Origin of the sequence: Pseudomonas sp. MRSN 12121, assembly GCF_000931465.1 — a bacterium.
GTDB lineage: Bacteria > Pseudomonadota > Gammaproteobacteria > Pseudomonadales > Pseudomonadaceae > Aquipseudomonas.
Map to the genome: position 1 here is coordinate 1301326 of NZ_CP010892.1, position 112850 is coordinate 1414175.

Here is a 112850-nt window from a genome sequence, read left to right on the forward strand (position 1 = left end):
CTGCCGATCGCCACGGCGCAGTCTGGCACCGGCGAGTACACCCGTTCGATCTTCCAGGTGGTGACCATCGCCCTGCTGGCGTCCTGGGTCGCCGCGGTGGTGTTCGTGCCTTATCTGGGCGAGAAGCTGCTGCCGGACCTAGCCAAGCTGCATGCGGCCAAGCACGGCACCGCCGACGGCCAGCCGGACCCGTACGGCACGCCGTTCTATCAGCGGGTGCGGCGGATGGTGGAATGGTGCGTGCGCCGGCGCAAAACCGTGATCGCCCTGACCGTGCTGCTGTTCATCGCTTCGGTGATGCTGTTCCGGTTCGTGCCGCAGCAGTTCTTCCCGGCTTCCGGGCGCCTGGAACTGATGGTCGACCTGAAATTGGCGGAAGGCGCGTCCCTGAGCAACACCGCCGAGCAGGTCAAGCGCCTGGAAGCGCTGCTCAAGGATCACCCGGGCATCGACAATTACGTGGCGTACGTCGGCACCGGTTCGCCGCGCTTCTACCTGCCCCTGGACCAGCAACTGCCGGCGGCGAGCTTTGCCCAGTTCGTGGTGCTGGCCAAGACCATCGAGGAACGGGAAAGCCTGCGCAGCTGGCTGATCGAAACCCTGGACGAACAGTTCCCGGCCTTGCGTTCGCGGGTCACCCGGCTGGAGAACGGCCCGCCCGTGGGCTACCCGGTGCAGTTCCGCGTCACCGGCGAACATATCGAGGAAGTCCGCGCCCTGGCGCGCAAGGTGGCGGCCAAGGTGCGCGAGAACCCGCATGTGACCAACGTGCACCTGGATTGGGAAGAACCGAGCAAGGTGGTCTACCTCAATATCGACCAGGACCGGGCCCGCGCGCTGGGCGTGAGCACGGCCAACCTGGCGAAGTTCCTGCAAAGCTCGCTGACCGGGTCCAGCGTCAGCCAGTACCGCGAAGACAACGAGTTGATCGAGATCCTGCTGCGCGGCACCCGGCATGAGCGTACCGAGCTGTCGTTGCTGCCGAGCCTGGCGGTGCCCACCGACAACGGCAAGAGCGTGGCGTTGTCCCAGGTCGCGACCCTGGAGTACGGCTTCGAGGAAGGCATCATCTGGCACCGCAACCGCCTGCCGAACGTGACCATCCGCGCCGACATCTACGGCAAGGAACAACCGGCGACCCTGGTACAGCAGATCCTGCCGACCCTGGAGCCGGTGCGCGCCGAACTGCCGGACGGTTATCTGCTGGAGGTGGGGGGCACCGTGGAAGACTCCGCCCGCGGGCAGAACTCGGTGAAGGCCGGCGTGCCGCTGTTCATCGTGGTGGTGTTGACCCTGCTGATGCTGCAACTGCGCAGCTTCTCGCGCACGGCGATGGTGTTCCTCACCGCGCCGCTGGGGCTGATCGGGGTGACCCTGTTCCTGATGGTGTTCCGCCAGCCGTTCGGGTTCGTGGCGATGCTCGGCACCATCGCGCTGTCGGGGATGATCATGCGCAACTCGGTGATCCTGGTGGATCAGATCGAGCAGGACATCCGCGCCGGGTTGCAGCCGTGGCAGGCGATCATCGAGGCGACGGTGAGGCGTTTCCGGCCGATCGTGCTGACCGCGCTGGCGGCGGTACTGGCGATGATCCCGCTGTCGCGCAGCGTGTTCTTCGGGCCGATGGCGGTGGCGATCATGGGCGGGCTGATCGTGGCGACGGCGCTGACGTTGCTGTTCCTGCCGGCGCTATATGCGGCGTGGTTCCGCGTCAGGAAAACCTGATGCGTCCCTTGTAGGAGCGGCCGGTCGACGCTCGATTGCCCGCGATAGCGTTCAGTCAGGTAGAACGCAATCGCGGGCAAGCCTCGCTCCTACGGGGGGATGGGGTTACAGGCTGCCGAAGACCTTCTTCGCCAGGCTGGTGGCTGCCGCCGCCGGGTTCTGGCGGATGGTCGCTTCCTGCTTGCCGATCATCTCGAACAGGCCGTTGAGCGCTTGTTCGGTCACGTAGCCTTCGATATTCGCGTTCTTCGCATCCAGCACGCCGAGGGTCGCGGCCTGGCCGGTGAACGAGTTGTATTGCTTGGCCAGGCCGACCTTGTCGGTGGCCTGCTTGACGATCGGCAGGAACTTCAGGCGGATCTGCTCGCGGCTGGTCTTGCTCAGGTACTGGGTGGCGGAGTCGTTGCCGCCCTTGAGGATGCCCTTGGCGTCTTCCACGCTCATCTTCTTCACGGCATCCACCAGCAGCGCCTGGGCCTGTGGCACGGCGGCCTCGGCGGCCTTGTTCATGCTGGTCTCGAGCTCCTCGACCTGGGCGCCCATGCCGAACTGTTTCATTTTCTTCGCCACTTTGCCGAGGCTGCCCGGCAGTTCGATGCGCACGTCCGGGTCATTGCTGAACCCGCCGGGCGTGCCCAGTTGTTTGACCGCCACCTGGGCGCCCTGGGTCAGGGCATCCTTGAGGCCGCCGGTGGCGTCTTGTTGCGACAGGTCGCCGAGCGACAGCGCCAGGGCGCTGGCGGACATCAGCAGGCCCGCGCAGAGGCTGGTGAAGCGAAGGGAGGAACGGAGCATGGCAGCTTCCTTTCGATAAAGAGGATCAGCGAACGGCGTCGACACGGATTTTCAGCGGCTGCGGATCGCTGCCGTCGAGCTTCACGCCGTTATGTTCGGTGGTGATGAACAGCAGCTTGCCGGCCACTTCGATACGCGCACTGACCGAGTAGCGATGCCCGGGCTTGACCTGGGCCGGGTCGTAGCTGAGGTGGAAGGGCAGCGGCACCTGGCCCTTGACCGGGCCTTTCTGTTCGGCCAGCACCACGGCGGGGGCATCGGCCAGCGACACGTCTTGCAGGCTGACGCTCAAGGTAGCGGCCGGTGGCAAGGCGATGCGTTGCAGGTAGAAGACTTCGCCGTCGAGGCTGGCATGGCTGGCAGGTTGCATGCTGTGGCAGGCCCCGAGCAGGGTGGTGAGGGCGAGCAGGGTGAGTTTTCTCATGATGGATCTCCGTATCGGGGGCGCCAGAAACCGCCTGGCGCCGATAAGAATCTAGTCGCTTTGGACGGGGGCGGCGATCTGTTCGGCGGCGTCTTCGCTGCGATGCAGGGCCACCTGGCGGATCGACAGGCGGATCTCCGCGGGCAGCACGCGCTTGGCCGCACCTTCGGCCAGCTCGCCGAGCAGTTCGTGGTAGCTCAGCTTGCCGGCCTCGTCGCGGCGCAGCACGTCTTCTTCCAGCAAGGTCTGGATGAAGTGGCGGAACAGGCTCTTGTCGAAGAATTCCGGGGCATTCAGGCCGTGCAGGATCGACAGGCGCTGGGCCATCACCGTGCACAGGTCTTCCAGCTCCTCGGCGCTGATGCTGCGCTGGCCGCTGTTGAGCAGCAGCGAAATGGCCATGTAGAAGCGTTGCAGGGTCTGGGCGATGCTCTTGGACAAGAGCGTCAGCAGCACGAAATGCCGCGAACTCGGGGCCGGGCGCAGGTACAGGTCTTTCTCGAAACGCAGCAGGCCCTGCTCGACGAAGGCTTCCAGCCATTGGTCGATCACCCCGTCCAGCTCGTCCAGGGACCAGCGGATGAACAACTCCGACTGCAGGTAGGGATACAGCGCCCGGGTATAACGCAGGATCTGCTCGCGGCTCATGCGCGACGAACTCTGGAAGAAGCTCGCCAGCAAGGCCGGCAGGGCGAAAATGTGCAGTACGTTGTTGCGGTAGTAGGTCATCAGGACGGCGTTCTGCTCGTCCAGGTAGAGAATCTTGCCCAGGGCATCGCTCTGCTCGGACAGCAGGTCCATGTCCTTCACATGCGCGATCAGCGCGCGGCCATCGCCTTCTGGCAGGGTGGTGTGGGGCGAATAGGGAACCTTGCGCAGCAGCGCCAGGTACAGGTCCAGCACCCGGGCCATGGCGCGGTCGTCGAGGGCCAGGCGGCTGGTAGACAGCAGCGCCAGGGCCACCAGGTTGACCGGGTTGATCGCGGCGGCTTCGTTCAGGTGCCGGGCGACTTTCTCGCCCAGGCGGTTGGTGGTGTCGTTCAGCCAGGCCGGCTTGAACTGCGGGCCCAGCTCCTGGTTGCGCCAGCCCGGCTGCTCCTGGTCGAGGAATTCGCCCAGCTTGATCGGCTCGCCGAAGTTCACCGCCACCTGGCCAAAGCGCTGCTTGAGGGCGCCGATGACCTTGAAGATGTCGAAGATCGACTCCTTCTTCTTGCTCGCGCCGCGCAGCTCGCCCAGGTAGGTGCGGCCTTCCAGCACGCGCTCGTAGCCGATGTACACCGGCACGAAGACGATCGGCATGCGCGAGGAACGCAGGAAGCTGCGCAGGGTGATCGCCAGCATCCCGGTTTTCGGTTGCAGCATGCGTCCGGTGCGCGAGCGCCCGCCCTCGACGAAGTACTCCACCGGGAAGCCCTTGGTGAACAGGGTGTGCAGGTATTCGTTGAACACCGAGGTGTAGAGCGGGTTGCCCTTGAAGGTGCGGCGCATGAAGAAGGCGCCACCCCGGCGCAGCAGGCCGCCGATCACCGGCATGTTGAGGTTGATCCCGGCGGCGATGTGCGGCGGGGTCAGGCCGTTGCGGAACAGCAGGTAGGACAGCAGCAGGTAGTCGATGTGGCTGCGGTGGCAGGGTACGTAGATCACCTCGTGGCCCGGGGCGATCTTCTGCACGCTTTCGATGTGGTTGACCTTGATCCCGTCGTAGATCTTGTTCCAGAACCAGCTCAGCACCACTTCGAGGAAGCGGATCGCGGTGTAGGTGTAGTCCGAGGCGATCTCGTTGCCGTAGCGCAACGCCTGGGCCTTGGCTTTTTCCGGGGCGATCTTTTCCCGCTCGGCTTCGTCGAGGATCGCCTGGCGCACCAGCGGCTGGTTCAGCAGGCCCTTGACCAGGTTGCGGCGGTGGGAAATGTCCGGGCCGATCACCGCGGCCTTCAGGTTGCGGAAATGCACCCGCAGGATCCGCTGGGCCATGCGCACGGTGCGTTCATGGCCCTTGTTGTGTTCGATCAGTTCGCGCAGGTGGATCGGCGCGGAGAACTGTACCCGGGTCTTGCGGCCCAGGATCATGATGCTCAGCAGCCGGCGCAGGCGCCCGGTGACCGCCCAGCTGTCGGCGAACAGCAGCTTCCACGGGCTCGATTCGCTATCTGGCGACTGGCCCCAGAACACGCTGACCGGAATGATCTGCGCGTCTTCGGCGGCATTCTGGCTCAGGGCGCTGACCAGGCGGGTCAGGGTCGGCGGTGCACCGCGCTTGTCCTGGCGGCCGAGCCAGTCGGGGGCCGGGGTCAGGTAGAAGAACGCGGCGGGCTCCAGCAGGTTACCCACCGACACCGGCAGTACCGGGCGCGGCAGGCCGGCCTTGGTGCACTCGGTATCGACCACGGCGAGGTCGGTCAGCGAAGGGTTTTGCAGGACGTAGAACACCGGGCGACTGCGGTCGAGGTTGAGGGTGAAGGACGACTGGTTGATCGTTTCCGAGCGGACCCAGAGATACAACAGTCGGCGCAAGGTGCCAAACACAAGACGGCGGAACGGGGAGCGGGTCATACGGCTTCTGCTTTAGTGGGAAAAACCGAGCAGTTGCTCGGGGCGGCTAGTGTGCCGGATTCGCCGAAAATCGGCAAAAAAGCGGCAAACAAGATTGAGTTGAGAGTTTTTGCGCCTGTCATATACTCGGCCGGCTGGCGCTTGGGCATGGCGACCCCTCAATAGAGAACGCGGCCCAGGCGAAAGTTCTCACGGCTTCGTTTCAACAAGCCGACTGATAATAAAAAGACGGAGGATGGATTGATGGCAACTCGCGAAACCGGCAGCGTGAAGTGGTTCAACGACGCCAAGGGCTACGGCTTCATCCAGCGTGAAGGCGGTGCCGATGTATTTGTCCACTACCGTGCTATTCGTGGTGAAGGCCACCGCTCGCTGACCGAAGGGCAGCAGGTCGAATACGCCGTGGTAGAAGGGCAGAAGGGACTGCAGGCAGAGGATGTAGTGGGCTTGTAAGCGCTGCATCTTTGTAGGAGCGAAGCTTGCTCGCGATAGCGTTTTAACTGACACAACGCTATCGCGGGCAAGTCGGATCGCCGCCCGCTCGCTCCTACAGTAATTGGAGTCAGGCGGTACGCCAGGTAATCTCTTCTTCCCCGTCGGCGCTGATGCGAATCCAGCGATCGGCCGACTCTTCCCCTTCTTCCTCCACCCAGCTGCCCGGTGCGCAGCGCACCTCGACCTTGAGTGCGGCGAACGCTGCGCGAGCACAGGCGATATCGTCGTCCCAGAGCGTCCGGTCGCTTTCCAGGTACAGGCTGTTCCACTTGCCCACGGCCTTGGGCAGCCAGGTGACCGGCACGCCGCCGGCCTGGCATTTGTAGGTCTGGCCTTTCTGTACCCAGTCGCTGCACGGGCCCAGCGCGGCGCCGAGCCAGGCGGCGATGGCCTTGTGGTCGACGTCGGCGTCTTTCAGGTAAATCTCGATGTCCGGCTGGCGCATGGATGTCCTCGTTGCGGGTCTGAAAAATCCATTCGCGGATTTCTTCGGCCTCGGGTTGCTGCCCGAGGCCCGGGATTGTTGGGTTATTGCAGAACGAAATAATCGTAGCGCATCGACACGCTGACCTCGAAGGCTTCGGCCTGTTCGATCACGCTGGCCCGGCGTTCGGCGCTGGCCCGCCAGCCGTGGGGCGTCATGGCCAGCAGGTTGGCGCGGTCCTGCGGGTTGGCCAGGCTCAGCTTGAACTCCAGGGTTTCGCTGTGCGCCAGGGCCATGCCTTGCGGCACCAGCGCCAGGTGCTTGTCGTCGGTGTATTCGCGGACCTCGTCGTACAGGCGTTCGCGCAGCTCCATCAGGTGGCCGCTGGTCGGCCCGACTTTCATCAGGCCGCCGCCGGGGCTGAGCAGGCGCTTGGCTTCCTGCCAGTCCAGCGGGCTGAAGACGCTGGCGAGGAACTGGCAACTGGCGTCGGCCAGGGGAATGCGCGCCATGCTGGCGATCAACCAGGTCAATTGCGGGGCGCGGCGACAGGCGCGCTTGACCGCTTCCCGGGAAATATCCAGGGCATAACCGTCCGCCTGGGGCAGGGCCTCAGCGATCCGGGCGGTGTAGTAGCCCTCGCCGCAACCGATATCGACCCAGCGCTGCGGTGCGCGTTCGGCGGCCAGTTCGGCCAGGCGCTTGGCCACGGGGGCGTAATGGCCGGCGTTGAGAAAGTCGCGGCGGGCTTCGACCATGGCCTGGTTGTCGCCCGGGTCGCGGCTGTTCTTGTGCTGCACCGGCAGCAGGTTCAGGTAGCCCTGGCGGGCGCGGTCGAAGCGATGCCCGGCGGGGCATGCGACACCGTTGTCGACGGCGCCGAGGGGCGCCGCGCAGATAGGGCAGGCAAGCATCAGGCGAGCAACTTGATCAGGGTCTGGTAGTAGATTTCGGTCAGCACGTCGAGGTCGCTGGCCAGCACCCGCTCGTTGACCTGGTGGATGGTGGCGTTGACCGGGCCCAGCTCGACCACCTGGGTGCCGAGGGTGGCGATGAAGCGCCCGTCGGAGGTGCCGCCGCTGGTGGAAGCCTGGGTCTCGCGACCGGTGATGTCCTTGATGCTGGCCGATACCGCGTCGAGCAGCGCGCCCGGCTCGGTGAGGAACGGCAGGCCCGACAGCGCCCAGTCCACGTGCCAGTCCAGGCCATGCTTGTCGAGAATGGCGGCGACGCGCTGTTGCAGGCCTTCGACCGTGGATTCGGTGGAGAAGCGGAAGTTGAACACCGCCACCAGCTCGCCGGGGATCACGTTGGTCGCGCCCGTGCCGGAATTCAGGTTGGAGATCTGGAAGCTGGTCGGCGGGAAGAAGGCGTTGCCGTCGTCCCAGTGCTCCGCGGCCAGTTCGGCCAGGGCGGCGGCGGCCAGGTGGATCGGGTTCTTGGCCAGGTGCGGGTAGGCGACGTGACCCTGCACGCCGCGCACCGTGAGTTTGGCGCCGAGGGAGCCGCGACGGCCGTTCTTGACCACGTCGCCGACCAGGCTGGTGCTCGACGGCTCGCCGACGATGCACCAGTCCAGGCGCTCCTTGCGCGCCGCCAGGCGCTCGACCACGGCCTTGGTGCCGTGGTGGGCCGGGCCTTCTTCATCGCTGGTGATCAGGAAGGCCACCGAACCCTTGTGGTCCGGGTAGTCGGCGACGAAACGCTCGGCGGCCACCAGCATGGCGGCCAGGCTGCCTTTCATGTCCGCCGCGCCGCGCCCGCAGAGCATGCCGTGTTCATCGATCAGGGCGTCGAACGGGTCGTTCTGCCAGGCCTGGACCGGGCCGGTCGGCACCACGTCGGTGTGGCCGGCGAAGCACAGCACCGGGCCTTCATGCGTGCCGTGGGTGGCCCAGAAGTTATCCACATCCTCGATGCGCATCGGCTCGAGCTTGAAGCCGGCCTGGCCCAGGCGCTGCATCATCAGTTTCTGGCAGTCGGCGTCGACTGGCGTCACCGACGGACGGCGGATCAGGTCACAGGCGAGTTGCAGGGTCGGCGAAAGGTCGGCGTGGGCCGTCATGGGAAACTCCGGTGCAAGGCGTTATGTGTAGGGGCGAGCGGGCGGCGATCCGACTTGCCCGCGATGGCCGCGACGCGGTTTGCCTGAGGCACCGCAGGGATTTCATCGCGGGCAAGCCTCGCTCCTACAATGGGGGCAAGGCGCGCAAAATGGCGGATATCTTAAAGCAAAACGGCGGCCAGAGGCCGCCGTTTAGTGCTTTGCCGCGATTTATGCGGCGCCTGCGGGTTCGGCCTTGGCCACCGGTTTTGGCAGCGACGACAGGAACGCCATGACCAGCGCCGCGACGTACGGCAGCGACTGCACCAGCAGCATGGTCACCCAGAAGCGCATGTCGTTGCTCGGCAGGCCGCCCTGCACCAGGTAGATGCCCAGGGCCGCGCCCCACAACAGCAGCATGATGAACAGCTCCTCCCGGGCCTCCGAGATCGCCACCCAGAAGCCGTGGTTGTCGGCATTCTTCGGCGTGCGGAAGAACGGAATGCTGCTGGTGAAGAAGCCGTACAGCACGGCCTTGGCGATGGTGTGCGACAACGCGAGGCCAGCCAGGGCTGCGCAGAACGCGTCCTTGAGGTTGACCCCGACCGCCCGGCGGTAGAGGAAGATGATCTTGCCGACCTTGAACACGAACAGCGCCAGGGGCGGGATCGCGAAGATCAGCAACGGCGGGTCGACGCGTTGCGGCACGATGATCATCGCCGCCGACCAGAGCAGGGCGCCGAGGGTGAAGAAGATGTTCATGCCGTCCGCCACCCACGGCAGCCAGCCCGCGAGGAAGTGGTAGCGCTGGCCGCGGGTCAGCTCGGTGTCCTTGCCGCGCAGCAGGCTGGCGGTATGGCGCTTGATGATCTGGATCGCCCCATAGGCCCAGCGGAAACGCTGTTTCTTGAAGTCGATGAAGGTATCCGGCATCAGGCCCTTGCCGTAGCTGTCGTGGTAATACGCCGCCGACAGGCCTTTCTCGAACACCCGCAGGCCCAGCTCGGCGTCTTCGCAGATGCACCAGTCGGCCCAGCCCAGCTCTTCCAGGACCGAACGGCGGGTCATGGTCATGGTGCCGTGCTGGATGATCGCATCGCGGTCGTTGCGGGTGACCATGCCGATATGGAAGAAGCCCTTGTATTCCGCGTAGCAGAGCTTCTTGAAGGTGCTTTCGTTCTGGTCGCGGTAGTCCTGGGGCGATTGCACCACGGCGATTTTCGGGTCGGCGAAGTGCGGCACCATGTGCTTGAGCCAGTTGCGGTCGACGCAGTAGTCCGAGTCGATCACCGCGATCACTTCGGCGTCCTTGGCGGTATGCGGGATCAGGTAGTTCAGCGCGCCGCCCTTGAAGCCGGCCAGGGGCGCGACGTGGAAGAACTTGAAGCGCGGGCCGAGGGTTTCGCAGTAGTCGCGTACCGGCTCCCACACCGCCGGGTCCTTGGTGTTGTTGTCGATGATCAGGACTTCGTAGTCCGGATAGTCGAGGTTGGCCAGGGCGTCGAGGGTCTGCTTGACCATCTCCGGCGGCTCGTTGTAGCACGGCACGTGGACCGAGACCTTCGGCCGGTAGCCGGAATCGCCCTCGACCGGCAGGAATTCGCGCCGGCGCTTGTGCACCCACACCGCCTCGGCCAGTTCATGGGCTTCGGTCAGCAGCACGATGAACACCCCCAGCGCACCCAGGGCGAGCAAGAAGCCCACGGTCAGGCTGAACCACGTGCTGTATTGCTGGCTGTAGTCGTAGCCGATCCACACCAGCACCGAACCGCAGAGGAAGGCGATGAAAGTCAGGAAGGTCCGGCCGCGCTGGCGCAGGGCCGAGCCGTCGATCATCAGCAGGGTCAGCGACAGCAGCGCCAGGACCACCGAGCCGATGGCCAGCACGCGCCATTGCGGGATCGCCACCACCGGGCCTTCGCAGTTGAATTTCTGCTGGCGCGCGGCGTTGAACACGCCCCAGTAGGCGCCGACCGAACCTTCGTCGCTGGCCTTCCACGGCTGGTCGAAGGCTTCGATCACGAAGTAGTTGTAGCCCTGGCGGTTGAGCTTGTTGACCAGGTTGCGCAGGTAGATCGCCTGGTCCGCGGGGCTGGCGTCGGCGCCGCCGCGCATGCGGCCGTTGCTCGGCCAGCCCACTTCGGACAGCAGCAGCGGTTTTTTCGGGAACATGTTCTTCAGGTCGCGAGCACGATCGAGGACGAACTGCCCGGCCTTGTCCATCGGGATGAATTCCCAGTACGGCAGGACGTGCGCGGCGATCAGGTCGACGTGCTTGGCCAGCTCCGGGTGTTCTTCCCAGACGTGCCACTGCTCGGACGTGGTGACCGGCACCTTGACCGCGGCGCGCACGCGATCGAGCAGCACGCTCAACTGGTCGGCGGTGATTTCCTTGCGGAAGATCGCTTCGTTGCCGACCACCACCCGCACGACGCTGCGCGAGCTGTTGGCGATATCGATGGCGCGGGTGATTTCCCGCTCGTTGCGTTCCAGGTCCGGGCTGATCCAGATCCCCAGGGTCACGCGCAGGCCGAACTCTTCGGCCAGCTTGGGAATGTTCTCCAGGGTGCCGTCGACCGAGTAGGTACGAATGTTGTCGGTCAGCTTGCTCATGATCTCCAGGTCGCGACGCATTTCATCGTCGGTCGGGTACTGCTCTTTCTGCGGGAACTGGCCCAGCTGGAAAGGCGAGTAGGAAAAGCCGGAGATCTGGGCAGGCCAGTTGGGAGCGGAGACCGGGCGGTTGATTAATGCCCAGAAGCCGGTGAACAGGGCGGCGATTGCCAGAACCACCACCAGGTTGAGTCCAAATTTACGCGATGACATAGCTATTTCGGGTTCCAAAGGGTGTGGAACGGGGATCGGTCGGCAGGCGCCAAGCGGCGCGCATCCTACACTGGCCTTCAACCGAGCGTACAGCGCCCGGGGGAAAGCCGCAGATTGGGCAATCCAACTCGATTTAAGTTCTCTGTGGCGGTTTTTTCAGATAGTTCCACTTATTAAAGCAGCCCCGATCGCCATTCATAGGGCAAAGATGCTCTTGACGGACATCGGCCCTATAATGCGCGCCGGTTTTTTGGGGTAACGGTCATGAGTACAGAAGATCCGCGGTTTGCTGGCGTCGCCCGGTTGTATGGCATCGAGGGGCTTGCGCGTTTGCGCGCCGCCCATGTGGCGATCGTCGGCGTCGGCGGCGTCGGCTCCTGGGCGGCGGAAGCCATCGCCCGTTGTGGCGTGGGCGAGATCTCGCTGTTCGACCTGGACGACGTCTGCGTCAGCAACAGCAATCGGCAACTGCACGCCCTGGACAGCACGGTCGGCAAGCCCAAGGTCGAGGTCATGGCCGAGCGCCTGCGTGGCATCAACCCGGATTGCAGGGTGCATGCGGTCGCCGACTTCGTCACCCGCGACACCATGGCCGAGTACATCACGCCGAATATCGATTGCGTGATCGACTGCATCGATAGCGTCAACGCCAAGGCGGCGCTGATCGCCTGGTGCAAGCGGCGCAAGATCCAGATCATCACCACCGGCGGCGCGGGCGGGCAGATCGACCCGACGCTGATCCAGGTCTGCGACCTGAACCGCACTTTCAACGATCCGCTGGCCTCGAAAGTGCGCTCGACCCTGCGCCGCGACTACGGCTTTTCCCGCACCGTGACCCGTCACTACAGCGTGCCTTGCGTGTTCTCCACCGAACAACTGCGCTATCCGAAACCGGATGGCAGCATCTGCCTGCAGAAGAGCTTTGTCGGCGATGGCGTGAAACTCGACTGCGCCGGCGGTTTTGGCGCGGTGATGATGGTGACCGCGACCTTCGGCATGGTCGCGGCGACCAAGGCGGTGGACAAGCTGGTGGCGGGCGTGCGGCGCCCGGCGGACCGGGTCAAACCCGCAGCCATTTGATTCTTGTAGGAGCGAGGCTTGCCCGCGATACAGGCGCCGCGGTGGGTCAGGGCGGGCGCCATCGCGGGCAATCGAGCGTCGACCGGCCGCTCCTACAGGGATGGGCGTCAGGCTGAGAGTTCGCGCATCCGCTGCAACACCGCATTCAAGCCATTGCTGCGCGAGGGCGACAGCTGGCGCGACAGGCCCAACTGATCGAACCAGCCTGGTAGGTCCACCCGTTGCAGCTCCTCGGCGGACAGGCCGTTGACCCGTGCCAGCAGCAGCGCCACCAGGCCGCGGATCAGCCGCGCGTCGCTGCTGGCGGTGAACTGCCAGTGGCCGTCCTGCAAGCGGCCCACCAGCCAGACCTGGCTTTCACAGCCATGCACCCGATTGGCCTCGACCTTGTCGGCTTCAGGCAGCGGCGCCAGGCGTTCGCCCCATTGCATCAGCAGGCGGGCGCGCTGTTCCCAGGCGGGGGTGCCCTGGAAGCTGTCGAGGGCGGCCAGGGCGTCGGCGGGCAGGCTCATCGCAGCAGCTCCAGGGCCTGGTCGAGGGCTTCGAAGAAGCGCTCCAGATCTTCGGAGTCGTTGTACAGCGCCAGGGAGACCCGGATAGCGCCGGCCAGGCCGAGGCTTTTCAGCAGCGGCATGGCGCAGTGGTGCCCGGCGCGCACGGCGATGCCTTGTTCGGTCAGCAGGTGGGCCAGGTCGGCGTTGTGTACGCCATCGACCACGAAACTGACCAGCGCCAGCTGCGGCTTGCCCAGCAGGCGCAGGCCTTTGCGCGCCTGCAGGCCATGCAACAGGTAGGCATGCAGCGCGGCTTCATGGGCGCTGACGGCGTCCTGGTCCAGGCCGGCAAGGTAATCGAGGGTCGCGCCCAGGCCGATCACGCTGGCGATCGGTGGCGTACCGGCTTCGAAGCCCAGCGGGGCGGGGCGGAAGCTGGCGTGCTGGTAGTCGGCCTGCTGCACCATCTCGCCCCCGAACTGCCAGTGACGCAGGCCTTGCAGCGCCTCGTTGCGCCCGTACAGCACGCCGAGGCCGTCCGGGCCGTAGAGCTTGTGGCTGGAGAACACATAGAAATCGCAGCCCAGCGCCTGCACATCGTGGCGGCCGTGGACCACGCCCTGGGCGCCGTCGACCACGGTCAGGGCCGCGTGTTCGCGGGCCAGCGCCAGCAGCCGGGACAACGGCTGCCAGGCGCCCAGCACGTTGGACAGTTGGCTGACGGCCAGCAGCCGGGTGCGCGGGCCTATCAGGCGGGCGGCGGCGTCGAGGTCGATCAGGCCGTCGTCGTCCAGCGGCAGGACCACCAGTTCGAGACCGCGACGCTGCGCCAGCTGCTGCCAGGGCAGCAGGTTGGCATGGTGTTCCAGGGCGCTGACGACGATTTCGTCGCCCGGGTTGAATTGATGTTCCAGGCCATAGGCCAGGAGGTTCAGCGCGGAGGTCGCGCCATGGGTGAAGATGATCTGCCCGCTTTCTTCGACGTTCAGCCACTGCGCCACCTTGTGCCGGCTATCCTCGAAGGCCTGGGTGGCATGAGCGCCGGGCAGGTGCTGCGCGCGATGCACGTTGGCCGCGCCATTGCCGTAGTAGTGCGCCAGGGCGTCCAGCAGGGCCTGGGGTTTCTGTGTGGTGGCGGCGTTGTCCAGGTAGGTCTGGTCCTGCCGTTGCAGGGCGGCGATGGCCGGGAAATCGGCGCGCCAGGGGGAGGCTACAAGCATGGTGGCAGAACTCGTTTGAACAGGCCGGGCGCCGATGATAAGCGCCCGGCAGGTTCCAGTGGAACCGAATCGCCGCTTAGTTGTGAGCGTGCAGCGCTTCGTTCAGCTCGATCGCCGACTTGTGGGTCTTGCACTCCACGGCGCCGGTTTCCGAGTTGCGACGGAACAGCAGGTCGGGCTGGCCGGCCAGTTCGCGGGCCTTGACCACCTTGACCAGCTGGTTGTTCTCGTCCAGCAGCGCCACCTTGGTCCCGGCGGTCACGTACAGGCCCGACTCCACGGTGTTGCGGTCGCCCAGCGGGATGCCGATGCCGGCGTTGGCGCCGATCAGGCAGCCTTCGCCGACCTTGATCACGATGTTGCCACCGCCCGACAGGGTGCCCATGGTCGAGCAGCCGCCGCCCAGGTCCGAGCCCTTGCCGACGAACACACCGGCGGAAACGCGGCCTTCGATCATGCCCGGGCCTTCGGTGCCGGCGTTGAAATTGACGAAACCTTCGTGCATCACGGTGGTGCCTTCGCCGATGTAGGCGCCCAGGCGGATGCGTGCGCTGTCAGCGATACGCACGCCGCTCGGCACCACGTAGTCGGTCATTTTCGGGAACTTGTCCACCGAGAACACTTCCAGCAGCTCGCCGCGCAGGCGCGCTTCCAGCTGGCGCTCGGCCAGTTCGCCGAGGTCGACCGCGCCCTGGTTGGTCCAGGCCACGTTCGGCAGCAGCGGGAAGATCCCGGCCAGGTTCAGGCCGTGCGGCTTGACCAGGCGATGGGACAGCAGGTGCAGCTTGAGGTAGGCCTCGGGCGTCGAGGACAGCTGGGCGTCTTCGGCCAGCAGGGTCGCGACCAGCGGCTTGTGGCTTTCGGCCAGGCGGGTCAGCAGCGCGGCCTGGGCGGCGTCGACGTTTTTCAGGGCATCGGCCAGTTCCGCGGCCTGGGCGTTGGTGAAGGCGATGGCCTGGTTGCCTTCGCTGTAGCCCAGCACCGGCGCGATGGCGGCGACGAGGTCTGCCGACGGCTTGATCAGGGGGGCGGCGTAGAACACTTCCAACCAGGCGCCTTGACGGTTTTGAGTGCCGACACCGAAGGCCAGGCTGAACAGGGTAGTGGACATGCTGTTACCTCATACAAAAATTGAACGGGCAGGTCTTATTTGATCTCTGCCGCGTAGATATCCGGCTTGAAGCCAATCAGGGTTCGGTCACCGAGATCGAGCACCGGGCGCTTGATCATCGAGGGTTGCGCGAGCATCAGTTCGATTGCTTTCGCCTGGTCGAGATCGGCTTTGCGTTCGTCGTCGAGTTTGCGAAAGGTCGTGCCCGCACGATTCAACACCACCTGCCAGCCGTGCTCGTCGCACCATTGGGTCAGGTGTTCACGGTCGATTCCGGCCGTCTTGTAGTCATGGAAGTCGTAGCTGACAGCGTGTTCATCGAGCCAGGTGCGCGCCTTTTTCATGGTGTCGCAGGCTTTGATGCCGAAAAGGTGCAACGTTTTGCTTGAAGCGGTCAAGGAATTGCCCCCTTTTGAGATGCTGGAGTCAAAGGTTCGGATTATGCCATGCCCGCGCCGGTTCGGCGTCGGCGAAGGCCCGGCTTTGTCGCTTTGTGTAACAGCGCCCGGGTCGCTTGCGACCTTTGTGCAGCGGTAAGCCGCCAGCTTAAGCGGCTAATATGGCACTTCGACGGTAACCTGTTGCCTGAAGTCTGCTGCTGAACGATTGGGAAATCCGCTTTATGCAAACCGCTTATACCGTCCTTATCCTGCTGATGCTGGTGAGTGTCTCGCGCCTGGTCGGACGGGTGATCCCGCTGCCTCTGCCGCTGGTGCAGATCGCCGCCGGGGCCTTGCTGGCCTGGCCCACCCTGGGGTTGCACGTGGCCCTGGACCCGGAGTTGTTTCTGTTTCTGTTCCTGCCGCCGTTGCTGTTCTCCGATGGCTGGCGCATGCCCAAGCGCGAACTGTGGCGCCTGCGCGGCCCGGTCCTGACCCTGGCCGTGGGCCTGGTGCTGTTCACCGTGGTGGGGGCCGGCTATTTCATTCATTGGCTGCTGCCGAGCATTCCCCTACCAGTGGCCTTCGCCCTGGCGGCAGTGCTGTCGCCGACCGACGCCGTGGCCGTTTCGGCGATTTCCCAGAACCGCCTGCCGACTCCCCTGATGCACATGCTCCAGGGCGAAGCGCTGATGAACGACGCTTCCGGCCTGGTGACCTTCAAGTTTGCCTTGGCGGCGGCAGTCACCGGGGCGTTCTCCCTGGCCAACGCCAGCCTGACCTTCGTGCTGGTGGCGGTGGGCGGCCTGGCGGTCGGCGTGGCCCTGAGCTGGCTGGTGGGCCGCTTGCGGGCTTGGATGATCGCCCGCGGCTGGGACGATCCGGCGACCCATGTGGTGTTCATGCTGCTGCTGCCCTTCGCCGCCTACGTACTGGCCGAGCGCCTGGGCGCCTCGGGCATCCTGTCGGCGGTGGCGGCGGGGATGATGCAGAGCTGGCTCGACCTGCTGCCGCGGCAGACCAGCACCCGCTTGCTCAATCGCAGTGTCTGGTCGTTGCTGGAGTTCGCGTTCAACGGGCTGATCTTCCTGCTGCTGGGCCTGCAACTGCCCGACATCATCAAGGCCGTGGTCAGCCATGAAACCACGCTGTGGCCGACCCTGTTCTACCGCTGCCTGGATGTGCTGGCGATTTTCCTGGTGCTGCTGGTATTGCGATTCATCTGGGTGCAGAGCATCTGGCGCCTGTCCGGGCTGTTGCGGCGCTGGCGCGGCAAAGGCGAGCTGACGCTGGTGCCGACCGCGCGTTCCTGCTGGCTGCTGACGGTGGGCGGAGTACGCGGGGCGGTGACCCTGGCGGGTGTGATGTCGGTGCCGCTGCTGTTGGGGGCGGGCGAGGCCTTTCCCGAGCGCGACTTGCTGATCTTCATCGCCGCGGGGGTGATTCTGCTGTCGCTGGTCGCCGCCTGCATCGCCTTGCCGCTGTTGTTGCGGGGCATCCAGAAGAGCCCTGACGAGAAGCGCCATGCCGAGGTTCGCGACGCCTGGCGCAAGACCGCCGAAGCGGCGATCCATGCCCTGGAGGCCGAGGAGGTGGCTGACGCCGACAATACGCCGGACGCGGCGCAGGCGGCGCTGGCCACCGAGCTCAAGGGGCGGCTGATGGCGGAGTATCGGCATCAGTTGGAGGTATTCGACGATTCCGCCGAGGCCCAGGCGCTGGCGTTCCAGATGGATCTGCTGGAGCGCAAGCTGCGCTTGAAGGCGTTGCGGGCGCAGCGGCTGGAGTTGTATCGATTGAGCCGCCAGCACCAGATCGGCGATGACGTGCTGCGCGAGATCCTGGGCGAGCTGGACCTGAGCGAGGCGAATCTGGGCTCGGTGAAATAACGCTTGTGTAGGAGCGAGGCTTGCCCGCGATAAAGACGACGCGGGGCATCTGATACACCGCGTTAGCGTTTATCGCGGGCAAGCCTCGCTCCTACAGGTCCGGGGGGTTATTTGCGGCGCTGGACGAAATCGCGGATCCGCTCGGCCGCTTCCACGCATTCGGCCAATGGCGCCACCAGGGCCATGCGCACGCGCCCGGCGCCCGGGTTGCTGCCGTTGACATCGCGCGACAGGTAGGAGCCCGGCACCACGGTCACATGTTCCTGCTCGAACAGGTCACGGCAGAACGCGGTATCGTCGCCGGCCACATTCGGCCACAGGTAGAAGCTGCCGTCCGGACGCTGTACGTCGAGCACCGGCGCGAGAATCTCCAGCACCGCATCGAACTTCTCGCGATACAGTGCGCGGTTGGCGCGTACATGCACCTCGTCGTTCCAGGCGGCGATGCTGGCCAGCTGGGTTTGCACTGGCATGGCGCAACCATGGTAGGTGCGGTACAGCAGGAAGCCTTTGAGGATCTCCGCGTCGCCGGCGACGAAGCCGGAGCGCAGGCCCGGCAGATTGGAGCGCTTGGACAGGCTGTGGAATACCACGCAACGCTTGAAGTCCTGGCGGCCCAGCTCGGCGCAGGCACTGAGCAGGCCCGGTGGCGGGGTCTGTTCGTCGAAGTACAGCTCGCTGTAGCACTCGTCGGCGGCGATCACGAAATCGTACTGGTCGGCCAGGGCGATGAGTTTCTTCAGGGTGTCGATCGGGATCAGCGCGCCGGTCGGGTTGCCCGGCGAGCACAGGAACAGGATCTGGCAACGCTGCCAGATCTCGGCCGGGACTGCGTCGAAGTCCGGGTTGAAGCCGTTTTCATCCAGGCACGGCAGGTAGTGCGGCTTGGCTCCGGCGAGGAAGGCCGCGCCTTCGTAGATCTGATAGAAGGGGTTCGGGCTGACCACCAGGGCATCGTCGCCACGGTTGACCACGGTCTGGGTGAAGGCGAACAGCGCCTCGCGGGTGCCGTTGACCGGCAGCACATGGCGCGCCGGATCGATCCAGCCGTTCGGTACGCCGAAGCGCCGTTCGCACCAGTGGGCGATGGCTTCGCGCAGGGCGGGCAGGCCCAGGGTCGTCGGATACACCGCCATCTGGTCCAGGTTGCTGGCCAGGGCCTCGGCGACAAAGCTGGGCGAGCGGTGCTTGGGTTCGCCGATGGACAGGGCGATCGGGCGCTTGGCCGGATTCGGCTGGACGCCGCCGAGCAGCGCGCGGAGTTTCTCGAACGGGTAGGGCTGCAACTGGTTCAGAGCGTTGTTCATCGGTACGGGGTCTCACTCAAAGCGGGTCGTGGCGCCTGGTCAGATGTTCAGGCGCGTCAAGGCGGTAGTCGGTTCGTGGCCGACGCTCAGCTGTTCGACGATGGCGTCCTGCAGGCGGCTGCACAGCTGGGGGTCGGACAGTTGCTGGTTGTGCGCGTCGGTGATGAAGAACACGTCTTCCACGCGCTCGCCCAGGGTGGCGATCTTGGCGTTCTGCAGCGACAGGTCGAACTCCAGGAAGATCTTGCCGATGCGCGCCAGCAGGCCGGGGCGATCGGGGGCGCTGAGTTCGAGCACCGTCACCGGGCGCTGGGCGTCGTTGTGGATGGTCACTTGCGGCGGGAAGGCGAAGTGCTTGAGCTGACGCGGTACCCGGCGCTGGATGATGGTCGGGTAGTCGTCAGGGTTGCGCAGGGCCTCGGTAAGGCCGTCGCGGATCTGTTTGACGCGCTGCGGATTGTTGCCGATCGAGTCGCCATCGTTGTCGAGCACGATATAGGTGTCGAGGGTGAACTGGCTGCTGGAGGTGATGATCCGGGCGTCGTGGATGTTCAGGTTGAGCTGGTCCATCGCGGCCACGGTCACGGCGAAGAAGTCGTGCTGGTCGGGGGCGTAGATGAAGATCTGCGTACCGCCCTCGAATTCGCGCTGGGTGGTTTCCTTGATCAGCACCAGCGGCCCGCCGTCGGCCGGCTGCTGGAGGATCGCGTCGCTGTGCCAGGCCACGTCGCCAGCGGTGTGGCGCAGGAAGTAGTCGTCGCCCAGTTGCGCCCAGAGCTGCTCGACGTCGTCCGGGTCGGTGCCGGCGCGCACCAGGATGTCCAGGGCCGCGCTTTGCGTCTGGCGGATCTGCTCTTCGCGGTCCACTGGGTTTTCCAGGCCGCGGCGCAGGGCGCGCTTGGTCTCGGTGTAGAGCTGGCGCAGCAGGCTGGCGCGCCAGGAGTTCCACAGCGTCGGGTTGGTGGCGTTGATATCGGACACCGTCAGCACATACAGGTAGTCCAGGCGGGTCTGGTCGACCACGATCTGCGCGAAGTCGTGGATGACCTGCGGGTCGGACAGGTCCTTGCGCTGGGCGGTAGTCGACATCACCAGGTGGTTCTGCACCAGCCAGACGATCAGGCGGGTGTCCCACAGCGGCAACTGGTGGCGGATGCAGAAGGCTTCCGCGTCCACCGCGCCGATGTCCGAATGGTCGCCGTGCCGGCCCTTGCCGATGTCGTGGTACAGCCCGGCCAGGTAGATCAGTTCGGGCTTGGGCAGCTTGGCCATGAGCTTGCTGGCCAGCGGGAATTTCTCCGAAACCTGGGTGTACTGCAGTTTGCGCAGGTGCTTGATCAGGTTCAGGGTGTGGAAATCGACCGTATAGATGTGGAACAGGTCGTGTTGCATCTGCCCGACGATGTGGCCGAACTCCGGCAGGTAGCGCCCGAGAATGCCGTAGCGGTTCATCCGCCGCAGGTTGCGGTGGACGCCGATCTCGCACTTGAACAACTCGATGAACAGGCTGGTATTGCGGATGTCATGGCGGAAGTCGTCGTCGATCAGGTGACGGTTTTCCTGCAACAGGCGAATGGTGTCGGCGCGTACGCCCTTGATCTCCGGGTGCTGGGCCATGAGCACGAAGATTTCCAGCATGGCGAACGGCGTGCGTCGGAACACATTGGCGTTGATCGCTTCGATGTAGCCGTCATGCAGCTGGAACCGCGAGTTGATCGGCTGCGGCGGTGCTTCGTCTTCCGGGGCGAGGATGACTTCCTCGAAATGCTGGATGATCAGGTCGCTCAACTGGGCGATGCTCATCACCACTCGGTAGTACTGCTGCATGAAGCTTTCGATGGCCTGCTTGGCGTCGCTGCCCTCGAAGCCCAGCAACTTGGCGATCGAGCGCTGGTGGTCGAACAGCAGGCGATCCTCGGCACGCCCGGCCAGCATGTGCAGGGCGTAGCGGACTTTCCACAGGAACTCCTGGGACGAGGCCAGCAGCGTGTTCTCGCTTTCCACCAGGAAGCCTTCGCCGGCCAGCGCCCGCAGGTTCAGGGTGCCGTACTGGCGCCGGGCGACCCAGAGAATGGTCTGGATGTCCCGCAGGCCGCCAGGTGAGCCTTTGACGTTGGGTTCCAGGTTGTATTCGGTGTCGTTGTACTTGTGGTGCCGCGCCTTCTGCTCGGCGCGCTTGGCCAGGAAGAAGTCCTTGCTGGGCCACATGTGGGCCGTGCTGGTGACATCCAGCATGCGCTGGCGCAGGCGTTCGGGGCCGCAGATGGTGCGGCTTTCCATCAGGTTGGTGACCACCGTCAGGTCGGCGCGGGCCTCTTCGGCGCATTCCTCCACCGAACGCACGCTTTGCCCGACTTCCAGGCCGATATCCCAGAGCAGCGTCAGGAAGCGTTCGATGGAGTCGCGGAAGACTTCGTGGTCGGCGCTGTCCAGCAGGATCAGCAGGTCGATGTCCGAATAGGGGTGCAGCTCGCCGCGCCCGTAGCCGCCGACCGCCACCAGGGCGATATCGGCGTCGTCGCTCCAGTCGAACTGGTCCCAGGCCTTTTGCAGGATGTTGTCGACGAACCAGGCGCGGTCCTCGATGAGCCGGCGGATATCCCGTCCGTTGCGAAAGCGCGTGTCGAGCACTTCATGTGCCTGACGGATGGCTTTCTTGAAGGCCGCGATAGGGCTTGCCTTCAGGGCCAGTTCCGCCTGGAACTGGCCGCGGTCGAACAATTCGGGATCCACCTGCGGCATCGATTGGCTTTCCTTCTATCTATAGGGACCGGCGCAGAGGCAGGGATCAGGCCGAAACGCGCGGGATGGTGTCATCGCTGCGCAGGGTGAAGATCTCATAGCCGGTCTCGGTCACCAGCAGGGTGTGTTCCCACTGCGCGGACAGCTTGCGGTCCTTGGTGATCGCGGTCCAGCCATCGCCCAGCACCTTGGTGTCGGCCTTGCCCTGGTTGATCATCGGTTCGATGGTGAAGGTCATGCCGGCCTTCAGCTCCATGCCGGTGCCGGCGCGGCCGTAATGCAGGATCTGCGGTTCTTCGTGGAACACCTTGCCGATGCCATGGCCGCAGAATTCGCGAACCACCGAAAAGCCGTTCTTCTCGGCGTGCTTCTGGATCACTTCGCCGATGTCGCCCAGGCGGCAGCCCGGCTTGACCAGTTCGATGGCCTTGTACATGCATTCCTGGGTGATCTGCGACAGACGCTCGGCCCAGACCGGCACGTTGCCGACGTGGAACATGCGGCTGGTGTCGCCGTGGTAACCGTCCTTGATCACGGTGACGTCGATGTTCAGGGTGTCGCCGTCCTTCAGCGGCTTCTCGTTCGGGATGCCGTGGCAGACCACGTGGTTGATCGAGGTGCAGATGGACTTGGGGAAACCCTTGTAGTTCAGCGGTGCGGGAATCGCCTGCTGCACGTTGACGATGTAGTCGTGGCAGATGCGATCCAGCTCTTCGGTGGTCACGCCGGGTTTGACATGCTCGGCAATCATTTCCAGCACTTCGGCGGCCAGTTTGCCGGCGACACGCATTTTTGCGATGTCCTCGGGAGTTTTGAGGGTGACGGTCATACAGGCTCTCTTGACGCTCGGTGGCGCGGATAAACACGGAATGGCTTGAAAGCGGCATGCAGGGCGAACCCGCGTGGGTGGCGTCGCGCTTTCAAAAGCCGCAAAGAGGCGATTCTAACAGAGCCCCGGGGCAAATCTGAGGCTCTATGCATCGCTTCTTTCTATAACAGTGGAGCATTCTGGCCCGATTCCAGGGGCGGAGCAAAAAGGCGCGGTGGGGGAGATGAGAATCCGGGTTCCGTTTTTGCCCTTCTTGTGATATAAAATGCGCCGCTTTCCGGGGATGCCCCGAAAAGCCTAAACCCACACACGTGTCGACACGATGACCTGGGTGCCCTCAGCACATGCTGTTGGTTGGTCATTGGGATACGTGGAGGCCTAACCCGACTTATTAAGGAACTATCATGTCCCAAGTCAACATGCGCGATATGCTGAAGGCCGGTGTGCACTTCGGTCACCAAACCCGTTACTGGAATCCGAAAATGGGCAAGTACATTTTCGGCGCGCGCAACAAGATCCACATCATCAACCTTGAAAAAACCCTGCCAATGTTCAACGAAGCTCTGACCTTCGTAGAGCGCCTGGCTCAGGGCAAAAACAAGATTCTGTTCGTCGGCACCAAGCGTTCCGCTGGCAAGATCGTTGCTGAAGAAGCAGCACGTTGCGGTTCGCCGTACGTCGATCACCGCTGGTTGGGCGGCATGCTGACCAACTACAAGACCATCCGTGCTTCCATCAAGCGTCTGCGCGACCTGGAAGTTCAGTCGGAAGACGGCACCTTCGCCAAGCTGACCAAGAAAGAAGCGCTGATGCGTTCTCGCGACCTGGAAAAGCTGGATCGCAGCCTGGGTGGTATCAAGGACATGGGCGGTCTGCCTGACGCACTGTTCGTGATCGACGTTGACCACGAGCGCATCGCAATCACCGAAGCCAACAAGCTGGGCATCCCGGTCATCGGCGTTGTCGATACCAACAGCAGCCCGGAAGGCGTTGACTACATCATCCCAGGCAACGATGACGCCATTCGCGCCATCCAGCTGTACATGGGTTCGATGGCTGACGCCGTGATCCGTGGCCGCAACAACGTTGCCGGCGGCACCGAAGTATTCGCTGAAGACGCTCAAGCGCCGGCAGCTGAAGCCTGAGTAACTGACGCTTAGCGTTTACTCAGTACGCAAAAAGGGGGCTAGGCCCCCTTTTTGCCACCTCGAAAATCATTTATCGATGGCGCCCCTGCAGTTCTTGTCATGTGTGGCGGCTATCAAGGGTTTTCGAGAGCGGAGCTCAAGAATTGATCGCCCGTTCAGTCGGGTGGAATGGTTGAAAACCTATCCAAGAGGAATTTGAAAATGGCAGAGATTACTGCAGCGTTGGTTAAAGAACTGCGCGAGCGTACCGGCGAAGGCATGATGGACTGCAAGAAAGCCTTGACCAAGGCTGGCGGCGATATCGAAAAAGCCATTGACGATATGCGCGCTTCGGGCGCCATCAAGGCTGCCAAGAAGGCTGGCAACGTTGCCGCTGAAGGCGCTATCGCCATCAAGGCCGACGACAAGTCCGCGGTCATCCTGGAAGTGAACTCGCAGACCGACTTCCTGGCTCTGCAGGACGACTTCAAGAACTTCGTGGCTGCCAGCGTTGAAAAAGCCTTTGCTGACAAGCTGACCGACGCCGCTCCGCTGATCGCTTCGCAAGAAGCCGCTCGTGAAGCGCTGGTTGCCAAAGTAGGCGAGAACGTCAACATCCGTCGTCTGACCCGCATCGAAGGCGACGTTGTCGGTTCGTACCTGCACGGCAACAAGATCGGTGTTGTGGTCGCCCTGAAAGGCGGCGACGTCGAGCTGGCCAAAGACATCGCGATGCACGTAGCGGCAAGCAACCCTGAGTTCCTGCTGCCTTCGCAAGTTTCCGCTGAAGCCATCGAGCGCGAGAAAGCCGTGTTCATGCAGCTGAACGAAGACAAGATCAAAGGCAAGCCTGAAAACATCGTTGAAAACATGGTCAAGGGCCGTATCGCCAAGTTCCTGGCTGAAGCGAGCCTGGTTGAGCAGGCGTTCGTCAAGAACCCTGAAATCAAGGTCGGCGAGCTGGCCAAGAAAGGCGGCGCTGAAATCGTTTCCTTCACCTACTTCAAGGTAGGCGAAGGCATCGAGAAGCCGGTCGACAACTTCGCTGAAGAAGTTGCTGCCCAGCTGGCTGCCGCCAAGCAGTAAGACAGTCTTTCAACTGTCGCCGAAAGAGGCTGCCCGCTCACGCGCGCAGCCTCTTTTCAAATGGGGCAATCAATTTAATGGATTGCTTTCGGAACCGGCTTACAAAGTCGTGTTCTGATGGCGCTGTGACAGCGTCAAGCTAGAGTGAACGCAGGCTGCAAACAGCTTGCAGAGAATTTTTAAAATACGCCGCAGGAGAGATTCGCAATGGCTCAGCAGGGCAGTGGTTATCAAGCTCGCTATAAACGCATTCTACTCAAGCTTAGCGGCGAGGCCCTGATGGGCTCGGAAGAGTTCGGGATCGACCCTAAGGTGCTGGACCGCATGGCACTGGAAGTCGGCCAACTGGTTGGAATCGGCGTTCAGGTTGGTCTGGTCATCGGTGGTGGCAACCTGTTCCGTGGTGCGGCGCTCAGCGCGGCCGGCATGGATCGGGTAACGGGCGACCACATGGGCATGCTGGCCACTGTGATGAACGGCCTGGCCATGCGCGACGCACTGGAACGTGCGAATATCTCGGCCATCGTCATGTCGGCCATTTCCATGGTGGGCGTGACCGATCACTATGACCGTCGCAAGGCGATGCGTCATCTGAACTCCAAGGAAGTGGTGATCTTCGCGGCCGGCACCGGCAACCCGTTCTTCACGACCGACTCCGCGGCCTGCCTGCGAGCGATCGAGATCGATGCCGACGTCGTGCTCAAGGCAACCAAGGTCGATGGCGTGTACACCGCAGACCCATTCAAAGACCCGCATGCCGAGAAGTTCGATCATCTGACTTACGATGAAGTGCTGGATCGCAAGCTGGGTGTCATGGACCTGACGGCGATCTGCCTGTGTCGCGACCATAAGATGCCGTTGCGCGTATTTAACATGAACAAGCCCGGTGCCCTGCTGAACATCGTTCACGGCGGCGCTGAAGGAACCCTGATCGAGGAAGGCGAACAATGATCAACGAAATCAAGAAAGACGCTCAGGAACGCATGAAGAAGAGCCTGGAATCCCTGGCCCATGCGTTCGGCCAGATCCGTACTGGCAAGGCGCACCCAAGCATCCTGGGCAGCGTGATGGTGCCTTACTACGGCACCGACACGCCGTTGAGCGGCGTTGCCAACGTGACGGTAAAAGACTCCCAGACCCTGCAGGTTGTGCCGTTCGAGCGCAACATGCTGGCGGCGATCGACAAGGCCATCGGCAGTGCCGGCCTGAACCTCAATCCGACCAACCTGGGCGAGCTGCTGCTGATCAAGATGGCGCCGCTGACCGAGGAAACCCGCAAGGGCTTCACCAAGCAGGCGCGCGCCGCCGCCGAAGACGCGCGGGTTGCCGTGCGCAACATTCGTCGCGATGCCCTGGGCGAGCTGAAGAAGCTGACCAAGGACAAGGCGATCAGTGAAGACGAAGAGCGCCGTGGCGGTGCCGAAATCGACAAGCTGATCAAGGAATTCGAAGCGCAGATCGCCAAGGCGACCGAAGAAAAAGAAAAGGACCTGATGGCCGTATAAGGGGTCAGGACGTTTTCATGGACAAGACCAAGCAGTCTGTACCGTCTTCAGTGCCACGCCACGTCGCGATCATCATGGACGGGAACAATCGCTGGGCGAAAAAACGCTTTATGCCGGGTGTCGCCGGGCATAAAGCGGGGGTCGACGCTGTTCGGGCGGTCATCGAGGTGTGTGCCGAGGCCAAGGTCGAGGTGCTGACCCTGTTCGCCTTCTCCAGTGAAAACTGGCAGCGTCCGGCCGATGAAGTCAGCGCCTTGATGGATCTGTTCTTCAAGGCGTTGCGGCGAGAGGCCAAGCGTCTCAACGAAAACAACATCAGCCTGCGCATCATCGGCGACCGTTCGCGTTTCCATCCCGAGTTGCAGGCTGCGATGCGCGAAGCGGAAGCGATGACCGCGGGCAGTGACCGCTTCATCCTGCAGATCGCCGCCAATTATGGCGGTCAGTGGGATATTGCCCAGGCCGCCCAGCGCCTGGCGCGGGAAGTCCAGGCCGGGCATCTGCGCCCCGACGACATCACTCCCGAGCTGTTGCAAACCTGTCTGGCCACCGGCGACCTGCCGTTGCCGGACCTGTGCATTCGTACCGGGGGCGAGCACCGCATCAGTAACTTCCTGCTGTGGCAGCTGGCCTACGCCGAGCTGTATTTCTCCGACCTGTTCTGGCCGGACTTCAAACACGATGCCATGCGCGCCGCGCTGGCCGATTACGCTTCCCGCCAGCGTCGCTTCGGTAAAACGAGCGAGCAGGTCGAGGCTGGAGCCCGGGTTTAATGCTCAAACAACGAATCATCACTGCGCTGATCCTGCTGCCGATCGCCTTGTGCGGTTTTTTCCTGCTCGAAGGTTCTGCCTTTGCCCTGTTTATCGGGCTGGTGGTGACCCTTGGGGCCTGGGAGTGGGCGCGCCTGGCGGGCTTCGAGGCCCAGGCACCGCGTGTCGCCTATGCGCTAGTGGTCGCCTTGCTGCTGTTCCTGATGCACTTGCTGCCAGGCATTGCGCCCTGGGCGCTGGGGGCGGCAGTGCTCTGGTGGGGGCTGGCGACGTTCCTGGTGCTCACCTATCCGCGTAGCAGCGGACATTGGGCCGGCGCCGCGGCCAAGCTGGTGATCGGCCTGCTGATCCTGTTGCCGGCCTGGCAGGGCCTGGTCTTCATCAAGCAGCAGCCCTCGGGCAACTGGTTGATCATGGCGGTGATGGTGCTGGTCTGGGGGGCGGATGTCGGTGCCTATTTTTCCGGCAAGGCTTTCGGCAAGCGCAAGCTGGCGCCGCAGGTCAGCCCGGGCAAGAGCTGGGAAGGGGTGTACGGCGGCCTGCTGCTGAGCCTGGTGATCACCCTGGTGGTCGGCCTGGTCGCGGGCTGGTCTGTCGGACAGCTCATCCTCGGCTTGCTGGGGGCGGCTGTGGTGGTCTTTATCTCGGTGGTGGGCGACCTGACCGAAAGCATGTTCAAGCGCCAGTCGGGGATCAAGGACAGCAGCAACCTGCTGCCAGGGCATGGCGGTGTGCTCGATCGTATCGACAGCCTGACCGCGGCCATTCCGGTATTTGCCGTGCTGCTGTGGATGGCTGCGCTGTGAGTCGCCCGCAACAGATTACGGTGCTTGGGGCGACAGGCTCCATTGGCTTGAGCACCCTGGATGTCATCGCGCGTCATCCCGAGCGTTATCAGGTCTTCGCCCTGAGCGGTTTCAGTCGTCTGTCCGAATTGCTGGCGCTGTGCATCCGCCATGCCCCGCGTTTTGCCGTGGTCCCCCATGTCGCTGCCGCGCGTAGCCTGCAGGATGATTTGCGCAATGCCGGTTCGCCCACTCGAGTGCTGGTGGGCGAGGAGGGGCTGTGCGAGGTGGCATCGGCTCCTGAAGTCGATGCGGTCATGGCGGCTATTGTCGGGGCGGCAGGGCTGCGTCCGACCCTGGCCGCTGTCGAGGCGGGCAAGAAAATCCTGCTGGCCAATAAAGAAGCGCTGGTCATGTCCGGCGCCTTGTTCATGCAAGCGGTGGGCAAGAGTGGTTCGGTACTGCTGCCGATCGATAGCGAGCACAACGCCATCTTCCAGTGCATGCCTGCGGACTTTTCCCGCGGCCTGAGCAATGTGGGTGTGCGGCGCATCCTGCTGACCGCCTCCGGCGGCCCGTTCCGGCAAACCCCGCTGGCGGAGCTGGAGCAGGTAACGCCCGAACAGGCGTGTGCCCACCCCAACTGGTCCATGGGGCGCAAGATTTCCGTGGATTCGGCGAGCATGATGAACAAGGGGCTCGAGCTGATCGAGGCCTGCTGGCTATTCGATGCCCGGCCCGCCCAGGTCGAGGTGGTGATTCACCCGCAAAGCGTGATTCACTCGCTGGTCGACTATGTGGATGGCTCGGTGCTGGCGCAATTGGGCAACCCGGACATGCGCACCCCGATCGCCAATGCTCTGGCCTGGCCCGAGCGGATCGACTCCGGGGTGCCGCCGCTGGATCTGTTCGCCGTGGCGCGCCTGGACTTCCAGGCCCCCGATGAAGAGCGTTTCCCTTGTCTGCGCCTGGCGCGCCAGGCGGCCGAAGCCGGTAACAGTGCTCCGGCGATGTTGAACGCTGCCAATGAGGTGGCGGTCGCAGCGTTTCTCGAGCGGCGCATCCGCTACCCCGAGATCGCGAGTATCATCGAGGAAGTTTTAAGCCTTGAGCCGGTGGTCCCGGTCGACGAACTGAGTGCCGTGTTCGCGGCGGACGCCAAAGCCCGCGCCCTGGCTGAGCAGTGGCTGGGACGCAACGCACGGTAACGGTTGCAACAGCCTGGGCGAATCGGCACTGGATTAGGATTGCGGAGAAAATAGATGAGCGCGCTCTATATGATTGTCGGCACCCTGATCGCCCTGGGTGTGCTGGTCACCTTCCATGAATTCGGTCACTTCTGGGTGGCGCGTCGTTGTGGTGTCAAGGTGCTGCGCTTCTCCGTGGGGTTCGGCATGCCCCTGCTGCGCTGGCATGACCGGCACGGCACCGAATTCGTGGTCGCCGCCATTCCTCTGGGCGGCTATGTGAAGATGCTCGACGAGCGTGAGGGCGAGGTGCCTGTCGACCAGCTCGACCAGTCATTCAATCGCAAGTCTGTGCGCCAGCGTATTGCCATCGTCGCTGCCGGGCCTGTCGCCAACTTCCTGCTGGCGCTGGTGTTTTTCTGGGTGCTGGCGATGCTCGGCACCGAGCAGGTGCGTCCGGTCATCGGCGGCGTCGAGGCGGGGAGCATGGCGGCCAAGGCTGGCCTGAACGCTGGCCAGGAAATTGTGGCAATCGATGGCGAGCCCACGGTGGGCTGGTCGGCAGTCAACCTGCAACTGGTCCGTCGCCTGGGTGAGAGCGGTACCTTGCAATTACTGGTTCGCGAGCAGGGTTCGACCACCGATTCGCCACGCGAACTGGTGCTCGACAACTGGCTCAAGGGCACCGACGAGCCCGATCCGATCCGTTCCCTGGGGATTCGCCCCTGGCGCCCGGCGCTTGCGCCGGTGCTGGCCGAACTCGATCCGAAAGGCCCGGCCCAGGCCGCTGGCCTGAAAACCGGCGACCGCCTGCTGGCGCTGGACGGGCAGGAACTGACCGACTGGCAGCAGGTCGTCGACTGGGTGCGTGTACGTCCTGATACCAAAATTATGCTGCGCGTCGAGCGCGACGGTGCTCAAATCGACGTCCCGGTAACTCTGGCGGCGCGCGGTAAAGAGAAAGTCGCCAGCGGTTATCTTGGAGCCGGCGTGAAGGCGGTCGACTGGCCACCGCAAATGCTGCGTGAAGTCAGCTATGGCCCGCTGGCTGCCATCGGCGAGGGTGCCCGGCGCACTTGGACGATGAGCCTGCTGACCCTCGATTCATTGAAGAAAATGTTGTTCGGCGAGCTCTCGGTAAAAAACTTGAGTGGACCGATAACCATTGCTAAAGTGGCGGGCGCTTCTGCCCAGTCGGGCGTTGCTGATTTCTTGAATTTCCTTGCTTATCTGAGTATTAGCCTGGGCGTTCTGAATTTGCTGCCCATTCCTGTATTGGATGGGGGGCATCTGTTGTTTTATCTGATCGAGTGGGTGCGTGGTCGCCCCTTGTCGGATCGGGTGCAAGGTTGGGGGATACAGATCGGGATCAGCTTGGTGGTCGGGGTGATGTTGCTTGCCCTGGTCAACGATCTGGGTCGTCTGTAACGCTTCGCTGAATTGCGAATCTGCCGCATTTTGCGGCAGTTTGTTTATTGCCAGTTGGAATAAGAAAGGACTTCATGAAACGTCTGCTGCTAACTGCGGTTCTCTCCGTATTGATGATCGCCGAAGTTCACGCCGAGTCCTTCACTATCTCTGATATTCGCGTCAATGGCCTCCAGCGGGTCTCCGCGGGTAGCGTCTTTGGTGCCTTGCCGTTGAACGTCGGTGAGCAGGCGGACGACCGTCGCCTGGTGGAATCCACTCGTGCGCTGTTCAAAACCGGGTTCTTTCAAGATATCCAGCTGGGTCGCGATGGCAATGTCCTGGTCATCACGGTAGTCGAGCGTCCATCCGTCGCCAGTATCGAAATCGAAGGCAACAAGGCGATTTCCACTGAAGACCTGATGAAAGGCCTCAAGCAGTCCGGTCTGGCTGAAGGCGAAATCTTCCAGCGCGCCACCCTCGAAGGCGTGCGTAACGAGCTGCAGCGCCAATATGTCGCTCAGGGCCGTTACTCCGCCACTGTCGAGACCGAAGTGGTGCCGCAACCGCGTAACCGCGTGGGCCTGAAGGTCAAGATCAACGAAGGCACCGTAGCTGCCATCCAGCACATCAACGTCGTGGGTAATACCGTATTCCCGGACGAAGACCTGATCGATCTGTTCGAACTCAAGACCACCAACTGGCTGTCGTTCTTCAAGAACGACGACAAGTACGCCCGTGAAAAACTCTCCGGTGACCTGGAGCGCCTGCGTTCCTACTACCTGGATCGTGGCTATATCAACATGGATATCGCGTCGACCCAGGTTTCCATCACTCCGGACAAGAAACACGTCTACATCACTGTGAACGTCAACGAAGGCGAGAAGTACAGCGTTCGTGACGTGAAGCTCAGCGGTGACCTGAAAGTGCCTGAAGACCAGGTCAAGTCGCTGCTGCTGGTCGAGAAGGGCCAGGTGTTCTCGCGCAAGCTGATGACCACCACTTCCGATCTGATCACCCGTCGCCTGGGCAACGAAGGCTATACCTTCGCCAACGTCAACGGCGTGCCCCAGCCTCACGACGACGATCACACTGTCGATATCACCTTCGTGGTCGATCCTGGCAAGCGTGCTTACGTAAACCGCATCAACTTCCGTGGCAACACCAAGTCCGAGGACGAGGTGCTGCGTCGCGAAATGCGTCAGATGGAAGGCGGTTGGGCTTCGACCTATCTGATCGACCAGTCCAAGACGCGTCTTGAGCGGCTGGGCTTCTTCAAGGAAGTCAACGTTGAAACCCCGGCCGTGCCAGGTGTCGACGACCAGGTGGACGTCAACTACGCGGTTGAAGAGCAGGCTTCCGGTTCGATCACCGCCAGCGTCGGTTTCGCCCAGAGCGCCGGCCTGATCCTGGGTGGTTCGATCACTCAGAACAACTTCCTGGGTACCGGTAATCGGGTCAGCATCGGTCTGACCCGCAGCGAATACCAGAGCCGCTACAACTTTGGTTATACCGACCCCTACTGGACCGCCGATGGCGTGAGCCTGGGCTACAACGCGTTCTATCGCACCACCGACTACGACGATCTCGATGTCGACGTGGCGAGCTATGCGGTAGACAGCCTGGGTGCCGGCGTCAGCGTGGGCTACCCGATCAGCGAGACGTCGCGTCTGACCTTCGGTCTGACCGCGCAGCAGGACAAGATCAAGACCGGTCGTTACACCGTCGACGAAATTTTCGACTTCGTTAACCGCGAAGGCGACAACTACCTGAACTTCAAGGCCTCGGCCGGTTGGTCCGAGTCGACCCTGAACAAAGGCGTGCTGGCGACTCGTGGCCACTCCCAGAGCCTGGTACTGGAAACCACTACTCCGGGCAGTGACCTGTCGTTCTTCAAGCTCGACTACCGTGGCCAGTTGTTCCAGCCGCTGACCGACACCTACACCATGCGCCTGCACACCGAGCTGGGTTATGGCGATGGTTATGGTTCGACCGACGGCTTGCCGTTCTATGAAAACTACTATGCTGGTGGTTTCAACTCGGTTCGCGGTTTTAAAGACAGCACCCTGGGGCCGCGTAGTACGCCGAGCCGTGGTGCTGATGTGACAGGTAACGCCGGTACGATACGTGACCCGGATCAGGATCCACTGCCATTTGGCGGTAACGTATTGATTCAGGGTGGTGTCGAAGTCCTGTTCCCGATGCCATTCGTCAAGGATCAGCGTTCCCTGCGTACTTCCGTATTCTGGGATGTGGGTAACGTGTTTGACTCCAAGTGCACGAAGACGACAAACACCATTGCCTCCTCGTCAGCCAACACGGAATGTAACGATATTAGCCTGAGCAACCTGGCCAGCTCCGTGGGCGTCGGCGTGACTTGGGTAACCGCACTGGGTCCTCTGAGCTTCGCGCTGGCAATGCCGATCAAGAAACCTGACGACGCTGATACCCAGGTGTTCCAATTCTCCCTCGGTCAGACTTTCTAATAGCCTGACCCAAGATAACGACAACGGATTTTGTAGGAGTGCATCGTGCGTAAGTTGACTCAATTGGTTCTCCTGGCGACTGTCCTGGTAGCAGGTCCGGCCTTCGCTGACATGAAAATCGCCGTGCTGAACTATCAGATGGCTCTGCTGGAATCCGATGCGGCGAAGAAGTACGCAGTGGATGCGGAGAAGAAGTTCGGTCCGCAACTGAACAAGCTGAAAACCCTGGAAAGCAGCGCCAAGGGCATCCAGGATCGCCTGGTTGCCGGTGGCGACAAGATGCAGCAGGGCGAGCGTGAGCGCCTGGAGCTTGAATTCAAGCAGAAAGCCCGTGACTTCCAGTTCCAGTCCAAGGAACTGAACGAAGCCAAGGCTGTTGCCGATCGTGAAATGCTCAAGCAACTGAAGCCGAAACTCGACAGCGCCGTGGAAGAAGTCATCAAGAAAGGCGGTTTTGACCTGGTGTTCGAGCGTGGCGCAGTGATTGATGTCAAACCTCAGTACGACATCACTCGCCAGGTTATCGAGCGCATGAATCAGCTGAAGTAATCCATGACCGCGATCATAAAGCTCGGCCAGCTGGCCGAGTTCCTCGGAGCCACCCTGCGTGGCTCGGCGGAGAAAGAAATCACTGGGCTAGCCACCTTGCAGGAGGCTGGCCCAGCTCAGTTGAGCTTTTTGGCAAATCCCCAATACCGTAAATACCTGGCTGATAGTCAGGCGGGAGCCGTGCTGTTGAAGGCGGCGGACGCCGAAGGTTACGCCGGGGATGCGCTGGTAGTGGCCGATCCCTACCTGTCGTATGCGCGGATTTCCCACCTGTTCGATCCCAAGCCCAAGGCGTCAGCCGGCATTCATCCGACCGCCGTGGTCGCCGAGGATGCGCAGGTCGACGCGACCGCCAGCATTGGTGCGTTCGCGGTGATCGAGAGCGGTGCGCAAATTGCCGCGGGTGTCTCGATCGGTGCTCATTGCTTTATCGGCGCGCGCTGCCAGATTGGCGAAGGCGGCTGGTTGGCGCCACGAGTGACGCTTTACCACGACGTGCGAATTGGCAAGCGTGTGGTCATTCAGTCCGGTGCGGTGCTGGGCGGTGAGGGTTTCGGTTTTGCCAACGAGAAGGGTGTCTGGCAGAAAATCGCCCAGATCGGCGGTGTCACCCTGGGCGACGATGTCGAGATCGGCGTGAACACCGCTATCGATCGTGGTGCGCTGGCCGATACCGTTATCGGCAACGGGGTGAAGCTGGATAACCAGATTCAGATCGCCCACAACGTCCAGATCGGCGACCACACCGCGATGGCCGCTTGTGTCGGTATTTCCGGCAGTACCAAGATTGGCAAGCATTGCATGCTCGCCGGTGGTGTTGGCCTGGTTGGCCACATCGATATTTGCGACAACGTTTTCCTGACCGGCATGACCATGGTGACCCACTCGATTACCGAACCGGGTTCCTACTCGTCCGGTACAGCCATGCAGCCGGCCGCCGAGTGGCGCAAAAGTGCGGCACGCATCCGTCAGCTCGATGATCTCGCGCGACGCCTGCGGCAGCTGGAAAAGCGCGTAGGGGACGTGACCCCCGACGGCAAAGCTTCATCAGATGGCTGATACCATTTCCATATCAAGTGTGCACAGCCGTTAGACTGCCTCCTTGATTTGCTAGAGGAGTGCACGCCCGTCGTGCGCTCCCAATCTTTACTACAGGCTTCCCCCCGAAATGATGGACATCAACGAGATTCGCGAATACCTGCCTCACCGTTACCCGTTCCTGTTGGTGGACCGGGTAGTGGACCTGGATGTTGAGGGCAAGTGCATTCGTGCCTACAAGAATGTCAGCATCAACGAGCCTTTCTTCAATGGTCACTTCCCTGCGCATCCAATCATGCCGGGCGTGCTGATCATCGAAGCCATGGCTCAGGCTGCGGGCATCCTTGGTTTCAAGATGCTGGACGTGAAGCCAGCCGATGGCACCCTCTACTACTTCGTTGGTTCCGACAAGCTGCGTTTCCGCCAGCCGGTGCTGCCAGGCGACCAGTTGATCCTGGAAGCCAAGTTCATCAGCTGCAAGCGCCAGATCTGGAAGTTCGAGTGCCAGGCTTCGGTCGACGGCAAGCCGGTCTGCTCCGCTGAAATCATCTGTGCGGAACGCAAACTATGAGTTTGATTGACCCTCGCGCAATCATCGATCCGACGGCCGTCCTGGCCGACGACGTTGAGGTTGGCCCGTGGTCGATCGTTGGCGCCGGCGTGGAGATCGGCGAGGGTACGGTGATCGGGCCGCATGTGATTCTCAAGGGCCCGACCCGGATCGGTAAGCACAATCGCATCTACCAGTTTTCCTCGGTGGGCGAAGACACTCCCGATCTTAAGTACAAGGGCGAGGAGACTCGCCTGGTGATTGGCGACCACAACGTTATTCGCGAAGGGGTAACCATTCATCGTGGCACCATCCAGGATCGTTCCGAGACGACCCTTGGCGATCACAACCTGATCATGGCGTATGCCCATATCGGTCACGACAGCGTGATCGGCAACCATTGCATCCTGGTCAACAACACGGCGTTGGCCGGCCATGTGCATGTGGATGACTGGGCCATCCTGTCCGGTTTCACCCTGGTTCATCAGTATTGCCACATTGGTGCCCACAGCTTTTCCGGCATGGGGACGGCAATCGGCAAGGATGTTCCGGCCTTTGTCACGGTGTTCGGCAACCCGGCCGAAGCGCGCAGCATGAACTTCGAGGGCATGCGCCGTCGCGGTTTCAGCGAGGATGCGATTCACGCCCTGCGTCGAGCCTACAAAGTGGTTTATCGCCAGGGCCTGACCGTCGATCAGGCGCTCGCCGAGCTGGCGGAAGCGGCCACTCAGTTTCCCGAAGTCGCGGTATTTCGCGATTCGATCCAGTCTTCGACTCGCGGCATCACCCGTTAATCATGAGCAAACTGCGTATTGCGCTGGTGGCTGGCGAAGCTTCCGGCGACATCCTTGGCGCCGGTTTGATGCGTGCACTCAAGGCCCAGCATCCGGCCGTCGAATTCATGGGCGTTGGCGGTCCGCTGATGCAGGCCGAAGGGCTGAACTCCTACTTCCCGATGGAACGCCTGGCGGTCATGGGGCTGGTGGAGGTCCTGGGGCGCTTGCGCGAGCTGCTGGCCCGTCGTAAGAAACTGGTGCAGACCCTGATTGCCGAGAAGCCGGATGTGTTCATCGGCATCGACGCCCCCGACTTCAACCTGAACATCGAGCTCAAGCTGCGCCAGGCCGGGATCAAGACCGTCCACTACGTCAGCCCCTCGGTCTGGGCCTGGCGGCAGAAGCGTGTGCTGAAGATTCGCGAAGGTTGCGACCTGATGCTCACGCTGTTTCCGTTCGAAGCCAGATTCTATGAAGAGAAGGGTGTGCCGGTACGGTTCGTCGGGCACTCCCTGGCCGATGCCATTCCGCTGCAGGCCGATCGGGCCGCTGCCCGTGCCGAGCTGGGCTTGGCCGATGGTCCGCTGGTGGCCTTGATGCCAGGCAGTCGTGGCGGGGAGGTCGGCCGCCTGGGCGCACTGTTCCTCGATGCCGCGCAACGCTTGCGTGCCCTGCGTCCTGGGGTGCGTTTTGTCATGCCCTGTGCGAGCCCCGAGCGGCGTGCCCAGCTGGAAGAATTGCTGGCCGGTCGCGACCTGCCGTTGACCCTGCTCGATGGTCGGTCGCATCAGGCGCTGGCAGCTTGCGACGCGGTATTGATCGCGTCCGGCACTGCGACACTCGAGGCGCTGCTCTACAAGCGTCCGATGGTCGTCGCCTATCGCCTGGCGCCGCTGACTTTCTGGATTCTCAAGCGCATGGTCAAGAGTCCTTATATTTCCCTGCCGAACCTGCTGGCCCAGCGTTTGCTGGTGCCCGAGCTCTTGCAGGACGATGCTACGGCCGAGGCGCTGGCCCAAACCTTGTCGCCCCTGATCGAAGACGGGCAGGAGCAGACCCGAGGATTCGACGAGATTCATCGCACCTTGCGCCGGGATGCCTCCAACCAGGCGGCCGACGCGGTGTTGAACCTGATTGGCAAGCCGGCATGAGTAACGAAAAAATGCAGATGGGACTGGATTTCTCGCTGGTAGCCGATGCCGAAGACCTGGTTGCCGGTGTCGACGAAGTCGGGCGTGGCCCGCTGTGCGGCGCGGTCGTCACGGCGGCGGTGATTCTCGATCCGAAGCGGCCGATCCTCGGCCTGAACGACTCGAAGAAACTCACCGAGGCCCGTCGTGAAAAGCTGTATGACGAAATCTGTGAAAAGGCCCTGAGCTGGTGCATTGCCCGCGCCGAAGTCGAGGAAATCGACGAGCTGAATATCCTGCATGCCACGATGCTGGCCATGCAGCGGGCGGTCGAAGGGCTGAGCGTGACCCCAAAACTGGCGATGATCGACGGTAATCGCTGCCCGAAACTGGCGATGCCCGCCGAGGCCGTGGTGCAGGGCGACAGCAAGGTTCCGGCGATCGCCGCGGCGTCGATTCTGGCCAAGGTCAGCCGCGACCGCGAGATGGCGGCGTTCGAGCTGATCTATCCCGGGTATGGCATCGGAGGCCACAAGGGCTATCCGACGCCCGTTCATCTGGAAGCCTTGGCTCGCCTGGGGCCCACCCCGATCCATCGGCGTTCGTTCGCGCCGGTGCGGCAAGCCTACGAGGCCCGCGAGAGCGCGGGCGAGATTCAGTCCTGAGGCTGATGTTTTAGCCAAGGCCCGGTACAATCCGGGCCTTGTTGTTTTCGCGCTTTTTACAGGATCACTATGCCGGCTTCATTCGTTCATCTACGCCTGCACACTGAATATTCCCTGGTTGACGGCCTGGTGCGGATCAAGCCGCTGGTCAAGACGTTGGCCGGCATGGGCATGCCCGCGGTGGCGGTCACCGACCAGAACAACATGTGTTCCCTGGTCAAGTTCTACAAGGCCGCGATGGGCACCGGGATCAAGCCGATCTGTGGCGCCGACCTGTGGTTGCCGAACAAGGACCCCGACGGTCCGTTGAGCCGTATCAGCCTGCTGGTGATGAACGCTGCCGGTTACCGCAACCTGACTGAGCTGATTTCCCGCGGCTTCATCGAAGGCCAGCGCAATGGCCAGATCATCATCGAGCGCGAGTGGGTGGTCGAGGCGGCCGAAGGCCTGATCATGCTGTCGGCCGCCAAAGAGGGCGAGATCGGCATGGCGCTGGTCGCCGGCGACCTGCAAGAAGCGGAAAACCTGGCGCGCGAGTGGATGGCGGTGTTCCCGGACCGCTTCTATCTGGAAGTTCAGCGCACCAGCCGCCCCAACGACGAAGAACAATTGCACGCGGCCGTGGCCCTGGCGGACAAGATCGGTGCGCCGCTGGTGGCGACCAACGATGTGCGCTTCATCAAGCGCGAAGACTTCGAGGCCCACGAAACCCGGGTTTGCATCGGCGAAGGCCGGGCCCTCGATGACCCGCGCCGCTCGAAGAACTATAGCGACCAGCAGTACCTGAAAAGCGCCGAGGAAATGGCCGAGCTGTTCAGCGACCTGCCCGAGGCGCTGGAAAACACCGTCGAGATCGCCAAGCGCTGCAACATCGACGTGAAGCTGGGCAAGCACTTCCTGCCCAACTTCCCGATTCCCGATGGCATGACCATCGACGAGTACTTTCGCAAGGTGTCCTTCGACGGGTTGGAAGAACGCCTCGCGGTTCTGCTGCCCAAGGACACCACCGAGGATTACGAGGCCAAGCGCCAGGTATATGTCGACCGCCTGAATTTCGAGCTGGATATCATCATCCAGATGGGGTTCCCCGGTTACTTCCTGATCGTTATGGACTTTATCCAGTGGGCCAAGAACAACGGCGTACCGGTGGGGCCGGGCCGGGGGTCGGGTGCCGGATCGCTGGTGGCCTATGTGCAGAAGATCACCGACCTCGACCCGCTGGAATACGACCTGCTGTTCGAACGTTTCCTCAACCCGGAACGGGTTTCCATGCCCGACTTCGACGTCGACTTCTGCATGGACGGCCGCGACCGGGTCATCGACTATGTGGCGGAAAAATATGGCCGCAACGCCGTAAGCCAGATCATCACCTTCGGCTCCATGGCCGCGAAGGCGGTGGTGCGCGACGTGGCGCGGGTACAAGGCAAGTCCTATGGCCTCGCCGACCGCTTGTCGAAGATGATTCCTTTCGAAGTCGGCATGACCCTGGAAAAGGCCTACGAGCAGGAAGAAATCCTGCGCGACTTTATCAAGGTCGATGAAGAGGCGGCGGAAATCTGGGAGATGGCCCTCAAGCTCGAGGGCATCACCCGTGGTACCGGCAAGCACGCCGGGGGCGTGGTGATCGCGCCCACCAAGCTCACCGACTTCTCGCCCATTTCCTGCGACGAAGAGGGTGGCGGCCTGGTGACCCAGTTCGACAAGGACGATGTCGAGGCTGCCGGCCTGGTGAAGTTCGACTTCCTCGGCCTGCGCACCCTGACGATCATCGACTGGGCGCTGGCTACCATCAACCGGGACCGGGCCAAGACCGGCGAGGCGCCGCTGGATATCGCCTTTATCCCGCTCGACGACAAGCCGACCTACAGCCTGCTGCAAAAAGCCGAAACCACCGCGGTGTTCCAGCTTGAATCCCGGGGCATGAAAGAGCTGATCAAGAAGCTCAAGCCCGACTGCCTGGAAGACCTGATCGCACTGGTGGCCCTGTTCCGTCCGGGGCCGCTGCAATCGGGCATGGTGGACGACTTCATCAACCGCAAGCACGGGCGCGCCGAACTGGCGTACCCGCACCCGGACTATCAGTACGAAGGGTTGCAGCCGGTACTGGCTCCGACCTACGGCATCATCCTGTATCAGGAACAGGTGATGCAGATTGCCCAGGTCATGGCCGGGTATACCCTCGGCGGCGCGGACATGCTGCGTCGAGCCATGGGTAAGAAAAAACCCGAGGAGATGGCCAAGCAGCGCGGCGGTTTCATCGAGGGTTGCGCCGGTAACGGTATCGATGCCGACCTGGCGGGTAACATTTTCGACCTGGTGGAGAAATTCGCCGGTTACGGCTTCAACAAATCCCACTCCGCGGCCTACGGCCTGGTTTCCTACCAGACGGCCTGGCTCAAGGCTCACTACCCGGCGCCTTTCATGGCCGCGGTACTGTCGGCGGATATGCACAACACCGACAAGGTCGTGACCTTGATCGAGGAAGTGCGGACCATGAAGCTGCGCCTGGACGCCCCGGACGTGAACACGTCCGAGTTCAAGTTCACGGTGAACGACGAAGGCCGCATCGTGTACGGCCTGGGGGCGATCAAGGGCGTCGGCGAAGGCCCGGTGGAGGCGATTACCGAGGCGCGTGCAGAGGGGCCGTTCAAGGACCTGTTCGATTTCTGTGCCCGGGTCGACCTCAAGCGCATCAACAAGCGCACCCTGGACGGCTTGATTCGCAGCGGTGCGCTGGACCGTCTGGGGCCATACTTCCATGACGAGCCGAAAGCCTACCAGGCGAGCATCGACCAGAACCGCGCGGTCCTGCTGGCGGCGATGGAAGAAGCGATCAAGGCGGCGGAACAGACGGCCCGCACCCATGACAGTGGGCATGCGGACCTGTTCGGCGGCCTGTTCGTGGAAGAGGATGCCGATGTCTACGCGAGCCACCGCAAGGCCAAGGAGCTGACGCTCAAGGAGCGCCTGAAAGGCGAGAAGGATACCTTGGGCCTGTACCTGACCGGCCACCCGATCGACGAGTACGAAGGGGAAATCCGCCGTTTCGCCCGGCAGCGCATCGTCGACCTGAAGCCGGCGCGCGATACCCAGACCGTGGCGGGGATGATCATTGCCCTGCGGGTCATGAAGAACAAGAAGGGCGACAAGATGGGGTTCATCACCCTTGACGACCGTTCGGGCCGGATCGAGGCTTCGCTGTTCGCCGATGCCTTCCATTCGGCGCAGGCGCTATTGCAGACCGACGCCATGGTGGTGGTCGAGGGCGAGGTCAGCAACGACGACTTCTCCGGCGGCCTGCGCCTGCGGGTCAAGCGCGTGATGAGCATGGAGGATGCCCGCACCAACCTGGCGGAAAGCCTGCGGCTGAAGGTGCACACCGAAGCCCTCAAGGGCGATCAGCTACGCTGGCTGGGGGAATTGTGCAAACGTCATCGCGGCGCCTGCCCGATCTCCATGGAATACACCCGGGAGGACGCCAAGGCATTGCTGCAGTTTGGCGAAGCCTGGCGGATCGACCCGGCGGATGCCTTGATTCAAGCCTTGCGTGACCAGTTCGGGCGAGACAACGTCTTCCTCCAATACCGTTGACGGTCAGGCGCCAGAAGGGCGCCGATCTCGACCCGAATTTTTAATCTCGACCTGAACGCGCCTCTCCCTTAAGGTAGGGCGCGAATAGACAACCGGCCGGCCCAAGCTCTCTTGGACGTCGACCCAAGACGGACGCCTATGAACCCGAATTTTCTTGATTTCGAACAGCCGATCGCCGACCTGCAAGCCAAGATCGAAGAGTTGCGCTTGGTCGGTAATGACAATTCGCTGAATATCGGCGATGAGATCTCCCGCCTGCAGGACAAGAGCAAGACCTTGACCGAGGATATCTTCGGCAAGCTCACCAGCTGGCAGATCGCACGCCTGGCGCGTCACCCGCGCCGTCCGTACACCCTGGACTACATCGAGCATATCTTCACCGAGTTCGACGAGCTGCATGGCGACCGTCACTTCTCCGACGATGCCGCGATCGTCGGCGGCGTTGCTCGTCTGGACGACCAGCCGGTCATGATCATCGGCCACCAGAAAGGCCGCGAAGTGCGCGAGAAGGTTCGTCGCAACTTCGGCATGCCGCGCCCTGAAGGCTATCGCAAGGCTTGCCGCCTGATGGAAATGGCCGAGCGCTTCAAAATGCCGATCCTGACCTTTATCGATACGCCGGGCGCTTATCCGGGGATCGACGCCGAAGAGCGCAACCAGAGCGAGGCCATCGCCTGGAACCTGCGGGTCATGGCACGTCTGAAGACCCCGATCATCGCCACCGTGATCGGTGAGGGTGGTTCCGGCGGTGCGCTGGCCATTGGCGTCTGCGACCAGTTGAACATGCTGCAGTACTCCACCTATGCGGTGATCTCGCCGGAAGGCTGTGCCTCGATCCTGTGGAAAACCGCCGAGAAGGCCCCGGATGCCGCCGAAGCCATGGGCATCACCGCCGAGCGCCTGAAAGGCCTGGGCATTGTCGACAAGGTCATCGGCGAGCCACTGGGTGGCGCGCATCGTGACCCGGCTGCCGCTTCTGCGCTGATTCGTGCCGAGCTGACCTCGCAACTGGCCATGCTCAAGAAGATGGATCACGACACCTTGCTGGCCCGTCGTTACGATCGCCTGATGAGCTACGGTCTCTGACCGACTGCCGCTCCTGGCAGGAGCGGGCTTGCTCGTGAAAGCCCCGGATGGTGATCCGGGGCTTTTTTCAATCCGCGCGAACAGGCTTGGTTTCCACTCGGGATCCGCTCCCCCATGAGCACATTCGATACAGTTCTCGCCGCAAAGCTGCTGCAACGTCTCACGCCCTGGCTGGCCAGTCCCGCCTGGCGCATCGCCTTTTCCGGTGGCCTCGACTCCACCGTCTTGCTGCACCTGCTGGCCGAACTCCGGCAACGCCACAGCCTTCCCCCCTTGAGCGCGGTGCATGTCCATCATGGATTGCAGGCGGTGGCTGACGCCTGGCCGGAGCATTGTCGGGCCCAGTGCGAAGCGTTGGGGATCGCCCTGCAAGTCGTATCGGTGCGCGTGCAGGCAGGCGCCAGCCTGGAACGGGCCGCGCGGGAGGCGCGTTATGCGGCTTTCGAACAGGTTATTGGCAGTAATGAACTGTTGCTGACCGCCCAGCACCGTGACGACCAGGCGGAAACCCTGTTGTTTCGCCTGCTGCGTGGGGCCGGGGTCAGGGGCTTGTCGGCCATGCCGGCGTCCCGGGTGCTGGGAGCGGGGCATCTATTGCGGCCTCTGCTGGATGTCTCCCGTGCCGAACTTGAGCGTTACGCGTGCGAACACCAGTTGTGCTGGATCAATGATCCTTCCAATCAGGACTCACAGTTCTCGCGCAATTACCTGCGCCACCAAGTATTTCCGCTGCTGACCGCCCGTTGGCCCCAGGCGGTTAGCAGCATGACGCGCAGTGCGGCGCATTTGCGCGAGGCCCGGGAGTTGCTGGACGACCTGGCGCTCATCGATCTGCAGGAAGCGTCCGCGCAGGGCGAGTTCGATTGGCTGGAGTTGCCCTCGTTGCTAATGGCGCCATTGCTTGGCTTGTCGCCAGCGCGCCAGCGCAATGCCTTGAGCCATTGGCTGAGCCGGTTTACGCCGCTGCCAGACAGCGACCACTGGGCGGGCTGGCAGGCGCTGCGCGATGCCGCGGCGGACAGCTGTCCGGTGTGGCGCCTGGGGCAGGGCGAGCTGCAGCGAGCTGCGGGACGGATCTGGTGGCTGCCGACGGGCTGGCTCCAGCCTCCGGCGGCGCCGGCGGATTGGACGGACGGCGCTGTGCCGCTGGAGTTGCCGGGCAATGGTCAGGCGCAGTTCCGTGGTCGTGCGCCACAAGGGCCGTTGCAGGTGCGTTATCGCCAGGGGGGCGAAGTGATGCAACTGCCGGGACGCGGCCATCGCGACCTCAAGCGCCTGCTCAACGAGGCGGGGTTGCCGGCCTTCGTGCGTGGCAGATTGCCGCTGCTGTATCGGGGCGGGCAACTGCTTGCCGTGGCGAACCTGCCTGGCCTTGACGCAAATGCCCAGGAGGGCTGGCAATTACATTGGCAGCCGCCTTCGAGCGATCAAGGTTTGAGCTGAAAGTCCCTTTCCGGTAGACTACGCTCCCTTCTTGATACAACTTCTGTGGATTCGCCTGAATTGCAGGAGTTGCCGATTACCAAGCAGTCTTTGCTGGGCGATTCCAAAAAATGTGTAGCGAGCAACGTACCGGTGTTTTCTCTTCCGGTCTGTCCCAACGCGGCGGTTTTTTTGAAAGGTGCACTGTGATTAATGCAGGTGATCGGGGGCTTCGGCCTTCCTTCGCTTTCCCCGGCGGCTCGGACCGCTTTAACGCAGACTTCTAGGGTTTTTCATGACGCGCTACATATTCGTCACGGGCGGTGTTGTTTCTTCATTGGGGAAAGGCATTGCCTCGGCTTCATTGGCGGCCATCCTGGAGGCGCGGGGACTTAAGGTCACCATGCTCAAGCTGGACCCGTACATCAACGTCGACCCGGGCACCATGAGCCCGTTCCAGCACGGTGAAGTGTTCGTCACCCACGACGGCGCCGAGACCGACCTGGACCTGGGCCACTACGAGCGGTTCATCCGCACGACCATGACCCAGAACAACAACTTCACCACCGGCCGTGTCTACGAGCACGTGCTGCGCAAAGAGCGCCGTGGTGACTACCTGGGCGCTACCATCCAGGTGATTCCGCACATCACCGACGAAATCAAGCGCCGCATCATCAAGGGCGCCGGCGATGCCGACGTGGCCCTGGTCGAGATCGGCGGCACCGTGGGCGACATCGAGTCGCAACCGTTCCTCGAAGCCATCCGCCAACTGCGTGTGGAAGTCGGTTCCAAGCGCGCGATGCTGATGCACCTGACCCTGGTCCCGTACATCGCCACCGCTGGCGAGACCAAGACCAAACCTACCCAGCACTCGGTGAAGGAGCTGCGCTCCATCGGCCTGCAGCCTGACGTGCTGATCTGCCGCTCCGACCATCCGGTGGACGTCTCCTCGCGTCGCAAGATCGCGTTGTTCACCAACGTAGAAGAGCGTGCGGTGATTTCCCTGGAAGACGTCGACACCATCTACAAGATCCCGGCCGTACTGCACGCCCAGGGCCTGGACGACTTCGTCGTCGAGCGTTTCGGCCTGCAATGCAATGGCGCCGACCTGTCCGAGTGGGAAAAAGTGGTCGACGCCAAGCTCAATCCCGAGCATGAAGTCACCATCGCCATGGTCGGCAAGTACATGGAGCTGCTGGACGCCTACAAGTCGCTGATCGAAGCGATGAGTCACGCCGGCATCACCAACCGTACCAAGGTCAACCTGCGCTACATCGATTCCGAAGACATCGAGAACCAGGGCACCGCGCTGCTCGAAGGCGTCGATGCGATCCTGGTGCCAGGCGGCTTCGGCCTGCGTGGCGTGGAAGGCAAGATCACCGCTGTCCAGTACGCTCGCGAAAACAAGGTGCCTTACCTGGGTATCTGCCTGGGCATGCAAGTGGCCGTGATCGAATTCGCGCGTAACGTCATGGGCTGGAAAGACGCCAACTCCACCGAGTTCGATCGCGCCAGCGGCCATCCGGTCGTCGGCCTGATCACCGAGTGGGCCGATGCCACCGGCGCCGTCGAAACCCGTACCGAAGCGTCCGACCTGGGCGGCACCATGCGTCTCGGTGCCCAGGAATGCCTGCTCGAAGCCGGTTCCAAGGTGCACGATTGCTATGCCAAGGACGTGATCGTCGAGCGTCACCGTCACCGCTACGAAGTGAACAACAACCTGCTGCCGCAGATGATCGAAGCCGGCCTGAAGATTTCCGGTCGCTCCGCTGATGCGGCGCTGGTCGAAGTGGTCGAGGCTCCGGATCATCCATGGTTCGTCGCTTGCCAATTCCACCCGGAGTTCACCTCGACGCCACGTGACGGCCATCCGCTGTTCAGTGGTTTCGTTAAGGCGGCTTTGGCTCAACACCAGAAGAAGGCGTAATCCCGATGGCACAGAAGATCATCCGCGTCGGCGACATCGAGATTGCCAATGACAAGCCCATGGTGCTGTTCGGCGGCATGAACGTGCTGGAAAGCCGCGACATGGCCATGCAGGTCTGCGAAGAATATGTGAAGGTCACCGAAAAACTCGGTATCCCTTATGTGTTCAAGGCCAGTTTCGACAAGGCCAACCGGTCTTCTGTGACTTCCTATCGTGGTCCTGGCCTGGAAGAAGGCATGCGCATCTTCCAGGACATCAAGCAAGCCTTCGGCGTGCCGATCATCACCGACGTCCATGAGCCGCACCAGGCGGCCATCGTCGCGCAAACCTGCGACATCATCCAGTTGCCCGCCTTCCTGTCTCGCCAGACCGACCTGGTGGTGGCGATGGCCAAGACCGGTGCGGTGATCAACATCAAGAAAGCCCAGTTCCTCGCCCCTCAGGAAATGAAACACATCCTGAGCAAGTGCGAAGAAGCGGGTAACGATCAGTTGATCCTGTGCGAGCGTGGTTCGAGCTTCGGCTACAACAACCTGGTCGTGGACATGCTCGGCTTCGGCATCATGAAGCAGTTCGAATACCCGGTGTTCTTCGACGTGACCCACGCGTTGCAGATGCCTGGCGGTCGTGCCGATTCGGCCGGTGGTCGCCGCGCCCAGGTCACCGACCTGGCCAAGGCCGGCATGAGCCAGTCCCTGGCCGGCCTGTTCCTGGAAGCCCACCCGGACCCGGACAACGCCAAATGCGACGGTCCATGTGCCCTGCGCCTGAACAAGCTCGAACCTTTCCTGGCCCAACTCAAGGCCCTGGACCAACTGGTTAAGAGTTTTCCGACGGTAGAGACCGCGTAACACCCATTTCTCCGGTAAAGTACCGCACGATTAATTGCTCGGGCCCGCGGGCCTGAGCCTTGTCGTCTGCAAGTCTGCCCCTTGTTTCCTGCTTGCCGACGGTAAAGAGATTCCCTTCAGCTGCGTCGTTTTCGTCAACTTTGGAGTGTTTACAACAATGGCAAAAATCGTCGACATCAAAGGTCGTGAAGTTCTCGACTCCCGTGGCAACCCCACCGTCGAAGCGGACGTGCTTCTCGATAACGGCATCATCGGCAGCGCATGCGCGCCGTCCGGTGCTTCCACCGGCTCGCGTGAGGCGCTGGAGCTGCGTGATGGCGACAAGAGCCGTTACCTGGGCAAGGGCGTGCTGAAGGCCGTCGCCAACATCAATGGCCCGATCCGCGACCTGCTGCTGGGCAAAGACCCAAGCGACCAGAAGGCGCTCGACCAGGCGATGATCAAGCTGGACGGTACCGACAACAAGGCCACCCTGGGCGCCAATGCGATCCTCGCCGTCTCTCTGGCCGCGGCCAAGGCAGCAGCTCAGGACCAGGACCTGCCGCTGTACGCGCACATTGCCAACCTGAACGGCACCCCGGGCGTCTACTCGATGCCGGTACCGATGATGAACATCATCAACGGTGGCGAACACGCCGATAACAACGTCGACATCCAGGAATTCATGGTGCAGCCAGTCGGCGCCAAGTCCTTCTCCGAAGGCCTGCGCATGGGCACCGAGATCTTCCATCACCTCAAGGCCGTGCTGAAGGCCCGTGGCCTGAGCACCGCGGTAGGTGACGAGGGTGGCTTCGCGCCGAACCTGGCATCCAACGAAGACGCGCTGAAAGTGATCTCCGAAGCCGTGGCCAACGCTGGCTACAAGCTGGGCACCGACGTGACCCTGGCCCTGGACTGCGCGGCCAGCGAATTCTTCGAAGACGGCAAGTACAACCTGGCCGGCGAAGGCCAGGTATTCACCGCCGAAGGTTTCGCCGACTACCTCAAGGGCCTGACCGAGCGTTACCCGATCATCTCCATCGAAGACGGCCTGGACGAGTCCGACTGGGCTGGCTGGAAGATCCTCACCGACAAGATCGGCGAGAAGACCCAGCTGGTGGGCGACGACCTGTTCGTGACCAACACCAAGATCCTGAAAGAAGGCATCGACAAGAAGATCGCCAACTCGATCCTGATCAAGTTCAACCAGATCGGCACCCTGACCGAAACCCTGGAAGCCATCCAGATGGCCAAGGCCGCCGGCTACACCGCGGTGATTTCGCACCGTTCCGGCGAAACCGAAGACTCGACCATCGCCGACCTGGCCGTGGGCACCTCGGCTGGCCAGATCAAGACCGGCTCGCTGTGCCGTTCCGACCGCGTATCCAAGTACAACCAATTGCTGCGTATCGAAGAGCAATTGAACGGCAAAGCCAAATACAACGGCCGTGGTGAGTTTCGCGGTTAAGCGGTAGATGGTAAAAAGACACCGGATTAGGGCAGAAAAGTCGCATTCGCGAGGTTTTTGCCTCTAATCTGATGCCTTAAGAGCACAAGCCTGGTTCTTCCAGGCTTCGTGCTATCAGTAGGTTCGAAGTTGTTGGCATGGCTGTCTTTTTTCACTGGATACCCGATATTCGATGCGCAGTCCCAATTGGTTGTTCCTCGTCTTGCTCTTGCTGCTGGCTGGCCTGCAGTACCGCCTGTGGGTGGGGAATGGCAGCCTGGCGCAGGTAGCCGACCTGACTCAGCAGATTGCCGATCAGCGCGCTGAAAACGAACGCCTGCTGGAGCGTAATCGCGTACTCGACGCGGAAGTCATGGAATTGAAGAAAGGCATGGAGACCGTGGAAGAGCGGGCTCGTCATGAACTGGGCATGGTCAAGGAGGGTGAAACCCTCTACCAGTTGGCCCAATGATCCAGTCGTTACCGGCCTTCTGGGCCGTGATTCCTGCTGCGGGCGTCGGTGCCCGTATGGCCGCGGACCGTCCCAAGCAATACTTGCAACTGGGCGGGCGCACTATTCTCGAACACAGCCTCGGCTGTTTCCTCGATCACCCTGGCCTGAAAGGGCTGGTGGTCAGCCTCGCGCTGGACGATCCTTACTGGCCGACCCTGGCCTGTGCCCACGACCCGCGGATCCAGCGGGTCGAAGGCGGTGCGGAGCGTTCCGGATCGGTGCTCAATGCCTTGCTCCATCTGCATGCCCAAGGGGCCGCAGATGAAGACTGGGTGCTGGTTCATGATGCCGCACGGCCGAACCTGTCCCGCGATGACCTGGACAAGCTGCTGGGCGAACTGGCGGATGACCCGGTAGGCGGTCTGCTCGCGGTGCCGGCTCGCGACACCCTGAAGCGGATCGACAAGCATGGGCGCGTCCTGGAAACCGTGGACCGCAGCCTGATCTGGCAAGCCTATACGCCGCAGATGTTCCGTCTTGGCGCCTTGCACCGCGCCCTGGCCGACAGCCTGGTAGCGGATGTGGCGATTACCGATGAGGCCTCGGCGATGGAGTGGGCCGGCCAGGCACCGCGCCTGATCGAAGGGCGCGCCGACAACCTCAAGGTGACCCGGCCTGAAGACCTTGAGTGGTTGCGCCTGCGCTGGGCCAATCGTCGATAACTTATATCAGCTCTATCGCGGCCATGACGTGCGTACTACCTGTAAGAGCGAGGCTTGCCCGCGATGGTCGCGCCGCGGAATGTTGGGTCCACCGCGTTATCGTTCATCGCGCGCAAGCTGCGCTCCTACAGAGGACCACCTCAAGCCCTGCAGCGAGCTTGCTTGTGTTCAGATCCCGGTGGTCAATCACAATACTCCGGCCGCTGGGCCAGCCCTTCCTTGAGATAGTCCACCAGCTTGCGCACCTTGGGCGACAGATGCCGTTGTTGTGGATACAGCGCCCACACCGCCGTATTCGGTGGCTGATGCGCCTCCAGCAGGGAAATCAGCGTACCGGCATGCAGATGTTCCAGTACGTAGTAATCCGGTAGCTGGCACAGGCCAACCCCTTGTAAGGCAGCGTCCAGTACCGCTTGCCCGCTGTTGCAGCGCCAATTGCCTTGCACCCGCTGTGAAAACTCCCGGCCGTCCTGCTCCAGTTGCCAGATATCCGAGCTGCCGATCAGGCAGTTGTGGCGGCTCAGCTCCGACAGGCTGTGAGGGCGACCGTAGCGTTCCAGATAGGACGGCGAAGCGCACAGGTACATGCGCCGTGGCGCCAGGCGCGTTGCCACCAATCGCGAATCCTGCAGGCGGCCCAGGCGCACCGCCAGGTCCAGGCCCTCGTGCACCAGGTCCAGGGGGCGGTTGCTCAGTTCGATGTCCACCCGCAGTTGTGGATAGAGCCCCATGAAACTGGTCACCAGCGGCACGATGAAGCGTTCGCCATAGGCCACCGCGCACGTCATGCGCAGCATGCCCTTGGGTTCGCTGGTAAGGTCGCCCACCGCGCGCAGCGCCTCTTCGCGTCCGTCCTGCAGGCGCTGGCAATGCTGCAGGAAGGTCTGCCCGGCTTCGGTCAGGGTCACCCGGCGGGTGCTGCGATACAGCAGGCGGGTTTGCAATCGTTCTTCCAGGCGGACGATCTGCCGGCTGACGTGGGACGACGACACCCCAAGGCGTTCCGCGGCGGCGGTGAACTGGCTGCACTCGGCCACGGCGACAAACTCGTCGATGCCGTCCCAGCGGTTCTCGTTCATGATGATTGTCCCTGTACGGCAATAATGTTTTGCTTTTGCTCGGATTATTCATCGTAAGGCACTGTTTTACACTCCCTGTCTCGTTTTTATTCGCTGGAGACCCAGGATGATCAAGTCGCGCGCTGCCGTTGCCTTCGAGGCCAAGAAACCCCTCGAAATCGTTGAAGTCGATGTCGCCATGCCCAAGGCCGGCGAGGTGCTGTTGCGCGTCGTCGCCTCCGGCGTTTGCCATACCGATGCCTACACCCTGTCCGGGGCCGATCCGGAAGGCATCTTCCCGTCGATCCTCGGGCATGAGGGCGGTGCCGTGGTCGAGGCCATCGGCGAGGGCGTGACCTCGGTGGCGGTGGGCGACCATGTGATCCCGCTGTACACGCCGGAATGCGGCAAGTGCAAATTCTGCCTGTCGGGCAAGACCAACCTGTGCCAGGCGATCCGCGCTACCCAGGGCAAGGGCCTGATGCCGGACGGCACCACTCGCTTCTCCTATAAAGGCCAGCCGATTTTCCACTACATGGGCACCTCGACCTTTTCCGAGTACACCGTGTTGCCGGAAATTTCGGTCGCGAAAATCCCTAAGGAAGCACCTCTGGAGAAAGTCTGCCTGCTGGGCTGCGGCGTCACTACCGGGATCGGCGCGGTGATCAACACCGCCAAGGTCAAGGCCGGCGACACCGTGGCGATCTTCGGCCTGGGCGGCATCGGCCTGTCGGCGGTGATCGGCGCCGTGAAAGCCAAGGCCGGACGGATCATCGCCATCGACATCAACCCGGCCAAGTTCGAAATCGCCCGGCAGCTGGGCGCCACCGACTGCGTGAACCCGAAGGATTTCGACCGGCCGATCCAGGACGTCATCGTCGACATGACCGACGGTGGCGTGGACTTCTCCTTCGAGTGCATCGGCAACGTGCAACTGATGCGCGCCGCGCTGGAATGCTGCCACAAGGGCTGGGGCGAGTCGGTGATCATCGGCGTTGCCGGCGCTGGCCAGGAAATCGCCACCCGTCCGTTCCAGCTGGTGACCGGTCGCGTCTGGCGCGGTTCGGCGTTCGGTGGCGTGCGCGGCCGCTCCGAATTGCCCAGCTATGTCGACATGGCCCAGAGCGGCGAAATCCCGCTGGATACCTTCATCACCCACACCATGGGGCTGGAGGACATCAACAAGGCCTTCGACCTGATGCATGAAGGCAAGAGCATCCGTACCGTCATCCATTTTTAAAAGCAGCGGCAAGCTACGAGCTGTAAGCGGCAAGTGGGGGCGTCTCTCTTGCAGCTTGACGCTTGCGGCTTGAAGCTGGGAGATGCCCATGAGTCTGGAAAACCTGTCCTGCCAGAAAAGCTTCGGCGGCTGGCACAAACGTTACAAGCATCGTTCCGAAGTGCTGGGCTGCGACATGGTGTTCGCCGTCTACCTGCCGCCGCAGGCGGAGCAGGGGGGCAAGCTGCCGGTGCTGTACTGGTTGTCCGGCCTGACCTGCACCGACGAGAACTTCATGCACAAGGCCGGCGCCCAGCGCCTGGCCGCCGAGCTGGGGTTGATCATCGTCGCGCCGGATACCAGCCCGCGCGGCCCCGGTGTGCCGGGCGACCCGGACGGCGCCTGGGACTTCGGGCTGGGGGCGGGCTTCTACCTCAATGCCACCCAGCAGCCCTGGGCCGAGCATTACCGCATGCATGACTATGTGGTGCAGGAGTTGCCGGCGCTGGTCGAGGCGCATTTCCCGGCTTCGGACAAGCGCGGTATCAGCGGCCACTCCATGGGCGGGCACGGCGCGCTGGTCTGCGCGTTGCGCAACCCGGGGCGCTACCAGTCGGTATCGGCTTTCGCACCGATCAGCAATCCGATGGATTGCCCGTGGGGGCAGAAAGCCTTTTCCCGTTATCTGGGCGAAGAGCGTTCCCGCTGGCGCGAATGGGATGCCAGCGTGCTGATCCAGGAAGCCAGCGAAAAGCTGCCGTTGCTGGTGGACCAGGGCGATCGCGACGATTTCCTGGCCAATCAGCTCAAGCCGGAAGTGCTGCAACAGGCGGCGAAAGCTGCCGGTCATCCGCTGACGTTGCGCCTGCAACCCGGCTACGACCACAGCTATTTCTTCATCGCCAGCTTCATTGGCGACCACCTGCAGCATCATGCGCGCGCTCTGGGCGCCTAATGTCCGTCAAAGCAGGTAGAATCACGCCCTGACTCAATCAGGGCGTTTTTTTATGCGTATTGGCCACGGCTACGATGTGCACCGTTTCGCTGAAGGCGATTTTATCACTCTGGGCGGCGTGCGTATCGCACACGGCTTCGGGCTGCTCGCCCATTCCGACGGCGACGTACTGTTGCACGCGTTGAGCGATGCCTTGCTGGGCGCGGCCGCGCTGGGCGACATCGGCAAACATTTTCCGGACACCGATCCGCAGTTCAAGGGCGCCGACAGCCGTGCGCTGTTGCGTCATGTCGTCGCACTGATCCATGCCAAGGGCTGGAAGGTCGGCAACGTCGACAACACCATCGTGGCCCAGGCGCCGAAGATGGCTCCGCATATCGAAACGATGCGCGGGCTGATTGCGGCGGATCTGCAGGTCGAGCTCGATCAGGTGAACGTCAAGGCCACGACCACCGAAAAACTCGGTTTTGTCGGGCGCGAAGAAGGCATTGCCGTCCATTCCGTTGCCCTGTTGCTGCGCGCATGAACGAACTGCAACTACTGGGCCCGCGGGCCTATGGCGAAGCCCTGGGCAGCGCGGTACTGAAGGCCACTGCCGAAGACTTCCAGGTCGACGAAGTCCTGGATATTCCACTGACCGGCGAAGGCGAACACCTGTGGCTGTGGGTGGAAAAGCGCGGCCTGAACACCGAAGAGGCGGCGCGGCGAATTGCCAAGGCGGCGGGTGTGCCGCTGCGTACCGTCAGCTATGCCGGCCTGAAAGATCGCCAGGCATTGACCCGGCAGTGGTTCAGCGTGCAACTGCCTGGCAAGGCCGATCCCGATATGTCGGCCGCTGAAAACGATACGCTGAAGATCCTCAAGCAGGCTCGCCACAAGCGCAAGCTGCAACGCGGCGCGCATGCGGCCAACGGCTTCACCCTGCGGCTCACGGCGCTCAAGGCCGACAAGGCAGGGATTGAAGAACGCCTGCAATTGATCGCCCGGCACGGTATCCCCAATTATTTCGGCGCCCAGCGCTTTGGGCATGACGGCGGCAACCTGGTCGATGCCCGCGACTGGGCGGCCCGCAAAGCCTTGCCGGAACAGCGCAACCTGCGTTCGCGCCTGCTCTCCACCGCGCGCAGCTACCTGTTCAACCGCGTGTTGGCGGCACGGGTGGCCGACGGCAGTTGGCAGCGCGCCCAGGTCGGCGACCTGCTGGCCTTCACCGACAGCCGCAGTTTCTTCCCGGCCGGTGAGGCTGAATGCAGCGATCCGCGCCTGGCGATCCTGGATCTGCACCCCACCGGGCCGCAGTGGGGAGAGGGCGACTCGCCCGCCGCCGGGGCTACGCACCAGTTGGAGCAGCGGGTGGCTGGCGACGAAGCGGATCTGCGCGACTGGTTGATTAAAGCTGGAATGAGCCACGAACGTCGCATCCTGCGGCTGCCCATTGGCGGGTTGACGTGGCATTATCCCGAGCCTGACATTCTGCAACTGGAATTCGTCCTGCCGGCCGGATGCTTCGCCACCGTATTGGTGCGTGAACTCGTCGATCTGGTGCCGGTGGGGCAGACGGACAGCCCATGCGTATTCTGATTTCTAACGACGATGGTGTCACAGCACCCGGCCTCGCCGCGCTTCATGCTGCGCTGGCGGATTACGCCGAGTGTGTGGTGATCGCCCCGGACCAGGACAAAAGCGGTGCCAGCAGTTCGCTGACGCTCGACCGTCCGCTGCACCCGCACACCTTGAGCAATGGTTTCATCAGCATCAATGGCACCCCGACCGATTGTGTGCACCTGGGGCTCAACGGGCTGCTGGAGCGCGATCCGGACATGGTGGTGTCCGGCATCAATCTGGGGGCGAACCTGGGGGATGACGTGCTGTACTCCGGTACTGTCGCCGCGGCGCTGGAAGGACGTTTCCTCGACCTTCCGGCATTCGCCTTCTCATTCGTTTCGCGCCAGGTGGACAACCTGCCCACGGCCGCCTATTTCGCCCGCAAGCTGGTCGAGGCCCACGGGCAACTGGATCTGCCGCCACGCACTGTGTTGAACGTGAACATTCCCAACCTTCCGCTTGATCATATTCGCGGTATCCAGCTGACTCGCCTGGGCCATCGCGCTCGCGCGGCGGCGCCGATGAAGACCGTCGACCCGCGCGGCAAGGCCGGCTACTGGATCGCCGCGGCGGGCGATGCCGAGGATGGCGGCCCAGGCACGGATTTCCACGCCATCATGCAGGGCTATGTGTCGATCACGCCGTTGCAGCTCGACCGTACCTTCAATGACGCCTTCAGAACGCTTGATGGCTGGCTGGAGGGGCTGCGCTGATGGCTCGCGAGCAGGACGATCTGTTGCGGCGCGGTATCGGGATGACCTCCCAGCGTACCCGTGAGCGTCTGATTCAGCGTCTTTACGATGAAGGCCTGTCCAACACCCAGGTGCTTGAAGTGATTCGGCGCACTCCTCGGCATCTGTTCGTCGACGAGGCGCTGGCGCATAGGGCCTACGAAGACACGGCCTTGCCGATCGGGCACAACCAGACGATCTCGCAGCCTTATATGGTGGCGCGCATGAGCGAGCTGCTGTTGGCGGCAGGCCCGCTGGACAAGGTGCTGGAGATCGGCACCGGTTCGGGCTACCAGACGGCGGTGTTGTCGCAGCTGGTGGAGCGGGTGTTCTCGGTCGAGCGGATCAAAGTGCTGCAGGATCGTGCCAAGGAGCGTCTGGTCGAGTTGAACCTGCGCAACGTGGTGTTCCGCTGGGGCGACGGCTGGGAAGGCTGGCCGGCGCTGGCGCCGTACAACGGCATCATCGTGACGGCGGTCGCCACTGACATTCCTCAGGCTCTGCTGGACCAACTCGCGCCCGGTGGCCGGATGGTGATCCCCGTCGGTGCTGGCGAGGTGCAGCAACTGATGCTGATCATTCGTGAAGAGCAAGGGTTCTCACGGCATGTCCTCGGCGCCGTGCGCTTCGTTCCGTTGCTCAATGGGCCTCTGGCCTGAGCATTTGTTTGCCGCAGGTGAATTCTGTTTGATCGGCTTGGTCTTACAGCTGGATCGATCGATCAAGTCGCGTAGCGCCGGCGTCTGTCGATTTCGCTTTGCCAGGGGTAAAGCGCAGGGGGCCGGTTATACTTGCGACATTTCATGCCTTAGCCAGGCACTATTTATCTTCAACCACCACAAAGGGAGCGGCGGGTGAGTCTCACAGTCATTGCGCAGCGTATGGGTACAACAAGCTTTCAGCGACTGGTGATTGGCCTTGTCTTGAGTTCTCTGTTGGTCGGATGTTCGAGCACTAAATCGAGCAGCGCCCAGGTCGTCGATCGCACCAGTGCGGTGCCGCAGCGTCCGACAGTGACCACTGGGCAGTACACGGTGCGTCGTGGCGACACGCTCTTCTCCATTGCCTTCCGTTATGGCTGGGACTACAAGGCCCTGGCTGCGCGTAACAATATTGCCGAGCCGTACACCATTCATCCGGGACAGACCATCCGCTTCGACGGCCGCTCGGGTTCGGCGCCGACGGCGGTGGTCACCAAGTCGGCTTCCAGCGCATCTTCTTCAAGTAAAACCACGGTAATTCGTCGTCCGGCAGGGGCCGCGCCAACGATTGCGAGCCAGCCCGCGCCGGCTCCATTACCGCCTGCAGGCCCCGCGCCAAAGGGCTGGGGCTGGCCTGCGAACGGTATTTTGATTGGAAAATTCTCTTCAAACGGTAGTTTGAATAAAGGCATTGATATCGCCGGGGATTTGGGACAGCCTGTTTTAGCTGCGTCTGATGGGACGGTGGTTTACGCCGGGAGTGGCTTAAGGGGCTACGGCGAATTAGTCATCATCAAACACAGCGATACCTACGTCAGTGCTTACGGCCACAACCGCAGGCTATTGGTTCGGGAGGGGCAGCAGGTCAAAGTCGGACAGACAATTGCCGAGATGGGATCAACTGGTACAGACCGGGTGAAACTGCACTTTGAGATTCGCCGACAAGGTAAACCTGTAGATCCGCTGCAATTCCTGCCACGTCGTTGATCCGTTACCAAACCTGTTCCGTCGTAGGGGGGAACAGGTTCCAGCGTTGCCAAGGATAAAGGCGTCGCTTGAGCCTGAGGTCGAACTCACCAAAGGACTATAACAATGGCTCTCAGTAAAGAAGTGCCGGAGTTTGACATCGACGATGAAGTTCTCCTGATGGAGACGGGCATCGCCACTGATTCGATGTCGAATGAGGGATCTGCTGTACCTTCAGTTCGTGCCAAATCCAAACACTCCGCTTCACTGAAACAACACAAATACATTGATTACACGCGAGCGCTCGATGCAACGCAGCTGTATCTCAATGAAATCGGCTTTTCACCGTTGCTCTCCCCGGAAGAAGAAGTTCATTTTGCGCGCCTGTCGCAAAGTGGTGATCCTGCCGGGCGCAAGCGAATGATTGAAAGCAACCTGCGCCTGGTGGTGAAAATCGCCCGACGTTATGTCAATCGCGGGCTTTCGCTGCTGGACCTGATCGAAGAGGGCAACCTCGGCCTGATCCGGGCGGTGGAAAAGTTCGACCCGGAGCGCGGTTTCCGCTTCTCGACCTATGCCACCTGGTGGATACGTCAAACCATCGAACGGGCAATCATGAACCAGACCCGGACTATCCGGCCGCCGATTCATGTGGTCAAAGAGCTCAACGTCTACCTGCGGGCAGCACGGGAGCTGACACAGAAACTCGACCATGAACCTTCTCCTGAAGAAATCGCCAACCTGCTGGAAAAACCGGTGGGCGAGGTCAAGCGCATGCTGGGCTTGAACGAGCGGGTTTCTTCAGTCGACGTCTCGCTGGGTCCGGATTCGGATAAAACCCTGCTGGACACCCTCACCGACGATCGTCCTACCGATCCGTGCGAACTGCTGCAGGATGACGACCTGTCGCAAAGCATCGACCAATGGCTTTCCGAACTGACCGACAAGCAACGGGAAGTGGTGGTTCGTCGCTTCGGCTTGCGCGGCCATGAAAGCAGCACCCTGGAAGATGTGGGGCTGGAGATCGGGCTTACCCGGGAGCGGGTACGTCAGATCCAGGTCGAAGGTCTCAAGCGTCTGCGCGAGATCCTCGAAAAGAATGGCTTGTCCAGCGAGTCGCTGTTCCAGTAACGGCACCGGTGAACTCGCAGTGAAAAAGCCCCGACTGGTTCGGGGTTTTTTTATGGCTTATTCACAAGAACGGGCAGGCGTTCACTGGTGAAGCCTGTTCCTTGCAAGAGCATGTAAGTAAAGGCTTACTCTTTCGTAAGTGTTCGGTCTTTATCGAGTATGAAAGTTGGCTGTTTTGTCTGGTGTAAATTCTATCGTATTGATTAATAAGGATTTATTTTGATGGCGGGTGGTTGTTGGACAGTTTTCCTGTCTGTCAGTGCCATTGCTCTGTCATGGAAACTCTCTAATATCAGCCCTGTGTCGACGGATAGACACAACCATCAAGGATGATGGTCAGGACATCGCAGGATGCGATTCATCAGGACGATGAAAAGGAATACAGGGAATAGGGAAAAAAGGTGGGCGGGTCATACCGCCCCTTTTTTTTGCCTGCGAAAAAGCTGAGCTGAACGCCGGACAGCAAAAAGGCCCGCAAGGGGCCTTTTCAGGGAGTGCGAGTGATCAGCGCTCCAGATCCTTGATTTTGCCTTTGACGCCATCCCACTCTTCGGCATCGGGCAAGGACTCTTTCTTCTCGGTGATGTTGGGCCAGATTTCGGCCAGTTCAACGTTCAACTGAATGAATTCCTGCATCTCTTCCGGAACTTCATCCTCGGAGAAGATCGCTACAGCGGGGCATTCAGGCTCGCACAGCGCGCAGTCGATGCACTCATCCGGGTGAATCACCAGGAAGTTCGGGCCTTCGTAAAAGCAGTCCACCGGACAGACTTCTACGCAGTCGGTGTACTTGCACTTGATGCAGTTGTCGGTGACGACGAAGGTCATTTCTAATTCTCTCCTCAGGCGGCGGCAGCGGAGCCCCTTCATGACGGGGTCGCCAGGTTCGGGAGCGATAATCTGCGGACCAGGCTAATAGCCCGCAGCATCCCAAACCGCGCGAGATTCTAACAGCTTGAAAGCATCAGCGTTAGATGCGTGTCTTCAATGTATAGAGCATTTCCAATGCCTTGCGCGGGGTCATGTCGTCCAGATCGAGCTTGGCCAGGTCATCGAGCACCGGGTGCGGCAGGCTGGCGAACATGTCGCTTTGTTGCGGAACCGAAGGCTTGCCCGCTACCGGTTGCGGCGCCTCGTGAGGCAGGCTGGTGGTCTCCAGGCGGCTCAAATGTTCGCGGGCGCGGACGATGACCGCGCTCGGAACCCCCGCCAGCTGGGCCACGGCCAGGCCATAGCTCTGGCTCGCTGGACCTGGCAGCACGTGGTGCAGGAAGACGATGCGCTCGTTGTGCTCGGTGGCGTTGAGGTGCACGTTGGCGACCAGCGGTTCGCTTTCCGGCAGCACCGTGAGCTCGAAGTAATGCGTGGCGAACAGGGTGTACGCCCGCAACTGGGCGAGACGTTCTGCCGCAGCCCACGCCAGGGACAAGCCATCGAACGTACTGGTGCCACGCCCCACTTCGTCCATCAGCACCAGGCTGCGTTCGGTGGCGTTATGCAGAATATTGGCGGTTTCGCTCATTTCCACCATGAAGGTGGAACGGCCACCGGCCAGGTCGTCGCTGGAGCCGATCCGGGTAAAGATGCGGTCCACCAGGGACAGCTCGCAGCTGGCCGCCGGTACGAAGCTGCCGATATGGGCCAGCAACACGATCAGCGCGGTCTGTCGCATATAAGTGGACTTACCGCCCATGTTCGGGCCAGTGATCACCAGCATCCGGGTGTGGTCGTCCAGGCTCAGGTCATTGGCCACGAATGGCGTGGTCAGTACCTGTTCCACCACCGGGTGGCGACCCTGGGTGATGCGCATGCACGGTTCGCTGACGAAGCGCGGGCAATTGAGGTCCAGGTTCAACGCGCGTTCGGCCAGGTTGCTCAGCACATCCAGTTCGGCCAGGGCCGAGGCGGTGTCCTGTAGCGGCGGCAGGTGGCCGATCAGGGTTTCCAGCAAGGCTTCGTAGAGCATCTTCTCGCGCGCCAGCGCACGGCTCTTGGCGGACAGCGCCTTGTCCTCGAAGGCCTTGAGCTCCGGGGTGATGAAGCGTTCGGCGCCTTTGAGGGTCTGGCGCCGGATGTAATCCGCCGGGGCCTGCTCGGCCTGTTTGCTGGGCAATTCGATGAAGTAGCCGTGAATCCGGTTGTAGCCGACTTTCAGGTTGGCCAGGCCGGTACGCGCCTTTTCCCGGGCTTCCAGGTCGATGAGGAATTGTCCGGCGTTTTCACTCAGCGATTGCAGTTCGTCCAGTTCGCTGTCGTAACCGGTCTTCAACACGCCGCCGTCGCGGATCACCGCTGGCGGGTTGTCGATGATGGCTTTTTCCAGCAGCGCCGCCAGTTCCGGGTAGGTGCTGGTGGTCACCGCCAGCTGGCTCAGGTGCTCGGCTTCGAGTTCGGTCATCGCCAGTTGCAGTTCCGGCAGCGCTGCCAGGGCGTCGCGCAGGCGTGCCAGGTCGCGGGGACGGGCGTTGCGCAGGCCGATACGCGCGAGGATCCGCTCGATGTCGCCGATTTCCTTGAGCTGCGGTTGCAGCCTTTCGAAGCGGTAACCGTCCAGCAGGCAGCCGATCGAGGTCTGCCGCGCCTGCAGGACTTTCAAGTCGCGCAGCGGACGGTTCAGCCAGCGGGTCAGCAGGCGGCTGCCCATGGCGGTCTGGCAACGGTCGACCACCGATTGCAGGGTGTTGTCGCGGCCGCCGGCGAGGTTGGTATCCAGTTCCAGGTTGCGGCGGCTGGCGCCGTCGAGCACCACGGTGTCGTCCAGGCGTTCATGGCGCAGGCTGCGCAGGTGGGGCAGGGCGGTGCGCTGGGTTTCCTTGGCATAGCTGAGCAGGCAGCCCGCGGCGCCGATGGCCAGGGTCAGGTTTTCGCAGCCGAAGCCCTTGAGGTCCTGGGTGGAAAACTGCTGGCAGAGGCTCTTGTGGGCCGAGTCGCGCTCGAAGTCCCAGGGCGCGCGACGGCGCACGCCACGGCGTTTTTCCGCTGGCAGGCCTTGTGGCCAGTCGTCCGGGATCAGCAGCTCCACCGGATTGATGCGTTCCAGCTCGGCCAGCAGGTTTTCCCAGCCCTTGATCTCCAGGACCGTGAAGTTGCCACTGGTGATGTCCAGCACGGCGAGGCCGAACAGACGCTCATCGCCCAGCACCGCGGCGATCAGGTTATCCCGGCGCTCGTCGAGCAGGGCTTCGTCGCTGACGGTGCCCGGGGTAATGATGCGCACCACCTGGCGTTCCACCGGGCCTTTGCTGGTGGCCGGGTCGCCGACCTGCTCGCAGATCACCACCGACTCGCCCAGTTTCACCAGCTTGGCCAGGTAACCCTCGGCGGCGTGGTAGGGAATGCCGCACATCGGGATGGCCTGGCCCGCCGACTGTCCACGCGCGGTCAGGGTGATGTCCAGCAACTTGGCGGCCTTCTTCGCGTCCTCATAGAAGATCTCGTAGAAGTCGCCCATGCGGTAGAACATCAGCTGATCGGGGTGCTGGTTCTTGAGGCGCCAGTATTGCTGCATCATCGGCGTGTGGGAGGACAGATCGGTGAGCGCTTTATTCATCGGGTCGTCAGGTTGATTCGTTGAAAAGGGTGAGCAGGAGACGGGGCAGAGGCCCGGCGTTTTCGCGATGGACGCAAGGTTACCATGGGCCGTCCGGCCTTCGCAGGGATGAAGCCACCCCGGATTCAAGGGGCATGATGCAAAAATATGCATTTTAGCATTTGTCATCGGCGAAAATAACGAGCAATATGCGCGTTATGCAAAAGCGCAACGTTTCTATCGTCTTAAGAGAGCTCCTCGATCGCGATGGCATTTCCCCTACGGAACTCCATCGGCGCACGGGCGTGCCTCAATCCACCCTTTCGCGGATCCTCAGCGGCAAGATTGTCGATCCTTCGGACAAGCACATCTCGCGGATCGCCGAGTACTTCCAGGTCAGCACCGACCAGTTGCGCGGACGCGCGGCTATCGCGTCGGCGCGGTCGATGGCTGCCCACGATGATCCGCATTCGCAACTCAAGGACATAAGTCTGTGGGACGACGATACCCCCGTCGATGACGACGAGGTCTCGGTCCCCTTTCTTCGCGAGGTTGAATTGGCTGCAGGATCAGGAAGATTCGTCATCGAGGAAAGCGAGCGCTCCAGCCTGCGCTTCGGCAAGCGCAGCCTGCGGCACAACGGCGTGCAGTTCGACCAGGCCAAATGCGTGACGGTACGGGGCAACAGCATGTTGCCGGTGCTGCGCGACGGCGCCACGGTAGGGGTCAATGCCGGCAAGTGTGGTATCGGCGACATCGTCGACGGCGATCTTTATGCCATCAACCACAACGGCCAGTTGCGGGTGAAGCAGCTTTACCGCCTGCCTTCCGGCATTCGCCTGCGCAGCTTCAACCGCGACGAACATCCGGATGAGGACTACAGCTTCCAGGACATGCAGGAAGAGCAGATCGTCATCCTGGGTCATGTCTTCTGGTGGGGCATGTACGCCCGCTGACCGCAGCCCATTAGCCAAAGCCCGCCCTCGAGCGGGCTTTTTTGTGCCTGGCGCAAACCCTCCAAACCTTTATTTATGCGGCTTTCATGCATGCGAGCATTTTTAACGCATAAATAAATGCATTTACGCATTGACTGGATATGCATCCATGCATATTATTCGTTCCAAGCCGCTCAGCAGCGGCGAGCAACACCGCTCTTTAGTGGCAAAAGCATAGGCAGCGATGAACCGGCCTCGACGGTTCAGAGGGTTGGCAACTGACCCGGGTGTGCAGCGTAAAGCACCAAGAGCAGTTATCCGGCGGGCAGGGACCGCGGTCGGAAAAACAATTTGAATGGACTCGTACCGCGCCAGTAGCGCCGAAAAGTCAGCTTCCTTTCGGTGAACAGGATGAAAGGAAGGCGAAGGACCGCATTACTGAAAAGCCCGGCTCGGCGCCGGGCTTTTTGGAATGCCTACCTGACGCACCGCATTCGGGGCCTCATTCCCGCTGCGCAACGCCTCACCCTGTGAGGGCCGCGAGCCCCGAGCGATCGCCTGTGAGCGACATGAATGCTGCTTCGGCGGCAAAACCCAAACCATCGAACCCATAGGTGAACACATGAACCTCTTGAAAAAATACCTCGCTCCCATGCTCGCCGCCGCTGTGCTGCTGGGCTCCGCGGCCAACGCCGTTGCGGCCAACCTGCTGGTCAACGGCAGTTTCGAGCAGCCCGGTTGCAGTGGTGGCTGTGTCCTGGATACCCCGGCAAAAACCAACTTCATCACTGGCTGGACCACCTTCCTGTCCGGTGCCGAGTACTTCAACGTACCGGCTTCCTTCGGCGGTTCCGTCGCCGCGGATGGCCTGGTGATCGTTGACTTGGCGAACTATGTCTATGGCAACGGCGGGGGCATTCAACAGAACTTCGCCACTGTCGTCGGCGCCAAGTACCGACTGACGTTCAGCGCCGGCAATTCGAAGTTCGCCGGTCGTTCGGGCGACGGCATCGTACAGGTCAAGGTGGCTGGCCAAACCGCCACTTTCAATACGCCAACCGCCAAGGGCGTGGCGATCGAGTGGAGCACCCTGACCTACGACTTCACCGCCACTACCACGCAAACGACTCTGGCGTTCTCCAACGAGCAGAATCCGTATGCCAACTTTGCCTTTATCGACAACGTCATTGTTGAACGCCTGTAACGCTCGCTCGGCAGGCTTTTCCAGTGTCGAAGACGGCGCCGCGGGAGCGCTGCCGTCTGCTCCTTCAGCCCCGCACTCATCAACGCTCCCAGGAGGCGTGACATGACAAACGAGCAACAAGCGTTGCTGGACATGCCGATCTGGCTGGTCATCGTCCTGGCCCTGATGGGCGGGGTATCCGGCGAAATGTGGCGCGCCGACAAGGAGGGCGCCCGCGGCTGGCTGCTGGTGCGGCGCCTGGCCCTGCGTTCCGGAGCCTGTGTGATCTGCGGGGTCTCGACCATCATGCTGCTGTATGCCGCCGGCGTCTCGATCTGGACCGCTGGTGCCTTCGGTTGCCTGACCGCCATGGCAGGCGCCGATGTGGCCATCGGCCTTTACGAGCGCTGGGCGGCCAAGCGCCTGGGGGTGTGCGAAGTGCCGCCCAAGGACTCCCGCCCGGATGCCTGAATAACCTTCCAAACAAAACGTCGACCTTATGAGTCGACGCCGTGATACCCGCCTGACGCAGGACGCGTACTCGTCTTGAACGAGCTCGATCGGCCTTCCAGACAGGAAGGCTTTCGGCACGGCGCCATGCCGTGCACCCATCCGTTTCAAAGAGAGGCAAAAAACCATGATCCCGATCGATTACAACAGCTACCGCACCCTCGCGCCCTACAACAAGCGCGTGCGTTTCCTGGTGCTGCATTACACGGCCCTGAACTTCGAGGCATCGGTCAAGGCCCTGACCACCGGCGCGGCGAGCGCCCATTACCTGATTCCTGCGTTGCAGGATCCGACCTACCAGGCCGCGGGTTTCCAGGAGCAGCGGATTTTCAACCTGGTGGCCGAGGAAGATCGTGCCTGGCATGCCGGTGTCAGTGACTGGGCCGGTCGCAGTGGCTTGAACGACACGTCCATCGGCATTGAAATCGTCAACGAAGCCACCGACGTCAACGGGGTGTTCACCTTTCCGGATTACGAACGCTCCCAGGTCGAGGCGCTCAAGCAGCTGGCCCTGAATATCCTCCAGCGTTATCCGGATCTGTCGCCGAAGAACGTGGTGGGCCATTCCGATATCGCGGTGGGGCGCAAATCCGACCCGGGTCCCAAGTTGCCCTGGAAGGAGCTCTACAAGGCCGGCATCGGCGCCTGGTACGACGAGCCGACCAAGAGGAAATACGTCCAGCAATTCCGCGCCGCGGGCCTGCCCGAGCGCGCCGCCGTGCTCAAGGCCTTCGCCGCCTATGGTTATGGCGTGCCGGCGCAGGCGACGGATGACTTCTTCCAGTCGCTGGTGCGGGCCTTCCAGATGCATTTCCGGCCGAAGAACTACGCCGGGAAACTGGATGTGGAAACCTGCGCGATTCTTTATGCGCTGAACGAGAAGTACGCCTGAGTTTTTATCCTTCGGTGTCGAGCGATTACAGCGCGATACCCCACGAAAAGCCTGGTCTCTGAATCAGGCTTTTTTGTACCTGCAAGCCAGCCAAGGCGCTCATTGCTTGGGCGAGCGGGATGGACCCGGCGGAAAATCAAATGGACTGGCAGATGTTGAAAGAATGCAGATGTGGAAAGTGCAACAGACTGCTTGCCCGGGTGGGTGAGTTCACCGAGCTCCAGATCAAGTGTTCCCGTTGCGGGACCTTGAATCATGAGAAGGCCACGAGCTTCGAGCGATCGCCTTTGAGCGAACTACCCGCGGCACAGGCTGCGGGTTTCCTTTCGGCATAGGGCCGACTGGGACAACTCAAGGAGCAACACATGGATCGTTTTAACAGCACGGTAAAAAATATCCTGGAAGGCTTTCGCACTGTCGCGCCCATCGGCGGTGTCGATGCGCTGGCGGTTTTCAAGAACAAGTTCGGCCGCAACGGTAACGAAGGCGAGTACGCACACCTGAAGCTGCTGCTCGATGCCGGCTATGTAACCTACAGCGGATTTGGCGTCGATGGCGTCCAGCTGTATCAGCTGACCTGGTCGGGCTACGCCCTTTCGGACTCGCTGCGTTAAGTCGCCCAGCGAACGCTCCCCCAGAGCCGCGAGCTCACCTCCATCGCCTTTGAGCGACATCAACGCGCAATTGCGACCAGCACCGTCGACGTGCAGCAAGCCGACATTCACCGCTCCCCCGCGCAATCTCCCCCCTGCCATCTGAACAGGAAGCTCCCCTATGCCCGCTGTCATCGACAAACCCTCGCAGCTGTTTTTCGCCATTGCCGAGACCCTGCGAGGGGCGGGGCTGGCGCTCAAGGTGGGCAGCCACCAGGACTTCGATGGCGTGCTCGAGCAGGCGTGGGTGTTGATTGCCTTGGAACGCAATGCGCCGGGCGTACGCAGCCCCGAGGGGCGTAACGCCCATGTGCTGACGGTCTCGCTGCAGGGGGTGGCGGCTGCGGGGGCAGGGCATTCCGGGCTTGAGGCCGGCGACTTGGTCGCTGCGCTCAAGGGGCTGGTCACGGACAACCGCTGGGGCCTGCCGGCTGCGCAGTGCGACCTGCCGATGAACATCGACGGTGTGCCCTCGACGCTGGTTCGCGGCGAACAGCAATACGCGGCCTGGACGCTGTCGTTCAACCAGACGCTGTACCTCGGGCCGCCCTTGCTGGACGACCCGACCGGCATCCCGAAATTCGCCCGCACCTGGGAGGTGTCGAACATCGACGATCCCGACCAATACCAGGCTCTGGAGGGCTGACCCATGTTTGACGAGCTGTTGCGCATGCAACTGGGGCCGATCATCGAGCGCCTGGCGGAAATGGAAGCCGAGCTCGAGGATTTGCACCGGCGCGCGGAAAACCATTGCCGTATCGGCGTGTGCCAGGCGGTCGACGCGGCCAGCAACACCTGCCGGGTCAGCCATGGCGAACTGCTGACGCCGGCGATCCGTTTCTTCAACCCCAGCGCCGGTGCCCAGAGCGAATCGCGGATTCCTTCCGTGGGCGAGCAGTGCCTGCTGTTCAACTACGGCGGGGGCGACAACGGCGCGCAGTCGGTGGCGCTGTTCGGCATCAACTGCGAGCGCTTTCCACCGGCGTCGAACCTCGCTGCGCTGACCCGCCGGCAGTACGCCGATGGCACCCAGAGCAGCTACGACGATGCCGGCCATGTCTTGAACTGGAGCAACGGGCCGAGCCAGTTGAACGCTTCTCGCGAAGCGGTCGAGCTGAGCATCGGTCCTGCACGGCTGGCGATGCGTCCCGAGGCGATCGAGTTGCGCCTGGGCGCGGTGGGCATCCTGCTCGACAGCGCCGGCATCCATTTCAGCGGTCCGTTGGTGGAACACCAGGGCCGTGTCATCAGCACTGGATAAGAGCCTTCCCATGATTGGAATCGATAGACACACCGGGGCCACGGTCGATGACTGGCTGCAGTTCGTGCAGCGCGCGACCCGTGCCCTGACCACGCCGCTGGGCACCCGGCAGAAGCGGCCGCTGTACGGCTCGCTGATTCCCGGCCTGCTGGGCCAGAACCTCGGCGATGACCTGCTGATCCTGGCCCAGAGCCACGCCGCGCAGGCGTTCTACAACGAACAGAACGGCATCGGCGACTTCGAGCCGCAGGTGATAGTCGCCAGCCGGCGCGGCGCCGGGCTGCTGTTGCGCTTTGCCGGCACCTGGAAAAACCGCCAACAGACGTTCGAGGTCGTGACATGAGCATGCTGATACCGGGACAAAACCAGCTGGCCGAGCCGGCGATCGTCACCGTCGAAGCCTTTGAGGACTTGCTCGCCGAGTTCAAGCATTTCGTCGTCGAATACGTCGGCGCCCGCTCGCCGGAAAGCGCGGCCAAGCTGAAGATCAGCCTGGAGAACGAAAGCGAATTACTGAGCATGGCCCTCGAAGCGTTCTGTGTGCGCCTGCAGACCCACGAACGCAAATACAACGCCCGCATCAAGCAGATGCTGGCCTGGTGGGCGACCGGCAGCAACCTGGATGCGCGCCTGGCGGACATGGGCCTGGAGCGTCAGTTGCTCGATCCGGGCGATCCCGCGGCCTTTCCGCCGGTGCCGCCTGTCTATGAAAGCGACGAGGATGCGCGCCTGCGCTACTACCTGGCGCCCCACGCGCCGGCCGCCGGTTCGCGGATGCAGTATCGCCGCGAGGTGTTCACCCTGGGGGAGCGGCCGACGGTGAAGGTGGATTCCTCCGACGCGGGCGTGGTGACCGTCACCTACACCTTCGATCCGGACGGTTTCGCCGCCCAGGTCAAGGATGGCAACGGCCGCCGCACGGCGCCGGGCGAAGTGCAGGTCACGGTGCTTTCGCGGCAGGGCGACGGTACGCCGTCTGCAGCACTGCTCGAGGGGGTGCGCCAGCATTTCGCGCGACCGGATGTGAAACCGGAAACCGACCGGGTCACGGTGCAGGCGGCCGACATCAAGCCCTACAAGATCCGCGTCGTGGCCAAGATCAACCCGGGGCCCGATTCGGGGCTGACCCAGGTCGCCACGCAGCGGCAACTCCAGGCTTACGCGGACAGCTGTCATCGCCTGGAAGGGCGGGTCGACCCGAGCTGGATCGATTACACGCTGCATGCGGCGGGTGCGGTGCAACTGGAGATCCTCGAGCCCTTGCAACCGATCGTGACCACGGCGTTCCAGGCGCCGTATTGCACGGGAGTTGAAGTGGAGGTACGCACCTTATGAGTGATGACTCTGCCCGCTCGAGCCTGCTGCCGGCCAACAGTTCAGCCCTGGAAAAGGCCCTCGACCTGGGTTTCTCCCGGCTGCTCGAGCGTGTGGCTCCGCCCTTTCCCGAGTTGATGAACGCCACTCGGACCCCTGCGGCTTTCCTGCCTTACCTGGCCGCCGATCGCGGGGTGAATGAGTGGGATGCGGGCGCCAGTGAAACCGAAAAACGCCTGACCGTCTCACTGTCCTGGCAGATCCAGCGGCAGGCCGGGACCCGCAAGGCATTGAGCCACGCGGTCGAGTCCCTGGGGTTCCAACCCAACATCGCCGCCTGGTACGAGCAGCGACCGCTGGGCCATCCCTATACCTTCGACGTGCAGGCAATCATCGTCCGCGACTGGTCCAGTGGCGACCATAACCGCTTGATACGCCGTATCGACGCCGCCAAGAGCGAGCGCGACGACGGCACCATCACCATCGTCCACCAGACTTCGGGTGGGTTGCGACTGGCGGTGGCGGCCGATCCAGGCCTGAGCATTGGCGATGACAGCCGGCCTGGGGCCTTGCCCGAGGTCAAGCTGGGCGCATCGCTGACCATCAACGGCGGTGCGGATACCGCGCTGAGCGATGGCGAATTCTGCCTCGAGGGCGTGCTGCCCGAATTCGAGCTCGGCGCTCGGCTTAACAGTGCCGGGGTTCCCCAGCACTACACCATTAACGACTACGACCTCAGGGCGCAGCTATGACAGATGACATTACGCGCTTGGTTCGCTTCACTTCCGCCGGTCTGGATGAAGTGTTGGCGGCAAAGAACCAAGGCTTGAAAGGTGAGATCACCCACATCGGGGCCGGCACCGGCCGCTACAACCCGGACGGTTCGGAAACCGCTTTGCGCAACGAACGGCAGCGGGTGGCGATTGTGGATTACGAGGACCTGGGTTCGCGCCAGCTACGGATGGCGGCGCTGTTCGACGGTCCGGACGAATACGAGATCGGCGAGTTCGGTTTCTACCTGGCCAGCGGCACCTTGCTGGCGGTGTATTCGGTGGCCGGCAAGCTGCTGACTTACAAGGCTGGTGCGGCACGGGTGCTGCAGAAGTTCACGCTGGATATTTCGCCGCTGCCGGCGGATAGCGTGACGGTGGTGGTAGGGGCTGAAAACCTCAATATCTTGTTGAGCGAAGAAATCACCACTCTGGCGACGGCGAATATCGACAATATGGCGCGCCATGTCGAATTGATGTTTCGCGTCATGTCGCTGGAGGCTAAATGAAGGATGTCGGCAAGTAAGTGAGTGAAGTTTTATTGTTTGATTCTGTAAGTATCACTGAAACGGGTGTACCTGTTCTTCAACGGTGCGCAAGCTAATCAATAGCACAAGGATTTGAAACGTGAGTTTAGAAACTACAGTCGCATCGTTGGTAACGGCGGCAAATAATTTGACCTCTGCAGTCAATGGCAAGATTGGCAGCATCAATAGCACCATGGCCACGGCTTTGGCTCAGTTCAATGAGTGGCGAAACATGAAAGACGTTGAGGGTGACCCGGCGGCGCTCGGCACCGTTCGCCGTAATATGTTGCAAGGACATGTTTATGGTACGGGGGGCTTGCAGGGTACTTCGGTGGAGGGTGATTTCGTATCGACCGACCTGGGTACCATCACAAATGTATATATGCATTTCAAAGTTCCTTTGAATATCAATGTGAACTCGGAAATGTTCTGGTTCAATATCAAGGGCTACAGTTACGGGACCGCAAAGATCATCGAGGAGACGCTGGTAGGTTATTGCTATCAGCCAACTCGCACACTGCAGAACGTATCGACATTCGGCAACATGACACCTGCTGTTTACGTCGACACAAATGGCAATATTGTGATGCGTATTCTCATTCCAAGTATTTATTACACCACTGTGCGCATCGACACCATGCGTGTGGGTAATGGCCGCCTGTTTAAACAGGGTGACCTGAAAACGAAACTGTCATTGGCTGAAACCGTCGTTTTTAGTTAAGGAACCGAAATGACCGATACCACTGTAAACACCGACTTTCCGCTGGCGCAGCCAACACCTGAAACCGAGTGGGCTGCGATTCGTACCCGCCGGGACCAGCTTCTGCAGGCCAGCGATTTCACCCAACTGGTGGATTACCCGATCACTGATGCCCAGCGAGCTGAAGTGGCGGCCTACCGTAAGGCTTTGCGGGACCTCCCCGAGCGGGAAAAAGAACCTTCCAAGCTGGTTTGGCCGGAGCGGCCAGCCTTCGTGAATTAACACCCACCGCGAAAGCGGTTTTTTTTCGCCCGCACAAAGCCCCGCAGAGGGGCTTTGGCGCTTTTGCGTCTGGAGAAATTCGCAAATGCCCATCCGCCAGCAATACACCGTCCTCGTGCCGTTCCCTACCGGGGGCGGCCACTGGTCGAGCGTCGGCCAAAAGCTTGAACTGCTCGATGTCGAGGCCAGTGCCTTGCGTGCCGCCGGCCGCCTGGAACTGACCAGCGTCCTTGCGGCGCGCCAACCGGCCGAAGCGGCCACCCCTACCACCAAGGCCGTGAAGGCCACTGCCAAGAAGGCTGAATAACCATGGCTGAGGTTCTGAACTTCGAGCACAACGGCATTACCGTGAATGCCACCGAATCCCCCGAGGCCATGGGTGGCCTGGGCGACAACGTCATCGGCCTGGTCGGCACCGCGCCGAAAGCCGATCCGCTGATTCCGCGCAATGCGCCGTTCCGCATCAACAGCTTCACCACCCAGGCCCTGCTCGATCCGACCGGCGCCGAGGAAGGCACCCTGTATCACGCGGTGTACCAGATCCTCAAAGTGGTCAAGGTGCCGGTCTATGTGGTGATTGTCGAAGAGGGCGCGACCCCGGCCGACACCCTCAACAACGTGATCGGCGGCATCGACGCCACCACCGGCCGCAAGCTCGGCCTGGCCGCGTTGAGCGGGGTCGCGGAAGACCTGACCATCATCGGCGCGCCGGGCTTCACCGGCACCAAGGCGGTGGCCGGCGAGTTCGCTTCGTTCGGCAAGCGCATCAAGGCCCGTGTGGTGCTCGACGGCAAGGACGCCTCGGTCGCCGACCAGGTGACCTACAGCAAGGAACTGGGCGGCGCCGACCTGGGCTTCGATCGTTGCCTGGTGGTGCACAACATGCCGGCCGTGTACTCCAAGGCGGCGAAGAAGAATGTGTTCCTCGCCCCGTCGAGCCTGGCCATCGCCGCCCTGGCCAAGGTCAAGCAATGGGAAAGCCCGGGCAACCAGGTGACCTACGCCGAGGACGTGTCGCGGACCGTGGAATACAACATCCTCGACACCTCCACCGAGGGCGACCTGCTCAACCGCTACGGTGTCAGCTACTACGCCCGCACCATCCTCGGCGGCTTCTCGCTGCTGGGTAACCGCTCGATCACCGGCAAGTTCATCAGCTACGTCGGCCTGGAAGACGCCATCAGCCGCAAGCTGGTCAAGGCCGGGCAGAAAGCCATGGCCAAGAACCTGACCAAGTCGTTCATGGACCAGGAGGTCAAGCGCATCAACGACTGGCTGCAGACCCTGGTCGCCGACGAAACCATCCCGGGCGGCAGTGTGTACCTGCACCCCGAGCTGAACAGCGTCGAGAAGTACAAGAACGGCACCTGGTACGTGGTCATCGACTACGGCCGCTACGCGCCGAACGAACACATGGTTTATCAACTCAACGCCCGCGATGAAATCATCGAGCAGTTCCTGGAGGACGTTCTCTAATGTTTACCAACCGCGTAAGACAGGCCATCGCGGCCACCCTGCAAGGCCTGCCGTTGTCGGCGACCGTGGAAGAATTCACCCCGCCGAAGATCGAGTTCGAAATGGAAGCGATGGCCGGTGGGCGCTTTATCGCCGAGGAAATGGCCAAGAGCGGCAAGGCGCTGACCGCCACCCTCAAGCTCCAGGGGCTGGGCCCGGAAATCATGCTGGCCCTGGGGGTGAAGCTGGGCGACGACATCCTGCTCAACGTGCGCGAGGCCGGCCAGGACCAGGATGGCAAGACCTGGTTCACCTACCACACCGTCGGCGGCAAGCTGAAATCCCTGGCCGAGACGGCCATGAAGATGAATGAAAAACCCACCACCACCTTCGAACTCGCCTGCCGGACCTACAACCGCATCGAGAACGGCGTGCCGGTGATCGACATCGACGTGCGCACCCAGAAGTTCGTGCTCGCTGGCGTCGATATTCTCGGCGATGCCCGCCGCGCCGTCCTGCTGCCGTAACCAGCCCCCTTTGTAGGAGCGAGCTTGCTCGCGATGACGGTCTGACAGCCGACATCGTAAAGGCTTTGCATCTCCTATCGCGAGCAAGCTCGCTCCTACCCCTTTACCAAGGAATTCTTCATGTCCTGGACGCCTCCGATCCATGCCTTGCTGTGCCCGATCACCGCCGACGACGAGTCGCAGATCGCGCAGATCCAGCTCAAACCCCTGTTCTATGCCGCGCAGAAAGAGGCGCTGGCCCGCGCCGGCGACGACGAGGACGATCAGTTCTTCGAGCTGGCGAAGCTGGCCACCGGCCTGTCGGCCACGGAACTCGACCAGCTCAAGCGCCCGGACTACGTGAGCATCGCCCAGTACGTGCACGACATGTCGACGCGCCCGAGTGCGTATTTCCTCGAACCGGGCGACGACGATCGCCCTGGCGAAACCGCGCATGACGAATCCGCGGATCTCGACCAGGTGCGCTTGCTCCTGCCGATCGAGATCGCTGGCCAGCACCTGACCAGCCTGAGCCTGGAAATGCCGGCGCTGCGGGCCACCAAAGTGATGAAGAAACTCAAGACGTCCAAGGAACGCGCCGAGTTCATCACCGCCCATTGCACCGGCCTGATGCTGCCCGACCTGGCGCTGCTGAGCGTGCCGGACTGGACGCAACTGCAAGGGCGCATCGACGATTTTTTAAACAAACCGGCGGACTTCTTTCGGAACGCGACATCGAAGTGATCCTCGATGTGGTACCGCTCATTTACTCGGTGAGTGAAGCGGAAATCCTGGAGTGGGACGCTGGCAAGGCCTTGCGCCGTTACGACATCGCGATCACTCGCCTTGGCGTGAAAGAGGAGTAGAGCGGAATGGCGAACAATCAGTTTGCGCTCAAGAACGCTGCCATGGGCCCGCCGGGGTCGCCCCTGGTCGGCGCCGGGCCGCCAGGTAACTCGCAGGCGGCCCTGGCGAGCCCGGGCAATGCCGGCCTGTCGAGCAGCGGCTTTATTCTGGCGTTGAATGCGGCCAGCTTCGAATTGCGCCAGCTGACCAGCGCGATCGACTCGTTGAAGCTGGCCTTGTCATCGCAACGCTCGTTGCTGCGGGCCAGCTCCGGCGCTGCCGGGAGCGAGGCGGCCAAGGGGCAGAAGACCACGGACAAGGCAGCCGCTGGCGGGCCGCTGCCAGACATGCTCAAGCCGGCGATCGCCATGGAGGCGGCCCTGACCGATCTGGGGCAGGTGGTTTATCTCACTGGCAAGGAGCGCGCGGATCTGGCGCAGGCCAATTACCAGATGGCCGGTTCTCCCGGAATCGCCGCCGGCGGAACCAGCGCGGTCGACCTGGCGAAGGCCGAGTACGTCGCCGCCAAGGCCGGGATCGAGAACGATCAGGACAAGTCCCGCCCGTTGACCTTGCAGACCTTCGCCGGCGACGCCGGGCTCATAGCAACCGCGTTCAAGATGCCGGCCAAGGACGCCGCCGACATGCTGGCCGGCCTGCGCACTTCGATGAAGCTGGATCGCAATCAGGCCCTCGACCTGGCGGACGCGACCAACCACCTCGGTAAGCTTCCGGGCGATGCGCAGGCCGCTGATATCGGCGCGATCCTGCAACGGCATGGTGCTGCCGCGACGTCGACGGGGCTGGCTCCGGAACAGGCGGCGGCGCTGACCGCGGCCTTGCTCAATACCGGTACGCAAAAGGCCGATGCCGGGGAGGCGCTCAAAGGCATTACCGCCGCCCTGGGCAAGGGCGAACCGAAGTCCGAGGCGCAACGAGCGGCCTGGGAACGGCTACAGGTCGATCCGTTGAAACTGGATGCCCCGGGTGCCCTGACCGAGGCCCTCAAAGCCTTGCAAGCTCCCGGCGTGTCGACCGCGGAGCGTTCCGCCCTGGCCAGCACGCTGTTCGGTGACGGCGGCGAGGCTGCGTTGCGCCTGTCGCAGCAACTGCCCGAAGTTGAGCGCGCCCTTTCCCGGGTCGCGGACAAAAAGCAGTACGCCACCTCGGAGCTGGGCGACAAGGGCTCGGTGCGCCAATCCGCGCAGGTTCAGGCGAACACGTTCGAGGCACGCTTGAACCGGATGAACAGTGCGTTCGGTTCCGCCGTCGCGCCGGTGGCGGAAGGGGCGATGGCGCCTATCGGTGGGGTGGTCGATGGCTTGGCCAGCCTGGCGACGGAGTTTCCCAAGATCGCTGCCGGCCTGGCCCTGGCCGGGGCCGCCATTGCGCCGGTGGTGGGGAGGTTGCTCAAGTCGGTGCTGGACGAAGTCTTTACCCAGGTCGCGAAAAAACTGTTGAGCCTGGCGGCGCCGAGACTGCCGTCGAGTATCGGCAAGCTGTTCGGCGAAGGCGGGGGCTGCTGCGGCGGACCGCCTGAGGGCAAGGGCACGTCCAGGGCCCGCGAACCGAAGCCAAAGAACCAGCCTAAGGATAAGCCCAAGGATAAGCCCAAGGGCGACCGACAGGCACCACAGGCCAAGGCGGCAAAGCCGTCTTCGACTGCGCCTGCTGCGCCACGTGCGGGGCTGATGTCCCGCATCGGTCGCGGCTTGAAGGGTAGCTTCGCCGGTGTGCGCTCTGTGGCCGGACGCGTGGCCGGGCGGCCGCTCAAGCTGCTCAGGGCGGGCCTGAATGTGTTCAAGGGGGTACGCAGCGGCGACTCCCGGGCCATCGGTTCCGGTCTGGGTACCCTGGGTGGCGCCTGGGCCGGCAGCACTTCCGGCGCCGCCATGGGAGCGGCCCTGGGCAGCGTGGTGCCGATTCTCGGCACGGCTGTCGGCGGACTCCTCGGCGGCGCCATTGGCGGCTGGCTGGGCAGCGAAACGTTCGGTCGGCTGGGGGGCGAAGTGGGGGACCGCTTGAAGCCACCGGGTGAAGTCAGCAAGGGACTGGTGGCGAGTTCGGCTTCCAGCCAGCAAGTCACCTTCGCCCCGGTCATCCAGATCAGCGGCCCCGACCAGGCCAGTTCCCAGCACATCGCCGACCTTGTGCTGCAACAGCTCAGGGCGCAGTTCGTGCCCTTGATGATGACCGACCCGCTCGCAGTAAGACGCGGTGCGGCCCTTAGCGATGGAGGTGTCTGATGCGACAGCAAATGGTGCTGGGCAGTTTTATCTTCGGCCAGGCGCGGGGGTTCGCCTACAGCACCCTGGCGCGCAAGTCGGGCGGGGGCTGGGTGAACCTGGACATTCTCACCAGCAAGCCCAAATCCAGCCAGACCGGGCAGGGCCTGCAAGGGCTGACGATCAGTGGCAAATCCATGCGTGCGATCGGCATGGCCCGGCTCGATGAGCTGCGGGCCCTGCAGGCGCTGCGAATACCGCTGCCGCTGGTCGATGGCATCGGCCGCAACTGGGGGCTGTGGCGCATCGACAGTGTGTCCGAGACCCAAAGCCATGTGATCGACGACGGCACGGCGATGGTCAACGACTGGGTCATAGAACTGACGGAGTTCATCAATGCGTAAGGTCAGAAGCATCGCCGGCGACTCGGTGAACCTGCTGCTCTACCGCGAGCTGGGACGCAGCGACGATGCCGCGGAGGAAGCCCTCTGGCGGCTCAACCCCGGGCTGGCGGAACAGGGGCCGGTGCTGCCGGCGGGGCTCTGGGTGAAACTGCCCGAGCTGCCGACCCGGCCAGCGCTCGCGGCCCCGGTTTCGGCCTGGGATTAAGGAGGCGACATGGCACTTGGATTCACGCCGTCGGTGGAAATCTACGGCGCCAACGCGGCGCTGCTCAATGAGCGTCTGGTGCAATGGCAGCACATCGATGCGGCCGGGATCGAGTCCGACCAACTGACCCTGACCCTCGACACCGAAGGGCTCGAGGGCTTGCCCAGCCTGGGCGGGCGCATCGGCCTGCGGGTCGGCTACCGGGAGTCGGGCATGATCGACAAGGGCCAGTTCATCATCGCCCGGCGCACCCCCTTCCTGTACCCCATGCGCCTGGTGCTGGTGGCCACCGCCGCGCCCTTCGAGGAGAGCGACGAGACCGGCTTCAAACGGCGCCGGTCCGCCAGTTATGGACCGATCACCCTCGGTGCGCTGTTTCGTCAGTTGGTGACCCGCCACGGGTTTTCCCCGCGGGTGGCCCCGGAACTCGACGGCGTGCGCATCGCCCATGTCGATCAGAGCAACGAGACCGACATGGGTTTCCTGACCCGCCTGGCCAAGGAATACGGGGCGGTGAGCAAACCGGTGAACGGCCTGTACGTGCTGGCCCGCAGCGGCCAGGTCAAGTCCTTGTCGGGCCAGGCGCTGGAAGATGTGCGCCTGTCGGTGACCCGGGACAACCGGCCGGGGGACGCGGCCTTCATCTCGGCCAAGGTCGACGAGGAAAGCCGCTCGAAATTCCAGGGCTGCCAGAGCACCTGGTGGGACAGCGGCGCCGCCAGGGAACGAGTGGTGCAAGTCGGCACCGCGCCTTTCAAAAAGCTGGCCAAGCGCCGCGCCAACGAGCAGGACGCCCTGGCCGCGGCCATCAGCGAAATGCGCCGGCAGGAACGCGAGGCGCGCAACATCCAGATCGAATGCCCGGGTAACCCGGCGTTGGCCGCCGAGGGGCTGGTGCTGCTCGACGACACTTGGCCCGGCTTCATGCGGGGGCGCTGGTCGATCAAGAAGGTGACCTCCAGCGGTTCCCGGACCCAGGGCTATCGCTGCTCCCTCTCGGCCAAATGCCTGGAGCCTCAGCGGAACTGAGAAATCCTTTCACGACGCTGTGTGCCGTTGCGGTTTCGAGCCGCTTCCCGGCAAACATTTCCAGACCTTGGCATAGGTCGAGGTCTTTCGAATTCCACTCACCTCAAGCAAGGACTCATCATGAAAGCAAGACTCTTTTTCATCCTCGTCACTGTGGCCCTGTTCAGCGGCTGCACCACCCTCTATTACCGGTGAGCCATGAGGACCTTAGCCATCCTCTCGGGCGTGCTGCTGTTAGCGGGCTGCATCTCGGTATATGGGCCGGTCAAGGACGGTAGCCAAAGCCAGCAGGGCGGCGACCAGTCGCCGGGCATGGAGAGCTCGTCCGGCACGGTCAGGATCGGCAACCGTGCGCCCGGCGAGTTGTTCACCGCTGTCGAGAACTTCCTTGGGCAGAAGGCATTGCCGATCAAGGTGCGGGATGCCGAGACCGGCATTCTCGTGTCTGCCGGTGACGATGCCGAGATCGCCGGCACTTACCTGGACTGCTCGGAAACGGGTCAGGAGCAGAATCTGCAGGCCTCCTACCGGATAGTCGTGCAGGTGTGGAGTGCCGGTGAAGGCAGCAATGTCTCGGTGCAGGTAACCGGCGTCGCAGGGCTGACGACGGCGGACGGGAACGACAAGGTGAAACCCACGCAGTGCACCTCGACCAGCATCTTCGAGAAGGACCTTCTGGAGATGTTGAGGAAGTAGACCGCGTCATCCCCTCCGGGAAGGCGCTTATCCCGCCTTCGACTCGCCTTTACGCCTAAACGCGAAGCCAGCGCCTGGCCACGGTGTGGCCAGGCTGCTGGGCCCCCCCTTCATTCCCTCAGTTTTCTGGAGTGGTTCCATGAAGATCTCTGCACTCCTCACGCAGCTACGCAATCACTGCCCCGGCCTGGCCAATCAGGTGGCGGTCGGTGCCGATCTCGCCCTGCTGCAAGGCAACGGCGCCTTGCCCACCCCCAGCGCCCATGTGACGCCGATCGCCGATCCGGCCAGCCCGGGCACGGCGCAGAACGCCACTCGCCAGGCTGTTCGCGATCGCATCGCGATCACCCTGGTGCTGGATGCCACCGATGGCGCGCGCGCGCTGGATCAGCTCGACGACCTGCGGGCCGAGCTGTGGCGCGCCCTGGTGGGGTTCAAGCCGGGCGCGGCCTACAACCCGATCGAATACGACGGCGGCGAGCTGGTTTCGCTCACCGCCACGCGCCTGTTCTACCAACTGCGCTTCTTCGCCGAGTTCCAGCTGGGCCGCAACCTGGCCAGCCAGCCGGCGGAGACCTGGCGCGAACGTGAACTGGACGGCCTGCCGTCCTTTGCCGGGGTCACGGTACGGGTCGATGCCATCGACCCGTCGGACCCCAACCTGAAACACCCGGGGCCCGACGGGCGCCTGGAACTGACCTTCTCTGGAGACGTAACGCAATGAGCAACCGCATCACTGTGCTGCCGGCCGCGGGCCGTGCCGTGCCGGACCCCGAAGCCGGCGACCTGCTGCCCCTCGAGGGCCGCGAAGTCGCGGACAGCGCCTGGTGGCGCCGGCGCCTGGCCGACGGCGATATCACCCTCAAGGCCGCGAAGGCGGCGAAACCCCAAGGAGCCAAATAATGGCGATCGGATTCAGCAATATTCCGGCGGACATTCGTGTGCCGCTGTTCTACGCCGAGATGGACAACTCGGCGGCCAATAGCGCCTCTTCGGCCATGCGCCGGCTGATCGTGGCTCAGGTCAACGACAACGTGGCGCCCAGCGAAGTCGGCAAGCTGGTGCTGGTCTCCAGTGTCGCCCTGGCCAAAAGCATCGGCGGCCAGGGCTCGATGCTCGCCTCGATGTACGAAACCTGGCGCAAGACCGACCCGGTCGGCGAGATCTGGTGCCTGCCGCTGCACAACGTGGAAGGCAGCGTGGCCAAGGCCGAGCTGAAGTTCACCGGCACTGCCAGTGCCAGCGGCGTGCTCAACCTGTATGTCGGCGGCGTGCGTGTGCAGGCGGCTATCGTCAATGCCGCCACCGCGGCCCAGGCGGCCAGCGCGCTGGCGCTGAAAATCAATGCCGCCGCCGACCTGCCGGTGACTGCCGCGGCCGTCGAAGGCACCCTGACCCTGACCGCCAAATGGACCGGCGACAGCGCCAACGACATCAGCCTGCAGCTCAACCGCCTGGGCAAGAGCAATGGCGAAGAAACCCCGGCCGGCCTGAGCGTGGCGGTCGGCAAGATGGCTGGCGGCGCTGGCGTGCCGGATCAGGTGGCGGCCGTGGCGGCCCTGGGCGACGAGCCGTTCGAGTTCATCTGCATGTCGTGGACCGACACCGCGACCCTCAACACCTGGCAAGCCGTCATGGACGACAGCAGCGGCCGCTGGTCCTGGGCCAAGCAACTGTTTGGTCATGTCTACAGCGCCAAGCGTGGCACCGTCGGCACCCTGGTAGCGGCCGGCCAGGCGCGTAACGACCAGCACATCACCATCCAGGCCCTGGAGCCGGGCGTACCGCAGCCGTTCTGGGTGCAGGCCGCGGCCCTGGCGGCGCGCACTTCTGTGTTCATCTCCGCCGATGCCAGCCGTCCGACCCAGAGCGGCAGCCTGCCGGGTGTCGACCCGGCGCCGGCCAGCGAGCGTTTCACCCTGACCGAGCGCCAGTCGCTGCTCAGCTACGGCATCGCCACCGCCTATTACGAAGGCGGCTACGTACGCATCCAGCGTTCGATCACCACCTACCAGAAGAACGCCTACGGCCAGGCCGACAACTCCTACCTGGACAGCGAGACCATGCACCAGTCGGCCTTCATCGTGCGCCGCCTGCAAAGCGTGATCACCAGCAAGTACGGGCGCCACAAACTGGCGGCCGACGGCACCCGCTTCGGCGCCGGCCAGCCGATCGTCACCCCGAGCACCCTCCGCGGCGAGCTGATCGCCCAGTACGCCAAGCTCGAACTGGAAGGCCATGTGGAAAACGCTGCGCTGTTCGCCGAGCACCTGATCGTCGAGCGCGACACCCAGGACCCGAGCCGGGTCAACGTGCTGTTCCCGCCGGACTACATCAACGGCCTGCGCGTGTTCGCGCTGCTCAACCAATTCCGCCTGCAGTACGACGCGGCGGCCTAAGCCAGGCCTCTTTCACTGCGTTTTTCCAGCCCGCCCCGCGCGGGCTCATTTTTTGGGAGATACACCATGGGTCAACTGATTGCGGGCACCTGCTACGTCAAAGTGGACGGCGCTCAACTGACCATCAACGGCGGCTGCGAAGCGCCGCTGATGTCCGTGAAGCGGGAAACCGTCGTACCGGGTTTCTACAAGGAAACCGACATCGCCCCGTCCTTCAAGGTCACGGCGCTGCACACCCCGGACTTCCCGTTGCAGCAACTGGTCGCCGGTTCCGACATGACCGTCACCTGCGAATTCAGCAACGGCAAGGTCTACGTCCTGGCCGGCGCCTACCTGGTCGAAGAGCCCGTTTCCAAGGGTGACGACGCCAGCATCGAGCTGAAATTCGAAGGCATCAAGGGGACCTGGCAATGAGCGAGAGCGTAAAGCTGCGTGTGGCCATCGAGGCCCACGGCGAACCCCTGGCCGAACTGACCCTGCGCCGTCCGACGGTGCAGGAAGTGCGGGCGATCAAGGCGCTGCCGTACAAGATCGACAAGAGCGAAGAGGTCAGCCTCGACATGGACGTCGCGGCCAAGTACATCGCGGTCTGCGCCGGCATCCCGCCGTCCTCGGTCAACCAGCTGGACCTGGCCGACCTCAACGCCCTGAGCTGGGCGGTGGCGAGTTTTTTCATGAGTGCGGCATCGCAGCCATCACCGACCTGATCGCGGTTGCCTATGACCTGGCCTGGTTCTGGAAGGTCGACCCCGAACAGATGATGGCCAGGCCGCTGGATGTGCTCCGGGAATCCCTGGAGCACGCGCAACGGATCAACGCGATGCAGCAGGTGCAGTGATGGTGAACATCAATCAAAGCGTGAATCAGACGAGCATCCAACAGCGCCTGAACGTGACCCGGGTACAGACCACCGTGAACATGCTGGTGGTCATGCAGGGCATGCAGAAGCTGGATGCCGACCTGGGCGAGGCGCGTTCGAAAGTCAGCGCCTTCAAGAAAAGCATCGAAGACAGCGGCCTGGGCGGGCTGGACTTTTCCGGCCTGATCAAGGGCGGTGGCCTGGCGGCGCCCTTCGTGGCGGGCGTCAACTCGGCCATCGAGTTCGAGAACCAGGCCGCGCGGGCCAAGCTGGTGGCGCAGGGCATCGAACCGCCCAAGGACGTGCTGGGCGAGACGGGCACCAACCTCAAGGCCTTCAGCGACAGCGTCGACGATATCTCGCAAAAGTTCGGCAGTGCGCTGCTGCCGGCGGTCAACTCGGTGGTGACCGCCGTGCAACCGCTGCTGGGCTTCGTGGCGAAAGTCATCGAGAGCAACCCGCAACTGGTCCAGGGCCTGGCCGCTGGCGCCCTGGCTTTCACCGCGATTCGCGGCGCCATGACCCTGGCTTCGTCCGCCGTGACCCTGTTCAGCAGCGGCCTGCTGGCCTCGCCCATTGGCCTGGTCGCCCTGGGCATCGCGGTGGCCGCGGGCCTGATCGTGGCCAACTGGGAACCGCTGTCGGCGTTCTTCGTCACCCTCTGGGCGCGCATCAAGGACGCCGCCACGCAATTGCTGGCGGGGTTGCAGACGATTTTCAGCTGGACCCCGCTGGGGCTGGTGCTTGCCAACTGGGGATCGATCACCGGCTTTTTCGCCGGCCTGTGGGCGCAGCTCAGGACCATGGCCGCGTCGCTGTTCGGCTTCTTGCGGCAGGTGTTTTCCTGGACCCCGCTGGGGCTGGTGATGGACAACTGGACACCCCTGAGCGGGCTGTTTGCGGCGCTGTGGGAATTGCTCAAGGCGCTGTCGGTGCCGGCGCTGGACTTCCTCAAGGGCCTGTTCGCCTGGACGCCCATGGGGATGATCGTTAACAACTGGGGCGCGATCGGCGCGTTCTTCAGCGCGCTCTGGGCCGGCTTGCAAGGTCCGGCGCAACGGCTGAAGGACTTCTTCGTCGGGCTGTTCGCCTGGACGCCGCTGGGGATGGTGATCAACAACTGGGGCGCGATCAGTGGCTACTTCGCCGCGCTCTGGGCCGGTCTGCAAGGTCCGGCGCAACAGCTGAAGGACTTTTTCGGCCTGCTGTTCGACAGCTCGCCGCTGGGAATGGTGATCAACAACTGGGGCACGATCAGCGCCTACTTCGATTCGCTCTGGGCAACTCTCAAAGGCGCGGCACAAGTCATCAAGGACTTTTTCGTCACGCTGTTCGAGTGGTCGCCCCTGGGGCAAGTCATCGCCAACTGGCAGCCGATCAGCGAGGTGTTCGCGGCGCTCTGGGAGGTGCTGAAAGCCTCGGCGGCCACGGTCGTCGAGTTTCTGCTCGGCTTGTTCGAGTGGTCGCCGCTGGGGCAGATCATCAAGAACTGGGAGCCGATCACCGAGTGGTTCGGCGGCTTGTGGCAGCGGCTCCAGGCGGCGATCGCGCCGATCCGGGAACTGTTCGACGGCGGTTTTGCCGGCTTCGTCGCCCGGGTCACGGGCAAGGTCGAAGGCCTGGCCGAGGCGCAGAAGCAGACCAATGCCGAAGGCAAAGGCGCCCTGGCGCCGGCGTTTTTCGGTGGTGCCAGCCCGGCCCCCGGCGCTTCGACGCGGCCCGGCAGCCTGCCGCAAAGCTCCACCTCGTTGTTGCAACAGAGCGCGGCCAACAACCGCACGCAGTTGCAAGGGGGGCTGACGGTGAGCTTCGAAAATGCCCCGGCGGGCCTGCGCACCAGCGCCCCGCAAATTAACCAGCCTGGCGTGGCGCTGTCGTCGCGGGTCGGCTACCGCTCACTTTCCCTAGGAGGTTCCAATGAGCTGGCGTGATCGTTTGTTGCCGGCGTCGTTTCGTGGCGTCGGCTTCTGGGTCGACCAGGCGAAAACCCCGGTCGGCCACAAGGGGCAGTTGCACGAGTACCCGCAGCGTGACCTGCCGTTCTACGAGAACCTGGGGCGACAGGCGCGGACCCACGACCTGACGGCGTTCATCGTCGGCGCCGACTGCCTGGAGCAGCGCGACAAGCTGCTCAAGGCGCTGGAGGAGGGCAGCGGCGAACTGGTGCATCCGTGGCTGGGGCGCCTGCAGGTCAAGGTCGGCGAGTGCGAGATGACCCAGAGCCGCGAGGACGGCGGCCTGGTGACCTTCGCCCTGAAGTTCTACCCCGACCAGCCGTTGCAGTTCCCCAGCGCCACGGTCAACACCCGGCAGTTGCTGCTGGTGTCGGCGGACAGCCTGATCGGCTCGGCGGTGCGCCGCTTCGAGGAGGCCATGACCCTGGTCAAGGCCGCGCGGATCGGCATCGCCGACCTGCGCAACAGCCTCAAGGAGGTCTACGACACCCTCGAGCGCGAGCTCAAGCCGCTGATCGACACCTACCGCGACCTCAACCTGCTGGTGCGGGCGATCAAGGAATTGCCCAGGGAAGTCAGCGCCGAGTTCAAGGGCCTGCTGGGGGACGTCAAGGACCTCAAGGACTATGCCCGCAACGGTTACCGCGGCGTGCTGGCCAATGTCTCGCAGCAGGTGGAGGCGGTGAAGAAGATCGACACGCCCAAGCTCACCACCGGCAAGGACACCACCGCCGCGGCGCAAGCCATGGCGAACCTGGTGCAGGACGCCGTGCTGGTGCGGATTGCCCAGGCGGTGGCGTCGTTGCCGGTGGCCACCCCGGCGGCCCGGCTCGGCAGCACGCCGTCCCTGGCCACGCAGGCGATCCAGCCGGTGACCCGCGCGCAAGTGCCGGTGGCCGACGAGGTGCTGGCACTGCGCAACAGCATCAACGAGGCGATGTGGCAAGCGGCGGAGAAAGCCGACGCCGTGCACTACGAGGTGCTCAACGGCCTGCGCCAGCTGGTCTACGGGCATCTCACCGCGGTGGCGTCGTCCGGCGTGCGGCTGGTGGTCAAGAACCCGATGCAGAGCCTGCCGACGGTGGTGCTGGCCTACCGGCTGTTCGGCGACGCCACGCGGGCCGCCGAAGTGCAGCAGCGCAACGGCGTGGTCCACCCCGGCTTCCTGCCGCCGACCAACGTCAAAGTGGCGGGGGAGTGAGCCATGGGCAACTTCGATAACCGGGTATTGCTGACGGTGGACGGCCAGGATTACGGCGGCTGGAAAAGCGTCGAGATCAGCGCCGACCTGGAGCGTCAGTTCCGCACCTTCAAGCTCGACGTGACCTGGCAATGGCCCGGGCAGACCCTCGATCAGCGCATCCGCCCCGGCGCCAAGTGCCAGGTGCGCATCGGCGCCGACCTGCTGCTCAGCGGCCATGTGTTCAAGGCGCCGGTCAGCTATGACGGGCGGCAGATCGGCCTGAGCATCGAGGGCAGCTCGCTGACCCAGGACCTGGTGGATTGCGCGGCGATCAACCAGCCCGGGCAGTGGCGCGAGCAGAGCCTGCTGAAGATCGTCCAGGCCCTGGCCTCGTCCTACGGCGTCGGGGTGGTCAGCGAGATCGCCGAGACCACGCGCCTGGGCAGCCACAGCATCGTGCCCGGGGAAACCGTGTTCCAGTCCATCGACCGTTTGCTGACGCTGTTCCGGGTGTTCTCCACCGACGACGCCGAAGGCCGGGTGCTGTTGGCGCGGCCGGGCAGCGGCGGGCGTGCGGTGGACGTGCTGGAGCTGGGCAAGAACATCCTCGCGGCCAGCGCGCCGATGGACTTCAGCCAGGTGTTTTCCGAGTACCGGGTGATCGGCCAGCACAAGGGCAACGACCAGAAAAGCGGCGCCGCGGTCAGCGAAGTCTCGGGCGTGGCCCGCGACGGCGCGGCCAGGCGCAAGCGGGTCACAGTGATCAGCGAACCGTCGCAACTGACCCCGGAACTGGCCCAGCAGCGGGCCGACTGGGAAAGCGCGATTCGCACCGGCAAGGCCCTGACCACGACCTACAAGGTGCAGGGCTGGCGCCAGAGCAACGGCGAGCTGTGGCGCCACAACACGCTGGTGCGGGTGATCGACCCGGTGCTGGGGTTCGACCAGGACCTGCTGATTTCCAAGGTCACCTATTCGCTCTCCGAGCAGGGCTCGATCACCACGCTGCAAGTGGCGCCGCCCCATACCTTCGACGCCAGCCCCGTGCCGCCGAAAGCCTAAAACCCCCCCGGTACTGTAGGAGCGAGCTTGCTCGCGATGGGGACGATGCGGTGTGCCTGCAAGGCCGCTATCGCGAGCAAGCTCGCTCCTACACAGAGGTCAAGGAAAAAACCATGAGCCTACTGACACGCCTGTTGGCGCGCGGCACCGTCGTGCTCGCCAACTCGGCCAACAAACTGCAATCGCTGCAAATGCGCCTGACCGCCGGCGAAGTGAACGACGACATGGAGCACTTCGAGCCCTACGGTTTCACCAGCAACCCGCTGGCCGGCGCCGAAGGCATCGCCACCTTCCTCGGCGGCGACCGCTCCCATGCCATCGTGCTGGTGGTCGCCGACCGCCGTTTCCGCCTCAAGGCCCTGGCCCCCGGCGAAGTGGCGATCTACACCGACGAAGGCGACAAGATTCATTTTAAGCGCGGGCGGATCATCGACCTCGAGACCGCCACGCTGAATATCCGCGCCAGCAGCGCGGTGCACATCGACACCCCGACCCTGACCCAGACCGGCAGCATCGTCTCCCAGGGCGACCAGGTCGCCGGCGGCATCAGCCAGATCAAGCACCTGCATGCCGGCGTGCAGCCAGGCAGCGGCCAGACCGGCGCGCCGGCGGGAGGCCAGTGATGTTCATCAGCCAAGACCTGCACCGCGCCCTGACCCGCGCCGTGCTGATCAGCCTGTTCACCTGGCGCCGCGCGGCGGACGACGACCGGCTCGACGACGAGGAGCGCTTCGGCTGGTGGGGCGACAGTTTCCCTACGGTGGCCGACGACCGCATCGGTTCGCGGCTGTGGTTGCTGCGGCGGGTCAAGCTCACCCGCCAGACTCAGCTCGACGCCGAGTTCTATGCCCGCGAAGCCCTGCAATGGCTGATCGACGATGGCCATTGCAGCGCGATCGAGATCCGCAGCGAACGCCTCGACGACCAGCGCCTGGACCTGCGCACGACGCTGGTCCTGGCCACTGGCGAGCGCCTGGACATCAACCCCGATAACAGTTGGCAGGTGACCTATGCCCTTTGAAACCCCTTCGCTGCCGGTGCTGATCAAGCGCACCCAAAGCGACCTGGCCAGCGATGCGCTGCGCCAGTCCGATGCGCAAGTGCTGGCCCGCACCTTAGGTGGCGCCGCCTATGGTCTCTACGGCTACCTGGACTGGATCGCCGACCAGATCCTGCCGGACACGGCCGACGAATCGACCCTGGAGCGCATCGCCGCGCTGCGCCTCAACCAGCCGCGCAAGGCCGCCCAGGCCGCCAGCGGCGCGGTGAGTTTCAGCGCCGCGGCGGGTGCCGTGCTGGACATCGATACCCTGCTGCAGGCCAGCGACGGGCGCACCTACAAAGTCACCGCCGCCCGCACCACCAGCGCCGGCAGCAACAGCACCACGGTGCAGGCTCTCGACGCCGGCTCCCTGGGCAATGCCGAGGCCGGCCTGGAGCTGATCCCGGTACAGCCGATCCAGGGCATCGGCAACACCTTCACCGTGCTGGCCCCCGGCCTGAACGGCGGCGTCGCCGCGGAAAGCCTGGAATCGCTGCGCGCGCGAGTGATCCGCTCCTACCGCATCATCCCCCACGGCGGCTCGGCGCAGGACTATGAGACCTGGGCGCTGGAGGTGCCAGGCGTTACCCGGGCCTGGTGCCGGGGCAGCTACCTGGGGCCGGGCACGGTGGGGCTGTTCGTGATGCGCGACGACGATGCGCAACCGATACCCAATGCCGAGCAATTGGCCCAGGTCCGGGCCTATATCGAGCCGCTGCGACCGGTAACCGCCGAGCTGCATGTGCTGGCGCCGGAGCAGGTGCCGGTGACCTATCGCCTGCGCCTGTCGCCGGACACCAGCGCGGTACGCGCGGCGGTCGAGGCCCAGTTGCGCGACCTGCACAACCGCGAGGCCGGCCTGGGTGACACCTTGTTGATCAGCCATATCCGCGAAGCCATCAGCAGCGCCGCCGGCGAGAACGACCACAAGCTCAGCGCGCCGGCCGCCGATGTCCCCGCCGCCAGTAATCAGTTGCTGACGTTCGGAGGCTGCGTATGGCTGGAATAAGAACCGCCGCGCAATACCAGAGCCAGCTGCGCAGCCTGCTGCCCAGCGGCCCGGCCTGGGACCCGGAGCGCGTGCCGGAGCTCGAGGAGGTGCTCGAAGGCGTCTCCCAGGAGCTGGCCCGCCTCGATGCCCGTGCCGCCGACCTGCTCAACGAAATGGACCCGACAGGCGCCAGCGAGCTGGTACCGGACTGGGAACGGGTGATGAACCTGCCCGACCCCTGCCTGGGCGCGACCCCGCTGTTCGACGACCGCCGCCTGGCCGTGCGCCGGCGCCTGCTGGCGGTCGGCAGCCAGGCGCTTTCCTACTACATCGAAATCGCCCGCGGCCAGGGCTACCCGAACGCCACCATCACCGAACACGAAGCCCCACGCATGGGCCGCGCACGGTTTGGCCAGGCGCACTTTGGCACCTGGCAGGCGCAATTCATGTGGACCCTCAACACCGGTGGACGACTGCTGCTGGGCCGGCGTTTCAACGCCAGCTACTGGGGCGAACGTTTCGGCATGAACCCGGGCTCGGCCCTGGAGTGCCAGATCCACCGCAGCGCACCGGCGCATACGCGGGTGCATATCAATTATGACTAGGGGATAGACCGATGGATTATCCGAAAAGTGTGCCCAGCGCCGGGTTGGTCAACGGCCGGTTCGTCGATGAGAACCCGCTGACCGGCACCCCGGGCTCGTTGATCCCGGCGGACTGGGGCAATGGCGTGACCCAGGAACTGCTGGCGGTGATCACCGCGGCCGGCCTGACCCCGAGCGAGGCGAACCTGACCCAGTTGCTCAGCGCGATTCGCAGCATCAGCCGTTCGGTGGCGGGGCTGGGTATCCAGCGCTTTACCGCCAATGGCAGCTTCACCGTGCCGGAGGGCGTGACGAAGATCTGGCTCAGCGGGTGTGCGGGGGGCGGTGGGGGTGGTTCGTGCCCGGCTGGAGCGACCGGATCCGCATCCGGTGGCAGCGGCGGCGGTGCAGGTCAGGCGGCCATCAAAGTCCCCGTCATCGTCACTCCCGGCCAAGTGATCCCTATCACGATTGGTGCGGCGGGTGTGGGGGGCATCAGTGGGGTCAGCAACCCGACAAGTGGAGGAAACACGCTTGTGGGCGTTGGGGGCGCTTTGCTGGTGCTGAGTGGCGGAGGCGCTGGTAACTCGGGGGCAAGTCTTCCTGTGGACCGTGTAGCGGGGCCAAGAGGGGGAGAGGGTTTTCCTGCCGGGGGCGATGCGACCGATGTTCAAGCCGGGGTCACGGCGGGGCTGTCGGGGGCTGGGGCAAGCGGGCCGTTCGGCGGCGGTGGCAATGCCTGTCGTTATGGCACGTCAGGTGGCTACGCCGCACGGGATGCCCATGGTTTCGGGGCTGGAGGCAGTGGTGCAGGAGGTTGGTATGTATCGGGTGCCTTGGGCGTTTCGGGGGGGCGTGGCGCTCCTGGCCTGATGATCATTGAGTGGTGAACATATGAGCAAGCAAGTTCTTTACTGCCTTGCGTCCGGGGTGGTCATTGAGTGGCAAGACACTGAACTATTGGCCTACGCGGCGCCAGCCGAGGGCAACAGGGCCCTGCAGGTGACGGCCGAGCAATGGAAGCGCAAGGACGCCCTGCACTATGTGCTGGATGGCGAATTGACCCGGGTCGATGTGCCGCCACCCTCCGCCTATCACGACTGGAATGGTAGCCAGTGGTCGCTGGACCCTGCGAAGGCGACGGCTATCGCGGAGCAAGAGGCGCAGCAGTTGTGCCGCCGAGTGGATGCCGAGGCTGACACAGCCCGGCAGATGATCAGTGGCGATCCGCTCAAGGCCGCGGAGTATGCCCAGGCCGCCAGCGACGCCCAGGCATTCAAGGAGGCCGGGTACCCGAAAAAGGCCGTGCCTCAGGCGATCAGTGCCTGGGTGGTGAAAGGCCGTACGGCCCGGCAAGCGGCGGACGACATTCTCGACAAGGCCGCCAGATCCGCCAGCCAGTTGCTGGCCATCCGCACCCTGCGCCTGCAGGCCAAGGAACGCATCCGGGTGCAGGTTGGCAAAGGTAAGCAGGATGCGGCGCAAGAGATCTGCGAGGCGGCGATCGAGGCAATCGGCGAGGTTGTCAGTGATTGAGCTGGATCGCTGAGCCGGAGTTTCGGTGCTGCTGCGGGGCAAGTTCTGGCAGCGCTCTGCAATACCCAATTCCACATAGTGCATCAACCCATGGGCTGGTGAGCATCAGTCATGACTAGAGAATAGAGCAATGGATTATCCAAAGAGCGTGCCCGGTGTCGGGCTGCAGAACGGGGAGTTTGCCGACGAGAACCCGATGGCTGGTACTCCGGGATCGTTGATTCCTGCAACCTGGGGCAACGCAGTCACTCAGGAACTCCTGAACGTCATCAAATCGGCCGGTCTGGTCCCCGACGAAAAATCGACCACTCAGTTATTGCAAGCGATCCAGAGTTTCGCCGCCCGGGATTTCAAGGACTCCGTGCGCGTTGCTACCACGGGCTCCGTTGCCTTGAGCGGTCTGCAAGCCATCGATGGCGTGCAACTTACGGTTGCCGATCGGGTGCTGGTCAAGGACCAGGCCAATGCGGCGCAGAACGGGCTTTATATCGTATCCGCCGGTTCCTGGTCGCGAGCGCCGGATGCGGCGCTGGATTATCAGGTGACCTCCAACTTTATCGTCGGAACGGATGAAGGGCAGGTCAACAAGTCGCGTATGTGGCAAATGACCACCACGGGACCGATTACCGTCGGTGCCACGCCCCTGGCTTTCGAGCTTATGGCCGGTACCACCGGTGTGGCGGCCGGGGAATACCGGAAAGTAGCGGTCAATGCGCGCGGCCAGGTCACTTCGGGATCGAACCCGACGACACTGGATGGGTATGCAATTACCGACGCCTACAGCAAGACGGCGGCGAACAGTACGTTCGTCAAGCAAGGTGGGGTAGGCACCCAATTGTCCAATGCTGTTTATATCGGCTGGGATGGACAGAACGTCCTTATACAGGTCGATGCCACCAACTTTGGCAGCCTCTGGTGTTCGCGAAACTTCGACCCTGCGAAAAAGGCCGATATTTCCGAGGTGTACAACAAGACGGCGGCCAACGCGTTGCTGGATGCCAAGATCAGTTCGGATGCCTGCTCCATTGCCGGCTTTGCCAGTGGCAACTCGGCAGCGCCTTACATGCGCAATAAAAACAACAACGAATATGTGGGGCTTGCCAGGGCTGCGACCACCCTGGGTGGTTACGGCATCACCGATGCCTACACAGCGGCTCAAGTCAATTCGTTCCTGGGAGATCGTGTTCTAAGGGATTCGATTACCTATGCCGGGTTCGCCAGTAACGATGCCAGCGCTCCTTACTTCCGGCGAGCGTCGGACAACGGCGTTTATTACTTGCAACCCAAGCTGGGTTTCACCCCTGTACGTCAGGGCGGCGGGAATGCCCAAGGCAGCAATCAGGTCATGGTGGGATGGGCTACCGACGGCTCAGGGCTCAGGGTTCAAGTCGACGCTACCGATCTTGGCACCGTCTGGACCGATCATATCGGCAACTGGAAGGCGGTGGTTGCCCAATCCACGGCAGGTGCCGGCGCGGTCGGATCCTATGCCTTGCTGGTTGTTGGCGGCGGTGGCGGGACGGGACCTGGCGAGTTGGTAGCCGGAGTGAATTGTCGGTTTACCGCTACCGATGGCACCGCCTGGGGCGGCGCTCCTGCTGGCACCTGGCGGATCATGGGGGCGGTCAGGAATACCGATGGCGCGAGCCCCGACTCTACAACTCTTTGCTTGAGGATTTCTTGAAGATGATGAAGGTATCGAGTGCTCGTATGCCGTGCTGGAACGACTTGGCTCATACAACGCTCAATCTGTATGTGACATTCGAAGAGACCAAGGAGTCGCTTGGCGAAATCATATTTACGGCTTCTCCCAATGACCCGGAGTTACATGGCCGTGAGTTGTTTGAGCGTGCAGTGGCTTTGGAATTTGGAAATATCGCCGAGCCGGGGGGAGAGATGATCAAGACCAATGTTCTGCTACAACGCGCCGAGCTGACTGCGGTGGCGAACTCGGTGATCGAGAAGTTACAGGCTGACGTGAATATCTTGCAGGACTCGGTGGAACTTGAAATCGCCACTGATAAGGAAACTGCAGCCTTGGCGACCAAGAAGACTTCTCTGAGCGCCTGGAAAAAGTACCGGGTGTTGCTGTCGCGAGTGCAAGAGCAAGAGGGATTTCCAACGGTTGTCCAATGGCCCGAGGCTCCTGGTGAGTAAGATTATTTTGCAGAAGTTTGTGCTAGCGGACTTTCATCCATGTTGATTGCCGAAGCCGTCTTGCGCCAGATTATGCGCAACGCTCGCTCCCAAATGAGCGTTTTTGTTTCTGCACTTAATACCGCCATTTTATGGGTGGCGCGTCGGCATTTGTTGAACGTTGCAGGTAAGGTGCGCCTGTAAGGTGTGATAACCAGAGTTGAACTCTAGTTATCGAAGTCATTGGCGCCAGAAGTTGGGTCACCCGCTGCCGCTCCGTCGGTCGCCGACTGTTGAGCAACTTGTTCGGAGTTTCTCTAAGGTGCCAGATCCTGCTTTTTTAATATTAACTACATGGTTTTCATAAAGTTGCTCTTGAGTTTGCAACAAGGAAATGATTGATGGACTACCCAAAAAGAGTGCCGGGTGTAGGGCTGCTCAATGGAAAATTCGTAGATGAAAACCCTATCGCGGGAACTCCTGGCTCACTAATACCCGCTACTTGGGGGAATGCAGTTACTCAGGAAATCTTGTCGGTCATTAACAGTGCGGGATTGTTGCCTTCAGAGGACGACAACGGGCAACTTCTTCAAGCACTACAAGAAATCGTTACCAAAGCCAGTCCGATGAGTTCATCGGTGACTAATGTTTCGGCGTCGAAACTCTTGACGAACGATGACCTGGGGTTGGTTCTGATCAATGCCGTTTCGTCCGCCATCACGGTCAGCCTGCCCCCCGCGAATAAGGATCTTGGTGTTCGGGATGTCGTGCTACGACGCATCGATAATGCCGGGAACCGCCTGGTTGTGCAGGCTTCCGGAACGGACAAGATCAAGTTCCACACGCACCTGGCCGCAGATGGCTATCCCTTTTTCGTCCTGATGGGGGCTGGGGACTGGTGGCACCTGCGCAGTGACGGTGCTGGCGCGTGGTGGCCGGTAGGTCGATTCGATGGCACACCTCTGGGGCGCCCTGTCTTTGAAACGACGACGGCCTTCAGCCCGGGTGGTTATGGCGCCTTGAACGGGGCGGTTTTAAGTCGGGCCGAATGGCCCTGGCTGTGGGATCACGCCAAGGTATCGGGAATGATGTGGACCGAGGCGACTCGGGTCGGCGCAGAGGGCGGCTGGAGCAGTGGTGATGGGGCTCTGACGTTTCGGGGGCCGGAAGGACGGGGTGAGTTCCTGCGGGTTCTGGACGAAGGGCGCGGAATTGATCCGGGGCGGAATCCTGGCGTTGTCCAGCGAGATCAGAACCGGGCGCATATTCATACGCCTACTGCAGTCGCTGTAGGAGAAGGGGAGGCGAATGGGGCGATTTTCCAGACTTCGGTCTGGTCCATGAGGTACACGTTTCCCTATCAACTGGTTGGGACTACGCCAGTGGGGACCGGTTTATCCACCGACGGAGGCGCCGAGGCGCGTCCTCATAACGTTGCCTATCCCGGCCGGTTGAAACTGATCTGAGATGAAATGATGAATTACCTGATTGATGCGTCGGGAGCCTTGATAGGTCCCGTAGAGTTTCCCCTTGTTCCCGGATTGGGCATTCAGTTACCCAACAACGCTGTAAGCCTGGAACAGCAACTTGATGAGCCTGAGCCCGGCCATGTATGGGCGTTTATCGCGGATAGACCTCAGCAGGTTCCCGATCTGCGCGGTGTGGCCTACAACACCGATACGGGGGAATCCGTGGACTGGTCCGAGGTGGGCGATTTACCAGAAGGACTGACGAAAACTGCGCCGCCGGGACCGTACTTCAATTGGATCGAGGGCGCCTGGCAGCTTGATGTGGAGGCACGACAGGCAGCCGCAACGCTCGACGCTCAAGGCGAACGGGACAAGCGATTGGGCGAAGCGGCATTACGTATGGCACCACTTCAATACGCCCATGAACTGGGAGAGGCCTCGCCCGAGGAACAATCCGCCTTGCTGGAGTGGAAACGCTATTGCGTCGCCTTGAATCGTATCGAGCAGCAGCCTGGTTATCCCCTGGAAATCCAATGGCCGGTGCTGACCCAGGAAGCCCCCCGCGGCCCGCTGAAGGCACTGCGATCTTTCTTCCGTAGCAAATGAATCCATGTCAGGGAGACATCGATGTCTGTAACCGAGGGACAACTCCTCAAGATCATGCCCAACGCCCGCTCCCAAGCGGGCGTTTTTGTTTCTGCGCTTAACGCCGCCATGGCGCACCGCCATATCGACACGCCCAAGCGCATGGCTGCCTTTCTCGCCCAGGTCGGCCATGAGTCGGGGCAGCTGCGTTATGTGCGCGAGCTGGGCAACGACCAATACCTGAGCAAGTACGACACCGGGGCGTTGGCCGCCCGCCTGGGCAATACGCCGGAAGCCGACGGCGACGGCCAGAAGTACCGCGGCCGTGGCCTGATCCAGGTCACCGGGCGCAGCAACTACAAGCAGTGCAGCCTTGGGCTGTTCGGCGACGAACGTTTGCTGGCCTTGCCCGAGTTGCTGGAGCAACCGCAATGGGCCGCCGAGTCGGCCGCCTGGTTCTGGCAGCAGAACGGACTCAACGAGCTGGCCGACCGCGACCAGTTCAACAGCATCACCCGGCGTATCAACGGCGGCTTGAACGGCCTGGAGGATCGCCTGCAGCTCTGGGCGCGGGCGCGGGAGGTGTTATGCCTGCCTTCGGCCTGATACCCCTGTCGTCGCGGGCCGTGCTGTGGGTAGTGTCGCTGGTGCTGGTGGCGGCTGGCGCGGGCACCCTGGCCTGGCAGGTCCAGGACTGGCGCCTTGGCCGGCAACTGGCGGAGCAGGCCAGGCGGCACGCTGCGGCCCTAGATCAACTGAACCAGGCGACCGCGGCCCGGCAGCAGGCCGAGCAGGATAAGCGCCTGGCCCTGGAGCAGCGGCTGCGGGCCAGCGACCAGACCCATTACCGAGCTTTGAGCGATGCACAACGTGATCAAGGTCGCCTGCGCGACCGTCTTGCCACTGCTGATCTGCGCCTGTCAGTCCTTCTCGACGCCCAGGACGGCGTCGCCGGATGCGCAGTGCCTGCGACCGCCGCCACCGGCGGCGTGGTTCATGGAGCCCCGCGCGCCCGACTTGACCCGGCGCATGCTCAACGAATTGTCGGCATCACCGACGACGGCGACCGGGGACTGATCGCCCTGCAGGCCTGCCAGGATTACGTCAGGGCGCTGGGCCACTAACATTTTGATCCGTTGCATGCCTTGCAAGCGCCTATTGCTCGTGTACGGTAAGGCCTCCGCCAGCCCGATCAGGAGAGGCCCGTGAACGAAATCACCCAGCTTGCCGCTGAACTTGGCAGACGCTTGCAGGTTCTCAATGCCCACGTCACCACTGCCGAGTCCTGTACCGGTGGCGGGATCGCCGAGGCCATCACCCGCATCCCGGGGAGCTCGGCCTGGTTCGAGGCGGGCTACGTGACCTACTCCAACCGCCAGAAGACCCGGCAACTGGGCGTGCCGGACGCGTTGTTCGCTTCCGTCGGCGCGGTCAGCCGCGAAGTGGTCGAGGCGATGGTGCGTGGCGCGCAGCACAACAGCCTGGCGCGTTTCGCCGTGGCGGTCAGCGGGGTGGCCGGCCCCGACGGCGGCTCGCCACAAAAGCCGGTGGGCACCGTCTGGCTGGCCTGGGGCGTTGGCGAGAGCCTGACGGCGGAGTGCCGGCACTTTGCCGGAAATCGCGACGACGTCCGCCGACAAACGGTGAAGGCCGCGCTAGAGGGCTTGCTGCAACATGCCGCGGCAGAAATCTCAAAACAGGGGTAGGCGATCCACGAACGCTGTGGAATAATACTGGCTACTTATACAGGTGTTGGCCGTCAGGCCTTATTGATTACGTGAGGACTTTAATGGACGACAACAAGAAGAAAGCCTTGGCTGCGGCCCTGGGTCAGATCGAACGTCAATTCGGCAAGGGTGCCGTAATGCGTATGGGCGATCACGACCGTCAGGCGATCCCGGCCATTTCCACTGGCTCTCTGGGTCTGGACATCGCTCTCGGCATCGGCGGCCTGCCAAAAGGCCGTATCGTTGAAATCTACGGTCCGGAATCGTCCGGTAAAACCACCCTAACCCTGTCCGTGATTGCCCAGGCCCAGAAGATGGGCGCCACTTGCGCCTTCGTCGACGCCGAGCACGCCCTGGACCCGGAATACGCAGGCAAGCTGGGGGTCAACGTCGACGACCTGCTGGTTTCCCAGCCGGACACCGGCGAGCAGGCGCTGGAGATCACCGACATGCTGGTGCGTTCCAACGCCATCGACGTGATCGTGATCGACTCCGTGGCGGCACTGGTGCCCAAGGCCGAGATCGAAGGCGAAATGGGCGACATGCACGTGGGCCTGCAGGCCCGCCTGATGTCCCAGGCGCTGCGCAAGATCACCGGTAACATCAAGAACGCCAACTGCCTGGTGATCTTCATCAACCAGATCCGCATGAAGATCGGCGTGATGTTCGGCAGCCCGGAAACCACCACCGGTGGTAACGCGCTGAAGTTCTACGCTTCGGTCCGCCTGGATATCCGTCGCACTGGCGCGGTGAAAGAAGGCGACGAAGTCGTCGGCAGCGAAACCCGGGTCAAGATCGTCAAGAACAAGGTGGCTCCACCGTTCCGTCAGGCTGAATTCCAGATCCTGTACGGCAAGGGTATCTACCTGAACGGCGAGATCATCGACCTTGGCGTGCTGCACGGTTTCCTCGAGAAATCCGGTGCCTGGTACAGCTACCAGGGCAACAAGATCGGCCAGGGCAAGGCCAACTCGGCCAAGTTCCTGCAGGACAACCCGGAGATCGGGAGCGCCCTCGAGAAGCAGATCCGCGACAAACTGCTGGCACCGAGCGCGGATGGCAAGGCGCTGCCGGTCAACGAGAGCATCGACGACATGGCCGACGCTGATATCTGATCGACCCGATGACCGTCGTACTCGATACCCTCGTCGCAGTGCGACGAGCCGCCATGGACCTGCTCGCGCGACGCGAGCATGGTCGAGTCGAGCTGACGCGCAAGCTGCGTCAGCGCGGCGCGCCTCCCGAGATGATCGAAACAGCCCTTGACCGTTTGACGGAAGAGGGCCTGTTATCCGAATCCCGCTACCTTGAAAGTTTCGTTTCCTATCGTGCCCGTTCCGGCTACGGTCCCATGCGTATTCGCGAAGAGCTCAGCCAGCGCGGCTTGCAGCGTGCCGATATCGAACTCGCCTTGCGCGAGAGTGGTATCGACTGGCTGGCGCAACTGGAAGAGGTCTGGCGCCGCAAATTTGCCGGGCACTTTCCCGTGGATGCCAAGGAGCGCGCCAAGCAGGGCCGCTTTCTGGGGTACCGGGGATATTCGATGGACATGGTCGGGCGCCTGTTGAGCGGCCGAGGGATGGACGATTGACCTGTGGGGCCCGCGAACTGAAGGCGCGGGCCGCTGTTTTGCGATTCAAGTGAGCTTGAGCGTTTCCCTGGTACGTTGTGCAGTCCTGGCCTGATTCATGGCCCAGTTTTCCGGCAGGTTGATGAAGTCGATCAGTTCGCGCAGGCGACCATTGTCGCGGGCGTTGAAGGCGAACGACAGGCGTGCCAGATGGCTGAACTCCGGCTCGTTGTGCTCCTCGCCATTGTAGGCATGTTGATGGAAGCGATCGCTCAGGCACAGGTCGGCAAAAGTCGTCTGCATCTGCTCGAGCGCCGGCTCGTTGAGTGGGTGATTCATGCGAATGACAAACTGGTTTTTCAGCCAGCGACTGGAGTGGAAGTTGCTGTAGAACTGGTTGATTTCCTCGACCGCCTCCTCGGTGTCGTGTACCAGGCGCATCAGCTTCATGTCGGTGGGCAGGATGTAGCGGTTGCTTTCGAGCTGGTTGTGGAGGAAGTCCAGCGCTTGCTGCCAGAAGGTCCCACCCGGAACATCCAGCAGCACCACCGGCACCAGCGGGCTCTTGCCGGTCTGGATCAGGGTCAGCACTTCCAGCGCCTCATCGAGCGTGCCAAAGCCACCCGGGCATAACACCAGGGCGTCGGCTTCCTTGACGAAGAACAGCTTGCGGGTAAAGAAGAAGTGGAAGGACAGCAGGTTGTCGGTGCCGTCCACGGTCGGGTTCGCATGCTGCTCGAAGGGCAGGGTGATGTTGAACCCCAGGCTGTGATCGCGGCCGGCCCCTTCGTGGGCCGCGGCCATGATGCCGCCGCCAGCCCCGGTGATGACCATCAGGTCGGAGCGGGCCAGGGCCGCGCCGAGTTCTCGCGCCAGGCCATACAACGGATGTTCGATCGGCGTACGCGCGGAGCCGAATACCGTGACCTTGCGTCGGCCCTTGAACTGTTCCAGCACGCGAAAGGCGTGTTCCAGTTCGCGCAGGGCCTGCAGGGTGATTTTTGCGTTCCAGCGGTTGAGGTCGTCCTGTGCCATGCGCAGGACGGTGAGAATCATGTCGCGATAAAGGGGAATGTTAGGACTGTTGGGAGCGATCAGGTTGAGTTGTTCTTCGACCTTGCTGAGGTCGATACCGTTGCTCTGAAAATGACGACTGAGAAGGTCATTCGGTTCGTAAGGCATTCAACTTCTCCTTCTGCACGGAACCTTTGACACGAACGAAGCATTCGTTGGTATCTCGACACTGCTTGTGTCGTTGTCAGCCCGGCTCCAGCGGCCGATTCAACAGGGAGGAAAACCCTGTCGTGGCCTGCGGGCCATCCATACAGGTTCCGCTATTCCTTGATTTATAAAGCATTGCACTGCAAGACGCGCTTGGGATATCTGGTGATCCACCTGGGAGAAATCAACATGAACATCTAGAAATCTAGACCTTCGTGATGATTCGCGCCGAATCGATCATGGCCCCTGAAAGTCGGGGCTGGCAATCACTTCTTGCCGGTGGCGGGTGGCGTTTTCGCCGCCGGTCTGGAGGCATGCCGACTGGCCAGGGCTCTGATTTACTAAGTTACAGCGCCAACAAGACAGCTTGGCGTCAAGGACAGGGCAAGGGCGGTCTGGGGATCGCGCAGGCAATGGCGAACGGGGGCACGGAGGCTGGGAATGAACAGGATCGTGCTGGAGGTCGATGAGCCTTTGTATCAGTTGCTGCAGTCAGCGGCGCAGGCCAACCATCTGACGCTTGAAGAGGAGTGTCGGCGCCGGCTGGAAGGAGGGGAGCGGCGCTCGAGCTATTTGCAGGCTCTGTTGGCGGAGCTGCGGGCCGATGATCAACAGCGGCGCGCAGCCGGGCACTGAATTACTTTTTCTTCTTGGCCGGTGCCGGGCAATCCGACTCCTGGAAGCGGGCCGAGGCGACCGGGCGGTTGGTCCGGTTCTCGGTGAACTCGTAGCGCATGATCGCGCCCTTGGCCATCAGCTTGCGGTAGTTCGGGTCGCGGCAAACGCTGGCGCCCAGTTGCAGGTAGACCGCCTTGGGATTGGCGCGCATTTTCTCGGCGTGTTCGGCCTGGACGCTGAGGTGGTTGATCAATTCCTTGCCTTCGACGGTGTAGCCCTGGTCGAGGATGTTCTCGTTGACTTCCCGGGGCGTGCCGACGTTACTTTCCTCGGCGGTTTTCTGCAGGGTCTTGTTCAGTTCGAAGTCTTGCAGCGATGCAGCCTGGGCACTGAACGGCAAGGCCAGCAGAAGGGCGGCGGTGGGAACGATAAAGCGCAACATGAAACTCTCCTGGTTCAGTGACTGATGCTTCGACCAATCACACGACTGTGCGTTCAGTGGCGGCGAATTATAGGGGAGCAGGGGTAGGTGGTACAGGCTTGGGCATCGCGCTCTGATAAACTTGCGCGACTTTTTTGCTTGCCGGGTTCCTGTCGTGTCGATTCCTTCCTTTTGCCAGGGCGGCTTTTAATGAGCCATGCCGTTTCCCGTCTGCGGGCCCAGCGCCTGGCCCGCGCCGTCAGGCCTTTTACTGCGCGAGGCTCCCGGGCAGAGCGTTGCCAGGGCTGCCGGGTGATTCCCAGCCATTGCATGTGTGCCTGGCGGCCAAAGGTCTCGGCTCGTTCGGCCATGTGCCTGATCATGCATGACGTCGAGCCGATGAAACCAAGCAATACCGGCTGGCTGATCGCCGATGTCATAGACGACACCCTGGCGTTTCCCTGGTCGCGGACGGAAGTCGATCCGCAGCTGCTGGCCTTGCTGGCCGATCCCCAGTGGCAGCCGTATGTAGTGTTTCCCGGGGAATTCGTGGCGCCGCAGCGGGTGGTGAGCGAGGTTCGCGTGGAGGACGGCAAGCGGCCGTTGTTCATCCTGCTGGATGCGACCTGGAGCGAAGCGCGCAAGATGTTCCGTAAAAGCCCTTATCTGGAACACTTGCCTGTCCTGAGCCTGGCACCCGAGCAGCTGTCGCGCTACAAGTTGCGACGCTCCAAGCGCGACGATCATTTTTGCACCGCGGAAGTCGCGGCGTTATGCCTGGAGCTGGCCGCCGACCAGCAGGCCAGTGACGTGCTGGACGCTTATCTGGACGTGTTCAGCAGCCATTACCTGGCGGCCAAGTTCCAGCAAGATATCGATCCTGATGACGAGACCCACACGCGACTCAAGCCTTTTCTGTAAGGCCTGAGGCCGCTGGCGGTGTCTGTTTCGGCCCGCGTCGGCCAAGCAGCATGTCGCTTGTTATCGGCCCGCGGCCGAATCATGGAAGGGCGCGCAAGACTCGGCTTTGCATGATGGCACTGTTGTTAGTTAGCAAGCTAAGATGTCGCACAGCCCTGAGCTTGACCACCCCGGCTTCGCTGGGCATCCTTGGCGCCGATTAGGGCGCGACCGATCTTTGAAACGCCGCATTTCCGGGCTTTGGGCGTTGAGCGTGCTCTTTTGGGTGCAGCATTCTGGCTGACACCTGTGTTGCCTTGGCGGGGATCGAATGCATCGGTCCTGCCATAAAAACAGGATCATTTGAAAAATGGCCACATACGAAATCCTGATTGCCGATGACCACCCCCTCTTTCGTAGCGCACTGCATCAAGCGGTAACCCTGGGCCTAGGTCCGGATGTCCGCCTGGTGGAAGTGGCAAGCATTGCCGAACTCGAAGCACGCCTGACCGAAAAGGCCGACTGGGACCTGGTGCTGCTGGACCTGAACATGCCGGGCGCCTATGGCTTCTCCGGCCTGGTGCTGTTGCGCGGCCAGTATCCGCAGATTCCGGTGGTAATGGTCTCGGCGCAGGAAGAAGCGTCGGTGATGGTGCGTTCCCGCGAATTTGGCGCCAGCGGTTTCATTCCCAAGTCCAGTTCGCTCGAAGTCATCCAGCAGGCCGTGCGCAATGTGCTCGACGGCGATGTGTGGTGGCCGCCCCAGGCGTTCGAGCAGGTCGATGTCTCGCCCGAGGCCAAGGCCGCCAGCGAGGGCCTGGCCAGCCTGACGCCACAGCAGTTCCGCGTGCTGACCATGGTCTGCGAGGGGTTGCTGAACAAGCAGATCGCTTATGAACTGAATGTTTCGGAGGCCACCATCAAGGCTCACGTCACGGCGATCTTCCGCAAGCTGGGGGTGCGTACCCGTACTCAGGCGGCATTGCTGCTGCAACAACTTGAGTCAATTTCCAGCCAGTAACTGGCTATTTCTTCACGCTTTTTTGACTCTGGTTGAACTAGCTTTCCCATTCCTTTTCGTTCTAGTTGCTTACTTATGTCGCCTTTCAAAGGTCAAACCGGTCTTAAACGCATCCTCAATGCCGCAGGGTATTCCCTCGACGGCCTGCGCGCGGCTTTCACGGGCGAAGCAGCGTTTCGTCAGTTGGTATTGCTCAACGTGGTGCTGATTCCCGTGTCTTTCCTGCTGCATGTCAGCCGGGTGGAGCGAGCGTTGCTGATCGCTGTCTGCCTGCTGGCGCTTATCGTCGAATTGCTCAATTCGGCGGTCGAGGCGGCGATCGACCGCATCTCCCTGGAGCGCCACCCGCTGTCGAAAAACGCCAAGGATATGGGCAGCGCTGCTCAGTTCGTGGCCTTGAGCATGATCACCGTGGTCTGGGCGGTGATTCTTATCTAAGGAATGCTCGGCAGCACGATTTCGTCGCTGCGCTGTACCCCGGCGGTAAAGGAGCGGCAGAGTTCGAGGAACTCGCGCATCGCCGAGGTCTGGTACTTCTGTTTGTGCCAGATGAAATAGAACTGCCGGGCCAGGTCCAGGTCCGGCGTCTCTACCGGGACCAGGCTGCCGCGCCGGAAGGCATCGCGCAGCGCCAGCCTGGAAATGCAACCGATCCCCAGCCCCGACTCCACGGCGCGCTTGATCGCTTCGGTGTGTTCCAGTTCGAGCCGCACGTTCAGCGCGCTGCGGTGATGCCGCATGGCCTGGTCGAAGGTCAGGCGCGTGCCCGATCCCTGTTCCCGCAGAATCCAGGCCTCATGCGTCAACTCCTCCAGGCTGGCCTGGCCGCGCCTGGCCAGGGGGTGCTGCGGCGCGCAGAACACCACCAGTTCGTCCTCGACCCAGGTTTGCACCTCGATATCCGGGTGGCTGCAGTCGCCTTCGATTAGACCCAGGTCAATTTCATAGTGGGCAACCTGTTGCACGATATGCGCGGTGTTCTGTACATGAAGTTTGACTTGGCTCTCCGGGTGGACCTGCATGAAGCTGCCGATCAACAGGGTCGCCAGGTAGTTGCCGATGGTCAGGGTCGCCCCCACCGACAACGAGCCGAAACCGGACTTGCCGTTGAGCAGGTCTTCGATTTCCTTGGCCTGGTCCAGCAGCGCCACCGCCTGGGGCAGCAGTTGTTTGCCCAGGGCGTTGAGGCTCAGGCGTTTGCCGGCACGGTCGAACAATTGGCAACTGGATTGCCGTTCGAGTTCGGTGATCGAGGTGCTCGCCGCCGACTGGGAAAGGGCCAGGAGGCCGGCAGCCCGAGAAACGCTCTCTTGCTGGGCGACGGCGACGAATACTTGCAGTTGACGGAGAGTGAATCGCATATCGATATAACCGATAACCCTTATCTTAATAATCCAGTTAACAGATATTGTCGTCGCCTTTAGAATGCTGTGCAATTGCGCACCATTCACTTGTCGCAGAGCCCGCGCAGACAACTTTCCAGGAGTCCCCCGTACATGAGCAACATGAACCACGAGCGCGTCCTCAGTGTTCATCACTGGAACGACACCCTGTTCAGCTTCAAGTGCACCCGCGATCCGGGCCTGCGCTTCGAGAACGGTCAGTTCGTGATGATCGGCCTGCAACAGCCCAATGGCCGCCCGCTTATGCGCGCCTACTCGATCGCCAGCCCGAACTGGGAAGAGCATCTGGAGTTCTTCAGCATCAAGGTGCCCGATGGTCCGCTGACTTCCCAGCTGCAGCACCTGAAGGAAGGCGACGAGATCATCATCAGCAAGAAGCCTACCGGCACCCTGGTGCTGGACGACTTGAAGCCAGGCAAGCATCTGTACCTGCTCAGCACCGGCACCGGCCTGGCGCCGTTCATGAGCGTCATCCAGGATCCGGAAACCTACGAGCGTTTCGAGAAAGTGATCCTCTGCCATGGCGTGCGTTACGTCAACGAAGTCGCCTACCGCGAGTTCATCACCGAGCATCTGCCGCAGAACGAGTTTTTCGGCGAAGCGCTGCGTGAAAAACTGATCTACTACCCGACCGTGACTCGCGAGCCGTTCGAGAACGAAGGCCGCCTGACCGACCTGATGCGCAGCGGCAAGCTGTTCAGCGATATCGGCCTGCCGCCGATCAACCCGCAGGACGACCGCGCCATGCTGTGCGGCAGCCCGAGCATGCTCGACGAGACCAGCGAAGTGCTCAACAGCTTCGGCCTGACCGTTTCGCCACGCATGCGCGAACCGGGTGACTACCTGATCGAGCGCGCCTTCGTCGAGAAGTAAGCGCCTCGTCGTACAGAAAAAGCCCGCGTTGCCTGGAAAGGCAACGCGGGCTTTTTCGTTTCCGGCTGCCGCTCAGTGCGCCGGCACCACTTCCAGGACCCGGATCAGGCCGGGCTGCGGGTAGTGCCAGCGTACGTCCAGGTCCCAGAACTGCGCGCCATACTCGCGCTCCGGCGTGGGCGTCTGGTAGGCCGGGCGCGGGTCCTGGGCCAGGCATTGCTCGATCAGCTCCACCAGCGGCTCTTGCAGGCGTTGCGCGTGGGCGTGGGCCTGTGGCAGGGCGTGGTCGCTCCACTGCACCGGAATCAGCTGCGGCGCCGCGCTGGCGATGCGGTTGCTCGCGTTGTCGACGATGTCGGCATAGGGCACATAGGGCTTGATGTCGAGAATCGGCGTGCCGTCCAGCAGGTCGATGCCGGAAATCCACAGGCGACCGGGCTCGACCTTGTCCAGCTTGACCACCGATTGGCCGATGCCGTTGGGCCTGTGGGTGGCGCGGGTGGCGAATACGCCCATGGAGGTATTGCCGCCCAGGCGCGGCGGGCGCACCTTGAGCCGCGGCTTGCCTTCCAGCGCCTGGTGGAACAGGAACAGCAGCCAGACATGGCTGACCTGCTCCAGGCCTTGCACCGCCTCGCCCTGATCGAAAGGCGCCACCAGTTCCAGCACGCCGCGGGCCGCCGGGGCCAGTTGCGGCTGGCGCGGAATGGCGAACTTTTCCTTGAAGCAGGAACGCACGAAGCCGATGGGGGAAACGCTGTAGGTCATGGTCAGGAGTCGGAACGGGGGAAGGGCGCCATGATAACCCGAGCGGGTTGTCGGGGCTGATGTCGCTTCGCGAGCAAGCTCGCTCCTACAGGAGGGGCTTGCTCGCGATAAATCCGCTCAGCCGCGAACGCGCAGGGTCAGGCCCTTGAGGAAGTTGCGCAGCAACTGGTCGCCGCACGGGCGGTAGTTGGTGTGGCCGAACTTGCGGAACAGCGCGCTCAGTTCCGGCTTGGACACCGGGAAGTCGGCCGACTTGAGGATCGCGTGCATGTCGTCTTCCTTCAGCTCGAAGGCGACCCGCAGCTTCTTCAGGATGATGTTGTTGGTCACCGGCAGTTCGATCGGCAGCGGTGGGCGGCTTTCGTCCTTGCCGCGCTTGAGGATCACCAGGCCGTCGAGAAAGTGCGCCATGACCTCGTCCGGGCAATGCACGAAGCCTTCTTCCTCGTCCTTCTTCAGGTAGCCGACCACCTCGTTCAGGCTGGTATCGAAGCCGGTGAGCTTGATGATCTCGACGACCTTCTTGTCGCTGATGTCGAGCATGTAGCGCACGCTGCGCAGTACATCGTTGTGAATCATGTCTGAAGTCCTGGTCTGTTCATGTTGAGCGCCGCAGGCAAGCGCGGCGTCGGAAAGGGGCCCTTAGAATTTCTCCTTGGCGGACAGGTAGCGCCATTGCCCGACCGGTACCTTGCCGATGGAGACCCCGCCGATACGAATCCGCCTGATCGCGACGACCTTCAGGCCCACCGCTTCGCAGAACAGGGCGATGACGCCCGGCTGCGGGTTCTTCAGGGCGAAGCGCAGGCGGTTTTCGTTCTGCCAGCTGGCCTTGACCGGTGGCAGCTCGCGGCCCTTGTAGGTCAGGCCGTGGCTCAGGCGGTTGAGGCCGTGTTCGATCATCTCGCCTGCCACCTCGACCACGTATTCCTGCTCGATCCTGGCCGCGTCGGCGGTCAGCTTGCGCAGCACCTTCCAGTCCTGGGTGAACACCAGCAGGCCGCTGGCGTTGGCTTGCAGGTCGGCGCTGGCGCTCAGGCGCAGGAAGTGGCCCTTGAGCGGGCGTTTGCCGAAACGGTGTTCCTCGGACAGGCTGGCGGCGCCCAGCGACTGCATGGCGCTGTCGACATCCTGGCCGGCCGGCACGTTCAGCAACAGGGTCACCGGCTCCGGCGCGGTGGCCTTGGCCTGCGGGTCGAGCTCGACTTTCTGGGTGTCGACCTTGAACTGCGGCTCGTCGATGACCTCGCCGTCCACGGTGACCCAGCCGCCCTCGATGAACAGCTCAGCCTCCCGGCGGGAACAGCCGACGAGTTCGATGAGGCGTTTGGAGAGACGAATCGGGTCAGTCATGACAGGGGCCGTAACAAAAGGGGGCAGGCATTGTACCTGCCTGGCGCCGGTTAATCGCGAATCCGTTCGCGCGGTGTGGCTATTAGCCGCGCAGGACGTGCTGTTGTGTCTGTTTCAAGCGCATGTGCAGCAGTGGGTAGGGTTGGCCCATGCCATCGTGTTCGGAGCGGCCGATGACCTCGAAGCCCTGCTTGAAATAGAAACCCAGGGCTTGCGGGTTCTGTTCGTTGACGTCCAGCTCGTCGGCGTTCAGGTGTTCGATGGCGTACCTGAGCAATTGCTTGCCCAGGCCCTGGCCGCGATGCGCGGGGTCGATGAAGAGCATTTCGATCTTGCCGGCGGCCACCCCGGCGAAACCGGTGATGCGCTGGCGTTGATCGCGGGTGCAGATCAGCATCACCGCATCCAGGTAGCGGTTGAGCACCAGGTTCTTCAGCAGTTCGATGTAGCTGTCCGGGAGGAAGTCGTGGGTGGCGCGCACCGAGTCTTCCCAGACCCGGGTCAGTTCCGGGTAGTCGCTGAGTTTCGGGGTGTGGATGACCGAATGCTGGCGCATGCCGCCTGCTCCTTTGCTGTGACGCCTGGTGGTGTCCTGAGCAAACGATAGACGTAAAAAAGCCCCGCATCTCGCGAAGAGAGCGGGGCTTTGCGGTTTTTACGCCTTAGAGGACTTCGGCCCAGAGGTCGTACTCGTCGGCGTCGGTCACCCGGCACCAGACCTTGTCGCCAGGCTTCAGGTCGCCGGCACCGTCGATGAACACGTTACCGTCGATTTCCGGGGCATCGAAGAAGCAGCGGCCGACCGCACCGTTCTCATCGACTTCGTCGATCAGCACTTCGATTTCCTTGCCGATGCGCTGTTGCAGGCGCGCCGAACTGATTTCCTGCTGGTGCGCCATGAAACGCTCCCAACGGTCCTGCTTGACCTCGTCCGGGACAGTTTCCAGGTCCAGGTCGTTGGCTGGCGCGCCTTCCACCGGCGAGTACTGGAAGCAGCCGACGCGGTCGAGCTGGGCTTCGGTCAGCCAGTCGAGCAGGTACTGGAAGTCTTCTTCGGTCTCGCCCGGGAAGCCGACGATGAAGGTCGAGCGGATGATCAGCTCGGGGCAGATCTCGCGCCAGGCCTTGATGCGGGCCAGGGTCTTGTCTTCGAAGGCCGGGCGCTTCATGGCCTTGAGCACTTTCGGGCTGGCGTGCTGGAACGGGATGTCCAGGTACGGCAGGATCTTGCCGGCGGCCATCAGCGGGATCAGCTCGTCGACGTGCGGGTACGGGTAGACGTAGTGCAGGCGGACCCAGACACCCAGGGTGCTGAGGGCTTCGCACAGCTCGGTCATGCGGGTTTTCACCGGCGCGCCGTTCCAGAAACCGGTGCGGTACTTGACGTCGACGCCGTAGGCGCTGGTGTCCTGGGAGATCACCAGCAGTTCCTTGACCCCGGACTTGACCAGGCGCTGGGCCTCGTCGAGCACGTCGCCCACCGGACGGCTGACCAGCTTGCCGCGCATCGACGGGATGATGCAGAAGCTGCAGCTGTGGTTGCAGCCTTCGGAAATCTTCAGGTAGGCGTAGTGGCGTGGGGTCAGCTTGATGCCCTGTGGCGGCACCAGGTCGATCAGCGGGTTGTGGTCCTGTTTCGGCGGCACCACCTCGTGCACCGCGCTGACCACCTGTTCGTACTGCTGCGGGCCGGTCACGGCCAGCACGCTCGGATGCACTTCGCGGATATTGCCTTCTTCCACGCCCATGCAGCCGGTGACGATGACCTTGCCGTTTTCCTTGATGGCTTCGCCGATCACTTCCAGGGATTCGGCCTTGGCCGAGTCGATGAAGCCGCAGGTGTTGACCACCACGACGTCGGCGTCCTGGTAGGTGGACACCACGTCATAACCTTCCATACGCAGTTGCGTGAGGATGCGCTCGGAGTCGACCAGCGCTTTCGGGCAACCCAGGGAAACGAAGCCGACCTTGGGGTTGGCTGGCGCGGTAGGGGTGGACATGTCTAACCTCGGTATAGATGTCGGGCCGCTCGGCGGGTTTGAACAAACCTGCAGCGACGGACGGGCGCTTGGTGCGCCTCTGATCAAAAAGTGCGCAATTCTAGCGATGAGCAGCGCACTTGACCAGCTTTATACAGGGAAATGCGACGAGTGCTGCGCTATGCTTCGCGCCGTTGCGCCCAGGTGAATTCCTGGAGTCAACAAAAGGTCTGTTACAACAAGTAAAACAGCGCATGCTGCAACACTAGGCATAGTGCTTCGTGCAAAGAGTCCGGGTCTGGAATCAGGAGTGTTGGATGGGTCAGGCAAGTAGTCAGGCAGCGGGCGCCGAGCATTCGGCGGCGCGACCGCTGAGTATGCTGGTCGCCGCGGTCGGGGTGGTTTATGGCGACATCGGCACGAGCCCGTTGTACACCCTCAAAGAAGTGTTCTCCGGCGGTTATGGCGTAGCGGTCAACCACGACGGGGTGCTGGGGATCCTGTCGTTGATCTTCTGGTCGCTGATCTGGGTGGTATCGATCAAGTACATGATGTTCGTCCTGCGCGCCGACAACCAGGGCGAGGGCGGGATCATGGCCCTCACGGCGCTGGCGCGGCGCGCCGCGTCGGGCCATGCGCGGTTGCGCGGGTTGCTGGTGGTCTGCGGGCTGATCGGCGCGGCATTGTTCTATGGCGACAGCATGATCACCCCGGCGATTTCCGTGCTCTCGGCGATCGAGGGCCTCGGCCTGGCCTTCGACGGTATCGACCATTGGGTGGTGCCGCTGTCGCTGGTGGTGCTGGTGGGGTTGTTCCTGATCCAGCGCCATGGCACCGCGCGGATCGGCATTCTGTTCGGGCCGATCATGGTCACCTGGTTCCTGGTGCTCGGGGCACTCGGGGTCTACGGCATCAGCCAGCATCCGGAAGTGTTGCAGGCGATGAACCCGATGTGGGCGGTGCGCTTCTTCATCGTCCACCCGGGCATGGGCGTGGCGATCCTCGGCGCCGTGGTGCTGGCACTGACCGGTGCCGAAGCGCTGTATGCCGACATGGGCCACTTCGGCCGCAAGCCGATCGCCCGCGCCTGGTTCATCCTGGTGCTGCCGGCGCTGGTGCTCAACTACTTCGGCCAGGGCGCCTTGCTGCTGGGCGAGCCGGAAGCGGCACGCAACCCCTTCTACCTGCTGGCGCCGAGCTGGGCGCTGATTCCGCTGGTGGGCCTATCGACCCTGGCCACGGTGATCGCCTCGCAAGCGGTGATTTCCGGGGCATTCTCCCTGACCCGCCAGGCGATCCAGCTCGGCTACATCCCGCGCATGTACATCCAGCACACCTCCAGCGACGAGCAGGGGCAGATCTACATCGGTACGGTGAACTGGGCGCTGATGGTCGGCGTGGTGCTGCTGGTGGTGGGCTTCGAGTCGTCCGGCGCCCTGGCCTCCGCCTACGGCGTGGCGGTGACGGGCACCATGCTGATGACCACCATCCTGGTGTCGGCGGTGATGCTGCTGCTGTGGAAATGGCCACCGGTGCTCGCGGTGCCGGTACTCCTGGGCTTCCTGCTGGTGGACGGCCTGTATTTCGCCGCCAACGTGCCGAAGATCGTCCAGGGCGGTGCCTTCCCCGTAATCGCCGGTATCGCGCTGTTCGTGCTGATGACCACCTGGAAGCGCGGCAAGCAGTTGCTGATGGACCGGCTGGCCGAAGGCGCTTTGCCGCTACCGATCTTCATCGGCAGCATTCGCGTGCAACCGCCGCATCGCGTGCAGGGCACCGCGGTGTTCCTGACTGCGCGTTCCGACGCCGTGCCCCATGCGCTGTTGCACAACCTGCTGCACAACCAGGTGCTGCATGAGCAAGTGGTGCTGCTGACCGTGGTCTACGAAGACATCCCGCGGGTGCCGGCGTCCCGGCGTTTCGAGGTGGAGGCCCATGGCGAAGGCTTCTTCCGGGTGATCCTGCACTTCGGTTTCACCGACGAGCCGGATGTGCCGCAGGCCCTGAAGTTGTGCCATCTGGACGAGCTGGACTTCAGCCCGATGCGCACCACCTACTTCCTCAGCCGCGAGACGATCATCACCTCGAAGATGGTCGGCATGGCCCGCTGGCGCGAGGCGCTGTTCGCTTTCATGCTGAAGAACGCCAACGGCAACCTGCGCTTCTTCAACCTGCCGGTGAACCGCGTGATCGAGCTGGGCACCCAGGTCGAGATCTAGCGGTAGCGATAACACAAGCCCCCGTCACCTTCGCGGTGACGGGGGCTTTTTTGTTGGAGGAGGGGGGCCGGTACTTCCTGTAGGAGCCGGGCTTGTCCGCGATACGGGCAACGCGGTGTGTCTGACGCACCGCTATCGCGAGCAAGCTTCGCTCCTACAGGTCCGCGGAGATTCGCTTTTTTGTAGGAGCCAGGCTTGCCGGCGATACGGGCAACGCGGTGTGTCTGACGCACCGCTATCGCGGGCAAGCTTCGCTCCTACAGGTTCGCGGCGATTCGCTTTTTTGTAGGAGCCAGGCTTGCCGGCGATGCGGGCAACGCGGTGTGTCTGACGCACCGCTATCGCGAGCAAGCTTCGCTCCTACAGGTTCGCGGCGATTCGCTTTTTTGTAGGAGCCAGGCTTGCCGGCGATAGCGCTCTACCTGATAGCCCGACTCATCCCGAGCAAGCTGTTTCCGGTAAAGACGCGGCCAATAAAAAGCCCCCGGTGCCGGTGGGCAGCGGGGGCTCTTGGGAGGCACTCAGGTCACTCTTCGGCGATCTTGTCCTTGCCCTGGCGTTTCTCGATGACGTTGACCAGGCGCTGGGCCAGGGCCGGGTAGTTCTCGTCGAAGTGGTGGCCGCCCGGCAGCTTCATGGCTTCGCCCACGGCGGTCTTGTCGGTGCAGCCGCTTTCGTCGACTTCTTCCTCGCCGTAGATGCACACCACCTTGGCCGCTGGCAGCTTGGCCATTTCCGGGCCGGTGGCGGCTTCCTTGCCGGCGTTGCCCAGCCAGCCTTCGACTTCGATCTCGAAGCTGCCGGTGCGGGCGAAGGCCAGCAGGATGATCGCGTCGACCCGCTGCTGCTCGGCTTCCGGCAGGCGGTTGTAGATGGCCGGCAGCACGTCCGCGCCGAACGAGTAGCCGGTCAGCACGAAACGCTTGGTGCCCCATTTCTGCCGGTAGTGCTGCATCAGTTCGGTCAGGTCGGTGGCGCTCTGTTCCGGGGTCTTGTGCTGCCAGTAGTAGCGCAGGGTGTCGATGCCCACCACCGGGTAGCCGATCTTCGCCATCTCGCCGGCCACGTCGCGGTCCAGGTCGCGCCAGCCACCGTCGCCGGAGAGGAACAGGGTCACGGTGTCCTTGGCCTGGCCGGCCGGCACTTCGACCACCGGGATGTTCAGGCCGCCGTTGTCGGAGCCCACCAGCAGCTTGCGCAGTTCGTTGTTCAGCACTTGCGGCAGGTGAATGTCGTAGTCGCTGATGCTGGTGCTGGCATTCGGGGTGTCGCGCACGAAGCCGGCGCTTTCGTCGTCGGGGTTGTCGTTCCAGGCCACCAGCCAGTGGCCGTGGGCCAGGGTCTTGGGCAGCGGGTCGGTGCAGCCGGGGGCTGGGTTGATGGTGAAGCCCACCGATACCGCCTGGGCCTTGTCGTCGTTCTGGGTGGCGATCCAGCGCCAGGCCAGGGCCGCGCCAGGGCCGATACCGCTGACCAGGGTCGCCGGGCCCTTGAGCTGGCCGAGAGCGGCCTGCAGGACCTGTTCCTGCGCCTTGCAGTCTTCCTTGGGCAGGATCGCCTGGACGATCTGCGCCGCGCCGCCGCGGCTCAGGGCCATCAGTTGGGTGTCGGTCAGGGCTTCGTCGGCGAGCACGGCCACGGCGACCCGGGCCTTGGCCTGGGTCGCAGGGGTGACGCGGGTCAGGGTCGAGCCATCGGCCTGGGCCAGGTGTTCCAGGGTCGGCTGTGGGGCTGGGCGATTCCAGTACCAGTAGCCGCCTCCCGCTATCAGGGCAACCACCGCCAGGGTGGCTAATACATACCGCCAGGAGCGTTGAATCATCAGCGTTTCACCAATCCAGTCAGGCCACCCGCAATCAGGGCGGCGGTATCGGCCAGTGCCACCAGCGGATCCAGTCCGGCGGGCACGGCCATGTAACGAGGTTCCCAGTCAGGCTGGAATTTGTCTTTGAAACGGCGCAACCCTTGGAAGTTGTACAACTGCTCACCCCGACGGAAAACCATCGATCCAAGGCGCTGGGTCAGTGGCGCGCCACGCCGGGGTTGCAGACCCGACAGCGGCACCATGCCCAGGCTGAAGCGTGCATATCCATGATTTTTATAATGCTGGATCAGGCCGACCATCATGAACTCCATGGTCAGCTTCGGCGCATCCGGGTGCGCGCGCATCAGGTCGAGGCTGGCCAGGTCGTGGCTGTAGGTCTCGAGCAGGTTGGCGAAGGCCACCGGACGTCCTTCAAAACGGATGATCGCGATACGGAAGTGCTTGAGGTAATCCTCGCTGAAACGGCCGAGGGAGAAGCCTTTCTCGCGGACGTTCTTGCCGGTCAGCCAGGCGTCGGAAATGACTTTCAGCTCGTCCATCGGCGCATGCCCGGCCTCGTGGATCTCCAGCGCCAGGCCGTCGCGCGTGCCGCGGTTCCAGGTGTAGCGCAGGTCCTTCATTTCCTTGCCCTTGGCGTCGAGGTCGAAACGCTGCAGGTCGACCCGCGCCTCTTCGCCGAGCTTGATCGCGGTCAGGCCGATGTCCATGTAGTACGGCAGGTTTTCCGCACGCACCTGGTAGAACACCGGGCGCGCATGGTGCACGTCGCACAGGTCGCGGAACTGCCAGATCATCTCGGCCCGTTGCTGGGTCGGCCCGATCGGGTCGTACAGCGCCACCAGGCTGCGGCCGCGCCGGGCGTACATGAGGAAGGCGTCGTCGTTGGGGTGGAACAGCAGCGCCTTGTCGCCGGTCAGGGACAGGCCGCCGTCGGGCTGGGAAGAGGCCATGAGGATCTTCGCCGCGCGCTCCAGCTCCTCGCTGGTGGGCAGGTGGATCACCGGGCGCGCGGTGCGCAGCAGCCAGGTCAGGGATACCACCACCAGCAGCACCGCGGCGCCCAGCAGCGAGCGCAGGCCGCGCGGGGCATCGGCGTCAAGGGTGAACTGCCACCAGAGCTGATGGCTGTAGGGCACGTCCTGGTAGGCGAACAGCAGCAGCCAGATCGAGGCGCCCAGCACGCACACGCTGGCCACCAGGTACAGCGGCGAGAACGGCAGTTCGGTGAGACGGCTCGGCCGGTAGAAGGAGCGCCGGAAAATCGCCAGGAGGCTGGCGGTCAGGGTCATCAGGCTGGCTTCTTCCCAGTCGAAACCCTTGAGCAGCGAGAGCACGGCGCCGACCAGCAGCAGGATGGTGGTCAGGATCCAGGCCGCCGACAGTCGCCGGCGCAGGCCCTGGGCCAGCAGCAGGCACAGCACGCCGATCAGGCTGGCGCCGAAGTGCGAGGCGTCCACCAGGCGGTGCGGAATCAGGAAGCCGATGTGTTGCAGGCGCGTGTCGATTTCCGGGGTCGCGCCGGAAAACAGCAGCACCACGCCAGACAGGAACACCAGCACCGCGAGGATCGGTGCCGCCAGGCCCGAAGCCACCCGCAGCGATTGGCGGGTCTGGAACAGGCGCTGGGCTTCGTTGATCAACAGCAGCACGCAGGCCACCAGCATCGGCAGGATCACGTAGATCAGGCGATACAGCAGCAGGGCGGCGGCCAGTGGCGCGGCGCCGAGCGTGTCGGCGAAGGCGGCCAGCAGAATCGCCTCGAATACCCCGACACCGCCGGGCACGTGGCTGAGCACACCCGCCGCCAGAGCCAGCAGGTAGACCAGCAGGAAGGCGCCGAAGGGCGGCGCCTCGGGCAGCAGCAGGTACAGCACGGTGGCGGCCGCGGCGACATCCAGGGCGGTGATCAGCAGCTGCAGGAGGGTCAGGCGGCGTCCCGGCAGGCGCAGGGTGCGGCGTCCGGCCTTGACCAGCAGGTT

116 protein-coding genes (2 of these 116 only partly in view) are annotated in these 112850 nt (G+C 62.8%); 88 read left to right on the forward strand and 28 right to left on the reverse strand.

The genetic code is table 11. From position 1 onward, the window contains the following. Window positions 1-1725, forward strand: the 3' portion of a protein-coding gene (locus TO66_RS05815) for an efflux RND transporter permease subunit (RefSeq protein WP_044461436.1). It extends 1341 nt beyond the left edge of the window; only the last 1725 of its 3066 coding nucleotides appear in the window; its start codon lies beyond the left edge, outside the window; it ends in the stop codon at window positions 1723-1725. Between the two features lie 105 nt (window positions 1726-1830). Here the strand turns inward: TO66_RS05815 and TO66_RS05820 are convergent, their stop codons facing one another. Genes TO66_RS05820 through TO66_RS33200 form a run of 4 tightly spaced genes read right to left on the reverse strand, consistent with a single transcriptional unit; the run spans window position 1831 to window position 5649 of the window. After that, the gene (locus tag TO66_RS05820; RefSeq protein ID WP_044461437.1) at window positions 1831-2520 is read right to left on the reverse strand and encodes a DUF4197 domain-containing protein; all 690 of its coding nucleotides are present in this window, start codon (window positions 2518-2520) and stop codon (window positions 1831-1833) included. A 25-nt stretch (window positions 2521-2545) separates the two neighbouring features. Next, entirely contained in the window at window positions 2546-2944 is a 399-nt protein-coding gene (locus tag TO66_RS05825) for a YbaY family lipoprotein (protein WP_044461438.1), read from the reverse strand. A gap of 51 nt (window positions 2945-2995) precedes the next feature. Then, window positions 2996-5500, reverse strand: a complete 2505-nt coding sequence (gene plsB, locus TO66_RS05830; RefSeq protein WP_044461439.1) for a glycerol-3-phosphate 1-O-acyltransferase PlsB — start codon at window positions 5498-5500, stop codon at window positions 2996-2998. Continuing rightward, the gene (locus tag TO66_RS33200) at window positions 5497-5649 is read right to left on the reverse strand and encodes a hypothetical protein (protein WP_156162042.1); all 153 of its coding nucleotides are present in this window, start codon (window positions 5647-5649) and stop codon (window positions 5497-5499) included. Before TO66_RS33200 ends, plsB begins: the two co-directional genes overlap by 4 nt. A gap of 94 nt (window positions 5650-5743) precedes the next feature. Here TO66_RS33200 and TO66_RS05835 point away from each other — a divergent pair, with 94 nt between their 5' ends. Further along, window positions 5744-5953 (forward strand): cold-shock protein, encoded by a 210-nt coding sequence (locus tag TO66_RS05835; protein ID WP_007927922.1) that lies wholly within the window; start codon window positions 5744-5746, stop codon window positions 5951-5953. A 109-nt stretch (window positions 5954-6062) separates the two neighbouring features. Here TO66_RS05835 and TO66_RS05840 read toward each other — a convergent pair whose 3' ends face one another. The 4 genes from TO66_RS05840 to TO66_RS05855 form a co-directional block, all read right to left on the reverse strand. After that, the gene (locus tag TO66_RS05840; RefSeq protein WP_044461440.1) at window positions 6063-6440 is read right to left on the reverse strand and encodes a hypothetical protein; all 378 of its coding nucleotides are present in this window, start codon (window positions 6438-6440) and stop codon (window positions 6063-6065) included. A gap of 83 nt (window positions 6441-6523) precedes the next feature. Beyond that, on the reverse strand, window positions 6524-7333 hold the full coding sequence (locus TO66_RS05845) for a putative RNA methyltransferase (protein ID WP_044461441.1): 810 nt from the start codon (window positions 7331-7333) through the stop codon (window positions 6524-6526). Next, the gene (dapE, locus tag TO66_RS05850) at window positions 7333-8484 is read right to left on the reverse strand and encodes a succinyl-diaminopimelate desuccinylase (protein ID WP_044461442.1); all 1152 of its coding nucleotides are present in this window, start codon (window positions 8482-8484) and stop codon (window positions 7333-7335) included. Before dapE ends, TO66_RS05845 begins: the two co-directional genes overlap by 1 nt. 210 nt (window positions 8485-8694) lie before the next feature. After that, window positions 8695-11289 carry a glycosyltransferase gene (locus tag TO66_RS05855; protein ID WP_044461443.1) on the reverse strand — a complete coding sequence of 865 codons (2595 nt, stop codon included), beginning with the start codon at window positions 11287-11289 and terminating at the stop codon, window positions 8695-8697. Between the two features lie 264 nt (window positions 11290-11553). Between TO66_RS05855 and tcdA the strand changes: the two genes are divergently transcribed. After that, window positions 11554-12369 carry a tRNA cyclic N6-threonylcarbamoyladenosine(37) synthase TcdA gene (gene tcdA / locus TO66_RS05860; protein ID WP_044461444.1) on the forward strand — a complete coding sequence of 272 codons (816 nt, stop codon included), beginning with the start codon at window positions 11554-11556 and terminating at the stop codon, window positions 12367-12369. A gap of 107 nt (window positions 12370-12476) precedes the next feature. Here the strand turns inward: tcdA and TO66_RS05865 are convergent, their stop codons facing one another. From TO66_RS05865 to TO66_RS05880, 4 genes are all read right to left on the reverse strand, one after another. After that, window positions 12477-12881 (reverse strand): SufE family protein, encoded by a 405-nt coding sequence (locus tag TO66_RS05865; RefSeq protein ID WP_044461445.1) that lies wholly within the window; start codon window positions 12879-12881, stop codon window positions 12477-12479. Next, the gene (locus TO66_RS05870; RefSeq protein WP_044461446.1) at window positions 12878-14083 is read right to left on the reverse strand and encodes an aminotransferase class V-fold PLP-dependent enzyme; all 1206 of its coding nucleotides are present in this window, start codon (window positions 14081-14083) and stop codon (window positions 12878-12880) included. The genes TO66_RS05865 and TO66_RS05870 overlap by 4 nt, the downstream gene beginning before the upstream one ends. 76 nt (window positions 14084-14159) lie before the next feature. Continuing rightward, on the reverse strand, window positions 14160-15194 hold the full coding sequence (gene dapD, locus TO66_RS05875; RefSeq protein ID WP_044461447.1) for a 2,3,4,5-tetrahydropyridine-2,6-dicarboxylate N-succinyltransferase: 1035 nt from the start codon (window positions 15192-15194) through the stop codon (window positions 14160-14162). Between the two features lie 35 nt (window positions 15195-15229). Beyond that, complete coding sequence (locus TO66_RS05880) at window positions 15230-15538, reverse strand: arsenate reductase (RefSeq protein ID WP_230011666.1); 309 nt, start codon at window positions 15536-15538, stop codon at window positions 15230-15232. Between the two features lie 278 nt (window positions 15539-15816). Here TO66_RS05880 and TO66_RS05885 point away from each other — a divergent pair, with 278 nt between their 5' ends. After that, the gene (locus TO66_RS05885) at window positions 15817-17463 is read left to right on the forward strand and encodes a Na+/H+ antiporter (protein WP_044461449.1); all 1647 of its coding nucleotides are present in this window, start codon (window positions 15817-15819) and stop codon (window positions 17461-17463) included. Between the two features lie 107 nt (window positions 17464-17570). On the opposite strand, the gene dapC is transcribed toward TO66_RS05885, so the two are convergent. Genes dapC through map form a run of 3 tightly spaced genes read right to left on the reverse strand, consistent with a single transcriptional unit; the run spans window position 17571 to window position 22341 of the window. Further along, window positions 17571-18770 carry a succinyldiaminopimelate transaminase gene (gene dapC, locus TO66_RS05890; RefSeq protein WP_044461450.1) on the reverse strand — a complete coding sequence of 400 codons (1200 nt, stop codon included), beginning with the start codon at window positions 18768-18770 and terminating at the stop codon, window positions 17571-17573. 39 nt (window positions 18771-18809) lie between these two features. Beyond that, complete coding sequence (locus TO66_RS05895) at window positions 18810-21512, reverse strand: [protein-PII] uridylyltransferase (protein ID WP_044461451.1); 2703 nt, start codon at window positions 21510-21512, stop codon at window positions 18810-18812. A gap of 46 nt (window positions 21513-21558) precedes the next feature. After that, window positions 21559-22341, reverse strand: a complete 783-nt coding sequence (gene map, locus TO66_RS05900; protein WP_044461452.1) for a type I methionyl aminopeptidase — start codon at window positions 22339-22341, stop codon at window positions 21559-21561. 404 nt (window positions 22342-22745) lie between these two features. Between map and rpsB the strand changes: the two genes are divergently transcribed. From rpsB to ispD, 23 genes are all read left to right on the forward strand, one after another. Next, window positions 22746-23486 (forward strand): 30S ribosomal protein S2, encoded by a 741-nt coding sequence (gene rpsB / locus TO66_RS05905; protein ID WP_044461453.1) that lies wholly within the window; start codon window positions 22746-22748, stop codon window positions 23484-23486. Between the two features lie 204 nt (window positions 23487-23690). Next, entirely contained in the window at window positions 23691-24554 is an 864-nt protein-coding gene (gene tsf / locus TO66_RS05910; protein WP_044461454.1) for a translation elongation factor Ts, read from the forward strand. Between the two features lie 207 nt (window positions 24555-24761). Then, complete coding sequence (gene pyrH / locus TO66_RS05915; RefSeq protein WP_007924076.1) at window positions 24762-25505, forward strand: UMP kinase; 744 nt, start codon at window positions 24762-24764, stop codon at window positions 25503-25505. Further along, on the forward strand, window positions 25502-26059 hold the full coding sequence (gene frr, locus TO66_RS05920; protein ID WP_044461455.1) for a ribosome recycling factor: 558 nt from the start codon (window positions 25502-25504) through the stop codon (window positions 26057-26059). The genes pyrH and frr overlap by 4 nt, the downstream gene beginning before the upstream one ends. A 17-nt stretch (window positions 26060-26076) precedes the next feature. Next, on the forward strand, window positions 26077-26832 hold the full coding sequence (uppS, locus tag TO66_RS05925) for a polyprenyl diphosphate synthase (protein ID WP_044461456.1): 756 nt from the start codon (window positions 26077-26079) through the stop codon (window positions 26830-26832). Continuing rightward, complete coding sequence (locus TO66_RS05930; protein ID WP_044461457.1) at window positions 26832-27638, forward strand: phosphatidate cytidylyltransferase; 807 nt, start codon at window positions 26832-26834, stop codon at window positions 27636-27638. The genes uppS and TO66_RS05930 overlap by 1 nt, the downstream gene beginning before the upstream one ends. Beyond that, window positions 27635-28825: a 1-deoxy-D-xylulose-5-phosphate reductoisomerase gene (ispC, locus tag TO66_RS05935; RefSeq protein ID WP_044461458.1), complete on the forward strand. Its 1191-nt coding sequence runs from the start codon at window positions 27635-27637 to the stop codon at window positions 28823-28825. The genes TO66_RS05930 and ispC overlap by 4 nt, the downstream gene beginning before the upstream one ends. A gap of 54 nt (window positions 28826-28879) precedes the next feature. Beyond that, window positions 28880-30232, forward strand: coding sequence for a sigma E protease regulator RseP (gene rseP / locus TO66_RS05940; protein ID WP_044461459.1), 1353 nt, complete (start codon window positions 28880-28882; stop codon window positions 30230-30232). A gap of 74 nt (window positions 30233-30306) precedes the next feature. Further along, window positions 30307-32697, forward strand: coding sequence for an outer membrane protein assembly factor BamA (gene bamA / locus TO66_RS05945; protein WP_044461460.1), 2391 nt, complete (start codon window positions 30307-30309; stop codon window positions 32695-32697). Window positions 32698-32742: 45 nt separating this feature from the next. Next, window positions 32743-33246, forward strand: coding sequence for an OmpH family outer membrane protein (locus TO66_RS05950; protein ID WP_007924063.1), 504 nt, complete (start codon window positions 32743-32745; stop codon window positions 33244-33246). 3 nt (window positions 33247-33249) lie between these two features. Then, window positions 33250-34305: a UDP-3-O-(3-hydroxymyristoyl)glucosamine N-acyltransferase gene (gene lpxD / locus TO66_RS05955; RefSeq protein ID WP_044461461.1), complete on the forward strand. Its 1056-nt coding sequence runs from the start codon at window positions 33250-33252 to the stop codon at window positions 34303-34305. A gap of 109 nt (window positions 34306-34414) precedes the next feature. Continuing rightward, complete coding sequence (gene fabZ / locus TO66_RS05960; RefSeq protein ID WP_007924058.1) at window positions 34415-34855, forward strand: 3-hydroxyacyl-ACP dehydratase FabZ; 441 nt, start codon at window positions 34415-34417, stop codon at window positions 34853-34855. After that, a complete protein-coding gene (lpxA, locus tag TO66_RS05965; RefSeq protein WP_044461462.1) occupies window positions 34852-35628 on the forward strand; it encodes an acyl-ACP--UDP-N-acetylglucosamine O-acyltransferase in 777 nt (258 codons plus the stop codon). Before fabZ ends, lpxA begins: the two co-directional genes overlap by 4 nt. 2 nt (window positions 35629-35630) lie before the next feature. After that, window positions 35631-36761, forward strand: a complete 1131-nt coding sequence (gene lpxB, locus TO66_RS05970; protein WP_044461463.1) for a lipid-A-disaccharide synthase — start codon at window positions 35631-35633, stop codon at window positions 36759-36761. An 11-nt stretch (window positions 36762-36772) separates the two neighbouring features. After that, on the forward strand, window positions 36773-37405 hold the full coding sequence (rnhB, locus tag TO66_RS05975; RefSeq protein WP_171820140.1) for a ribonuclease HII: 633 nt from the start codon (window positions 36773-36775) through the stop codon (window positions 37403-37405). 69 nt (window positions 37406-37474) lie between these two features. Further along, complete coding sequence (gene dnaE, locus TO66_RS05980) at window positions 37475-40996, forward strand: DNA polymerase III subunit alpha (RefSeq protein ID WP_044461464.1); 3522 nt, start codon at window positions 37475-37477, stop codon at window positions 40994-40996. A gap of 138 nt (window positions 40997-41134) precedes the next feature. Further along, the gene (locus tag TO66_RS05985; protein ID WP_044461465.1) at window positions 41135-42082 is read left to right on the forward strand and encodes an acetyl-CoA carboxylase carboxyltransferase subunit alpha; all 948 of its coding nucleotides are present in this window, start codon (window positions 41135-41137) and stop codon (window positions 42080-42082) included. 114 nt (window positions 42083-42196) lie between these two features. Continuing rightward, entirely contained in the window at window positions 42197-43525 is a 1329-nt protein-coding gene (tilS, locus tag TO66_RS05990) for a tRNA lysidine(34) synthetase TilS (RefSeq protein ID WP_044461466.1), read from the forward strand. Window positions 43526-43799: 274 nt separating this feature from the next. After that, window positions 43800-45431, forward strand: coding sequence for a CTP synthase (locus tag TO66_RS05995; RefSeq protein ID WP_044461467.1), 1632 nt, complete (start codon window positions 43800-43802; stop codon window positions 45429-45431). 5 nt (window positions 45432-45436) lie between these two features. After that, window positions 45437-46282 carry a 3-deoxy-8-phosphooctulonate synthase gene (kdsA, locus tag TO66_RS06000; RefSeq protein ID WP_044461468.1) on the forward strand — a complete coding sequence of 282 codons (846 nt, stop codon included), beginning with the start codon at window positions 45437-45439 and terminating at the stop codon, window positions 46280-46282. A gap of 157 nt (window positions 46283-46439) precedes the next feature. Then, on the forward strand, window positions 46440-47729 hold the full coding sequence (gene eno, locus TO66_RS06005; RefSeq protein WP_044461469.1) for a phosphopyruvate hydratase: 1290 nt from the start codon (window positions 46440-46442) through the stop codon (window positions 47727-47729). 172 nt (window positions 47730-47901) lie between these two features. Continuing rightward, entirely contained in the window at window positions 47902-48180 is a 279-nt protein-coding gene (gene ftsB, locus TO66_RS06010) for a cell division protein FtsB (RefSeq protein ID WP_044461470.1), read from the forward strand. After that, a complete protein-coding gene (ispD, locus tag TO66_RS06015) occupies window positions 48177-48884 on the forward strand; it encodes a 2-C-methyl-D-erythritol 4-phosphate cytidylyltransferase (protein WP_044461471.1) in 708 nt (235 codons plus the stop codon). Before ftsB ends, ispD begins: the two co-directional genes overlap by 4 nt. Window positions 48885-49066: 182 nt before the next feature. Here ispD and TO66_RS06020 read toward each other — a convergent pair whose 3' ends face one another. Beyond that, window positions 49067-49963: a LysR substrate-binding domain-containing protein gene (locus TO66_RS06020; RefSeq protein WP_044461472.1), complete on the reverse strand. Its 897-nt coding sequence runs from the start codon at window positions 49961-49963 to the stop codon at window positions 49067-49069. A 106-nt stretch (window positions 49964-50069) separates the two neighbouring features. Between TO66_RS06020 and TO66_RS06025 the strand changes: the two genes are divergently transcribed. From TO66_RS06025 to rpoS, 8 genes are all read left to right on the forward strand, one after another. After that, a complete protein-coding gene (locus TO66_RS06025; protein ID WP_044461473.1) occupies window positions 50070-51182 on the forward strand; it encodes an S-(hydroxymethyl)glutathione dehydrogenase/class III alcohol dehydrogenase in 1113 nt (370 codons plus the stop codon). 82 nt (window positions 51183-51264) lie between these two features. After that, window positions 51265-52116 carry an S-formylglutathione hydrolase gene (fghA, locus tag TO66_RS06030; RefSeq protein ID WP_177330392.1) on the forward strand — a complete coding sequence of 284 codons (852 nt, stop codon included), beginning with the start codon at window positions 51265-51267 and terminating at the stop codon, window positions 52114-52116. Between the two features lie 52 nt (window positions 52117-52168). After that, the gene (ispF, locus tag TO66_RS06035; protein ID WP_044461474.1) at window positions 52169-52642 is read left to right on the forward strand and encodes a 2-C-methyl-D-erythritol 2,4-cyclodiphosphate synthase; all 474 of its coding nucleotides are present in this window, start codon (window positions 52169-52171) and stop codon (window positions 52640-52642) included. After that, a complete protein-coding gene (truD, locus tag TO66_RS06040; RefSeq protein ID WP_044461475.1) occupies window positions 52639-53697 on the forward strand; it encodes a tRNA pseudouridine(13) synthase TruD in 1059 nt (352 codons plus the stop codon). The genes ispF and truD overlap by 4 nt, the downstream gene beginning before the upstream one ends. Next, on the forward strand, window positions 53685-54434 hold the full coding sequence (surE, locus tag TO66_RS06045; RefSeq protein WP_044461476.1) for a 5'/3'-nucleotidase SurE: 750 nt from the start codon (window positions 53685-53687) through the stop codon (window positions 54432-54434). The genes truD and surE overlap by 13 nt, the downstream gene beginning before the upstream one ends. A gap of 41 nt (window positions 54435-54475) precedes the next feature. Continuing rightward, window positions 54476-55111, forward strand: coding sequence for a protein-L-isoaspartate(D-aspartate) O-methyltransferase (locus TO66_RS06050; RefSeq protein ID WP_171820139.1), 636 nt, complete (start codon window positions 54476-54478; stop codon window positions 55109-55111). A gap of 195 nt (window positions 55112-55306) precedes the next feature. Then, window positions 55307-56140 (forward strand): peptidoglycan DD-metalloendopeptidase family protein, encoded by an 834-nt coding sequence (locus TO66_RS32305; protein WP_044461478.1) that lies wholly within the window; start codon window positions 55307-55309, stop codon window positions 56138-56140. Window positions 56141-56245: 105 nt separating this feature from the next. Continuing rightward, a complete protein-coding gene (rpoS, locus tag TO66_RS06060; RefSeq protein WP_044461479.1) occupies window positions 56246-57250 on the forward strand; it encodes an RNA polymerase sigma factor RpoS in 1005 nt (334 codons plus the stop codon). A gap of 504 nt (window positions 57251-57754) precedes the next feature. Here the strand turns inward: rpoS and fdxA are convergent. After that, window positions 57755-58078, reverse strand: a complete 324-nt coding sequence (gene fdxA / locus TO66_RS06065; protein ID WP_007908827.1) for a ferredoxin FdxA — start codon at window positions 58076-58078, stop codon at window positions 57755-57757. A 142-nt stretch (window positions 58079-58220) separates the two neighbouring features. Continuing rightward, window positions 58221-60800: a DNA mismatch repair protein MutS gene (mutS, locus tag TO66_RS06070; protein WP_044461480.1), complete on the reverse strand. Its 2580-nt coding sequence runs from the start codon at window positions 60798-60800 to the stop codon at window positions 58221-58223. 188 nt (window positions 60801-60988) lie between these two features. Here mutS and TO66_RS06075 point away from each other — a divergent pair, with 188 nt between their 5' ends. From TO66_RS06075 to recX, 47 genes are all read left to right on the forward strand, one after another. Continuing rightward, on the forward strand, window positions 60989-61735 hold the full coding sequence (locus tag TO66_RS06075) for an XRE family transcriptional regulator (protein WP_171820074.1): 747 nt from the start codon (window positions 60989-60991) through the stop codon (window positions 61733-61735). Window positions 61736-62336: 601 nt separating this feature from the next. Next, window positions 62337-62918: a DUF642 domain-containing protein gene (locus TO66_RS06080; protein ID WP_044461482.1), complete on the forward strand. Its 582-nt coding sequence runs from the start codon at window positions 62337-62339 to the stop codon at window positions 62916-62918. Window positions 62919-63020: 102 nt separating this feature from the next. Next, a complete protein-coding gene (locus TO66_RS06085; protein ID WP_044461483.1) occupies window positions 63021-63368 on the forward strand; it encodes a phage holin family protein in 348 nt (115 codons plus the stop codon). Window positions 63369-63534: 166 nt separating this feature from the next. Then, a complete protein-coding gene (locus TO66_RS06090; RefSeq protein ID WP_044461484.1) occupies window positions 63535-64299 on the forward strand; it encodes an N-acetylmuramoyl-L-alanine amidase in 765 nt (254 codons plus the stop codon). A gap of 152 nt (window positions 64300-64451) precedes the next feature. Next, window positions 64452-64634: a Com family DNA-binding transcriptional regulator gene (locus tag TO66_RS32310; protein ID WP_082061163.1), complete on the forward strand. Its 183-nt coding sequence runs from the start codon at window positions 64452-64454 to the stop codon at window positions 64632-64634. 30 nt (window positions 64635-64664) lie between these two features. Next, a complete protein-coding gene (locus TO66_RS06095) occupies window positions 64665-64913 on the forward strand; it encodes a hypothetical protein (RefSeq protein ID WP_044461485.1) in 249 nt (82 codons plus the stop codon). Window positions 64914-65073: 160 nt separating this feature from the next. Then, window positions 65074-65598, forward strand: a complete 525-nt coding sequence (locus TO66_RS06100) for a hypothetical protein (RefSeq protein WP_044461486.1) — start codon at window positions 65074-65076, stop codon at window positions 65596-65598. Between the two features lie 3 nt (window positions 65599-65601). Continuing rightward, complete coding sequence (locus TO66_RS06105; protein ID WP_044461487.1) at window positions 65602-66213, forward strand: phage baseplate assembly protein V; 612 nt, start codon at window positions 65602-65604, stop codon at window positions 66211-66213. A gap of 10 nt (window positions 66214-66223) precedes the next feature. Beyond that, a complete protein-coding gene (locus TO66_RS06110; RefSeq protein WP_044461488.1) occupies window positions 66224-66556 on the forward strand; it encodes a phage baseplate protein in 333 nt (110 codons plus the stop codon). Next, window positions 66553-67548, forward strand: a complete 996-nt coding sequence (locus TO66_RS06115; RefSeq protein ID WP_044461489.1) for a baseplate J/gp47 family protein — start codon at window positions 66553-66555, stop codon at window positions 67546-67548. Before TO66_RS06110 ends, TO66_RS06115 begins: the two co-directional genes overlap by 4 nt. Beyond that, window positions 67545-68279, forward strand: a complete 735-nt coding sequence (locus TO66_RS06120) for a phage tail protein I (RefSeq protein WP_044461490.1) — start codon at window positions 67545-67547, stop codon at window positions 68277-68279. Before TO66_RS06115 ends, TO66_RS06120 begins: the two co-directional genes overlap by 4 nt. After that, a complete protein-coding gene (locus TO66_RS06125) occupies window positions 68276-68806 on the forward strand; it encodes a hypothetical protein (RefSeq protein ID WP_044461491.1) in 531 nt (176 codons plus the stop codon). Before TO66_RS06120 ends, TO66_RS06125 begins: the two co-directional genes overlap by 4 nt. A 118-nt stretch (window positions 68807-68924) precedes the next feature. Further along, window positions 68925-69545, forward strand: a complete 621-nt coding sequence (locus tag TO66_RS06130) for a hypothetical protein (protein WP_044461492.1) — start codon at window positions 68925-68927, stop codon at window positions 69543-69545. A gap of 9 nt (window positions 69546-69554) precedes the next feature. Beyond that, the gene (locus TO66_RS06135) at window positions 69555-69806 is read left to right on the forward strand and encodes a tail fiber assembly protein (RefSeq protein ID WP_044461493.1); all 252 of its coding nucleotides are present in this window, start codon (window positions 69555-69557) and stop codon (window positions 69804-69806) included. Window positions 69807-69891: 85 nt separating this feature from the next. After that, window positions 69892-70113 carry a hypothetical protein gene (locus TO66_RS06140; RefSeq protein ID WP_044461494.1) on the forward strand — a complete coding sequence of 74 codons (222 nt, stop codon included), beginning with the start codon at window positions 69892-69894 and terminating at the stop codon, window positions 70111-70113. A 2-nt stretch (window positions 70114-70115) separates the two neighbouring features. Further along, window positions 70116-71282 carry a tail protein gene (locus tag TO66_RS06145; protein WP_044461495.1) on the forward strand — a complete coding sequence of 389 codons (1167 nt, stop codon included), beginning with the start codon at window positions 70116-70118 and terminating at the stop codon, window positions 71280-71282. Then, complete coding sequence (locus TO66_RS06150) at window positions 71282-71788, forward strand: phage major tail tube protein (RefSeq protein ID WP_044461496.1); 507 nt, start codon at window positions 71282-71284, stop codon at window positions 71786-71788. The genes TO66_RS06145 and TO66_RS06150 overlap by 1 nt, the downstream gene beginning before the upstream one ends. A 120-nt stretch (window positions 71789-71908) precedes the next feature. Further along, window positions 71909-72511: a phage tail assembly protein gene (locus TO66_RS06155; protein ID WP_044461497.1), complete on the forward strand. Its 603-nt coding sequence runs from the start codon at window positions 71909-71911 to the stop codon at window positions 72509-72511. Between the two features lie 128 nt (window positions 72512-72639). Then, window positions 72640-74859, forward strand: a complete 2220-nt coding sequence (locus tag TO66_RS06165; RefSeq protein WP_044461498.1) for a phage tail tape measure protein — start codon at window positions 72640-72642, stop codon at window positions 74857-74859. Then, on the forward strand, window positions 74859-75242 hold the full coding sequence (locus TO66_RS06170) for a phage tail protein (protein WP_044461499.1): 384 nt from the start codon (window positions 74859-74861) through the stop codon (window positions 75240-75242). The genes TO66_RS06165 and TO66_RS06170 overlap by 1 nt, the downstream gene beginning before the upstream one ends. Continuing rightward, window positions 75235-75447 carry a tail protein X gene (locus tag TO66_RS06175; protein WP_044461500.1) on the forward strand — a complete coding sequence of 71 codons (213 nt, stop codon included), beginning with the start codon at window positions 75235-75237 and terminating at the stop codon, window positions 75445-75447. The genes TO66_RS06170 and TO66_RS06175 overlap by 8 nt, the downstream gene beginning before the upstream one ends. Before the next feature lie 9 nt (window positions 75448-75456). Continuing rightward, window positions 75457-76476 carry a contractile injection system protein, VgrG/Pvc8 family gene (locus TO66_RS06180; RefSeq protein WP_044461501.1) on the forward strand — a complete coding sequence of 340 codons (1020 nt, stop codon included), beginning with the start codon at window positions 75457-75459 and terminating at the stop codon, window positions 76474-76476. Window positions 76477-76674: 198 nt separating this feature from the next. Beyond that, window positions 76675-77172, forward strand: a complete 498-nt coding sequence (locus tag TO66_RS06185; RefSeq protein ID WP_044461502.1) for a hypothetical protein — start codon at window positions 76675-76677, stop codon at window positions 77170-77172. Between the two features lie 139 nt (window positions 77173-77311). After that, window positions 77312-77896 (forward strand): hypothetical protein, encoded by a 585-nt coding sequence (locus TO66_RS06190; protein WP_044461503.1) that lies wholly within the window; start codon window positions 77312-77314, stop codon window positions 77894-77896. After that, window positions 77893-78075: a DUF2635 domain-containing protein gene (locus TO66_RS06195; protein WP_044461504.1), complete on the forward strand. Its 183-nt coding sequence runs from the start codon at window positions 77893-77895 to the stop codon at window positions 78073-78075. Before TO66_RS06190 ends, TO66_RS06195 begins: the two co-directional genes overlap by 4 nt. Next, a complete protein-coding gene (locus TO66_RS06200; protein WP_044461505.1) occupies window positions 78075-79571 on the forward strand; it encodes a phage tail sheath subtilisin-like domain-containing protein in 1497 nt (498 codons plus the stop codon). Before TO66_RS06195 ends, TO66_RS06200 begins: the two co-directional genes overlap by 1 nt. 66 nt (window positions 79572-79637) lie before the next feature. Beyond that, entirely contained in the window at window positions 79638-79985 is a 348-nt protein-coding gene (locus TO66_RS06205; protein ID WP_044461506.1) for a phage tail tube protein, read from the forward strand. Further along, the gene (locus tag TO66_RS06210; protein WP_044461507.1) at window positions 79982-80278 is read left to right on the forward strand and encodes a phage tail assembly protein; all 297 of its coding nucleotides are present in this window, start codon (window positions 79982-79984) and stop codon (window positions 80276-80278) included. The genes TO66_RS06205 and TO66_RS06210 overlap by 4 nt, the downstream gene beginning before the upstream one ends. A gap of 130 nt (window positions 80279-80408) precedes the next feature. Next, a complete protein-coding gene (locus TO66_RS06215; RefSeq protein WP_044461508.1) occupies window positions 80409-82361 on the forward strand; it encodes a tail protein in 1953 nt (650 codons plus the stop codon). Then, window positions 82348-83586: a DNA circularization protein gene (locus TO66_RS06220; RefSeq protein ID WP_044461509.1), complete on the forward strand. Its 1239-nt coding sequence runs from the start codon at window positions 82348-82350 to the stop codon at window positions 83584-83586. The genes TO66_RS06215 and TO66_RS06220 overlap by 14 nt, the downstream gene beginning before the upstream one ends. 3 nt (window positions 83587-83589) lie before the next feature. Next, window positions 83590-84630 carry a phage baseplate assembly protein gene (locus TO66_RS06225; RefSeq protein WP_044461510.1) on the forward strand — a complete coding sequence of 347 codons (1041 nt, stop codon included), beginning with the start codon at window positions 83590-83592 and terminating at the stop codon, window positions 84628-84630. 113 nt (window positions 84631-84743) lie between these two features. Next, on the forward strand, window positions 84744-85253 hold the full coding sequence (locus TO66_RS06230) for a phage baseplate assembly protein V (RefSeq protein WP_044461511.1): 510 nt from the start codon (window positions 84744-84746) through the stop codon (window positions 85251-85253). After that, entirely contained in the window at window positions 85253-85651 is a 399-nt protein-coding gene (locus TO66_RS06235; protein WP_044461512.1) for a phage GP46 family protein, read from the forward strand. The genes TO66_RS06230 and TO66_RS06235 overlap by 1 nt, the downstream gene beginning before the upstream one ends. Further along, complete coding sequence (locus TO66_RS06240) at window positions 85641-86681, forward strand: baseplate J/gp47 family protein (protein ID WP_044461513.1); 1041 nt, start codon at window positions 85641-85643, stop codon at window positions 86679-86681. The genes TO66_RS06235 and TO66_RS06240 overlap by 11 nt, the downstream gene beginning before the upstream one ends. Next, complete coding sequence (locus TO66_RS06245; RefSeq protein ID WP_044461514.1) at window positions 86669-87268, forward strand: YmfQ family protein; 600 nt, start codon at window positions 86669-86671, stop codon at window positions 87266-87268. The genes TO66_RS06240 and TO66_RS06245 overlap by 13 nt, the downstream gene beginning before the upstream one ends. Window positions 87269-87279: 11 nt before the next feature. Next, window positions 87280-88137, forward strand: coding sequence for a hypothetical protein (locus tag TO66_RS06250; protein WP_044461515.1), 858 nt, complete (start codon window positions 87280-87282; stop codon window positions 88135-88137). Between the two features lie 4 nt (window positions 88138-88141). Beyond that, window positions 88142-88783, forward strand: coding sequence for a hypothetical protein (locus tag TO66_RS06255; RefSeq protein WP_082061044.1), 642 nt, complete (start codon window positions 88142-88144; stop codon window positions 88781-88783). Between the two features lie 130 nt (window positions 88784-88913). Next, window positions 88914-90467 (forward strand): hypothetical protein, encoded by a 1554-nt coding sequence (locus tag TO66_RS06260; protein ID WP_044461516.1) that lies wholly within the window; start codon window positions 88914-88916, stop codon window positions 90465-90467. 2 nt (window positions 90468-90469) lie between these two features. Further along, window positions 90470-90940 (forward strand): tail fiber assembly protein, encoded by a 471-nt coding sequence (locus tag TO66_RS06265; RefSeq protein ID WP_044461517.1) that lies wholly within the window; start codon window positions 90470-90472, stop codon window positions 90938-90940. A 39-nt stretch (window positions 90941-90979) separates the two neighbouring features. Further along, window positions 90980-91123: a hypothetical protein gene (locus TO66_RS33205; protein WP_156162043.1), complete on the forward strand. Its 144-nt coding sequence runs from the start codon at window positions 90980-90982 to the stop codon at window positions 91121-91123. A 197-nt stretch (window positions 91124-91320) separates the two neighbouring features. Then, window positions 91321-92385 carry a hypothetical protein gene (locus tag TO66_RS06270; protein WP_044461518.1) on the forward strand — a complete coding sequence of 355 codons (1065 nt, stop codon included), beginning with the start codon at window positions 91321-91323 and terminating at the stop codon, window positions 92383-92385. Window positions 92386-92391: 6 nt separating this feature from the next. Then, a complete protein-coding gene (locus TO66_RS06275; protein WP_044461519.1) occupies window positions 92392-92994 on the forward strand; it encodes a tail fiber assembly protein in 603 nt (200 codons plus the stop codon). Window positions 92995-93015: 21 nt separating this feature from the next. Then, window positions 93016-93579, forward strand: a complete 564-nt coding sequence (locus TO66_RS06280) for a glycoside hydrolase family 19 protein (protein WP_044461520.1) — start codon at window positions 93016-93018, stop codon at window positions 93577-93579. Between the two features lie 255 nt (window positions 93580-93834). Then, on the forward strand, window positions 93835-94050 hold the full coding sequence (gene rz1 / locus TO66_RS34245) for a lysis system o-spanin lipoprotein Rz1 (protein ID WP_409077166.1): 216 nt from the start codon (window positions 93835-93837) through the stop codon (window positions 94048-94050). 128 nt (window positions 94051-94178) lie between these two features. Beyond that, window positions 94179-94679, forward strand: a complete 501-nt coding sequence (locus tag TO66_RS06290; protein WP_044461522.1) for a CinA family protein — start codon at window positions 94179-94181, stop codon at window positions 94677-94679. 83 nt (window positions 94680-94762) lie between these two features. Continuing rightward, a complete protein-coding gene (gene recA, locus TO66_RS06295; RefSeq protein ID WP_044461523.1) occupies window positions 94763-95815 on the forward strand; it encodes a recombinase RecA in 1053 nt (350 codons plus the stop codon). A gap of 8 nt (window positions 95816-95823) precedes the next feature. Continuing rightward, complete coding sequence (recX, locus tag TO66_RS06300; protein ID WP_044461524.1) at window positions 95824-96291, forward strand: recombination regulator RecX; 468 nt, start codon at window positions 95824-95826, stop codon at window positions 96289-96291. A 45-nt stretch (window positions 96292-96336) separates the two neighbouring features. Here the strand turns inward: recX and TO66_RS06305 are convergent, their stop codons facing one another. Next, entirely contained in the window at window positions 96337-97452 is a 1116-nt protein-coding gene (locus TO66_RS06305; RefSeq protein WP_044461525.1) for a TIGR00730 family Rossman fold protein, read from the reverse strand. 480 nt (window positions 97453-97932) lie between these two features. Between TO66_RS06305 and TO66_RS06310 the strand changes: the two genes are divergently transcribed. Further along, the gene (locus tag TO66_RS06310; RefSeq protein ID WP_044461526.1) at window positions 97933-98127 is read left to right on the forward strand and encodes a hypothetical protein; all 195 of its coding nucleotides are present in this window, start codon (window positions 97933-97935) and stop codon (window positions 98125-98127) included. Between the two features lies 1 nt (window position 98128). Here TO66_RS06310 and TO66_RS06315 read toward each other — a convergent pair whose 3' ends face one another. After that, window positions 98129-98551 carry a PA3611 family quorum-sensing-regulated virulence factor gene (locus TO66_RS06315; RefSeq protein ID WP_007923938.1) on the reverse strand — a complete coding sequence of 141 codons (423 nt, stop codon included), beginning with the start codon at window positions 98549-98551 and terminating at the stop codon, window positions 98129-98131. Between the two features lie 189 nt (window positions 98552-98740). Here TO66_RS06315 and TO66_RS06320 point away from each other — a divergent pair, with 189 nt between their 5' ends. From TO66_RS06320 to TO66_RS06330, 3 genes are all read left to right on the forward strand, one after another. Next, window positions 98741-99451 carry a tRNA-uridine aminocarboxypropyltransferase gene (locus tag TO66_RS06320; RefSeq protein ID WP_044461527.1) on the forward strand — a complete coding sequence of 237 codons (711 nt, stop codon included), beginning with the start codon at window positions 98741-98743 and terminating at the stop codon, window positions 99449-99451. Between the two features lie 349 nt (window positions 99452-99800). Further along, on the forward strand, window positions 99801-100451 hold the full coding sequence (gene erdR / locus TO66_RS06325; RefSeq protein WP_044461528.1) for a response regulator transcription factor ErdR: 651 nt from the start codon (window positions 99801-99803) through the stop codon (window positions 100449-100451). Between the two features lie 75 nt (window positions 100452-100526). Next, entirely contained in the window at window positions 100527-100889 is a 363-nt protein-coding gene (locus TO66_RS06330; protein WP_044461529.1) for a diacylglycerol kinase, read from the forward strand. On the opposite strand, the gene TO66_RS06335 is transcribed toward TO66_RS06330, so the two are convergent. Beyond that, window positions 100886-101812 (reverse strand): LysR family transcriptional regulator, encoded by a 927-nt coding sequence (locus tag TO66_RS06335; protein WP_044461530.1) that lies wholly within the window; start codon window positions 101810-101812, stop codon window positions 100886-100888. The two genes, TO66_RS06330 and TO66_RS06335, sit on opposite strands and share 4 nt — an antisense overlap. A gap of 135 nt (window positions 101813-101947) precedes the next feature. Between TO66_RS06335 and fpr the strand changes: the two genes are divergently transcribed. After that, entirely contained in the window at window positions 101948-102727 is a 780-nt protein-coding gene (gene fpr / locus TO66_RS06340) for a ferredoxin-NADP reductase (protein WP_007923929.1), read from the forward strand. Window positions 102728-102799: 72 nt separating this feature from the next. Here the strand turns inward: fpr and tsaA are convergent, their stop codons facing one another. From tsaA to rimO, 5 genes are all read right to left on the reverse strand, one after another. Beyond that, the gene (gene tsaA, locus TO66_RS06345) at window positions 102800-103495 is read right to left on the reverse strand and encodes a tRNA (N6-threonylcarbamoyladenosine(37)-N6)-methyltransferase TrmO (RefSeq protein ID WP_044461531.1); all 696 of its coding nucleotides are present in this window, start codon (window positions 103493-103495) and stop codon (window positions 102800-102802) included. 117 nt (window positions 103496-103612) lie between these two features. Then, a complete protein-coding gene (locus TO66_RS06350) occupies window positions 103613-104074 on the reverse strand; it encodes a DUF1456 family protein (RefSeq protein ID WP_044461532.1) in 462 nt (153 codons plus the stop codon). Window positions 104075-104137: 63 nt separating this feature from the next. Continuing rightward, complete coding sequence (locus TO66_RS06355; RefSeq protein ID WP_044461533.1) at window positions 104138-104848, reverse strand: rRNA pseudouridine synthase; 711 nt, start codon at window positions 104846-104848, stop codon at window positions 104138-104140. A gap of 82 nt (window positions 104849-104930) precedes the next feature. After that, on the reverse strand, window positions 104931-105404 hold the full coding sequence (locus TO66_RS06360) for a GNAT family N-acetyltransferase (protein WP_044461534.1): 474 nt from the start codon (window positions 105402-105404) through the stop codon (window positions 104931-104933). A gap of 106 nt (window positions 105405-105510) precedes the next feature. Next, a complete protein-coding gene (gene rimO, locus TO66_RS06365) occupies window positions 105511-106848 on the reverse strand; it encodes a 30S ribosomal protein S12 methylthiotransferase RimO (RefSeq protein WP_044461535.1) in 1338 nt (445 codons plus the stop codon). 356 nt (window positions 106849-107204) lie between these two features. Between rimO and TO66_RS06370 the strand changes: the two genes are divergently transcribed. Then, a complete protein-coding gene (locus TO66_RS06370) occupies window positions 107205-109046 on the forward strand; it encodes a potassium transporter Kup (RefSeq protein WP_409077186.1) in 1842 nt (613 codons plus the stop codon). 526 nt (window positions 109047-109572) lie between these two features. On the opposite strand, the gene TO66_RS06375 is transcribed toward TO66_RS06370, so the two are convergent. Together TO66_RS06375 and mprF are read right to left on the reverse strand one after the other, a co-directional pair. Next, window positions 109573-110868 (reverse strand): virulence factor family protein, encoded by a 1296-nt coding sequence (locus tag TO66_RS06375; RefSeq protein ID WP_044461537.1) that lies wholly within the window; start codon window positions 110866-110868, stop codon window positions 109573-109575. Then, window positions 110868-112850: the 3' portion of a bifunctional lysylphosphatidylglycerol flippase/synthetase MprF gene (gene mprF / locus TO66_RS06380; protein WP_044461538.1), read on the reverse strand. 666 nt of this gene lie beyond the right edge of the window; only the last 1983 of its 2649 coding nucleotides appear in the window; its start codon lies off the right edge, out of view — the gene reads right to left on this strand; its stop codon occupies window positions 110868-110870. Before mprF ends, TO66_RS06375 begins: the two co-directional genes overlap by 1 nt.

Coding starts and splice junctions, on each gene's coding strand:
- TO66_RS05880 (WP_230011666.1), bottom strand. CDS start 15,538: ATGAAAAAGGCGCGCACCTGGCTCGATGAACACGCTGTCAGCTACGAC.
- TO66_RS32310 (WP_082061163.1), top strand. CDS start 64,452: ATGTTGAAAGAATGCAGATGTGGAAAGTGCAACAGACTGCTTGCCCGG.
- pyrH (WP_007924076.1), top strand. CDS start 24,762: ATGGCTCAGCAGGGCAGTGGTTATCAAGCTCGCTATAAACGCATTCTA.
- TO66_RS06310 (WP_044461526.1), top strand. CDS start 97,933: ATGAACAGGATCGTGCTGGAGGTCGATGAGCCTTTGTATCAGTTGCTG.
- TO66_RS06375 (WP_044461537.1), bottom strand. CDS start 110,868: ATGATTCAACGCTCCTGGCGGTATGTATTAGCCACCCTGGCGGTGGTT.
- TO66_RS06105 (WP_044461487.1), top strand. CDS start 65,602: ATGTTTGACGAGCTGTTGCGCATGCAACTGGGGCCGATCATCGAGCGC.
- TO66_RS06020 (WP_044461472.1), bottom strand. CDS start 49,963: ATGAACGAGAACCGCTGGGACGGCATCGACGAGTTTGTCGCCGTGGCC.
- rimO (WP_044461535.1), bottom strand. CDS start 106,848: ATGTCCACCCCTACCGCGCCAGCCAACCCCAAGGTCGGCTTCGTTTCC.
- TO66_RS06170 (WP_044461499.1), top strand. CDS start 74,859: ATGCGACAGCAAATGGTGCTGGGCAGTTTTATCTTCGGCCAGGCGCGG.
- ftsB (WP_044461470.1), top strand. CDS start 47,902: ATGCGCAGTCCCAATTGGTTGTTCCTCGTCTTGCTCTTGCTGCTGGCT.
- TO66_RS06135 (WP_044461493.1), top strand. CDS start 69,555: ATGACCGATACCACTGTAAACACCGACTTTCCGCTGGCGCAGCCAACA.
- tsf (WP_044461454.1), top strand. CDS start 23,691: ATGGCAGAGATTACTGCAGCGTTGGTTAAAGAACTGCGCGAGCGTACC.
- TO66_RS06185 (WP_044461502.1), top strand. CDS start 76,675: ATGAGGACCTTAGCCATCCTCTCGGGCGTGCTGCTGTTAGCGGGCTGC.
- TO66_RS06355 (WP_044461533.1), bottom strand. CDS start 104,848: ATGACTGACCCGATTCGTCTCTCCAAACGCCTCATCGAACTCGTCGGC.
- TO66_RS33205 (WP_156162043.1), top strand. CDS start 90,980: ATGTTGATTGCCGAAGCCGTCTTGCGCCAGATTATGCGCAACGCTCGC.
- rpsB (WP_044461453.1), top strand. CDS start 22,746: ATGTCCCAAGTCAACATGCGCGATATGCTGAAGGCCGGTGTGCACTTC.
- rnhB (WP_171820140.1), top strand. CDS start 36,773: ATGCAGATGGGACTGGATTTCTCGCTGGTAGCCGATGCCGAAGACCTG.
- plsB (WP_044461439.1), bottom strand. CDS start 5,500: ATGACCCGCTCCCCGTTCCGCCGTCTTGTGTTTGGCACCTTGCGCCGA.
- fabZ (WP_007924058.1), top strand. CDS start 34,415: ATGATGGACATCAACGAGATTCGCGAATACCTGCCTCACCGTTACCCG.
- TO66_RS05825 (WP_044461438.1), bottom strand. CDS start 2,944: ATGAGAAAACTCACCCTGCTCGCCCTCACCACCCTGCTCGGGGCCTGC.
- tilS (WP_044461466.1), top strand. CDS start 42,197: ATGAGCACATTCGATACAGTTCTCGCCGCAAAGCTGCTGCAACGTCTC.
- eno (WP_044461469.1), top strand. CDS start 46,440: ATGGCAAAAATCGTCGACATCAAAGGTCGTGAAGTTCTCGACTCCCGT.
- rpoS (WP_044461479.1), top strand. CDS start 56,246: ATGGCTCTCAGTAAAGAAGTGCCGGAGTTTGACATCGACGATGAAGTT.
- kdsA (WP_044461468.1), top strand. CDS start 45,437: ATGGCACAGAAGATCATCCGCGTCGGCGACATCGAGATTGCCAATGAC.
- TO66_RS06200 (WP_044461505.1), top strand. CDS start 78,075: ATGGCGATCGGATTCAGCAATATTCCGGCGGACATTCGTGTGCCGCTG.
- TO66_RS06140 (WP_044461494.1), top strand. CDS start 69,892: ATGCCCATCCGCCAGCAATACACCGTCCTCGTGCCGTTCCCTACCGGG.
- dapC (WP_044461450.1), bottom strand. CDS start 18,770: ATGAACAACGCTCTGAACCAGTTGCAGCCCTACCCGTTCGAGAAACTC.
- TO66_RS05855 (WP_044461443.1), bottom strand. CDS start 11,289: ATGTCATCGCGTAAATTTGGACTCAACCTGGTGGTGGTTCTGGCAATC.
- TO66_RS06090 (WP_044461484.1), top strand. CDS start 63,535: ATGATCCCGATCGATTACAACAGCTACCGCACCCTCGCGCCCTACAAC.
- TO66_RS06115 (WP_044461489.1), top strand. CDS start 66,553: ATGAGCATGCTGATACCGGGACAAAACCAGCTGGCCGAGCCGGCGATC.
- fpr (WP_007923929.1), top strand. CDS start 101,948: ATGAGCAACATGAACCACGAGCGCGTCCTCAGTGTTCATCACTGGAAC.
- tcdA (WP_044461444.1), top strand. CDS start 11,554: ATGAGTACAGAAGATCCGCGGTTTGCTGGCGTCGCCCGGTTGTATGGC.
- TO66_RS06150 (WP_044461496.1), top strand. CDS start 71,282: ATGTTTACCAACCGCGTAAGACAGGCCATCGCGGCCACCCTGCAAGGC.
- TO66_RS06050 (WP_171820139.1), top strand. CDS start 54,476: ATGACCTCCCAGCGTACCCGTGAGCGTCTGATTCAGCGTCTTTACGAT.
- mutS (WP_044461480.1), bottom strand. CDS start 60,800: ATGAATAAAGCGCTCACCGATCTGTCCTCCCACACGCCGATGATGCAG.
- fghA (WP_177330392.1), top strand. CDS start 51,265: ATGCCCATGAGTCTGGAAAACCTGTCCTGCCAGAAAAGCTTCGGCGGC.
- frr (WP_044461455.1), top strand. CDS start 25,502: ATGATCAACGAAATCAAGAAAGACGCTCAGGAACGCATGAAGAAGAGC.
- TO66_RS06265 (WP_044461517.1), top strand. CDS start 90,470: ATGATGAAGGTATCGAGTGCTCGTATGCCGTGCTGGAACGACTTGGCT.
- TO66_RS06205 (WP_044461506.1), top strand. CDS start 79,638: ATGGGTCAACTGATTGCGGGCACCTGCTACGTCAAAGTGGACGGCGCT.
- TO66_RS05995 (WP_044461467.1), top strand. CDS start 43,800: ATGACGCGCTACATATTCGTCACGGGCGGTGTTGTTTCTTCATTGGGG.
- TO66_RS06270 (WP_044461518.1), top strand. CDS start 91,321: ATGGACTACCCAAAAAGAGTGCCGGGTGTAGGGCTGCTCAATGGAAAA.
- TO66_RS06165 (WP_044461498.1), top strand. CDS start 72,640: ATGGCGAACAATCAGTTTGCGCTCAAGAACGCTGCCATGGGCCCGCCG.
- TO66_RS05885 (WP_044461449.1), top strand. CDS start 15,817: ATGCAAACCGCTTATACCGTCCTTATCCTGCTGATGCTGGTGAGTGTC.
- TO66_RS06280 (WP_044461520.1), top strand. CDS start 93,016: ATGTCTGTAACCGAGGGACAACTCCTCAAGATCATGCCCAACGCCCGC.
- TO66_RS06360 (WP_044461534.1), bottom strand. CDS start 105,404: ATGCGCCAGCATTCGGTCATCCACACCCCGAAACTCAGCGACTACCCG.
- TO66_RS05870 (WP_044461446.1), bottom strand. CDS start 14,083: ATGCTTGTAGCCTCCCCCTGGCGCGCCGATTTCCCGGCCATCGCCGCC.
- TO66_RS06350 (WP_044461532.1), bottom strand. CDS start 104,074: ATGATTCACAACGATGTACTGCGCAGCGTGCGCTACATGCTCGACATC.
- uppS (WP_044461456.1), top strand. CDS start 26,077: ATGGACAAGACCAAGCAGTCTGTACCGTCTTCAGTGCCACGCCACGTC.
- TO66_RS06235 (WP_044461512.1), top strand. CDS start 85,253: ATGTTCATCAGCCAAGACCTGCACCGCGCCCTGACCCGCGCCGTGCTG.
- TO66_RS06240 (WP_044461513.1), top strand. CDS start 85,641: ATGCCCTTTGAAACCCCTTCGCTGCCGGTGCTGATCAAGCGCACCCAA.
- dapE (WP_044461442.1), bottom strand. CDS start 8,484: ATGACGGCCCACGCCGACCTTTCGCCGACCCTGCAACTCGCCTGTGAC.
- tsaA (WP_044461531.1), bottom strand. CDS start 103,495: ATGACCTACAGCGTTTCCCCCATCGGCTTCGTGCGTTCCTGCTTCAAG.
- TO66_RS05865 (WP_044461445.1), bottom strand. CDS start 12,881: ATGAGCCTGCCCGCCGACGCCCTGGCCGCCCTCGACAGCTTCCAGGGC.
- TO66_RS06180 (WP_044461501.1), top strand. CDS start 75,457: ATGGCACTTGGATTCACGCCGTCGGTGGAAATCTACGGCGCCAACGCG.
- TO66_RS06125 (WP_044461491.1), top strand. CDS start 68,276: ATGACAGATGACATTACGCGCTTGGTTCGCTTCACTTCCGCCGGTCTG.
- TO66_RS05985 (WP_044461465.1), top strand. CDS start 41,135: ATGAACCCGAATTTTCTTGATTTCGAACAGCCGATCGCCGACCTGCAA.
- TO66_RS06110 (WP_044461488.1), top strand. CDS start 66,224: ATGATTGGAATCGATAGACACACCGGGGCCACGGTCGATGACTGGCTG.
- TO66_RS06195 (WP_044461504.1), top strand. CDS start 77,893: ATGAGCAACCGCATCACTGTGCTGCCGGCCGCGGGCCGTGCCGTGCCG.
- map (WP_044461452.1), bottom strand. CDS start 22,341: ATGACCGTCACCCTCAAAACTCCCGAGGACATCGCAAAAATGCGTGTC.
- lpxA (WP_044461462.1), top strand. CDS start 34,852: ATGAGTTTGATTGACCCTCGCGCAATCATCGATCCGACGGCCGTCCTG.
- TO66_RS06085 (WP_044461483.1), top strand. CDS start 63,021: ATGACAAACGAGCAACAAGCGTTGCTGGACATGCCGATCTGGCTGGTC.
- TO66_RS05845 (WP_044461441.1), bottom strand. CDS start 7,333: ATGCTTGCCTGCCCTATCTGCGCGGCGCCCCTCGGCGCCGTCGACAAC.
- erdR (WP_044461528.1), top strand. CDS start 99,801: ATGGCCACATACGAAATCCTGATTGCCGATGACCACCCCCTCTTTCGT.
- TO66_RS05930 (WP_044461457.1), top strand. CDS start 26,832: ATGCTCAAACAACGAATCATCACTGCGCTGATCCTGCTGCCGATCGCC.
- lpxD (WP_044461461.1), top strand. CDS start 33,250: ATGACCGCGATCATAAAGCTCGGCCAGCTGGCCGAGTTCCTCGGAGCC.
- fdxA (WP_007908827.1), bottom strand. CDS start 58,078: ATGACCTTCGTCGTCACCGACAACTGCATCAAGTGCAAGTACACCGAC.
- TO66_RS06275 (WP_044461519.1), top strand. CDS start 92,392: ATGATGAATTACCTGATTGATGCGTCGGGAGCCTTGATAGGTCCCGTA.
- ispD (WP_044461471.1), top strand. CDS start 48,177: ATGATCCAGTCGTTACCGGCCTTCTGGGCCGTGATTCCTGCTGCGGGC.
- rseP (WP_044461459.1), top strand. CDS start 28,880: ATGAGCGCGCTCTATATGATTGTCGGCACCCTGATCGCCCTGGGTGTG.
- TO66_RS06315 (WP_007923938.1), bottom strand. CDS start 98,551: ATGTTGCGCTTTATCGTTCCCACCGCCGCCCTTCTGCTGGCCTTGCCG.
- TO66_RS06215 (WP_044461508.1), top strand. CDS start 80,409: ATGGTGAACATCAATCAAAGCGTGAATCAGACGAGCATCCAACAGCGC.
- TO66_RS06210 (WP_044461507.1), top strand. CDS start 79,982: ATGAGCGAGAGCGTAAAGCTGCGTGTGGCCATCGAGGCCCACGGCGAA.
- TO66_RS06220 (WP_044461509.1), top strand. CDS start 82,348: ATGAGCTGGCGTGATCGTTTGTTGCCGGCGTCGTTTCGTGGCGTCGGC.
- dnaE (WP_044461464.1), top strand. CDS start 37,475: ATGCCGGCTTCATTCGTTCATCTACGCCTGCACACTGAATATTCCCTG.
- bamA (WP_044461460.1), top strand. CDS start 30,307: ATGAAACGTCTGCTGCTAACTGCGGTTCTCTCCGTATTGATGATCGCC.
- TO66_RS06025 (WP_044461473.1), top strand. CDS start 50,070: ATGATCAAGTCGCGCGCTGCCGTTGCCTTCGAGGCCAAGAAACCCCTC.
- TO66_RS06080 (WP_044461482.1), top strand. CDS start 62,337: ATGAACCTCTTGAAAAAATACCTCGCTCCCATGCTCGCCGCCGCTGTG.
- ispF (WP_044461474.1), top strand. CDS start 52,169: ATGCGTATTGGCCACGGCTACGATGTGCACCGTTTCGCTGAAGGCGAT.
- TO66_RS06155 (WP_044461497.1), top strand. CDS start 71,909: ATGTCCTGGACGCCTCCGATCCATGCCTTGCTGTGCCCGATCACCGCC.
- TO66_RS06370 (WP_409077186.1), top strand. CDS start 107,205: ATGCTGGTCGCCGCGGTCGGGGTGGTTTATGGCGACATCGGCACGAGC.
- TO66_RS06330 (WP_044461529.1), top strand. CDS start 100,527: ATGTCGCCTTTCAAAGGTCAAACCGGTCTTAAACGCATCCTCAATGCC.
- TO66_RS06190 (WP_044461503.1), top strand. CDS start 77,312: ATGAAGATCTCTGCACTCCTCACGCAGCTACGCAATCACTGCCCCGGC.
- TO66_RS06250 (WP_044461515.1), top strand. CDS start 87,280: ATGGATTATCCGAAAAGTGTGCCCAGCGCCGGGTTGGTCAACGGCCGG.
- TO66_RS06095 (WP_044461485.1), top strand. CDS start 64,665: ATGGATCGTTTTAACAGCACGGTAAAAAATATCCTGGAAGGCTTTCGC.
- truD (WP_044461475.1), top strand. CDS start 52,639: ATGAACGAACTGCAACTACTGGGCCCGCGGGCCTATGGCGAAGCCCTG.
- TO66_RS06305 (WP_044461525.1), bottom strand. CDS start 97,452: ATGCCTTACGAACCGAATGACCTTCTCAGTCGTCATTTTCAGAGCAAC.
- recX (WP_044461524.1), top strand. CDS start 95,824: ATGACCGTCGTACTCGATACCCTCGTCGCAGTGCGACGAGCCGCCATG.
- TO66_RS05895 (WP_044461451.1), bottom strand. CDS start 21,512: ATGCCGCAGGTGGATCCCGAATTGTTCGACCGCGGCCAGTTCCAGGCG.
- recA (WP_044461523.1), top strand. CDS start 94,763: ATGGACGACAACAAGAAGAAAGCCTTGGCTGCGGCCCTGGGTCAGATC.
- TO66_RS06100 (WP_044461486.1), top strand. CDS start 65,074: ATGCCCGCTGTCATCGACAAACCCTCGCAGCTGTTTTTCGCCATTGCC.
- TO66_RS05820 (WP_044461437.1), bottom strand. CDS start 2,520: ATGCTCCGTTCCTCCCTTCGCTTCACCAGCCTCTGCGCGGGCCTGCTG.
- TO66_RS06075 (WP_171820074.1), top strand. CDS start 60,989: ATGCGCGTTATGCAAAAGCGCAACGTTTCTATCGTCTTAAGAGAGCTC.
- TO66_RS33200 (WP_156162042.1), bottom strand. CDS start 5,649: ATGCCCAAGCGCCAGCCGGCCGAGTATATGACAGGCGCAAAAACTCTC.
- rz1 (WP_409077166.1), top strand. CDS start 93,835: ATGCACAACGTGATCAAGGTCGCCTGCGCGACCGTCTTGCCACTGCTG.
- TO66_RS06120 (WP_044461490.1), top strand. CDS start 67,545: ATGAGTGATGACTCTGCCCGCTCGAGCCTGCTGCCGGCCAACAGTTCA.
- TO66_RS06335 (WP_044461530.1), bottom strand. CDS start 101,812: ATGCGATTCACTCTCCGTCAACTGCAAGTATTCGTCGCCGTCGCCCAG.
- TO66_RS06320 (WP_044461527.1), top strand. CDS start 98,741: ATGAGCCATGCCGTTTCCCGTCTGCGGGCCCAGCGCCTGGCCCGCGCC.
- TO66_RS06255 (WP_082061044.1), top strand. CDS start 88,142: ATGAGCAAGCAAGTTCTTTACTGCCTTGCGTCCGGGGTGGTCATTGAG.
- TO66_RS06245 (WP_044461514.1), top strand. CDS start 86,669: ATGGCTGGAATAAGAACCGCCGCGCAATACCAGAGCCAGCTGCGCAGC.
- TO66_RS06145 (WP_044461495.1), top strand. CDS start 70,116: ATGGCTGAGGTTCTGAACTTCGAGCACAACGGCATTACCGTGAATGCC.
- TO66_RS06230 (WP_044461511.1), top strand. CDS start 84,744: ATGAGCCTACTGACACGCCTGTTGGCGCGCGGCACCGTCGTGCTCGCC.
- TO66_RS06175 (WP_044461500.1), top strand. CDS start 75,235: ATGCGTAAGGTCAGAAGCATCGCCGGCGACTCGGTGAACCTGCTGCTC.
- dapD (WP_044461447.1), bottom strand. CDS start 15,194: ATGTCCACTACCCTGTTCAGCCTGGCCTTCGGTGTCGGCACTCAAAAC.
- TO66_RS06225 (WP_044461510.1), top strand. CDS start 83,590: ATGGGCAACTTCGATAACCGGGTATTGCTGACGGTGGACGGCCAGGAT.
- lpxB (WP_044461463.1), top strand. CDS start 35,631: ATGAGCAAACTGCGTATTGCGCTGGTGGCTGGCGAAGCTTCCGGCGAC.
- surE (WP_044461476.1), top strand. CDS start 53,685: ATGCGTATTCTGATTTCTAACGACGATGGTGTCACAGCACCCGGCCTC.
- TO66_RS06260 (WP_044461516.1), top strand. CDS start 88,914: ATGGATTATCCAAAGAGCGTGCCCGGTGTCGGGCTGCAGAACGGGGAG.
- TO66_RS05840 (WP_044461440.1), bottom strand. CDS start 6,440: ATGCGCCAGCCGGACATCGAGATTTACCTGAAAGACGCCGACGTCGAC.
- TO66_RS05835 (WP_007927922.1), top strand. CDS start 5,744: ATGGCAACTCGCGAAACCGGCAGCGTGAAGTGGTTCAACGACGCCAAG.